Genomic DNA, 115343 nt, shown 5'->3' with positions numbered 1-115343 from the left:
ATGTTCCGGATCTCCCCGGACTCGTGCAGCGCCTGGTAGCGGGGGCTGTTACTGGCACCGACGGCCTCGCTGACGGCCCGGTACACCTCGTTGGTCGTCGTCTGCCGACCGGAGGCGATGTTGAGCAGGCCGGCACCTTCGGAGTGACAGGCCAGGGCCACCGCCTCGGCGACGTCGCTGACGTACACGAAGTCACGGGTCTGCCGGCCGTCGTCGTTGATCGTCACCGGGCGCCCGTCGAGCAGCGCGTCGACCATCAGGGACACCACGCCGCAGTCGGCATCACCCTGGCGCGGCCCGTAGACGTTGCTGAACACCATCGACGTGTACGGCAGGCCGTACTGACGGCCGTACCAGTCGACATAGCGAATCGCGGCGGCCTTGCCGATGCCGTACGGGCTGGCCGGCGCCATCCCGTAGTTCTCCTCGATCGGCAGCTCGCTCACGGGCACGTCGCCGAAGATCGCACTGCTGGTGGCGTTGACGAACAGTCGCACCTGGCTGCGGACACACGCGTCGAGCACGTTGACGGTGCCGAAGACGTTCACATCGGCGTCGTAGAGGGGGGTCCGCTCGGCGGTGGGGATGCTGGCCTGGGCGGCCAGGTGCACCACGACGTCGGGCTTCCAGTCATGAATTATCTTCACCCCTTCCGGGGTGCGGATGTCACCCGAGATCACATCGTCCCCCGACAAACCGCCGTACGCGGCGTCGGCCAGGTTCTCGATCCGCCCGGTGGAGAAGTTGTCCACCACCCGAACCCGGCTGCCCATCAGCATCAGCCGGGCGACCACGTGGCTGCCGATGAAACCAGCGCCCCCGGTCACGAGGATGCGCTTGGGATCGAGGCCGTTGGGCGGGCGCTTGACCGGGAGAAGTTCTGGCAGGTCCATCGCGAAGCTCCTTGGAAACGACGGGGTCGCCCCCCTCTGTCACCACCTTGACGAGGAGACGCTAACCGGGCAAAAGCAGCACATGGCACCTTTTGCCACAAATACGTCATAGCCAGACAGGAGATCTATGCGAGGATTGTTTTCTTTTAAAGGATTTTGCCGCTCGTGTCGGTGCAGAAGTTGCTCGCGAGAAATTCGCACCTGTTGTCGGCGTCACCGCTGCACCAGGACGCGTCACCGAGTGCCGACTCCACCTTCAGGCGATTGTCACCGACGCCGCCACCCGTTGAGCCGCGTCGTCAATTTTCAGGCGGAGCCGACACCAGCGCTACGCCGACGACGCGCCCGGTTGGGGCGGTCAGTCGGCCTGCTGCGGCCCGTGCTGCTGCTTCTCGTTCTGCCGGAGCGCTTCTTCGAGTTGGTCTTCCAGGATGATGATTCGGCAGGCTGCCTCCAGGGCGGTGCCCCGGTCCACCATCTCCCGGGCTCGGGCGGCCAGGCGCAGTTGATAGCGGGAGTAGCGGCGGTGCCCGCCGGCGGAGCGGTGCGGGTCGATCAGGTTCGCCTCGTCCAAGCGGCGCAGGAAGTCCTGCGAGGCGCCGAGCATCTCTGCGGCCTGGCCGATGGTGTAGGCGGGATAGTCCTCGTCACCGAACATGTCGTCGGGGTTTTGCCCCATGTCACCTCCACGTCGAGGGCCCCGGCGCTGACGCGCCGGGGCCCAGGGTTACGGGTCAGAACACCATCTGCCAACGGGAATGTCGGCTTGTCGTATCCGCACCAGCCAGTTGTGAAGGCTTCGGGTGCGAGGATCGCATATGCGTGACCGGAGACCACCTCTCGTTCGATGGAGACTGCGGTGTCCGCCTGGCCCGGTATGACGGCCGAAGGCGGGCGATCCAACGGTGTTGGGCCCTCCCTTTCCTCTTCTGGGACTCTTTTCCCTTACTGACGTGCGGTCCACCGGCGTCGAGGCCCACGTGCTTCCCTGGCCCCGGACAGCTGCGGCGGACATCAGCTGGAGCCCTGAAAATGCCCTGGCCCCACCTGCGCGCCCCGTCGCGCAACACTTCGGGGCTGACGTGCCTCTGGTTCCGTTTCTTGCGCCCGTCGTGACCTCACGGCCGGGCGGTCCGTCTGCGTCTTTGGTGTTCTCTGCTCTCGACTGAAAGTACTGTAACCCACTAGAGCGAGAATATCCAGTCGCTCGGACCTAGATTTCTTCACTGACAGCACGTAGTTCCGAGGTTGACAGTCCGTAGGGCCGACGGGTCCGGGGGCCGTCCACATCATTCGTCGCCGTAGATCTCCACCTCGTACAGGCGGGCCGCCGCGTCGGTGGTCTGCGTCGCAGTGAGGACGTTCAGACGCACGTACCTGCCGCTGACCGCCACCGGGTGGTCGCTGACGTCGGCGGTGTTACCCCGGACCTGTGCCGCGGTCGTCCAGCCCACTCCGTCCGACGACACCTGCAGGTCGAAGTCGCGGGTGTTCCACGCCGGGGTCTCGCCGCCGGCGCCGGCGTGGTGCAGGGTGAAGGACCTGATCGCGTGGCTGGCACCGAGGTCTATCCGGAGGAACTTGGTGCCGCCGAGCGAGCACCACTTGTCGGAGTTGCCGCCCCCGGTGCTGCCGTTGACGGCCTTCTCGGGCCCCTCGCCGGCCGAGCACTGCGCGTCGGCGGTGGCCGGCCGGTTCAACGCCAGATTGATCTGGCCGTTGCCGCCGTACACCTCGAACTCGTCGATTCGGGCCGCGTTGTTCCCGTCGTTGGCCGGGGTGGTGACGTTGAGTCGGACGTGCCGGGCCGGCACCGCCAGGATCGGATGGTACGTGCGACTGGAGCGGTTGCCGGACACGGTCGTCCGCGTCGTCCAGGTGGTCCCGTCGGTGCTGGTCTGGATGGTGAACGCGCCGGTGTTCCAACCGGTCCGCTCACCGCCCAGCGCGGCGTGCTTGACAACGAAGGACCGAATCGTCTGGGCGGACCCCAGGTCCACCTGGAGGAACTTCGTCCCGGCCGCGAGCGAACACCACTTGCTGGTGCTGCCCAGCCGGCCGTCGAACGCCTTCTCCGGGCCCTCGGCCGCCGTGCAGGAGGCCGAGCCGGTGGCCGGCCGACCGGCGGCCAGGTTGACCCCCAACTCGGGGGCGGCGGCCGGCGGGGCGAACCCGTCGGTGAACGACGGTGGCACCTCGGCCACACCGGTGCCCCACGACGACGGCGAGCCGCCCATCGTGTACGACAGCGTGGCCCCACCGGCGATGTCGCGGTACCGCGACCAGGTGCGCTGCGTCGACGCGCCGTTGACGAGGAGGCTCTGCACGTACTGGTTGCCCGGCCCGGCGTTGGCGGCGTTGATCTGGAGGTCACCGGTCGGCCGATCCACCAGGATCGACGGGAAGAGCGGGCCGTGCAGCGCCAACGTGTCCGCACCCGGCGTCGGCGGATACATGCCGAGCGCGGACCAGACGTACCAGGCGGAGGTGGCGCCGAGGTCGTCGTTGCCGGGCAGGCCGCCCGCGCCGGTGGCGAACGACTCGTCCATCACCCGCCGGACCACGGCACTGGTGCCGGCCGGTGCCGCCGCGAAATGGTACGCCCACGGCACACCGTGCTCGGGCTCGTTGCCGATGTAGAAGAACGGCTGCGACTGCCCACCGTTGGTCTGGGTGAAGTGGTGGTCCAGCCGTTGGATCGCGGTCTGCCGACCACCCATCAGGTTGATCAGGCCGGCGAAGTTGTAGGGGACCATCCAGGTGTACTGCGAGGCGTTGCCCTCGACGAAGTTCGACTGGCTGGCCGGGTCGAGGGGCCACGGCCAGGTGCCGTCGGCGTTGCGCGGGTGGACGTAGCTCGACTCGGTGTTGAAGGTGTTGCGCCACCACTGGGCGCGCGTCATGTGGGTGTCGTACGTGGCGGTGTCGCCCAGCGCCCGGGCGAACTGGGCGACCGCGAAGTCGCTCGCCGAGTACTCCAGTGAGTCGGACGGGTCGCCGTCGATGAACTGGCGCTGGACGTAGCCGCTCTGCCGGCCGCGGATCGGACTGCCCTGCATGGTGCCGCCGGCGGAGGCCTTCTTCATCAGGGACAGGGCAGCGGCGGTGTCGAAGTCGCGGACGCCGAACTGGTAGAGGCTGTCCACGATGATCGGGCCGGGATCCCCGGTCATCACGAAGGCCTCGTTGGTGTTGTGCGACCACTTGGGCAGCAGGCCGCCCTGCTGGCCGTCGAGCACCATCGACTTGGCGATGTCGGCGGCCTCCACCGGAGCGATGAAGGCGATCAGCGCCGCCCACGAACGGTAGATGTCCCAGCCGGAGTAGTTCTGGTAGACCGGGTGACTCGCCGTGTGCACGGCGTTGTCGAAGCCGCGGTACCGCCCGTCGACGTCGTTGGAGACGTTGGGGTTGATCAGGACGCGGTAGAGCGCGGTGTAGAACTTCCGCAGGTCGGCGTCGGCGCCGCCGGTGGCCTGCACCCGGTTGAGGAACGTGTTCCACTCCGCGTCGGCGTTGGCGCGTACGGTGTCGAATCCGAAGCCCGGCTGCTCGCCGGCAAGGTTGGCCTGGGCTCCCGCCTGGCTGACGAACGAGATGCCGACCTTGACCTGTACGACCGGGCTGGTGGACGTGTCGAAGGTCAGGTAGCCGCCGGAGTTGGTGCCGCTGGCGCTGGTGGAGCCGGCGCTGACGGTGCCGCCGAGCCAGGTGCCCACGCCGCTCGGGGCGCGGTCGAACTCCATCCGGTAGAAGATCTGGTAGGTCCTGCCGTTGCCGCAGAAGCCGCCGCCGGTGACGCTGCCGGTCACGGTGGAGCCGTTGATCGTGATCGAGCCGTTCCGGTTGCCGGTGGCGCTGCGGCTCGTGTTGATCAGCACCCGGGCCGTGTCGGTCGCCGGGTAGCTCAGCCGCAGGGCGGCGGTGCGCCGGGTGGTCGATGCCTCGACCCGAGTGTTGCCGTAGTTGCTGAGCACCGCCTGGTAGAAGCCGGCACGCGCCTGCTCCTGGCTCTTGTTCTGGGTGGCGCGGTAGGACGTCCAGGAGGTGCCGGGCGAGGCGCCGATGGCGCCGGTGATCGGCAGAATGCCGAGGTCCTCGTTGTTGGCGCAACCGGCGCCGTTGAAGTGGGTGAGGCTGAACTCCTCGATCTGGGTGTCGCTGAACCGGTAGCCCGAGGGCGAGGCGGTGGGCGTATCGGGGCTGAGCTGCACCATGCCGAAGGGCTGCACCGGGCCGGGGACGGTGCTTCCGCCGGCACCACCCGGCACGGGGTTGGGGGCGTTGCTGTCGTCGGTGCCGATGAACGGGTTCACGTACGGGGTGAGGCTCAGCGGCGCGGCCATCGCGGGTGTGGCGACGGCGACGAGCAGGGACGCGCCGGTGACGGCGGTGGCCAGCAGGCCAAGCAGACGGGACGGGCCTGATCGGAGCATGATCCGGATCCTCCCTCTGGGCGCAGGACCGGACGGCCCCCACACCACATATCCAAGGTTGTAGATATGAGGTCTAGTCGCACGAAGGGCGCGTGTCAACGGAAGGTGGCCGACCACTTCCGGCAGCCCGGCCCTGCCGCCGCGGTGCTCGGTCAGGGCCGGTAGCGGTAGCCCATGCCGGGTTCGGTGAGAAGGTGCCGGGGACGGGCCGGGTCGTCCTCCAGCTTGCGCCGCAACTGGGCCATGTACTGACGCAGGTAGTTGGTCTCGTGCTGGTATTCCGGCCCCCACACGTCGTGCAGGAGCTGGCGCTGGCTGATGAGCTTGCCGGGGTGGCGCAGCAGCTTGTCGAGCATGGCCCACTGGGTGGGGGTGAGCTTGACCTCGACCCCGTCGTCGCGGCGCACGGTGTGCTCGGCGAGGTTGACCGTGTGCCGGCCCACCTGGGCGACGGCGCTCGCGCCGTCGCCCGTCGTCGCGGAGAGGCGACGGGTGACGGCGCGGATGCGGGCGAGGAGCTCGTCCACGCCGAACGGCTTGGTGACGTAGTCGTCGGCACCGGCGTCGAGGGCGGCGACCTTGTCCTCGCTGCCCGCCCGGCCCGACAGCACGATGATCGGCACCGCCGTCCAGCCGCGCAGCCCCCGGATCACCTCCACGCCGTCGAGGTCGGGCAGGCCCAGGTCAAGGACCACCAGGTCCGGCGGGTGGGAGGCGGCGGCCTTCAGCGCCGCCGTGCCGGTCTCGGCGACCTGGACGTCGTAACCGCGGACGCGCAGGTTGATCCGCAGGGCACGCAGGATCTGCGGTTCGTCGTCGACCACGAGGATGCGGGTCATTACGGCGGCCCTTCCGACGTGCTCGGGGCGGCTGCGGGCAGCCGCAGCACCATGGTCAGCCCGCCACCCGGGGTGGTCTCGGGCGTGATACTGCCACCCATGGCCTCGGCGAGGCCCCGGGACAGGGCGAGGCCGAGACCGACCCCGGTCTGGTTGTCCCGGTCACCGAGGCGCTGGAAGGGCAGGAAGACGTGCTCCCACCGGTCCTCGGGGATGCCCGGGCCGGTGTCGATGATCCGCAGCTCCACCTGTCCGGCGTGGGCGCTTGCGGTGACGGTGGGCGGTTGCCCGGGCGGGCTGTGCCGCAGCGCGTTCGCCATGAGGTTGACCAGCACCCGCTCCAACAGCCCCGGGTCGGCGGTGGCGGCGGGCAGGTCGGCGGGAATGTCGGTGCTGACGTCGGCGGCGGGCGGGCCGAGCTCGTCCAACGCCCGGGGCACGACGTCCTCCAGCCCGATCGCGGCGGCGGTGACGCCGAGCACGCCGGCCTGCAGGCGGCTCATGTCCAGCAGGTTCGCCACCAGTCGGCCCAGCCGGTCCAGGGACTCGTCGGCGGTGGCCAGCAGCTCCTCCCGGTCGTCGGCGTCGAACTCCACGTCGGGGCTACGCAGGCTGCTCACCGCCGCCTTCGCCGAGGCCAGCGGCGTTCGCAGGTCGTGGCTGACGGCGGCGAGCAGCGCGGTGCGCATCCGGTCGGCCTCGGCCAGCGGACGGGCGGTGGCGGCCTCCTCGGTGAGGCGTTCCTGGCGCAGCGCCACCGCGGCCTGGGCGGCGAACGCCTCGACGACGCGCCGGTCGGCGGCCTCCAACCGCCGGCCGGCGAGCACGACGGTGAGCCGGTCGTCAACCGGCACCGCGGTCTCCCCCGCGCTGGGGCTGCCCGGTGGCGACTCCCCGACGCTGGCCACGACCCGCCACGCTCCTTCCTCGCTGGCCCGGGCGGGCCGCCCCTCGGCGTCGACAGCCAACTCCAGGACGCTGACCGCGCGCAGCGCGAAGGTCTCCCGGAGCCGGTCGAGCAGCGCCGGCAGCGGACGCTCGCCGCGCAGCACACCACCGGCCACCGTGGCCAGGGTCTGCGCGTCGGCGGACGCCCGCGCCGCCTCCCGGGTCCGGCGGGCGGCGACGTCCACCACCCAGCTGACCGCCAGTGCGACACCGACGAAGACCCCGAGGGCGAGGAGGTTGTCCGCCTCCGCGATGGTCAGCGTGTGGTAGGGCGGGGTGAAGAACCAGTTGAGCAGCAGCGAGCCCCCGAGGGCGGCGGCCAGCGCCGGCCAGAGGCCGCCGACCAGGGCCACTCCGACGACGCCGGCGAGGAACAGCAGGATGTCGTTGGTCAGGGTGAGATCCGGCAGCGTCAACAGCAGCACTGTGAGCAGCGGCATGCCCAGCCCGGCGAGCGCGAACCCCAACAGCCGGCGTCGGCGCGACAGTGCCGCCGGGACGCCGGCCACCCGCCGGCCTCGACCCGCCTCGGGATGGGTGACCAGGTGCACGTCGATCGACCCGGACAGGGCCGTGGTCGTCACCCCCACCCCACGGGAGAACACCTGGGCGAGCCGGCCACGGCGGCTGGCGCCGAGGACGAGTTGGGTGGCGTTGACGCCACGGGCGAAGTCGAGCAACGCGGCCGGGACGTTCGCACCGAGCACGTGGTGGTAGGTGCCGCCGAGGCTCTCCACCAGCACCCGCTGGCGGGCCAGCCGTGCGGGGTCGGCGCCGGCGAGGCCGTCGCTGCGGGCGATGTGCACGGCGAGCAGGTCGGCACCCCGGCCGCGGGCGGCGACCCGGGCCGCGCGGCGGATCAGCGGGTCGCCCTCCGGCCCGCCGGTCAGGGCGACGACGACCCGCTCGCGGGCCTCCCAGGTGTCGGAGATGCCCTGCTGGGCGCGGTACGCACCGAGCTGGTCGTCGACCTTGTCGGCGAGCCAGATCAGGGCCAGCTCGCGCAGGGCGGTGAGGTTGCCGACCCGGAAGTAGTTGCCGAGCGCCGCGTCGATCTTGTCGGGGCGGTAGATGTTGCCGTGCGCCATCCGCCGGCGCAGCGCCTCCGGGGTCATGTCGACCAGCTCGACCTGCCCAGCGGCGCGGACGACGGCGTCGGGGACGGTCTCCCGCTGGGTGGTGCCGGTGATCTGGGCGACGACGTCGTTGATCGACTCCAGATGCTGGACGTTGACCGTGGACAGGACGTTGATGCCGGCGTCGAGGATCTCCTGGACGTCCCGCCAGCGCTTGTCGTTACGGGAGCCCGGCACATTGGTGTGGGCCAGTTCGTCGACCACCACCACCTCGGGTCGGCGGGCGAGCACGGCGTCGAGGTCCAGCTCGGTGAACTCGACCCCACGGTAGGCGATCGTGCGGCGGGGCACCTGCTCCAGATTGCCGATCATGGCGGCGGTGTGCGGACGGCCGTGGGTCTCCACGAAGCCGATCACCACGTCGGTGCCGCGTTCCACCCGGCGCTGGGCCTCCTCCAACATGGCGTAGGTCTTGCCGACCCCGGGAGCGGCGCCCAGGTAGATACGAAGCTCCCCTCCTGACACGAAGAAGATCCTCTCTGCTCGGGGCCGCCGCCGGACCGGTGGCGGTCAGCACCGGATCCGGCGGGACTGACCGGCGGGGTCGCCGGCCACGACGCGGGCCCAGGGCGGGGCCGACGACCCCGCCCTGGACCCGACATCAGCGGGTGGGGAACTGCTCGTCGAGGGCGAGGTTGAGTTCCAGGACGTTGACGCCCGGTTCGCCCAGGAATCCCAGCGTACGGCCGGTGGTGTGCCGGTCGACCAGGCGGCGGACCGCAGCCGGGTCGGCACCGCGCTCACGCGCGACCCGGTCGACCTGGATCTCGGCGTACGCGGGGCTGATCTGGGGGTCGAGTCCGCTGCCGCTGGCGGTGACCGCGTCGGCCGGCACCGCCGGGTCGGCGGGGGCGTCGCCGCGGATCGGGGTGATGAGCCCGCCGGCGGCGACATAGTCCTCGCCGGGCTTCGCCAGTTCCACCGGCACGCCCTGGTAGGAGGCGAGGAACGGGGTGGCCGGGCTGATCTGGTTGACGCTGACCACCCGGGTCACCGGCCCGGTCAACCCGTCGACGCGGAACACCGCGAGCGCCGCACCGACCCCCTCCGGGGTGCAGAAGGGGCGGCGGCCGTCCACGCCGTCGAGTTCACCGACGGCCTTGCTGCGGGCACAGACCTGGGTGAGCAGGCTCGGCGTCGACTCGGCGGGGTCGGTGGCGATGGTGTCGACGACGCTCTCCGGGCCGAGGTTGGAGGCGGTGGTGGCGGTCGGGTCGTAGCCGGCGGCCGAGGGTCGGGACTGGAAGTAGCGCGGAACGGGGTTGCCGTCGGCGTCGGTGAACGACTGCCCGATCAGGGCGCTGCCGACGGTCTGGCCGTTCGCCCTGATCAGCGAGCCGTCGGCCCTGCCGTCGAGGCTGGGAATCCGACCGACGGCGACGAGGGCGAGCGGGTAGGCGAGCCCGAGCAGAACGGTGAACACGAGTAGGGCGCGCAGGGCGGCGAGATATGAGGAGAGCCAGGCGGGTAGGCGCATCACGAGATCCCTGGGATGAACTGGATGAGCAGGTCGATGAGCTTGATGCCGACGAAGGGCACGACGATGCCGCCGAGGCCGTAGACCAGCAGGTTGCGACTGAGCAGCTTCGACGCGGCTGCCGGCCGGTACCGCACGCCGCGCAGGGCCAGCGGGATCAACGCGATGATCACCAGCGCGTTGAAGATGACCGCGGCGAGGATCGCCGAGGTGGGGCTGGCCAGCCCCATGATGTTCAGCGTGTCCAGGCTCGGGTAGATGCCGGCGAACATGGCCGGGATGATGGCGAAGTACTTCGCGATGTCGTTGGCGATGGAGAAGGTCGTCAGGGCGCCCCGGGTGATGAGCAGTTGCTTGCCGATCTCGACGATCTCGATGAGCTTGGTCGGGTCGGAGTCGAGGTCGACCATGTTGCCGGCCTCCTTCGCCGCCGAGGTGCCGGTGTTCATGGCCACCCCGACGTCGGCCTGGGCGAGGGCCGGGGCGTCGTTGGTGCCGTCGCCGGTCATCGCGACCAGCCGGCCGCCGGACTGCTCGCGCCTGATCAGTGCGAGCTTGTCCTCCGGGGTGGCCTCGGCGAGGAAGTCGTCCACCCCGGCCTCGTCGGCGATCGCCTTCGCCGTGCGCGGGTTGTCGCCGGTGATCATCACGGTGCGGATGCCCATCCGGCGCATCTCGTCGAACCGCTCCCGCATACCGGCCTTCACCACGTCCTTGAGGTGGATCACGCCGAGGGCGCGGGCCGGCTCACCGTCGACGTGCTCGGCGACGACCAGGGGGGTGCCGCCCGTGCCGCTGATCGCGTCCACGATCTCGCCGACCTGCTCGGTGGGATGCCCGCCGTTGTCGCGGACCCACTTCATCACCGCCGCGGCGGCACCCTTGCGCACTCGGCGTGCGGCACCGTCGCCCCCGGCGTCGGGGGTCAGGTCGACGCCGCTCATCCGGGTCTGCGCGGTGAACGGCACGAAGGTGGCGTGCGGCATCAGGCCCGGCTCGCGTTCCCGCAGCCCGAAGTCGTTCTTGGCCAGCACCACCACCGAGCGGCCCTCGGGGGTCTCGTCGGCGAGGCTGGCCAACTGCGCGGCGTCGGCCAGTCGATCTGCGGTGACGTCGGTGACGGGGACGAACTCGGCGGCCTGCCGGTTGCCCAGGGTGATCGTGCCGGTCTTGTCGAGCAGGAGCGTGTTGACGTCGCCGGCGGCCTCGACCGCGCGTCCGCTCATGGCCAGGACGTTGCGCTGGACGAGGCGGTCCATCCCCGCGATGCCGATCGCAGAGAGCAGCGCGCCGATGGTGGTGGGGATGAGGCAGACCAGCAGCGACACCAGGACCACCCCGGAGACGCCGGCGTCGGTGATCGCGCCGGTGTCCCCGGCTGCGGCCTGGTACTGCTTGGAGAAGACGGCCAGGGGCTGCAGCGTCACGACCGCGAGCAGGAAGACGACGGTGAGCGCGGCGAGCAGGATGTTCAACGCGATCTCGTTCGGCGTCTTCTGCCGGTTCGCCCCCTCCACGAGGGCGATCATCCGATCGATGAAGCTCTCCCCCGGCTTCTGGGTGATCCGCACGACGATGCGGTCGGAGAGCACCCTCGTGCCGCCGGTGACGGCGCTGCGGTCGCCGCCGGACTCCCGGATGACGGGGGCCGACTCGCCGGTGATCGCCGACTCGTCGACGCTGGCGATGCCCTCGACGACGTCGCCGTCGCCGGGGATGATCCCGCCGGCGGTGACCAGGACGACGTCGCCCTGGTGCAGCTCCGGTGCGGGTACCGCCTCGTCGCGGTAGGAGTTGGCGCGCGCGCCCGGGGCCCAGCCGACCAGCCGGGTGGCGACGGTGTCCGTCTTCGCCTGCCGCAGGGTCGCGGCCTGGGCCTTGCCCCGTCCCTCTGCGACCGCCTCGGCCAGGTTGGCGAAGAGCACGGTCAGCCACAGCCAGACCGTGATCGCCCAGGCGAACACCGACGGGTCGGTCACCGCGAGGACGGTGGTGAAGGCGGCGCCGATCTCGACGATCAGCATCACCGGGTTACGCCACAGCGTGCGCGGATCGAGCTTGCGCAGCGCGTCGGGCAGGGAGCGGAGCAGCTGTTTCGGGTCGAGCAGGCCCCCGCCGACCCGGTTGCCCTGGGTGGCCGGGGTGCCGGCGGTCGGCGGTGCGCCGGCCCCGGGTGTCACGGGCGTGACGGACATGTCCTCGTTCCTCATGATGGTCACAGCCCCTCAGCCAGCGGGCCGAGGGCGAGCGCGGGCAGGAAGGTCAGCGCGACGAGGATCACCGTGACACCGACGACCATCCCGACGAACAACGGTCGGTGGGTCGGCAGGGTGCCCTCGGAGGCAGGGGTGGGCGCCTGACGGGCCAGGGAGCCGGCCAGGGCGAGGACGAAGATGATCGGCAGGAACCGGCCCAGCAGCATGCACAACCCCAGCGCGGTGTCCCACCACGTGGTGTTGACCGTGATACCGCCGAACGCGGAGCCGTTGTTGTTGCTGGCCGAGGTGAACGCGTACAGCACCTCGGAGAGGCCGTGCCGGCCGACGTTCAGCGCCGTGGAGTTGTTGCCCGTGGCGAACGCTGTCGCCGTGCCGACCAGCACCAGCGTGGGGGTGATCAGGAAGTACAGCGACGCGAACTTGATCTCCCGCGAGCCGATCTTCTTGCCCAGGTACTCCGGGGTCCGCCCCACCATCAACCCGGCCACGAAGACGGTGATCACCGCGAGGATGAGCAGGCCGTACAGGCCCGAACCGGTGCCACCGGGCGCGACCTCGCCGAGCATCATGTTGACCATCGTCATCATCCCGCCCAGCGAGGTGAACGAGTCGTGGAACGAGTTCACCGCCCCGGTCGAGGTCAACGTGGTCGCGGCGGCGAAGGTCGCCGAGTTCGACACGTCGAAGCGCACCTCCTTGCCCTCCAGCGCGACACCGACCGCCTGTGGCACCGTGCCGTCGCCGGTCAGCTCGAAGACGTTGGTCAGGGTGACGCTGGCCAACGCGAGGATCGCCATCACGGCGGCGATCGCGTAGCCCTGCCGGTTCTGCCCGACCATCCGGCCGAACACCCGGGGCAGGCTGAACGGGATGAGCAGGATCAGGAAGATCTGCCACCAGTTCGTCCAGGCCGTCGGGTTCTCGAACGGGTGGGCGCTGTTGACGTTGTAGAAGCCGCCGCCGTTCGTGCCCAGCACCTTGATCACCTCCTGGCTGGCCACTGGGCCGCCGGTTATGTGCTGTGAGCCGCCGGTCAGCGTGGTGACGTCGGTGCCGGCCGACAGGTTCTGCACCGCCCCACCGAGCATCAGGGCGAGGGCGCCCAGCACCGCGATCGGCAGCAGGATCCGCAGAACGATCCGGACCAGGTCCACCCAGAAGTTGCCCAACTCGCCCGTGCGGCTGCGGGCGAACCCGCGCACCAGGGCGACCGCGACGGCGATGCCGACGCCTGCGGAGACGAAGTTCTGCACCGCCAGCCCGGCCATCTGCACCAGGTGGCCCATCGTCGACTCACCCGAGTACGACTGCCAGTTCGTGTTGGTCACGAACGACACCGCCGTGTTCCACGCGCCGTGCGGCACCACCGGGTCGAAGCCCAGTGAGAGCCAGAGGTGATGCTGCAGCCGCTGGAACGCGTAGAGAAACAGCACCGAGACCCCGGAGAAGGCCAGCACGCTGCGGGCGTACACGCCCCAGGACTGCTCGGCCGCCGGGTTCACCCCCACCACGCGGTAGATCCCACGCTCGACCCGGGACTGCCCGGTGCCGGAGACCACCCGGAACATGTAGTCACCGAGGGGCTTGTGCACAGCGACCAGGGCCGCCACCAGGGACAGGACGAAGACGACGCCTGCCGTTGTCATGGTCATCAGAACCGCTCCGGGAACAGCAGGGCAACCACCAGGAAGACCCCCAGGCCGATCGCGAGCACCAGGCCCACGGCGTTGACGGCGCTCACAGCTTCTCCACCGCCCGCACCACCAGGGCAAGCGCCGCGAACAGCGCCAGCGTCAACACCACGAACAGCACGTCAGACACTGCTGGCTCCTCTTACCGGAATTGATTTCCCCACGACCGCCATCCGGTCGCGCCGGGCAATCACACGCCTCGCCGTCGCCGCCCAACAGGGTCCTTGACGCGACCATGACGGCGCCCGCCGGTTTCTTGACGCCCTTTTAACGCGCGGGCGTTGATCAGGTGAAACAGGTCACCGGCGGAGCTACGGCCGCAGCCCACGGGCAGCCGGGGCCGACCGGATACCCTCCCGTCGTGACGCATGAGAACGAGATCACCGAGCCGATCGACCTGTGCCTTCCGGGCGGGCGGCTCCACCCCGCCGCGGTGGGCTGGAGCCGCCGCCCGGTGCACCGGGCGAACCTGCGTGGCTGGGGCCGCAACAAGCGCTGGGAATACTGGGGAATCGTCACCCCGAGCCACATCGTCAGCCTGGTCGCCTCGTCGCTGGACTACGCGGGCGTACACAGCGTCTACGTGCTCGACCGGACGACGAAGGTCGAGATCGACCGGAATGCGGTGGTCCCCTTCGCCCGGGGCGCGTTCTTCCCGCCAGTCAGCGGGCTGGGCGCCGTGCGGGCCCGCGGCGGCGGACTCTCGATCGACATCGACCAGCAGGCGTCGGGAACCACGATCCGGGCCACCGCCCCCGGGCTGGAGGTCGATCTCGTGGTGCCGCTGCCAGCGGGGCACGAGTCGCTCGGGGTGGTGGTGCCCTGGAGCGCCCGCCGGTTCCAGTACACGGTCAAGGACCTCGGCCGTCCGGTGCGCGGCACCGTGCGGGTCAACGGGGTGGACCATCCGGTCGACGAGTCGGACTCCTTCGCCGTCCTCGACCACGGCCGCGGCAAGTGGCCGTACGCGATCCGTTGGAACTGGGCCGCCGGCAGCGGCCCGGGTCGGGCGATCCAGCTCGGCGGCCGGTGGACCGACGGCACCGGCTCGACCGAGAACGGCCTCTTCGTCGACGGCCGGTTGCACAAGATCGGTGACGAGTTGCGCTGGGAGTACGACCGCACCGACTGGCTGCGGCCGTGGCGGATCAGCGGCGAGCGGGTGGGGGCGGAGTTCCACCCCTTCCACGAGAAGATCGCCCGGACCAACCTCGGTGTGCTCGCCAACGAGACGCACCAGTGCTTCGGGCACTTCACCGGCTGGGCGGCAGCCGACGACGGCGAGCGGGTCGACCTCTCCGGCCTGGTCGGCTGGGCCGAGGAGGCCCGCAACCGCTGGTAGCGGCACGGAGCGGCGGTGGCGTCGACCACCGGCGGCGGCCCGGCCGAGGAGGGCTCAGCCGAGAGTGGCTCAGCCCGGCGGGTGACGCAGCCGGTCGTTGACCCGCCGGATGACCTCCTCGGGCAGCTTGAGCACCCGCCGGTCGTAGCTGAACAGGCCGTTCAGTTCGTCCTCCACATCGGATAGTTGGGTATAGACGGTGGCCGCGAGGCCGGCCGGGATCGCAGGCCCGATCTGCTCGTCGTGCAGTCGGGTGAACGCCTCGGCCAGCTCGGCGGCGGTACGGCAGCGCTTGTACCCGAACTCGGCCGGCCCGAAGGTGTGCCCGTCGACACTCAGGGTGTAGCCGCCGTACTCGGAGAGCACCAGGGCCCGCCGGTCCCGGCCCGGCGCGGCATCGGCGCGGACCGCTCCCCCGCCCGGCCCGGCGTCGCGTCGTGGCCGACGCCCGGTCGCGCGGAATCGGCGGAAGTAGACGTGCAGGCTACGCAGGTCGCCCCCGCCCTGATCGTGCCAGCCGCTGGCGTGGTCGACGGTACGGGTCGGGTCGAGGGCGGCCACCTCCCGGGCGACCTCGGCAGCGTCGAACTGCCCCCAGCCCTCGTTGAACGGCACCCAGACGGCGATGCTCACCACGTTGCGCAGGTGCTCGACGGTCTCGCGCACCTCGGCGCGGAACTCGTCCCGCCCGGCCGCCTCGGCGCGGCCGAACCAGCGCCGCCACCGGCCCCGGTCGGGCAGCCGCAGCGGCGTCAGCACCGGCGCGGTGACCACCAGCGGGCGGTACGCGTCGCCGCCGTTGACCATGTCCTGCCAGACCAGCATGCCGAGTCGGTCGCAGTGGTGGTACCAGCGCAGCGGCTCGATCTTGATGTGTTTGCGCAGCATGGTGAAGCCGAGCCGCTTCATCGCGGCGATGTCGGCGACCATCGCCGCGTCCGACGGCGCGGTGTAGAGGCCGTCCGGCCAGTAGCCCTGGTCGAGCACCCCGGCGTGGAAGTACGGCTCCCCGTTGAGCAACAGCCGCGGTACCCCGTTCGCGTCCGGCCCGACACCGAACGAGCGCATCCCGACGTAGCCACGGACCCGGTCGTCGCCGTAGTCGACGGTCACGTCGTACAGGAACGGGTCCTCGGGTGTCCAGGGGCGTGCCTCGGGCAGCGGCAGGCGCACGGCGGTCCCGGCGACGGCGCCCGCCTCGGCGACCACGACGCCGGCGGCCAGGATCCGGATCTCCGCGTCGCCCACGGTCGCGTCGCCCACGGTCGTGTCGGCGTGCACGGTCACCTCGACACAGCCCCGCGCCAGGTGGGGCGTGAGGGTAAGCCGCTCGACGTGGGCGGTGGGAACGCACTCGGCCCAGACGGTCTGCCAGATCCCGGACTGGGCGGTGTACCAGATGCCGCCCCGGTGCAGCTTCTGCTTGCCGCGCGCGTGCCAGCTCGTGTCGCTGTCGTCGCGCACCGCGACGACCAGCACGTTCTCGCCGTCGCGCAGCGCGTCGGTGAGGTCGGCACGTACCGGCAGGTAGCCGCCGGTGCGCCCGCCGACGGGCACCCCGTTGAGCAGGACGGAGCAGGTCTGGTCCACCGCGCCGAAGTGCAGCAGCACCCGGTGGCCGGGCCGGTGGAAGCCGTCGGGCAGCCGCACCGTGCGGCGGTACCAGAGGGTCTGGCCGGGCAGCAGTTGCCGCCCCACCCCGGACAGCGGCGCCTCCGGGGAGAACGGCACCAGGATCTCCCCGTCGTAGCGCGCCGGCTCACGGGCGTCGTCGGTGATGGCGTACGCCCACCGGCCGTTGAGGTTGAGGTAGCTGTCGCGGACCAGCTGCGGGCGCGGATATTCCGGCAGCACCCGGTCGGGGTCGAGCGCCTCGCCCCACTCGGTCGTCAGCGTCACGCCTCGGCCCTCCCCTCCCGGCGGCGCAGCGCCAGCACCGGCACGACGATGAGCGCAAGCACGGCCAGCGCCATCAGGAAGATGCCCGGCGTCGGCACCTGCTTGATCACCCCCAGGTCCTGGTACGTCTCGTCGGCGTTACTGATCACCGCCGCACCCAGGTACGGGCCGATCAGCATCGGGATCAGGATGGCGAAGACCATCCGGAGCCCCTGTACGTGACCGGCCCGCTCCGGCGGCGAGTGGTCCCGCACCAGCGCGCCCAGTGGCGCCAGCACCAGCATGAAGCCGGACATCATCACGATCCCGGCGCCGATGACCGGCAGCGTGCCCCGGGCCAGGAACATCAGCAGCAGACCGGTGCCGTAGACCGCCGCGGCCGGCAGCAGGAACCGGACCTTGCCGACCCGGTCGATCACCCGACCGGAGAGCACGCTGAGGACCGACGCGGTCACCAGCACGGTGGCGAGCACCACGGCGTACCCGTCGACCCGCAGGTAGCGCTGCAGGTAGATGACCAGGTACGGCAGGAAGACCTGCGTCGAGACGCCCCAGACCGACCAGGCGGCCAGGGCCAGGTAGAGGCCAGGGTTGGTGCGCATAGCGGACGGCCGCAGGCCGTGGACCACCGCGCGCAGGTAACCGTTGTCGTTGCGTACCAGGGTGGGGCTCTCCTCGACCAGGAACCAGGCGGCGACGCCGGCCACGGCCATCACCGCCCCGATGATCAGGAAGAAGGTCCGCCAGTCACCGGCGCGGGCCAGCCCGTCGAAGCCGCCGAAGATCACCAGCATGGAGAGCAGCGGCATGATCGCCAGCACCGCCTCGACCCGGCCACGGTTGGCCGGCCGGGTCACATCGGTCACCCAGGCCTGGAACGCCGCATCGTTGGCACCCGAGCCGAGGAACGACATCAGGCAGTCCAGCGCGATCACCGCGATCACGGTGAGCAGGACGACGTTCGCCACCGGCGCGATGTCACCCGTCGCGCCCACGGTGAGGAAGCCGAACGCGGCGGTGCAGACGCCCCAGAGCAGATAGCCGCCCGCGACGAACACCCGGCGCCGCCCGAGGCGGTCGGAGAGCGCGCCCAGCAGCAGGGTGGCGAGCGTCGCGGTGGCGGCGCTGGCGGCGACCATCGTGGCGATCACGGTCGGGTCGTCGGTGACCGTGTCGTAGACGAAGAGGTTCAGGTAGATGTTCTCGACCGTCCAGGCCAGCTGGCCGACCAGGCCGAGCAGCACCACCGCGACCCAGGCCCGCGGCCGTAGCCGGGCGGGGTCCTCGGCGGGTGGGCGGGCGGTGCTGCCGACGTCGGCGCGCGGCGGGGCCGGGGGCGGCACCGGGTACGGGACGGACATGGCGGCCTCCTCGGCGGTCAGCACATGATGAACCACTCCTACCGCCTGCGAGAACGGGGTCCGCCCGGTGCTGCCGGCCGAGCACCTTCCGTTGGCTCCGCGAGCCGGGCGGCCCACGCCGGGCGACCCATTGCCTCGATACTCAACTTTGTTGGGCCGGGTGGGCGCGCAGGGTGTGCCCACCCGGCGGCTCACACCAGGAGGCTCGACCTCAGGTCCGCGCCCAGATTCACCGCGCCGACCACCCGGTCCTCGGCCGGGTCGTGGACGTCGACGGTGTTGTTGCGCCGCATCAGTTCCCGCACCGCAGGCGGCAGCGGGGGTGGACCCTCCATGGCCGCGCGGAGCTGCCGGGCGGTCGAGATCAGCCGCTCGACCAGGGAGGCGGCGTCGGTGTCCACCCGGACCCGGCCGTACTCCCAGCCGGCGACGGTGAGGTCGAACAGCTCGAACACGTGGGCCAACAGCGCGCCCGGGTCGGTGGCCTGCACGGCGCGAGAGGCCCGGGCGCCGACGACCGTGACGGCCGCGGCCACCTGCACGTACGGGTGGAAGCCACCCGGCAGCGCGAAGAGGGGCCAGCGCAGCTCCCGCTCGGCCGCCTGCCACAACGGCCGGTAGTTGCGGCGGTCGACCACGAGTCGACGACCGGTACGCCGGTGCAGGTCGAACGCCTGCGCGAGAAGCGCCGCATGGGCCTCTTCGGCGACCTCACGCACGATCCTGGTCGCCGCGGCCAGACCGTCGTCGCCGTCCAGCGCCCGGATGACCGCAGCCACCTGGTCGGGAATCGCGGCCTGTCCGCCGGTGCCGAACCGGTGCCGGACCTCATCCAGCAGCGCCTCCTGCCGGCCCGGATCGAGCTGGACCCGTTTCCCACCCAGCATCAGCCGGAGCCACCGCATGTCGCCTCGTCTCAGCAGCCGCCTCGCAACGCCGTCATGTTAACCGAGACCCCCAGCCCTCCCGGTGGCCTGTCCCGGCTTCGACGCACCGGACCGACCGGCGGCAGGGGCTTGCCACGAGGAAGCGGATGCTGATTCGATCCTCGCGGGGCGTACCGGGGCACTGAGCCGTCGCGGCCCCGGCACCGTCCCGGGCGTCGTTGCCCTCGTCCACCGCGCTGGGAGTCCCGCTGTGACCACACACGAGGTGTTCAACCAGGTACCCCCGCTGATCGGCCACGACGCGGCGGAGGACGCCACGCTGCTCGCCGGGCTCGATCGGGAGGGCGCCGGCTGGTCCACCGCCGCGCTGCGCGAGTTGGGCCGGCTCGCCGGCACGGAGGAGGCGATCGAGCAGGGACGGCTGGCCAACGAGCATCCGCCGGTGCTGCGCACCCACGACCGCTACGGCCACCGGATCGACGAGGTGGAGTTCCACCCGGCCTGGCACGAGCTCATGCGCACCGCAGTGGAGCACGGTCTGCACGCCGCCCCGTGGGCGGACGACCGGCCGGGGGCGCACGTCGCCCGGGCCGCGAAGTTCTACACCTGGCGGACCGACGCCGGCCACGGCTGCCCGATCTCGATGACCTACGCGGCGGTGCCCGCCCTGCGGCACGCTCCGGAGCTGGCCGCGCGCTACGAGCCCCTGCTCACCACGACGAGCTACGACTTCGGGCTGCGCGCGCCGCAGACCAAGCGGGGGCTGTTGGCCGGCATGTCGATGACGGAGAAGCAGGGCGGATCGGATGTCCGCGCCAACACCACCGTCGCCCGACCCGAGCCGGACGGCAGCTACCGGCTGGTCGGGCACAAGTGGTTCACCTCCGCGCCGATGTGCGACCTCTTCCTCACCCTCGCCCAGGCGCCGGGCGGGCTCACCTGCTTCCTGGTCCCCCGGGTTCTGCCCGACGGCACCCGCAACGCCCTGCGGCTCATGCGCCTGAAGGACAAGCTCGGCAACCGGTCCAACGCCTCCGCCGAGGTGGAGTACGAACACGCGGTCGCCTGGCGCGTCGGAGACGAGGGGTGTGGCGTTCGCACCATCCTCGACATGGTCAACCTGACCCGTCTCGACTGCGTGATCGGCGCGGCGGCCGGGATGCGTCAGGGCGTGCTCACCGCCGTGCACCACGCCACCCACCGGCGGACCTTCGGCGCGTACCTGGTGGAGCAGCCGCTGATGCGCAACGTGCTCGCCGACCTGACGATCGAGTCCGAGGCCGCGACGACCCTCATGCTGCGGCTCGCCGGGGCCACCGACCGGGCCTCCCGGGGCGACGCCGCCGAGACCGCTTTCAAACGGATCGCCCTCGCGATCGGCAAGTACTGGGTCTGCAAGCGGTGGCCGGGCCACGCCGCCGAGGCCCTGGAGTGCCTGGGCGGCAACGGGTACGTCGAGGAGTCCGGGATGCCTCGTCTGTTCCGCGAGTCCCCACTGAACTCGATCTGGGAGGGCTCCGGCAACGTCGCCGCGCTGGACGTGCTCCGTGCTCTCACCCGGGTACCGGAGACGATGGACGCCTTCCGCGCCGAGGTGTCCGCGGCGGCCGGCGGGGACGCCCGGCTCGACGCCGCGGTTCGGCAGGTCCAGGACGAGCTGGCCTCCCCCGACGACCTGGAGTTGCGGGCCCGCCGGGTCGTCGAGCGGCTCGCCCTCGTCCTGCAGGGCGCGCTGCTCGTGCGCCACGGCCATCCCGCCGTCGCCGACGCCTTCTGCGCCACGCGCCTCGGCGGCGACCATGGCCAGGCGTACGGCACCCTGCCGGCGGGGGTCGACTTCGCGGCGATCATCGCCCGGGCGACCCCCAAGACGGCTGCCCCGCAGCGGTGAGTGGGAACGACCGCCGTCATCGTCACCTCCATCTGCCGCGAGCGCCTGCTCGCCGCGGTGGGCAACCCGTTATGAGGGCTGACTGCCCGGGCGGGTCAACGGATCCAGGATCGGCGAAGACTGCGGTCGCGTGGAAATTGGCACGGCGGGCGGGAAGCAGGCCGGCGAACATCCCGACCCAGGAAACGCGCGATCGCTCATGATCAGAAGATTCCGTGAAACCGGGAGAACCTCACTTCGGGACCACGAGATCGGGCACGCTCCAGGAGCGCCACAGCTGGCTGTACCGGCCCCCAGCCGCCAGCAACTGGCCGTGCGTGCCCTGCTCGACGACGCGCCCGTGCTCCAGGACGACGACGCGGTCCGCGGTGGCCGCCTGGCTGAGCCGGTGGGCGACGATCAGCGTGGTGCGGCCCTCGGTGGCCGCTGCGGCGGCGCGGTCGAGGTCGCGCGCGCCCGCGCTGCCCGCCTCGGCGGTGGCCTCGTCGAGCACCGCGACGACCGGGTCGGCGAGGACGAGACGAGCCAGGGCGAGCTGCTGGGCCCGGGCGGCGGTGAGGTGCCGCCCGCCCTCCCCCACGCTCGCGGCGAGGCCGTCGGGCAGGGTACGGAGCCAGCCGGCGGCACCGACGAGGTCGAGGGCGGCGGTCACCTCGGCGTCGGTGGCGTCCGGGTCGGCCAGGCGCAGGTCATCACCGAGCGACCCGGCGAAGACGTGCACCTCCTGGCTGATCAGGGCGATCTCGCGACGGAGCCGGTGCTCGCCCAGCTGGGTCAGCGGCACGCCGCGCAGGTGCACCGAGCCGTGAGTGGGCGCGATGATCCCGGCGGCGATGCCGGCGAGTGTGCTCTTTCCGGCCCCACTGGCTCCGACGAGAGCGACGCGTTCCCCGGGTGCGAGACGGAGGTCGATGTCCTGCAGCACCACGGGTCCGTCGTCGTAGCTGTGCCGGGCGACGACCACCTCCAGCGTCGCCGGCTCAGGCCTGCCCGGCCCTGTCGTCACGGCCCGCCCCTGACGATCGGGCCCGGCCGTGCTGGAGTCCTGCGTGGTAGGCACCCCTGTGCCGTCGGTCGAGTCGGAACCTGGCAGTAGGGAGACGCCGACGAGCCGGGCGAGGCTCGCCCCGGCCTGCAGCACGGCGTCCGACTGGAGCAGCAGCAGGCCGATCGGGTTGAAAAGGCGGTGGAAGTAGAGCGCTGCGGTGGTGGCCGCCCCGACGGTGGCCAGGTCGTCGCGGACCAGCAGAAAACCGGCGAGCAGCACGGCAGCGAGCCCCACGAACTCCGCCCGGTTGAGCCGCAGCCCGAATCGCGTGTGCAGGCCGAAGATCTCCAACGACAGGTCGCGGGCCACGGCGGAGCGATCGGCGATCCGGGCGACGTGGGCGTCTTCCATCCGGTAGGCGCGCACCGTCGCCGCACCGCGCAGTGATCCGGCCATCGCCTGTGCCCGCTCGCCGGTGGCCACCCGCTCACGCACGTAGTACGGAACCGACCGCTTCAGGTACCAGTACAGCGCCAACGCGTAGGCGGGGGCAGCGGCCAGCCCTGCGAGGCCGAGCCGCCAGTCGAGGACGAATAGCCCCGCCGCGGTCAACACGATGGAGAGCAGCGCGCCGAGGAAGGCGGGCCCGCTGGTGGTGATCACATTCGTCACCACGGCCACGTCGTCGCCGGCGCGGGCCACCAGGTCTCCGGTCCCGGCCCGCTCCAGCGTGGCCGACGGCAGGTGCAGGGCACGGTCGAGGACCCGCTCCCGAAGCCGCGCCAGCACGGTCTCGCCGAGGCGTCCGGCGACCGCGGCTCCGACTGCGGTGAGCAGGCCGGCGAGCACCGCGGCACCCGCAATCACACCCGCCCAGGCCACGATCCGTGACGTGTCGGAGGCGGCGATGACGTCGTCGACGAGGCGGCCGAGCACCCACGGGGCGACGAGCCCGGTCGCGGCCGCGGCGACCAGCAACGTGACGGCGACGGCGCTGAGCCCGGGCAGCCGGGCGAACTCGGCCTTCAACGCGGCCCAGGTCTGCCCGGCGGTGGCCGTCGGCAGCAGCCGCCGGGGCTCGACGTCGGCCATGGTCGACTCGTCGGTCACCGTAGAACCTCCTCCCGGTAGCGGGCGTCGCTGGCGAGCAGCTGCTCGTGAGAGCCCTCGGCGACGACCCGTCCACTGTCGATCACGGCCACCCGGTGCGCGATCCGCAGCAGGGCCGGGCTACTGGTGACCAGCACCGTGCCGCGCTCCGCCGTCGCGCGAACCGCGGCCAGCCCCTCGGCGACCAGCGCCTCGGTCACCGCGTCGACCGCCGTGGTGGGATCGTGCAGCACCAGCACCGGCGGGTCGGCGGCGAGCGCCCTGGCCAGCCCGATGCGCTGGCGCTGCCCGCCGGACAGGTTCGCCCCCCGCTCGGTGAGCACGCGGTCCATGCCGTGCGGGTGCGCGGCGAGCACGTCCTCGGCCGCCGCAGCCCGCACCGCGGTGCGCAGGACCGCATCGTCGATGCTGGCGCCGGCGGCGAGATTGGTGCGCAGCGTCCCTTCGAACAAGGCCACGTCATGCTGCTCGACCAGCACCGCGCCGCGCAGGGCGTCGATGTGCAGCTCCTCGGCGGGCACGCCGTCGACGTACAGCGTCCCCCGGTAGTCCTCGCGGGGCACCCGGCCGGACAGCAGCGCGACAAGCGCCTCGGCCTCGCTCGGATCGTAGGCGAGTACACCCAGGACCTCACCGGCGCCGACGTGCAGGCAGACCCCGTCGAGTCCGGCGTACCCGACCGTGTCGAGGGTGAGTCGCGACGGGCTCGGGGCGGGCCGCCCGGCGTCGCCCGGCCGGACGAGCGGAGCGCCACCGAGCACCCGGGCCACCCGCCCGGCGGAGGCGCGGGCCATGGCGAACAGTTGCACGCAGTACCCGAGCGTCTGCACGGGCTCGGCGATGAACTGGGCCAGCCCGACGACGGCGACGAGTTCGCCGACAGTGAGCCGGCCCTCCAGCGCTAGCCAGCCGGCGACGCCGGCGACCGCCGCGAGGAAGAGGCCGTTGACGGTGGTGGTGAGCCCGAGGTGCAGGCCCTTGGTGGTGGCGGCGCGCAGGGTGACCTCGAGGGCGTGGCGGCTGGCGGCCGCGTACCGGCGTGCGGCGTGGTCCTGGGCGCCGATGCCACGCAACACCCGCAGGCCGGTGACGAGGTCCACAGCCAGCGAGGTGGTGGCGGCGAGAGCCTCCTGCTGGGAGGCGCTGCGCCGGGTGAGCAGCGGCGTCATCCGCTGCAGGGCGAGGACCACCAGCGGCACCCCGATGAGCACCCCGAGGCCGAGCGGGACGTCGACGACGAGCAGCGCGACGGCGGCGACCACGACGGCGGTGAGCGCGGCCGCAGTGAGCCCCGCGACCCGCACGACGAGCGCGGACAGCTCGGCGTCGGAGGCGGTGACGGAGAGCAGATCGCCGTCGCGCAGGCCCGAACGGCGTCCGCGTGCGTCGAGGGCGCTCTCGGCGATCTCGACCCGCACCGCGTGTGCCTCATGCTCCACGGCGGCGTACGCCTGGCGAGCGCCGAACCGGTAGGCGAAGGCGAGCACGGTGAAGAGGGCGGCCAGACCGGCGAGCGAGAGCAGCAACGCGCGGAGGTCCCCGGTGGCGACCGCGCGGTCGATGATCACGCCGATCGCGACCGGAACGAGGGCCTCGGCGGCCTGGTGGGTGCAGAGCAGCGCGATTCCGGCCACCACCCGGCCACGCTGGCGGCGAAGGGCACGGCGCAGCACGACCCCACCGCTGATCTCGTCGCCCGCCACGAGCGTCAGCACCCTACGAGAACGAAGGAACATGTGCACACGAGCTACGTCCTCCCAGCGGTTGAGGGACAGGTTAGCCTGGCCTAAGGTCCGGTGGACTTCCCGGGTGGTGGTCCGCGTACCGGGTGACGACCCCCACGGGGTAGCGCGTGTCGAAGGCGAACTGGCCGGCGGCCGCGACGATGACCAGGATCCGGGTGCGTTCGAGGCGGACCCCGAGCGCCGCCGCGGTGTCGTCGCCCCGTTGCATCATGGACAGGTTGCGGGCCTGGCTCAGCAGCAGCGGAGCTCCGACGGCCACGGCGAGGGCCACCGGAACGGTCTCCTCCCAGGTACCCCGCATCGCCGAGGTGCAGTGTCGCGATCGCGAAGGCGGCCGCGGCGCTCGCGCCGGAGCTGATCTGGCCGGCTCCTCGGGTGATCTCCATTTCGGAGGGTAGCCCGCTATCGTTCTTGCGCGCGGGAGCCGCGCAGCGGACCCGCCGGCCTCAGCGTGCGGCGCCGCCCGGTCGACCCGGGCCGGTCCCCGAGCGCCGTTGACCGACGCGGGGAGCCCGTACCACCGGGGAGTTGCCGGACGCCGGGCGGAAATCCCGCCTCGCCGCGTCGGCCACCATGTCATCGGAATCGCGACCGAGGGCCTGCCGGATGTGCGGCGGGGTCAACTCGGATGTCGCCAACGCCAGTCGGACCTGCACCGAACGGTCGTCGACCAGGCGTTCCAGATCCGCCTCGTCGAGTTCGACCGCACGGACCAGCGCGACCCGGACGTCGACCACGGGGTCCTGGGCAAGCGCGCTGCGCTGCTCGGCGGTGGTCCGCGGATTGCGGGCGACCCCCTTGCGAACCCGCGCGGTGCGGTCGGCCATCAGGGCGGTGATCACATCGGGGTCGTGGGTGTGGGTGGCGAGTCGCTCCCGCACCTCGGGTGAGACGTCGGCGATCAGCCTGGCGGCCAACTCCGGCTCCAACTCCCGCGTCTCCGCGAGAAGACCGCGAAGCTCCTTGTCGGTTGCCTCCGCCATCACCAGGCGGACCGACTCGTCGCACGCCGGGTTGCTGGCGACGGCCCAGCGGACCCACCGGTCGGCGTCCTTCACCAGACGCAGGAGGTTGCCGACCGAGGTCGAGGGGTTCCTCGCGACGGCCTCCCGGACCTGACGATCGGGGTCGCGCGTCAGCGGTCGCAGCGCCTGCGCTGGTGCGTCGGCCCGGGCCGCGACCGCCTTACGGACCTCGGCCGACGCGTCGGACGCCAAGTCGATCAGGTTCATCTGTGGCGTTGCGGGGTCCAGCGCGAGGGCGAGCCCCGCCTCGACGCCGTCACCGCTCGCGCGGTGGGCGGTGGCACCTGACCCGGTGTGACGGTCGGGCCCGCCGACGTCCTGCTGCTTCCCCATGAGGCAATCATCTCACGGGCTCACTCGGGCGAAATCAGGCCGTACGCGGCGAGCCACACCCCGGGTTGGCCTTCATCGGCCCAGCGGCGCAGATCGGCCTCGTCGTGGCGCTCGCGGACCGCGAACATCGCCTCGTCGAGCGGAATCGACAGGATGCGGCTCCGGCAGGTGCGGGCCGCCACTGGCGGCCATCGAGAGCTCGACCAGCCGCCGCATCGCCACGCCGGCGGGTACGCCGAGCAGCCCGCCGGCCAGGCCGACCCTGATGCTCCAGGCGGGTTGCATCGATGCCCTGCCTGATCCGGCGCCAACATGACACCACTTTGAGCCAAAACAGCTTGCTCGTGTGCCATTTAGGTGCCACGATGGCACCATGGACTTGACCTCTTACGTGAGCAACCTCGGACGTGAGTTCGCCACGCTTGCCGAAGCCGGCGGTGAGGAAACGCGTGTGCTGGTCGAGCGCCTGGCCGGGTCGCTGGAGTCGGCGATCCGGATGACGCTGCTGGACGCGTTGTCGGCCGCCGCCGACGAGATCAGCCGGGACCTGGCACCGGGTTCGGTGGAGCTGCGGCTGCGCGGACGCGATCCGCACTTCGTCGTGACCTCACCACCCGCCGAGCCGCTCGAGCACACGGCCAAGGACCCTGCGGCGACGGTCGACGGCACTCCGGACAGCGAGCTGCTGATCGCCGAGGAGGGCCCCGCCGCGCGGATCAACGTACGCCTGCCCGAGCAGCTCAAAGCCGCGATCGAGGAGGCCGCTGCCAAGGAGGGACGCTCGGTCAACGCCTGGCTGGCCCGGGCGGCCGCCGGTGCCCTGCAGCGGTCCGATCGCGACCAGCGTGCCGCGCCACGCGGCAGCGCGAAACGGACTCAGCAGGGCTTCACCGGCTGGGTGCGCTAGCCGCACCGCACGCTTCCCTCACACCGCGTCCCCGACCTGCGGGGCGACTCACCTACCCATGATGCGGGGACAACCATGCCACATTACGAAACGCCGGAACCGATCTCCGTCACGCTCGAACTCGGTGTCGGCGACGTGCGGATCGCCGCGAGCGACCGGACCGACACCGTCGTCGAGGTCGGCCCGAGCGACGAAGCCGACGAGTCCGACGTGAAGGCCGCTCAGCAGGTACGTGTCGACTACACCAACGGCACACTCCGGGTCACCGGCCCGAAGTCGCGCGCTTTCGACTTCTCTCGCAAGACCAGATCGGTCACCGTGTCCATCGAACTGCCCAGCGGCTCCCAGGTGTCCGCTGAGATGCAGGTTGGCGACATCCGCTGTGCCGGTCGGCTCGGGGAGTGCAGGCTCAAGACCTCCGTCGGGAACTTCTGGCTCGAACGAACCGGCCCGCTGCGCCTGAACACGTCGGCCGGTCACGTCACCGCCGACGGCATCACGGGCAACGCCGAGATCTCCACCGGCTCCGGCAAGGTCGAGATCGGCGAGGTCGAGGGCTCCGCAGTGGTCAAGAACTCCAACGGCGACACCACGATCGACGCGGTCACCGGCGACGTGCGGGTGCGCGCGGCCAACGGCGACATCTGCGTCGAGCGGGCCGGCGCCGGTGTTGACGCGAAAACCTCCAACGGCAACATCCGCCTCGGCGAGGTGGTCCGCGGTTCGGTCGTGCTCGGGACCGCCATGGGCAACCTGGAGATCGGCATCGCCGACGGCACCGCCGCCTGGCTGACGGTGAACACCGGATTCGGGCACGTGCGCAACCAGATGGAGAACACCACCCGACCCGAGGAGGCCGACGAGACCGTCGAGGTGCGAGGCCGCACCTCCTACGGCGACATCACCATCCACCGCTCCTGATCCACCTCTGGCTGACCTGCGCCGAGCTCGAGGGCTTGGAGCAGATCCGCCCCACGTGACCGTTGCCCAAGGAGACGCAAAGCATGGAAGAAGAGAATCTGGCGATCCGGGTCCACGGATTGCACAAGTCCTATCAAGAGCATCAGGTACTCAAGGGCGTCGACTTCGCCGTGGCCCGCGGGAGCATCTTCGCGCTGCTCGGCTCCAACGGCGCCGGCAAGACCACGATCGTAAGGATTCTCGCGACCCTACTCAAGCCGGATGACGGCACGGCAAGTGTCAACGGATTCGACGTCCTGTCCCAGCCGGCGCGGGTGCGGGAGTCGATCAGCCTGACCGGTCAGTTCGCAGCGGTGGACGAGATCCTCACCGGCCGGGAGAACCTGGTCATGATCGCCAGACTGCGGCACGTGGACGACCCTCGCCGGATCGCAGACGACCTCCTCGAACGATTCGGCCTTGCCGATGCGGCCGGACGCCGGGTGTCGACCTACTCGGGCGGCATGCGCCGCCGCCTCGACATCGCCATGAGCCTCATCGGCGACCCGCCGATCGTCTTCCTCGACGAGCCGACCACCGGACTCGACCCGCAGGCCCGCGTCGAGGTGTGGCAGGTGATCCAGAACCTCGCCGACAGCGGCACGACGGTTCTTCTGACCACCCAATACCTGGAGGAGGCCGAAAAACTCGCCGACCGGATCGCGATCCTGCACAGGGGCACGATCATCGTGTCCGGCACCCTGGCAGAACTGAGGAGGCTGCTCCCGCCCGCGAAAGCGGAATACGTGGAACGGCAACCCACCCTGGAGGAGGTCTTCCTGGCGATCATCGGAAGCGACAGCGACAGGACTCGAGAAAAAGACAAGCAGGGACAGCGATGAGCGTGCACTCCTTCAGCGACACCAGCGTGATGCTCGGGCGCTCCGTGCGACACGTCACCCGCAGCGTGGACACCATCATCACGGTCACGATCATGCCGATCGCGTTCCTGCTGCTGTTCCGCTATGTGTTCGGCGGCGCCATCCAGACGGGCACCGACAACTACGTCAACTATCTGATGCCCGGCATCCTGCTCATCGCCATCGCAAGCGGCATCTCCTACACCGCCTACCGGCTCTTCAACGACCTACAGAGCGGCATCTTCGAGCGGTTCCACTCCATGCCGATCGCACGGTCGTCGGTGCTGTGGGGACACGTGCTGACCTCGTTGGTGTCCAACGCCATCTCCGTGGTGGTCATCGTTCTGGCGGGGCTTGTCATGGGCTTCCGCTCGTCGGCGGGAGTGTTGGCCTGGCTCGCCGTGGCCGGGATCCTCGCGCTGTTCACGCTCGCGTTGACGTGGGTCGCGGTGATCGCCGGGCTGTCGGCATCCTCCACGGACGGAGCGAGTGCTTTCTCGTACCCGATCATTTTCCTGCCCTTTGTGAGCTCGGCGTTCGTTCCCACCGACACGATGCCCGGGCCGGTGCGAGCCTTCGCGGAGAACCAACCGGTCACCTCCATCGTCAACACGATCAGGGCGCTGCTCGAGCAGCAGCCGGTCGGAGACGGAATCTGGATCGCACTGGCCTGGTGCGTCGGCATCCTCGTCGTCGCCTACGCGTTCGCCATGGTCGCTTACCGACGCAAGATCGCCTGAAACCACGGGTATCCGGCCGCCCGAGGCCTCTCGGGCGGCCGGCCGCTCCTTCGGCGGGCCAATCACACCATTGCCAACCTGGGCACAGATCGGCTCCACCCGGTCACCGCCGCTGCCCCTGATCCCGCTGCGGTCCCTGGAAGCGCGGCGGGTCGGCCGAGGAATGCGTCGGCCTACTCGGCAGCGGAGGCGAGGTGCCGGCGCAGCACAGTCACCACCACGGTGACCGCGGCGATGACCCCCACGCCGATCCAGAGCAGCGGGTTGGTGCGCAACTCCTCCGGCAGTTGCTGGCCGAGCACGAAGACGCCCATCACCAGGACGAACCAACCGAACGACTTGCGCAGGACGTCGGCCGGGATCCGTCCGGCGAGCCGCCCACCTGCGAAGCTGCCGGCGATGGCGGCGACGGTCACCGCCGCCGCGAGGCCCCAGTTGATGCTCACGCTGGACAGGTAGCCGGCCAGGCCTGCAAAGGACTTCATCGCGATGACCACCAGCGAGGTGCCGACCGCGACCGGCATCGGCAGGCCACCGAGCAGCGCCAGGGCCGGCACCACCAGGAAACCGCCACCGGCGCCGACCAGTCCGGTCACCAGTCCGACCACCACGCCGTCGAGAATCACCCGCGGTACCGGCAGGTCGTGCGGCACCGGCCTGCCCTCGGCGTTGCGCCGGCCGCGGATCATCGCGACCGCCGTGGCCAGCATCATCACGGCGAATCCGGTGAGCAGGAACCCGGCCGGGATGAACTCGGCCAGCCGGCCGCCGGCGTAGGCACCGGTCATGCCGGCGAACCCGAAGGTCAGGCCGGTTCGCCAGCGCACCCGGTGGCGCCGGGCGTGCGGAATGACGCCCACCACGCTGGTCGCGCCGACGACGAGCAGCGAAGTGGCGATGGCCTCTTTCGCGGGCAGGTCGGCGACGTAGACCAGCAGTGGTACGGCGAGGATCGATCCGCCGCCGCCGAGCAGCCCGAGGCTGACGCCGATCAGGACGGCCAGTCCGATGGTCAGGGCCAAGGTCGCAGTCATGCCCGCTTCCCGGGGCTCTCGCGAAGCTGGCCGACAATGGTGTCCACGTCGCAACTGGCGCCTCGGTTGTAGGGCAGCTTGCCGAGCATCATCCCCATCGCGCAGGTATTGGTGACGGCGGCGACGGTGAGGCCGGCGCCGATGAATCCGGCCACCCACTTCAGCTGCGGCACGAACACCGAGCCGAGGACGCTGACCAGCACGATCGAGCCGGCGACGAGGCGGACCTGACGTTCGAGGTCCCAGCGGGGGCTGCCCTGCTTCATCGGTGCGTTGGCCGCCTGCCAGGCCATGATGCCGCCGTCGAGAATCTTCAGGCTCGGCAGGCCGGCCCCGGCCAGAGTCTGCTCGGCCTGGGTGGCGCGGGCGCCGGAGCGACAGACCAGCACGACGTCCTCGTCCAGGTGGTTGCGCAGCTCCTCGCGGTGCTCCTTGAGCAGGTCGAGCGGCACGTTGTAGGAGCCGGGGATGTGCGAGGTCTCGAATTCCGCCGGGGTACGCACGTCCAGCAGGCGCGGCGCGTGACCGGCGTCGATCAGCTCCCGCAAGCTGGTGGCGTCGAGGGTGGCGGGGCGGGTGCTCTTGGAAGTACTCATTATTTCTCCTCTTTCGCAAACGAAACGCCACACGTGATGGCACGGGGATACCGGCCGGCGCCGGGCGACGCCGGCCGGGGTCGAGCTGATCGGTCAGGCGCCGGCGACCAGTTCCAGGCCGGCATCGCCGGCCTGGCCGAACGTCTCGTCGATGACGACCACCTCGCGTCCGGCGTTGGCCAGCAGGGAGGCTGCGGCGGTGGCCCGGTAACCGGAACCGCAGTGCACCCAGACGGCACCGGCCGGTACGTCGGCGAGCCGCTTGGGCAGGTCGGGCAGCGGGATGTGCACGGCGCCGTCGATGTGGCCGGCCCGCCACTCGTTGGTCATCCGCACGTCGAGGACCACGTCCGCGGCGGGCAGGCCGGCGGGGACCTTGCCCCCGCGGGCCGCCGCGAGGGCCGGGAAGTCGGACATCCGAAACTCCCGCAGCTGACCGGGCTCGGCCGCCCACTGCTCGGCCTGGCCGGTCGCTTGCGCGGCCGGCCGGTCGATGCCGATGCGGACCAGCTCGCGCTGGGCGTCCGCGACCTGCTCCGGGGTTTCGGCGAGCAGGGTGATCGGTACGCCCCAGTCGATCAACCAGCCGAGCCAGGTGGACATCGGGCCGTCCAGGCCGAGACTGACGGTCCCGGCCAGGTGCGACGCCGCATACGCCTTGCGGTGCCGCAGGTCCACCACCCACTGCCCGGCGGCCATCCGCTCGCGCAGTTCGGCGGCGTCGGCCCGGGTCACCGGGGTGAGGTCGACCGGGGCCGGACCGGCGAAGTTCGCCACGCCCATGTGGGCGTAGTAGGCCGGGTAGGCATCGAGACCGGCGAGGGTCTCGGTGACAAAGTCGTCCGCGGCCAGCCGCAGGACCTGGTTCTTCTCCTTCTCCCGGCCGATCGTCGACTCCGGGGCATCGGACTGGCTGGCCGAACAGAAGCTGCCGAACCCGTGGGTCGGCCACACCTCAGCGCCGTCGGGCAGCAGATCCGCCAGCCGCTTCGCCGAAGCGTGCTGGTGGTGGGCCAGTTCGTGGGCGTGCTGCTTGCCCAGCAGGTCGGTCCGGCCCGTGGTGCCGAAGAGCAGCGACCCACCGGTGAAGACACCGATCGACTGCCATTCGCCACCGGTGGCCTCATCCAGAACGTACGACAGGTGGTGGAAGGTGTGACCCGGCGTGGCGACCACCCGCAGCCGCAGCGAGTCGGAGACGGCCACCTGGTCGCCGTCGGCGACCGATGTCCGCTCGAAGCCGACCTCGTCGGCAGCGGCCACCAAGTAGCGGGCACCGGTGATCCGGGCGAGCTCCAGCCCGCCGGAGACGTAGTCGTTGTGAATGTGCGTCTCCACCACGTGGGTGATGCGGACGCCCTTTTTCCCCGCGAGGTACAGGACCCGGTCGATGTCGCGCTGGGGGTCGACCACGATCGCCACCCGCCCGTCCGAGGCGAGGTAGCTGCGATCGCCAAGGGAGGACGTCGCGATGACGGAAACCTCGATTGCCATGTGCTCTGCTCCTTTCGACGTCCTTCAAAGGCCACATACCCCCGGGGGTATGTGGAAGACAAACTGCCGCATCCCTCTTCACGTGCGCACGGCTACCCGCCCACGCCGTAGCCAAACGGCATGGGTGGCGTCTTTGAACCTCTGTGTCTCAGGCGAGGGCCAGGAAGAGCTTCTCCAACTCCTCCTCGGTCATCTCGGGCGTTTCGCCACGCTCACGAGCGGCCCCACAGTGCCGCATGCCCGAAGCAATGATCTTGTAGCCCGCCCGGTCGATCGCCTTCGACACGGCGGCGAGTTGGGTCAGCGCCTCGCGGCAGTCCTGACCACTCTCCATCATCTCGATGACCGCATTGAGCTGCCCACGGGCCCGCTTGAGCCGGGTCAGCGCATCCGACGTCATCTCCGGTCGAAGCTTCATCGGCCACCTCCTGCACCAACTATACCCCCGGGGGTACGGTCTGCGTGGGATACCCCCACGGGTATCTGCAACCCTGCCGGTCGAGGACGCATTCCCCGGTTCCCGGGAGGCGTGGCGCACGCGTGGCACACTCCCCCGGCGGCGCTAGTCGACCTTTCAACGACACGTTCCGGCTCGGCGAGACCGCGACGGCGGTCAGCCAGGGGCAGACCGGGCCGGGAGGGACCTCAGACGTCCTCACCCGCAGCCTCGGCGGGCCGGCGCGCCAACCACAAGCGGTGGGCGAAGAGCATCCCGTAGCCGGCGAGGACCACGCCGAGCACCGCCAGTGCACCGGCGTCGGCGGAGCGGCGCGCCGCATCCAGGATCACCCCCAGCATCGCCGCCGCGACGATCAGCGAGACGTGGTTCGATGCCCAGAACACCACCGGTGTCATGCGCCTGGGGTCGAGGTCACGCATCGCGCCGCCACGGAGCTGCCTGACGAGCCAGGCCGACAACGGTGCGGTAGCGGCCATCGCGGCCCAGACCAGCCACGGCAGCCAGCCGAGCAGCGCGAGGACCGTGAGCATCGCGTACGCGATCAGCTGCGCGCCGACGATCAGGCGTACGGCCCGCTGGTAACCGATGATGACCGGCAGCGTGCGCTTGCCGACCATCGCATCCGACCGGCGGTCCCCCAGGTTCATCACCATCATCCGTGCCACCTGCAGCACCGCGGTGGGCGCCAGCACGGCCAGCAGGAGCATCGGTACGGCGCCGGCCTGGAGCACTGCCGCGACGGCGGGCCAGAGGCCGTTGAGGATCGCGGCAACCGTCAGCTCTCCCGCGCCTCGATAGTTCAGCCGCACCGGAGGCGCGGTGTAGAACCAGGCCAGCACCACGGCCGCGGTGGCGAGCACGCGCGCCTGCCAGTGCGGCATGACAGCCACCATCAGCATCGACGCGCTGAGCAGTACGAACCCGGCGCCGAGCGACACCACGGGTGCGACCGACCCGTCCACAAGTGCCCGACTGCCGCCCGTCCACGGGGTGAAGTAGACGTTCGCCCGGTCGGCTTCCAGGTCGAAGTACTCGTTGCAGTAGTGGGTCATGACGTGGACCGTCCACGCGAACAGCTGCGCGACGGCGTACCACGTGAGGTCGAGCGGGTAGCCCTGGTGTACCGACACCGCCACGGCGAGGCCCACCGGCAGGAGGTTGTAGAGCAGGAAGCGCAGCCGGGCCAGCCGGAGGAAACCCCGCAGGCGAGTTCCGTCCCACCCGGCGGCGGTTACGGCGGCAGCTTGGCGAGGCCCTGGGATCGCCTGAGATTCCCGCATCGCGGCCATAGGCCAACGCCCTCCCCCGTAGTCAGACCGTGGCAACAACCTATATCTCGGCAACGGCGACGGACCCGATCTGTCGGGTAAGCAGCTCGATGCCCCCTTCGGTGGGCAGGTCGATCTGCGTGCCGGCCGCAGCCGGGATCGCCGTGGCTACCGCCCCATCCGCCCTTCGCCGCGCCGGTAGGTGTCGGTGTCCATCTCACCACCACGGCCGACGCCGTCGGCCGTACGGTCACGCGCGGACTACAGCAGCAGACACCGGTCGTGTTCGCCGCCAGCAGCCCGAACGCGGCGCCGCCGTCATCGGTGTCGGTAGTGGCCGCCCGCCCCGGCCGGCGGCCGGAAGATGCCGATCGGCGCCGGGGCGAGGGCATCCGCGCAGGTCAGCAGTCAACCGAACCGGGGGCGGTCCAGGAGGACCGGATCAGCTCCCGCTCGGTGGCGGCGAGGTGGGCGGTCGCGGCGAGCCAGGCCCAGGCGTACCGGTCCGGGTCGGGATCGGTCCGCCGACCGAACGCATCCCGACCGCGCCGGTCGGACTCGTCGGCGAGCGCGGCGGCCAGCGCGGCAGCGGTGGTGAAGCCGGCGCGGCGCAGCGGCCCAGCCAGCCCAGCGCCCTCGCCGCGGGCGGCCTCGGCGACGGCGCGGCGACCGCCGGAGACGGCCAGTTCCACCAGCCGGCGGACCCGCCACAGCGGGGACTCCGCGACCGCGTCGGCGGCGGCGGCGAGGGCCGGTTCGGTCATCGCGGCCGGTTCGCGCGGTGGCAGGTGGCGGCCCTGGATCTCGTCGTAGCCAAGGTCCGCCCGGCCGTGCCAGTCCGTCGGCAGCCGGAGCGTCGCAGCGGCACCGGGCACCGGGCCGACCGCGAGCGGGCGCAGCGTGCTGGCCCGGTCCGGGTCCAGCCGGCCGACCACCCGGATCCGCAGGCCCGGCCAGGCGGCGAGCCGCCGCAGGTTGGCCACGTGGGCCAGCATCGGGTGAGAGTTGACCGGCACCAGCCGGATCACCGGCCCATCCGGCACCGGCACACGGTCCGGACCGGCGTCGGTGGCGGGGACCAGCTCCCGGGCCAGCACCTGGTCACCGACGGCACCTACCACCGTCAGGTCACAGCCCACCAGCGCGGTCCCGGCCCGGGCCGGGTCCTCCGGGTCGTCGGCGGCGAGCTGGGCGGTCACCACCTCGGCGAGCGGGCGGGCGAAGAGTTCCGCCAGCGGTCCGGTGGACCAGTCGGTCTCGGTGAGCGGGCTGGCCCGGACCCCCTGGCCGGCGCCGAGCCGACCGTCCGGGGAAATGGTGGTGCCGGTGATCCGCAGGCCGCCGCGGGCCAGCACCGAGTGGTTGACCGCGACCGCGCCCATCTCGGTGACCGCCCGGGCGCAGTCCCGCGCCCGGGCCGGGCCGCCCGGTTTCACGTCGCCGAAGGAGAGCCGACGCCCGTCGGCGGCGACCAGGTGGGTGACCACCCCGGCGTATCCGGTCGCGCTGATCACCGGTTCCCGGCAGACGCCGTACACCTCCAGCGTGCCGTCCGGCTGGTAGGCCCGCCGGAGGATGCCGACCAGCGCCGGGTCGGGATCGCCTGCGGCCAGCCGGCCGGCCACGTACAGCAGGTCGTGCAGCACCTCGACCAGCTCGGCCAGCCGATCGCCGGCCTGTCGTTTCCGGTGGGCGCGCAGGCCACGTACCGTGCGCAGCGCGGCGCTCTCGGCCCGCGGCAGGCCGGCCAGCCGGGCGCTGTGCGCGGCCCGCAGCAGTTCGGCCTGGGGGACCGCGCCGGCGGCCGGCACGCCGGCCGCGAGCACTGCGGCGGCTGCCCGCCACAGCGCGCTGGCGGCGGCCCGTTGCGCCTTCGTCGGTGCCGTGTTCCGGCCGGTCCGACCAGCGGCCGGGCCGGCTGGTTTTTCGGTCCGCCGGGGCCGGCCGATGGCCACGCCAGGGCCGTCCAGAGCGGACGATACGGCGGTGGACGCCGGGTCGGCATGGATGCCCGGGTCGGCGACCGGGCAGGCGACGAGGACTGCGGTCCGGTGCAGACAGCGGGGCGCCAGCAGGCAGCTGCACCGCGCCTGGTGTGCGTCGGTGACCGCGCCGGTCGGTCCGGGCGTCAGGGTGACCAGTGCCTCGGCGCCGCAGTCGACCGATACGCCACCCTCGACCCGGCCGACTGGCACACCGGACAGCCGTCCGACGGTGGCGTCCAGCCGCTTGTGCAGCCGGGGCGGCAGGGCCGCCACCGCTGCGGCGGCGACCCCCGGCAGCACCGGCGGCAACCGGTCGGTGTCTGTGGCGGTGGGTGTGCGGTTCGTCAACGTGATCCTCCGCGGATGCGGTCGCCCACCCAGCGGGCGAGTTCGAGCGGACTGAGAGCGGCGACCGGCATCCCGGCCGCGACGAGTTGCTCGGCGACCGGTAGCGAGTAGCAGGGCACTCCCCTGTCGTTCAGCGCGGCGCAGCCGAGCAGGTGCACGCCGGAACTGGCCAGCGTGCGGACCTCGCCGAGCAGGCCGGCCAGCGGGTAGCCCTCCTCGAAGTCGCTGACGACCGCGACGATGGTGCGGCTCGGCACGGTCACCAACGAGCGGGCGTGGGCCAGCCCGGCGGCGATGTGCGTACCGCCGCCGACGCGCACCTCCAGCAGCAGCGACAACGGGTCGTCGACCCGGTCGGTCAGGTCGACCACCTCGGTGGAGAAGGCGAGGAAGTGGGTGGACAGGGTGGGCACCCCGGCCAGAACGGTGGCGGTCAGCGCCGACCACACCACCGACGCCTCCATCGAGCCGGACACGTCGACCACCAGCACCACCCGCCAGTCGGCCTCCTTGCGGCTCCGGGTGTTGAAGACCGGGCGTTCCGGCACCACCACCGTCCGGCCGTCGCCGAGCCGCTGGGTGTGCGCCAGGTTCTCCCGAAGCGTACGGGCGAGGTTGATCCGGCCGCCGCGACGGCGGGACGGACGCGGGTTGGTCAACCCGGTCAGCGCCGGACGCATCTGACTGGCCAACTGCTTGGTCAGCTCCTCGACCAGCCGCCGGACCAGTGGCCTCAGCTTGGCCAACTGCCCCTCGGGCAGGCCACCGGCCAGCGACAGCACCGAGGTCAGCAGCTCCATCGAGGGACGTACCGTGGCCGGGTCGAGCTCGGCGAGCACGTCGGTACGGCCGCTCTCGGCCGCCCGGGCGATGACCTCCTCACGTACCGCGGTGCCGAAGAGCGCCTCCAGTTCGTCGGCCCACTCCCGCGCGGTGGGGAAGGAGGCTTCCTGGCCTCCGCCGCCGGGCGCCTGGCCGAAGTCGGTGCCGCCCTCGCCCTGACCCGCCCCGTACAGCTCGTCCAGGGCGCGGGCGTAGCGGCGGGCGTCGGCCGGTAACCGGTCGGGTTGGCGGCCGAGCAGCAGCCGCCACCGGTCCGTGGGGGTGAGCCGGGCGGCCGGCATCTCCGGCCCGGCTGCACCGCCGGCGGGGGTGTCGGCGGGGGCCTCGGTGGCGCCGGTCGGCATGCCCGGGATCGGGATGTCGCGGGCGACCAGGACGGCTCGGCCGGCCGCGTCGGCGGCGGCCCAGCGGGCCAGCAGCTCGGGCGGGGCGAACAGGACCAGATCGAGCCGGTCGCCCAGCCGTTCGACGACGGTGCGCAGCAGCCGGGCCCGGGCCGCCGGGGTGAGCACGTCGAACCCGCCACGCAGGGCCGGCAGCCGGTCCAGGAACTCGGTGTCGGTCAGCCCCTCGATCCGCTCCAGCAGCGGGTCGAGCGCGGCCGGGGCGGACTGCAGCAGCGGATGCGCCGCGGTGAGCAGACCACCGAGCCGCCGGTGCAGATGCCGACGGGTGTCCGGTCCGGTCGCCGCATCGATCCAGCCGGCCACCCGGGTGCCCAGGGTCTCCAGATCGGTCAGCTCGAGCAGCACCCGGGCGGCCAGAGCGGCGCCCTGGATCAGCGACGAACCGGCCCGGGCCAGGTGGCCGAGGGCTTCGTCCAGGCGCAGGCCGATCCGGTCCTCGCCGGCCCGGACCGCGAGGTCGACCAGCGCGGCGGCGTCGGCCGCGGCGTCACTGCCGGCCAGGCCGGGCAGCCCGCGGACCGCCGCCTCCAGCAGCACGACGGCCAACTCGGCCGCCCGGGCCCGGCTGTCGGCGGTGGTGCCGGGCAGGTGTTCCCGGCGCAGCGCCTCCAGCAGGTCCAGTGCGGCCAGCAGCTCGGGCAGCGTGCCGGCGCCCGGCAGCACCGCGGCGGCCAACTCGAGCCGGTCGGTGACCAGCTCGGGCAGGTCGCAACGGGCGGCGTCGCGTAGCCCGGTGAGCAGGTGCCCCGGGGTGGGGCCGCCGTCGGCGGCCTCCCGGCGGAACCGCTCCCGCAGGGTGCCGGCCGCAGCCAGCGCCGCGGTCACCCCGCGTACGCCGACCAGGTCCAGCCGGGCCGCCACGGACGGCGTCCAGGCCAGTTGCCAGCGGGTGGTCAGGGCGGTACCGGCGCCGGTGCCGGAGACCACGATCGGCTCGCCGTAGCCGACGCCGCAGACCTGGAGGCGTTGCAGCAGGATCTCCCGCCGCCCGTCCAGCTCGGTGCGCAGCGGGTCCAGCCGGACCTCGCGGGACTTCGGGCTGTCCGGGTCGGGCAGCCGCAGCGCGGCGAGTTCCGCCTCGACCGCAGGGCCGAGCCCGGACCGTGGCGTACCGGGGGCGATCCGGCCTCGCTCGGCACCGACCAGCACGCTCTCCAGCGCCTTGGCCAGCGCTCGGCCGCGGCCGAGCAGTTCACCCTGGCCGAGCACGGTGGTGACCGCCTCCAGCACCTCGCCCCGCCCGGGGGCGGGCAGGTTCCGCAGCCGGGCCAGGTCGCCGGCCAGCCGCACCGTCTCGGTGGCCTCGCCGGTACCGGCGGTGTGACCGGCCGAGCGGAGTTGCCGGCACAGGTCGGTGACCGCCCGGGCGGCGGCGGCCCGGATCCGTTCCGGGTCGCCTGCGGCGGTGAAGACGGACTGCTGCCAGCGCGGGTCGCGGATCCCCGCCGGGTAGCCGGAGCGGGAGTCGAGCAGGTCGAACGCGTACGGCACCAGCGAGGTGACCGCCGTGCCGCCGCCGTCGGTGGTGGCCGGGCCGGGCCGGGTCTTGGCGGAGCGGGCCGGATCAGCCGGGACGGTGACGGGCCGGGTGGACGTGGCGGCGACATCGGCGGTCGACGCGGCGTCGAGCAGGGCCGGAGCATGGAAGGCGCCGATGACGGCGGCGACCCGCCGGCCGTCCGCGCCGGCCTCGTCCAACGTCCGGCGCATGTGCCACTCGCGGGCCAGGTCCCGGGCCGGTACGCCGTCGCCGTCGGCGCTGTCGGTGCGCATCGCCCAGCCGACGGCGAGGGCGGCCCGGCGGACCGCCTCGGGCGAGCAGCCCGGGGCACGCACCTCGACCACCCGATCCCACAGGTCGTCGCCGTCCCGACCGGTGCCGCTGGCACTGAGCGCGGCGGCGTAGTCAGACCGGCGCAGGCCGGGCACGGGATCACCGGCGTCCGGAGCGGGATCGCAACCGGCGGTCGACTCGGGCCCGGCAGGCGGGCCGAAGCCGGTGGCCGGGTCGGTGGTGTCGGCGCTCCAGCCGGGGTCGGCCAGCGGCAGGTCGCAGCAGAGCACCTCGACGCCGCGCTGCCGGGCCCAGCGAATCGCGGCCAGTTCTGGGGAGAAGTCGGCAAACGGGTAGAAGCCCATGGGTCCATCCGCGCCGTTGCTGCCGACCAGGGCCAGCGGGGCCCGGGCCGCCGGGTCGGACAGGTACGGCAGCCAGCGCTGGAAGTCGGCAGGCAGCTCGATACAGACCACCTCGGCCCCGGCGGCGTCCAGCAGCGCCGGGACCACCGCCGCCAGGGCCGGGCTGTGATGCCGCACCCCGATCAGGTACGGCCGGAGAGAACCGGCGAGCGCGTCGACCACGGCTCGCGGGTCGGCCGTCGTCGGATCTACCGTCAACGGGCCGGCGGTCAACGGATCGGCCGTCGGCAGGGCCGCACCGGTCGACGTGCTGGAGAGGGTCGTCACCGCAGGCTCTCCCGCAGGTCCCAGAGCCGGCGCCACATCGCCGAGCCGTCCTCGGCGCGGCGGCGGACCGGGCCGTCCCAGTAGCCGAGCAGCCGGGCGTGGTCGTTCTGGTCGTCCTTGCGGACCACGCCGAGCAGGTGCCCGGGCACCAGGTCGAGCGCGTCCCCGCCGGGCAGGTACGCGACGGCCAGGCCGAGCGACACCGCCACCTGCACCGCCTCGGCGGTGGACATCACCGTGCCGGGTCGTTCCACGTCCCAGCCCTCGCCCGACCGGCCGGAACGCAGGTCGCGGAACACGGTGACCAGTGCGTCGACCACCGCGTCATCCACCGTGTACGCCGCGCCGGCGCGCTGCACGGCGGCGGTGGCATGCCGGCGGACCAGGTCGGTCTCGGTGTCCGCGTCCGAGATCGGATGGATGGTCTCGAAGTTGAACCGACGCTTCAGGGCCGAGGACATCTCCGACACGCCCCGGTCCCGCAGGTTGGCGGTGGCGATCACGGTGAACCCGGGCATCGCACGGATCAGGCCGTCCTCGGTGCCGGAAAGCTCCGGCACGTTCATCCGCCGGTCGGACAGGATCGACACCAGCGCGTCCTGCACCTCGGGAAGGCATCGGGTGACCTCCTCGATCCGGACCACCCGGCCGGTGCGCATCGCGGTCAGCACCGGCGAGTCGACCAGCGCCTGAGGGGTCGGGCCCTGGGCGAGCAGCAGGGCGTAGTTCCAGCCATACCGGAAGGCGTCCTCGGTGGTGCCGGCGGTACCCTGCACGGTCAGCGCGCTGGTGCCACAGACCGCGGCGGCCAGCAGCTCGGACAGCAGCGACTTGGCGGTGCCGGGCTCGCCGACCAGCAGCAGGCCCCGCTCACCGGCCAGGGTGACCACGCACCGCTCGACCAGGCTCCGCTCACCGACGAACTTCGGCGCGATGGTCATCCTGGCCGGCAGTTCGGTGCCGTCCGGGCCGGTGCGCCGGTTCGCGGGCAGCTTCAACGCCTCGCCGTCGCTGCCCTGGATGAAGGTGACCACGGCGCGCGGGGTCAACGCCCAGCCCGGTGGCCGGGCCCCGTCGTCGTACGCGGCCAGAAAGTCCAGCTCGTCGGCGTACCGCTGTTCGGCGGAGAGGACCTGGGCGGCGGTCTCCGGCGCCACGGTGGGGCGGACGTGTTCCGTGACGGTCACGGGCGTTCCTCGATCTCTCTGGTTCGGATGGGGTGTTCGGGACAGGGACGGTCGGGGCGAGAGTCAGCGTTTGGTGCCGCGGGTGGGCAGGTTGTCGAACCGGGGCCGGTCACCGTCGCGGATGCGTTGCCAGGCCCTCCGGTAGAGGTCGGCGGCCGGTTCGAACGGCACGGTCACACCGAGCCCGGCCGTACCGTCGGGCGCGAGGTCGAACAGGGCGGTCTTCCAGCCTTCGATCGGCGCCTGCCGGCGGCGCTCCAGCCACGGGCCAGGCAGGAACAGCGACCGGCCGGCCCGGGACCGGCTGGCCTCGATGACCAGTTCAGTGCCGGTTAGTTCGGCGCGGGCCGCCTTCAGCCGGGTCGGCTTCCAGCCGGTCCACTTCGCCGTGTTGCGGTCGGTCGGGTCCGGCATGGCCAGCAGCATCAGGTACACCGCCGCCGCGTCGGCGCCCAGGCCGTGTTCCCCGGTCGCCTCGGCGACCAGGTCGGGCACCGACCGGGTCGGATCCTGCGGCCACCAGGTCCCGTTCGCCGCCCGCGCGCCGCCGCCCGGATTCCCCGGATCGCCGAGCAGCGCCGCGAACCGTGGGTCGCGGACCAGGCGCAGCGCCACCTCCATCGGGTCCGGCTTGCCCGCGTCCCCCCGCAACGCCGGCAGGTACGGGTCCGTCCCGTCGGCGTCGAGCAGGTCCGGCCGCAGCGCGGGCAAGGGTCGGCTGTCCCCGGTGGCCAGGACGATGGCGCCGTACCGTTCCCAGCCGGGGCCGGTTTCCGACGGGTTGCCCGCCAGTTGGCGGAACGCGGGCAGGGAAACGTACTCGCTGAGGTCGAGCAGCAGGTCGGGGTTGGCCAGCCGGTCCCGGATCACGGCCAGCGCGGCCGGCAGCGCGGCCCGGCACGGATCGCCGGCTGGGGTGTGGTGGGCGACCCAGGCTGCCAGGGTGACTGCGGAGCACAGCACCTCACCGGTGAAGCCCACTACCCGGTCGTCGACCTGGCAGGCCCGGTCGCCCCTGATCTCGCAGGCCAGGTCGGTGCTCAGCTCGACCGAACGGGCGGGGTCGAGCAGCGCCGGCAACGCCTTTGCGGGTTCCCAGCCGGTCCGGGTCGCGCGCACCGCGTCGGTGAGCAGTTGTTCGGGCACCACTACCCGGCGTCCCACGGCGGCGTTCCAGACCGCCGCGGCGGCGGCCGCGTCCGGACCGTCGGTCCACAACCGGGCCGGGTCGTCCGGCAGCAGCGCAGAGACCGCGGCCAGCCGGACCGCCGGGCTGGACTCGTACAGAATTTCGTAGGCCAGCTTGACCTCGCCGGCCTGCTTGATTCCGAGCACCTTGCGCAACTCGGTCGGTGCGGCATTCATCGAGTTCCCGTACAGAAGGCCGGCCAGCACCAGCTTCGCGGCGGTGGGGGTTACGCCGGTCAGCTCGGCGAACCGCTCGGCCGCTTCCGGCCGCCAGGGCAGCGGGCCGCGCGCGGCCCGCTCGGTGAGGAAACCGGCCAGCCAGCCGGCCGGCCGATCGGCACCGACCGGCGCCGAGGACCGCACCGTGTACGGCTCGGGCACGGCGAACACGCTGGCCGGGTCGTGGTACAGCGCGTCGAGGAGGTAACCGGTGCCGCCCGTGCCGCTGGAGTTGAGGACGGCGATGAACGCCCCGTCGGCCAACGGCAGGATGCCCGGCCCGGGGTACCGGCGCGTGCCGTCGGGGCTGTACAGGTAGTCGTTCAGCAGGTGCAGGGAGAGCCGGCGCCACCGGGCTGGTTCGGCCATCGCGCCCAGGCCGAGCCGGTCCAGCTCGATGAGCAGGGCGCACAGCGTCTCCCGGTGTTCGTCAGGGTTGACCACCGTGACGGACCGGTAGGCGACGGCTGCGACAGCACCGAGCAGAGCCCACCAGTCCAGAGCGGCCGGCAGCGACGGCCCGTCGAGGTGCAGCCGCACGGAGGGTTCGCTTCCGGTGGTGGTGGAGCGCTGGGCGGCGATCGCCTTCAACTGGGTGAAAGCGTGGGGCGAGCGGCCCGTCCGATGGACCGAGTACAGACCGTTCAGCGCCAGGCTGAGCTGCTCGTCGGTGGGGCCGGTCACGGTGGCCGCCGGCGCCACCGTCTTCAGGGCGGACAACGACCGGGTGAGCCGCTCGGTCACCGCGTCCAGGTCGGTGCGCGCCTGGGCGGCCAGCCGCAGCACCCCGGCCACCCCGGCCAGCACCGCGTCGTGGCCGATCGCCGGCAACGTCGAGCGGACCAGATCGACCAGCGCGTCCTTGTCGTCTTCGTCGACGGTGGCACCGGTCGCGGACGCTCCAGCGCCGGGGGTGCCGGTTGGTACGCCGCCCAGGGACGCCGGGACGGCGACGGGAAGACCGGTGATGGCCTGCGCGGCCGCGGTCAACCGGGGGCGGGCCGCTGCTTCGGCCAAGGCGGCCGCTTCGGCCAGGGCGGCGCGACGTTCGCCGAGGGCGACTGTGAACAGTGCGGCGGCGGTGTCCCGGTCCATTCCGCGCAGGGCGGTGGAGCCGGTCGGGTCCCGGGGCAGCATGTTGCCGAGGAACTTTACACCCGGCAGCGGGACCGTGGCGGGGGTGTGGTTCCGGCTGGACGACGCTCTGGCGGCGGCCGACACCGCCCCGTCCGGGTCGACCAGGACGAGCCCTTCGAGGACGGCCCGCGGCCGGTCGTCGCCGGGCAGCACCAGCGCCGCGAGCGGTTCCTGTCCCGGGGCCACGGTGACGCTACGACCGGCCAGGTCCTCGCCGCGTACCGAGCCGTCCGGCAGGGTGACCACCCGCCAGCCGAGCAGACCGTCCACCGGAGCGGCGGCCGGGGTGGCCCGGTCGGACAGGGCTGGCCGCAGCCAGCTGGCCGACTCGTGGAGGCGGCTTCCGCCCACCGGGAGGTCGGCCAGGAACCGGGGCAGGCTGCGCCGGCCGTGGGTGTTGCTGACCGGGTCGTACTCGCGCCAGCCGTGGTCGCCGCCCTCCTCACCGCAGCGGTGGACCCAGTGGGAGGTGCCGTCGGTGATGGTCGGCAGCTCCTGCGGGACAGCGGTGTCACCGGCGTGCAGCACGCCGTCGCCGGTGGTCCGCCCGCCGCCGGCCAGCGGCAGGGTGATCCCGTTCCCGCGCGTTCCGCTGCCGTGGATGGGCTGCGGCTCGCCCGGCGACGAGTGCCAGTAGCCGCGCAGGTCGTAGTCGAGCTCCCGGGAACGCCAGAAGACCAACAGCTGGCTGTCGACGTAGTGATAGCCGGGCGAGCCCCACGCGTCACGGGCCGGGATACGCAGGTCGTGGCGGAGCACGATGCCCTCGGCGCCGAGCACACGCACCGTGGTCGGCCCGCCCAGGATCAGGTACGGCCAGGCCTCCTGCCGGACCAGCTCGACCCGGTGGTCACCGCCGGTCACCTCCTGCCAGGCCTGCTCCCAGTCCGGCCAGCCCAGCTCTTCGATGATTCCGCAGCGCAGACTGCGCAGGACGTGCTCGGTCAGGTCGACGTCGAGGGCCGCCCTGAGCTCGCCACTCTGACCGGGGTCGCCGGCCCCGTCGAGGTCGCCGGAGACCAGGCGCAACGCCTCGACCGGGAGCTTGCCCAGCCAGTCCACCGACGCCGGCAGGTACGGCAGCCCGACGGCGAACCGGTCGCGGAGCCGGGCCCGAAGCCAGTCGGTCAGCAACGGCCGGATGCCCGGCGTCACGACCAGCCGACGCAGCGCGTGCTGGTGGTCGTCGAGCTGGTCGAGGCCTCGGCGCAAGGCCCCGGCGAACCGGTCGTCACCGGCCACGGCGAGCAGGTCACGCTCTCCCTCGACCTTGACCCAGCGCGCCAGGTCCAGGGTGTCGCGCTCCTTTGCCGGGCTCACCGGCAGGTTGAGGGCGAGCAGCAGGTCGAGCAGTTCCAAGTCGCCGTCGGCAGCGAGGGTCTCACCGCTGTCGGTCAGCTCGACGCGCAGCCGGTCGGCCATCCGCTCGACGAGCGGGTACAGCTCCGGCAGCCGCCTGCGGTGGTGGCCCGAGTTGGCCCGGCTCAGGAAGCGGCGCAGCCAGCCGACGGAGCCGTCCTGTGGGCGGGCCCGGTCCGGCACGTCCGGGTCGGACAGGCCGGCGACCGCACCGGTGTCGGTCAACCGGGCCAACCACGAGACCAGGTTGGCCCGGTCAGTGGGCATCAGATCGAGCAGGCTGCCTCGGATCGCCGGCTCACGGCCGGACAGCGCCGTCACCGCCGGCAGGTGCGCCTTCCACCAGCCGGCCGGCGCCTCGGCGGCCACCGGCAGCCGGAGCAGCTCGGTCAGGTAGGCCGCCTCGCGGTCGGCGACGGCCGCGGCGCCGACCGCACCGGCGCCCTTGGTGGCGGCCCGGACCAGCCGGTTCACCACGTTGGCCGACTGGGCGGACGGAACCACGCCGGCGGCCGCGGCCCGCAGCGCCAGCCGGCAGAACCGCTCCAGCGCCTCGTGGGCCGGCAACTGGGCGGACAGCTCTTTCGCGTGGCCGGCCAGCGCGGTCGCGGACACCACCTTGGCCGCCGCGAACTCGACGTAGACCTCGTCCAGCCGGTTCAGATCCACCAATAGGCCGTGCTGCGCCTCCGCCTTGCGCGCCTTGTTGAACAGTTGCGTCGCGTAGGTGTCCTGCCCGGCGGCCAGGAACACCCGCGCCGCCTGCTCGAAGAACGTCGGCAGGAAGTGCGGCAGCGTGCCGGCGAACCGGTCGGCCACGGCCTGGTGCCCGTCCAGGGCGGCCTTCGGCCGCGACCGCACCTGCTTGGCCAGCTTCTGCAACTCCGGCACCACCGCCAAGGCGTGCCGGCCGTCCACCGCGTGGTGCACCAGCACCCACTCCGGGAAGACCAACGGGCGGCGCGGGCCCAACCCGACGACGGCCGGCTCGGCACCCGGTGCCAGGCCGAGGAACCCGACGGCGATGTCCTCGCCCTCGCCCAGAGCGGCGTCGACCAGGCGGACCACCAGCCGGTCGTCGAGGGCCGGGTGCCGGTAGGTGCGGGCGGTGAGGGGCACCGCCCGGTCCCCGGCCCCGGCGGTGTCGGTCGGAAGCACCGCACCGGCGGCCAGCAGGCTCTCGGCCGAATCCTCGCCCGACATGGTCGTCATCCCGGTCATGCTTTCTTCCCCGTTCCGGTCGAGGCGCCGGAGAGGGCCGTCGCCATCCGCATTCCTTCCGACCAGGCCACCGGCCCGACCTCGGTCAACCGCAGCGTCGGACCCTCCACCAACGACCAGGAGAGGTTGCCGAGAGTCGCCTCGGAGTCCCAGTAGTCCTCGCCGAACCACATGGCGGCCTCGACCGTGCGGCCGGCCTCCCAGACCCGGCACTTGACCTGCGAGCCGGAGACCCGGAAGCCGAGCGTGGCTGCTCGGGCGGCCAACCGGTTGGGGACGGTGGTGCCGCGAAAGTCGGTGATCGTGGTGTCACGGTCCTTCAGGTTGGCGGGCTTGCCCCAGGTGCCCCGATGCAGTTGCTCGACCCGCTGGGTGACGTCGAGTTCGTCGGCGAACTCGGCCAGGTCGGCCAGGTCGGCCAGGCGCACCGGGTGGGGCAGCGTGGCGCTGGCCGGCGAGAACCGCACGGTGTCCCCATCGAGGTTGATCACACGCAGGCCGCCGGTCTCGGTGACGTCCCGCAGGAAGCCCGGCTCGGCCGGGTCGTCCCCGAGCACCACGAGGTCGCGCAACGCGTCCCGCCAGGCCGGGTCCGGCCAGACCCGGGCCAGCAGACCGGTCGGCACCGGCAGCGAGGACACCATCCAGGCGTCGACCCGGGCCAGGCATTCGGCGGCGTGCCGGTCGAGCCACTCGGTGAGCTGCCGCAACCGTTCGACCTCGGGGTCGTCGCGCAGCACCTTCGGCAACGTCTTCAATGGACGGCCGGTGGCTCGCAGGCCGGTGGACCGGGCCGCCACCTTTCCGTCCACGAGCGAGATCTCATAGGAGTCTCCCACCGGTAGCCAGCCCATCAGAAACACCCTCCGCAGTGGCGAATTAGCCAAATTTTGTGAGGAATCGGCCGCGACCGTCCAACGCAGGGCACGCTAACAGTAGTGACCGACACCATCGGAACCCGCTGACCGGACAGCGGGACGAGAAGGACCGGACGTCGAGAAGCCGCCATACCAGGTGCCGAATGCTCATTCACGGAAACCCGTGGTGTCCGGGCCACGGCTCGGGGTGGGCTTCAAGATCAATCTTCACGGGTCGGCACACACAGCCCGCGCCCGGACGCCTTGGGGTCAGCGCGGTAACGAGGCATCGGCGACACTGTGGAGGTCGGCAACCCGCTCGTCAGCGTCAGCCGGACACGGCCCGGGCTCGCCGACGCGGTCGCGGTCGCGGTCGCCCAATCCGTCCGAATCCATCGCGGCCAGGCATGCCGGCCGTCCGGCCACGGGGGCCGGACGGCGACCCCACCGTTCGCCACGATTCCTGCCTACGTTGCCACCGCGACCGGTTCGGCTGATCCCCACCACGAGAGGATCACCACATGACGCGCAGATCGTCTGCCTGTCTCGCCACAATGCTCATCCTCGCCGCACTGCTGGTCGCCGATCCGAGCCGCGCCACCCCGGCCACCCCGGCCGCTGCGGCGGCCAAGCCGGTGATCAACGGCGCCGTGTTCAACGACCCGCTCGGTACGCCGGCGCAGCAGAGCGCCATCTTCACGCAGATCATCGCGCTGGTGAATGCGACGCCCTCGGGCGAGGAAATCCGGGTTTCCATGTTCGACTTCAGCGACGCGGCGGTGGCCGACGCACTCAACGCGGCCGCACACCGCGGCGTGCGGGTGAAGGTGATCCTCGACGACTCGTCGTATCTCAACGCCAGCGGCCAGCCCAAGAACAGCCCCGCCTGGAACACACTGAGCAATTCGACGACCGGGCTCGGTACGGATGACAGCAAGCCGTCGTGGGTGGTGGTCTGCGACGACCGGTTCGAGGACAACGACGGCGTTGACGACGTCTCACGAGGCTGTATCGCCACCCCGCCGCCTGGTCCGGCGTACAACCACAACAAGTTCTTCCTGTTCTCCAAGGTCGGCCCGTTCGACGACGGCACCACGTATCAGAAGGTGGTGCTCCAGACCTCGTCCAACCTCACCGACTGGTACAAGGTGGAAACCTACAACGACGCGGTGACCTTCACCGACACGACGGTCTACAACGCGTACGCGACGTACCACGAGGACCAGCGGCGGCTGCGGTACTCCAGCACCGGCGACAACGGCTACTACCGCAGCACCCCGACCGGCACCACATACCGCGCCTACCTCTTCCCGCGTGCCGACTCCTCGTACAACAACCCCAGCAGCGACACCATCGTCAACGCGCTCGACGAAGTCGCGTGCGGCTACACCGGTGCCGACGGAATGAGGCACCAGACCGACATCCGCATCGTGGTGCTGGACTTCCTCAAGTCACGCAAGCAGGTCGCGACCAAGCTCGCAGCGTTGCGCGCCGCGGGGTGCTGGATCGACGTCATCTACGCCGAAAGCGACCCGACCATCGAGGGCATGCTGGACGACGCCGGCATCCAGCGGCTGTCCTGCCTGGTCAACGTTGCGCCGGGCATCGACGTCCGCCCGCACGACAAGATCATGCTGATCGACGGCGACTACAACGGCGACCTCACCCCGCGCGTCTACACCGGCAGCCCGAACCTGGACGGCTCGTCGCTGCGCTCGTCGGACCAGGCACTGCTGCGCATCGCGAGCGCCTCATACCACGCCAGTTACCTGAGCTTTTTCTACAAAGTGCGCAGCTTCTGCCGGACCGGTGTGGGTGGGGCTGTCTCGGCGAGGTCCTGAGTCGCCGGTGATGTTCGGTCGGTGCCACGCATAGAGCTCGGTCGGCGGCCGGTCCACCTCCGTCCGCCGACCGGAGTCCCGTCCGGTCACAGCAGGAGCAGTACGTGAAGAGACGTGTCACCCTTCTCCTGTCCACGCTCGTGGGCCTGGCGACAGTGCTCGTCGTGCCCGCGACGGTCCAGGCAGCCACACCAGTGGCGGCGATCACCGCGCCGCCCATTTGACGCCCAGACCTTTGCCGACTGGGGCATCGACTACCTGAAGTACGACAACTGTCACAACCAGGGCCGGCCCAACTACGAATGGTACGAGGCCATGGGCGACGCGCTCAGGGCAACCGGCCGTCCGATCGTCTACAGCCTCTGCAACTGGGGCGAGGACGAGCCGTGGACCTTCGGCCCGCTCGTGGGCGGCAGTGCGTGGCGGACCACCGGCGACATCGTCGACAGTTGGGGCAGCGTGCTTAACCTGCTCGACCTGCAGGTGGGGCTGGAGCCGTTCGCCCGCAACAACGGCTTCAACGACCCCGACATGCTGGAGGTCGGCAACGGCGGCATGACGCACAACGAATACGTCGCCCACTTCAGCCTGTGGTCGTTGCTCAACCGCAGCGGCGCGACCGCCACGATCTCCACGTCGGCGGCCGAGTTGGGGCTGGGCGGGTCGTCCTCGTACTCGCTGCGCAACCTGTGGACCGGCGCCACCTCCTCCACGAACGGCGCCATCTCGGCTTCCGTACCGTCGCACGGCGTGGTGATGTACCGGGTATTCCGGGCCGGTTCCCTCCTGGGGCCGGCACCGTCGGCGGGTACCCATCAGGTCGCGGACCTGGCCTGGCTGGCGTCGTCCAACGGTTGGGGCCCGGTGGAACGCAACAGGTCCAACGGCGAGACCTCGGCCGACGACGGGCGCACCCTGACCATCAACGGCAGCACCTACGCCAAGGGCCTGGGCGCGCACTCCGACAGCGCGGTGCATGTCTATCTAGGTCGTGCGTGTCCGCTCTTCAGCTCCGATGTGGGTATCGACGACGAGGTCACCAAGTCGGCCGCGTCCGTCACGTTCTCAGTCATAGGAGACGGATCGGCTCTCTACACGAGCCCGGTAGTGATTACGCCAACTGGGCCAGCCCTCGTCTCCTCTGCTGAGGGGACCGAACCGTGGCTCGTCCAGCCGACTGCGCTTGCGAAATTGCAGATGCCGCTGTCGGCCGGGCGAGCCGCGACGGGGCGCACGCACGCCCGACCGCCGTCGGCAGGATCGCGGGACCAAGCTATGGGCCGGGATACTCAGCGTGGATGTCGCCGTCGTACAGCCGCCAGCAGAAGTCGTTCATCCGCGCCGCCGCGGGGGCGTGCCGGGCGAGGATTCCCGCCACGGCCGCCGGCACGCCCTGCGGAATGTCGCCGCTCGCGCACCGGCGCACGTACATGTTGCGGGCAGCAGGACCACCGCTGACCGGCACCGGCACCCCGCACACTGTGGTGACCAGCCAGTTCACCAGCCCCATCGCCGCATAGTCGGCATCGTGGCCGACGTGGTGCGCGACAAAGTCGCGCTCGGCGTTCGACAGGTCGAACCGAGGCGATGTGGCCAGCCCGAAATCGACGAGGTAGATCCGATCACCGTCGGCGCGCATGTTACGGAAGTGTCCGTCCATATGCAGCAGCTCGCGGCTCCGCAGGAACGCCACGACCTCAAACATCTGCCGCTCGAACGTCTCGGCCCTGCCGATCGGGTCGTTCAGCCAGTCGAGCAACGGATAGGGGACGTACTCGAAAAACAGCACGAGGCTGGCGGCCGCGCCGGCCAGTTCCTCGAAGCGGACGCGCACGGCCGGGTCGCCGCCGAACTGGGCGACAACGGCGTCGATGTCACGGTGCTCGGACGCGACAGGTGGGCGGCCGGGTAGCACCCGCCAGTGGTGCAGCAACGGGAAAGACTCCGCCTCACCGGCGAGGACTCCCGCTGTGACGATCATGTTCGCGGCCAGCTCGCGCCAAGCGCCGAAGCCCGGGCCGGCGAGGCGGTACATGCCGTACTGGCAGTAGGTCGGCAGGTCGAACAGGTTCGCTGTGCTGTGCGGATGGGCCAGCTCCCGGTCGGTGATCGGGATCCGCTTGGCGAACACCGGCACGCCGCCAACGTCGAGCACCGAGGAGTCACCGCCCACGCCCACAGCGCTGGTGGGCGCGGCATGGAGGAACGCCGCCAGATCGTCGTCGTTGCGGGCGGCGAGCGAGGCCGATATGCGGTCGTGGTGGAAACGCCGGGTGGAGAGCATCGCACCCATCATGCCAGTGGATTGCGGTCGCCCAGCCGCAACCGGTTCTGCCAAGGAAGTGCCTCCGGCCCAAGGCGACGAGACCACTGCCGGCCGTCGGCCCCGCGCGCGCCGACTCACCGGTGCCGGTTCAGCCGGCCGTCGCCCCCGTGTCCACCACCAACGTCACCCCAGCCAACAACAACCGCCAACCACCCCACCGCGGCACCTCGATCATCGGTTTCATCAACTTCCTCCGTTGGTGGGAGCCGACGCCGGACGAGAGGGCGCGACACCAGCGTGACGACGCCGCCGCGCGGCGGCTGACGGGGCTCGTCCACCCGGAAGGAGCACGGGCGAGTCGAGGCGACGACGGTGGCGTTACACCGTAAAGACAATGGCAGTGTTTGCGTTAACATTGATGCTTGTCAAGGGTTGGTGGTCCGCAGCCCGACTGCCCTGCGCCGATCACGGCCTTCTTACGTAGGCATCAGCAGGGTCGGCCGGCTGATCGAGGACAGCAGGACGCCAGGCATGGGCGGGTCGGCCCGTCGATGGGTATGGTCGATCACCGACCGTGTCGGGTACCCCGCGACGCCGCACGGTGTAACCGTCCGCGGCGGGAGGCGCATCGTCACCACCGGCGCCGATACGCCGCCGGCAAGACGTCTGGCCGGGTCAGCGCCGCGGTGGAGCGCCGACGCTCCGACGGACGACCAGGGTCGGCGCGACCGTCCGCCGAAGCGGGCCGACGACGTCGGACTCGATCTGGGCCAGTAGCAGGTCCAGGCTCGCCCGGGCGACCGCCGCGAAGTCGGGCCGCACGGTGGTCAGCGGCGGGATGAAGTATGCCGCCTCGGGCACATCGTCGAAGCCGACCACGCTGATGTCGTCGGGCACCCGTCGGCCGTGCTCGTGCAGCGCGCGCAGCACTCCGAGCGCGAGATGGTCGTTGGCCGTGAAGACCGCGGTCACCTCCGGCATCCGGGCCAGCATCTGCCCGCACCGGTAGCCGGCCGCCGCGGACCAGTCCGCCGGGACCACCGGCGGCACCTCGGCGCCCGCCAGTTGCAGGGCCTCCCGCCACCCTTCGATCCGGCCCGCGCTGTCGAACCAGTCCGGCGGGCCGGACACGTGCCAGACCGTGCGGTGCCCGGCGTCGAGGAGGTGCTGCGTGGCGGCCCGGGCACCGGAGACCTGGTCGACCGTTACCAGGGGGATCGGCCCGGCCGGGTCGCCGTCGACGGTCACCAGGGGTACGTCCTGGGGGAGCTGCTCGAGGGCCTCCCCCGCCGACTCGACCGGCGCGATCACCACGATCCCGGCGACCCGGTGCGCCAGGTGCCGCTCCACCGCCGCGGAGATGGACTGGTGGTCGAGATCGCTCACGCTGCCGACGCTGACCGCGAAGCCGGCCTCGGCAGCGGTCTGTTCCAGGGCGGCCAGCAGCGACGCCGGGCCGTAGAGGGTGGTGTTCTGCGCGACCACGCCGATCACCTGGGACCGGCCGGTGACCAACGCCCGTGCGGCGCGGTTGGGCCGGTAGCCCAGCTCGGCGATCGCCGCCTGGACCCGAAGCCGGGTCTGCTCGCGCACGTTGGGGTGCCCGTTGAGGACCCGGGACACCGTCTGGTGGGAGACACCGGCGAGGCGAGCCACATCCGTCATCGCAGGAGAACGCACGCCCCACCTCACCTTCCCCGCCTGCCCGTCGGCAATCGCGCACGTCGACGTCGACGGGAGCGGCCCACGTGGTGCGAAATCGCCCTCGCAGCCGCCACATCGGTGGGTATGCCGGGTGGCCGAGGTTGGGACGCCGACAGTCTACGCCAATTGTCCCACCGACCAGGGAGACGGCCGAGCCGGCAATCGCGTACGCCAGCACACGATCCTCAGGCTCCCGCACCTCCGGGGATGGTGACCGCTGTCATGGGCGCCGGTGGTGTCAGCAGGCGGAGTTGGTCTGTGTCAGCAGGTAGTCCTGCCCGGCTGGGTGGCCTCCCCGGCACGGGGAGGGTCACCAAGGGCTGTCGATGTGGGTGCCCTCAGAGCCCCCGGGCGAGCCGGTAGTACGCCTGATTCCAGCGGATCTCGTCGGCGAAGCGGCGCGGGTCGGTGTCGGCGTCGATGACGACCAGTTCGGTGCGGGTCATCTCGGCCAGGTCGTGCAGTTCCTCCACGCCGACCGCCTGCGACAGCACGGTGTGGTGGGGGGCGCCGGCGGTGATCCATGCCTCCGCCGAACCGGCCAGGTGCGGGCGGGGCCGCCACACGGCCCGGGCCACCGGCAGCTTCCGCAGCGGATGCGGGGGCGACACGACGTCGACCTCGTTGGCCACCAGGCGGAAGCGGTCGCCCATGTCGGCCATGCCGAGGACCACCGCCGGGCCGGGCGCGGCGTCGAACACCAGCCGCACCGGGTCCTCGCGACCCCCGATACTCAACGGGTGGATCTCGGCGTTCGGCCGGTCGCCGGCAATCGTCGGGCAGACCTCGAGCATGTGGGCGCCGAGGATCAGCTCCTCGCCGGGGGTGAGGTCGTAGGTGTAGTCCTCCATGAAGGAGGTACCGCCCTCGACGCCCACCGCCATCGCCTTGAGCGTGCGGACCAGGACCGAGGTCTTCCAGTCGCCCTCGCCGCCGAAGCCGTAGCCGTCGGCCATCAGCCGTTGTACGGCGATGCCGGGCAGCTGACGCAGGCCGCCGAGATCCTCGAAGTTCGTGGTGAACGCCCGGAACCCACCGTCGTCCAGGAAGGCGCGCATGCCGAGTTCCAGGCGGGCGGCGTACCGCAGCGAGTCGTGCCGCTCGCCCCCGGCCCGCAGCTCAGGGACGACCCGGTAGGTGTCGTCGTACTCCTTGACCAGGTCGTCGATCTGCGCGTCGGCGACCTCACCGACCACCGCGACCAGGTCGTTGACGCCGTAGGTGTTGACCGACACCCCGAACCGCAGCTCCGCCTCGACCTTGTCGCCCTCGGTCACCGCGACGTCACGCATGTTGTCGCCGAAGCGGGCCAGTCGCAGCGACCGCATCGCCGACCGGCCGCGCGCGGCCCGGGCCCAGGCACCGACCCGGGCGACGACCCGCGGGTTCGTCACGTGCCCGGCGACGGTCTTGCGGGCGATACCGAGGCGGGTCTGGATGTACCCGAACTCGCGGTCGCCGTGGGCGGCCTGGTTCAGGTTCATGAAGTCCATGTCGATCTCGTCCCACGGCAGCAGGACGTTGGCCTGGGTGTGCAGGTGCAGCAGCGGCGTCTGCAACGCGTCCAGGCCGGCGATCCACATCTTCGCCGGGGAGAAGGTGTGCATCCACGCGACAACCCCGATCGCACCCTGCGTGGCAGCATCGCGGCAGACCTGCAGAATCTCACCGCTGTTGGTCAGGATCGGCTTCCAGAGCACCCGGGCGGGAATCTGCGGTGAATCGTCGAGCACGGCCGCGATCAGCCGGGACTGCTCGGTCACCTGCCGGAGCGTCTCTTCGCCGTACATGCCCTGACTGCCGGTGAGGAACCAGATCTCGGGTTCGGTGCGTGGTGCCATGGGGTTGCCTTCCGCGAGAGGGGGCGGTCACTTGTAACGGATCCCGATGAGACGCTGGAGGAGGATGAACACGAGGAGCAGGCCCCCGATCACGATCTTGGTCCACCAGGAGTTGAGGCTTCCGTCGAAGGTGATGAGGGTCTGGATCACCCCCAGGACCAGTACGCCGAGCACCGCGCCGAAGACGTATCCCGAGCCACCGGTGAGCACGGTGCCCCCGATCACGACAGCGGCGATGACGTCCAACTCCATGCCGACGGCGATCAGCGGCGCGCCGGAGAGCGTGTAGAACGACAACAGGATCCCGCCGATCGCGGAGCACAGGCCACTGATCGTGTAGACGGCGATCCGGGTGCGGCCCACCGGCAGACCCATCAGCAGGGCCGACTGCGGGTTGCCGCCGATGGCGTACACGTTGCGCCCCAGCCGGGTGTAGGCCAGCGTCCACGCGGCGAAGGCGACCACGGCGAAGGCGACGAGCACGCTGATCGAGACGAAGTTGCCCCGGGGGTCGCCGATCCGCGCCTGCGACATCCTGGTCCAGAACCCGTCGGTGATCGGGATGGACGAGCCGGAGATGAACGTGCACATCCCCCGGGCGAAGAACATCCCGGCGAGGGTGACGATGAACGGCTGGATGTCGAAGAAGTGGATGGCGCAGCCCATCAGCAGGCCGAGCGCCGGGCCGATCAGCAGGGCGACGACGAGCACGAGCGCCGCCGGCAGGCCCTGCTGTAGCAGCGCAGCCGACACCATCGCCGTCATGGCGACGACCGACCCTACCGACAGGTCGATGCCACCGGTGAGGATCACGAAGGTCATCCCCACCGCGACGACGAGCAGGAAGCCGTTGTCAATGAAGACGTTGAAGATGACCTGCACGTTGGAGAACGCCTGGTACTGGGACACTCCGATGCCGTACATGACCAGGAGCAGGGCGAGCGTGGCCAGCACCGGTACCTGCCGTCGGGGCACCCGGATCCGGCCCCGGCGGGCGGTGAGCGATCCAGTGGTCATGCCGGCACCTGCTCCTTCGGCTTGTCGGCGACGGCGCGGGGCGGCGGGGCACTGCTCCGGCGGCGGATGAAGCGGGCCCGGAAGGCCGGCGCCTGGATGAGGCAGACGGCGATGACGACGACCGCCTTGAACAGCAGTGCGGTCTGCGGCGAGATGTTCATCGCGTACACCGTGGTGGTCAGGGTCTGGATGATCAGCGCGCCGAGGATGGTGCCGCTGAGGTAGAAGCGGCCGCCCACGAGCGAGGTGCCGCCGATGACGACCGCGAGGATGGCGTCGAGCTCCACCCAGAGGCCGGCGGAGTTGCCGTCGGCGCTCGAGACGTTTGCCGTCATCATGAAGCCGGCGACCGCGGCGCAGCCAGCGCTGAGCACGTACGCGAGGAAGATGACCCGGCCGGAGCGGATGCCGGCCAGCCGGCTGGCCTTGGCGTTGCCGCCCACCGACTCGATGATCATGCCGAGCGCGGTGCGGCGGGTGAACGCGCCGACGAGGAGGGCCGCCGCCAGCGCGACGAGGACGGCCAGCGGCAGGGTCAGCAGATGGCCCAGCCCGATCGCCCGGTACGGGCCGGAGTTGATGGTGATGATCTGGCCCCCGGTGATGAGCTGTGCGAGCCCGCGGCCCGCCACCATCAGGATCAGGGTGGCGATGATCGGTTGGATGCCGATCACGGCGACCAGCACCCCGTTCCAGGCACCGAGCACGAGCGCGACCCCGAGCGCTGCCGCGAGGGCGGTCAGCACCACGGGAAGGCTGTTCTGGTCGGGCTGCTGGCTGATGTACACGCAGGCGACCGCGCCGCTGATCGCGCAGACCGAGCCGACCGACAGGTCGATGCCGCCGGTCGAGATGACCACGGTCATGCCCAACGCGACGAGGATCAGCGGCGCGCTCAGCCGCAGGATGTCGATCGGGGTGCCGTACAGGTGCCCGTCGGTGACCTCGATGGACAGGAACCCGGGTCGGTAGATCGTGTTCGCCGTGAGCATGACGACGAGCACGGCGACGGGCCAGAACAGGCGGTGACCGACCAGCGTCCGGTAGCGGGTCACGGTGTCGCTCATCGGTCTGCCTTCTCCCGGTGCGATCCGCCGGCGATGGTCTGCATGATGCGCTCGGCGTCGAGCCGGTCGTCGTTGGCGAGCTGCGCGACCATCTGCCGGTCGCGCATCACGGCCACCTTGTGGCTCAGGCGCAGCACCTCCTCCAACTCGGCGGAGATGAACAGCACGGCCGTGCCGCCGTCGGACAACTGCGTCACGAGCCGCTGGATCTCGGTCTTCGCGCCGATGTCGATGCCCCGGGTGGGCTCGTCGAGGATCAACAGCCGCGGCTCGTTGATCAGCCACCGGGCCAGGAGCACCTTCTGCTGGTTGCCACCGGAGAGATTGCGCACCGGCACCTCCGGGTCGGACGGCCGGATCTGGAGCGCCCGGACGTACTTCTCGACCAGCTCGTCCTGACGACGGCGCGGGAGGGGCCGCAGCCAGCCGCGGGCGGCCTGCAGGGAGAGGATCATGTTCTCGCGGACCGACAGGTCGGCGACGATGCCCTCCTCGCGGCGGTTCTCCGAGCAGAAGCCGAAGCCCTGGTCGATGGCCTGCGCGGGGGTGCGCAGGCTGCCCGGCTCGCCGTCCACCGTGACCTGTCCGCCGTCGGCCCGGTCGGCGCCGAACAACAGCCGGGCCACCTCGGTACGCCCGGAGCCAAGCAGACCAGCCAGGCCGACCACCTCCCCGGCGTGGATGGTGAGGCTGAACGGCTCGACCGCCCCCGAGCGGCCGAAATTCGACACCGCGAGGAGCGGGGTGCCCTTCTCCAGGGCGGTCACGTCCCGCCGGGAGTGCTCCTCGATCCCCTCCAGCACGTCGAGCTCCTTGCCGATCATCTTCTCGACCAGGGCGAGCTGGGGCAGCTCGGCGGTCAGGTACTCGCCGACGAGTCCCCCGTTGCGCAGCACGGTGATGCGGTCGGCGATGCCGTAGACCTGATCGAGGAAGTGGGTCACGAAGAGGATCGCGATGCCCTCGTCGCGCAGTTGCCGCATGATGCGGAAGAGCTGCGCCACCTCGCTGGCGTCGAGGCTGGAGGTCGGCTCGTCCAGGATCAACACCCGGGCTCGGACGTCGATCGCGCGGGCGATCGCGACCATCTGCTGGATCGCGAGCGAGTACGTCCCGAGGGGCGCGCCGACGTCGAGATCGAGGTCGAGGCGGTTCAGGAGCGCACGGCTGCGGCGACGGACCTCCCCCCAGCGGATGGTGCCGAGGAGGCGGGGCTCGCGTCCGATGAAGATGTTCTCCGCCACCGAGAGGTTGGTGCAGAGGTTGACCTCCTGGTAGACGGTGCTCACCCCGGCGGCGGTCGCCTGCATCGGGCCGGAGAAGGACACCGGCCCGCTGTCCAGGGTGATCGTGCCCTCGTCGGTGCCGTAGACACCGGTGAGCACCTTGATGAGGGTCGACTTGCCGGCGCCGTTCTCGCCCATCAGGGCGTGCACCTCGCCGGGGAAGAGCCGGAAGTTGACGTCGTGGAGCGCGTGTACCCCGGGAAAGGACTTGCTGATCCCGGTCATCGTCAGGACCGGACGGCTATCCGTCATCCCATCAGACCTCTTCTGGGTTGTCGACGCGGAGGGGCCGCCGCACGAACGCGGCGACCCCGGCGTCGGATCAGTACTTGCGGTTGGGCAGCGCCTCCTTGGCCTGCTCAGACGTGAAGGTGGTTTCCTCCGTCTCGATCCGGGCCGGCACCTCCTCGCCGGCGCGGACCTTCTTCGCCAGGTCCATGAGCTGTGGGCCGAGCAGCGGGCTGCACTCCGCGATGAAGTTGAACCTGCCGTCCGCGAGGGCCTGCATGCCGTCCTTGACGGCGTCGACCGTGATGATGGTGATGTCCTTGCCGGGCACCTTGCCTGCGGCGGTGATGGCCTCGAGCGCGCCCAGCCCCATGTCGTCGTTGTGCGCGAACAACACGTCGATCTTCGGGTTGGCCTTGAGGAACTGCTCCATCACGGCCTTGCCGCCGGCCCGGGTGAACTCGCCGGTCTGCGAGGCGACGATCTTCAGGTTCGGGTTGGCGGCGATCGCCTCGGCGAAGCCCTTCTTGCGGTCGTTGGCCGGCGCCGCGCCGGCGCTGCCCTGCAACTCGACGATGTGCACCGGACCGGACGCGGTCTTCTTCTGCTCGATCAGCCACTCCCCGGCGAGCCGGCCCTCCTTGACGAAGTCCGAGCCGAGGAACGTCTTGTACAGCGACTTGTCGGCCGAGTCGACCGAGCGGTCGGTCAGGATGACCGGGATGCCGGCGTCCTTGGCCTCCTTGAGCACGGTGTCCCAGCCGGACTCCACCACCGGCGAGAAGGCGATGACGTCGACCTTCTGCTGGATGTAGTTACGGATCGCCTTGATCTGGTTTTCCTGCTTCTGCTGCGCGTCGTCGAACTTCAGCTCGACCCCCGCGGCGGCCGCGGCCTCCTTGATCGAGATGGTGTTCGCGGTACGCCACCCGCTCTCCGCGCCGACCTGGGAGAAGCCCAGCGTGATCTTGCCGTCGTCCGTGGACCCGCCGGTGTCGCTGTTGCCGCAGGCCGCCATGCCGCCGGCGAGCAGCACGCCGGCGAGGACCACGGCGGCGCGCCGCGAGGCGGAGTACGTTCGCAACCTTCTCATCGGATCTCCTTGGCTCGGTGTGGTGGTGGTCGCGCTGACCGCCGACGTACGCGAGAGCGACATGCGCGGGTGCGGTGTGCGCGGGTGCGGTGTGCGCGGGTGCGGTGTGCGCGGGTGCGGTGTGCTGGCAACCCCGGTGGGACGGGACCGGCGGGCCACGGCACGTGCCGTGGCCGTTCAGCAGTCCGTCGGCAAGACCTGCTGCTGTCCGTAGACGTTCTGGTAACGGTGGTAGAGGGCATCGACGTCGGCCTGCGCTATCGACAGCGGCGCCCCGAGCGTGCGCGCCAGGTGCGCGGTACGGGCCACGTCCTCGCACATGACAGCGGCCTTGACCGCCGCGCGGGCGTCGTGGCCGATGGTGAAGACGCCGTGGTTGCGCATCAGCACCGCGGGCGAACGGTGCCCGGCGAGGGTGGTGACGATGCCCTTGCCGATGTCGTCGCCGCCGATCAGGGCGAACGGGCCCACCGGGATCTCCCCACCGAACTCGTCGGCCTGCGCGGTGAGATGGCACGCAATGGCCTCCCCCCGGGCGGCCCAGGCGGTGGCGTACGTGCTGTGCGTGTGCACGACCCCGCCCACCTCGGGCATGGCTCGGTAGACGTAGGCGTGAGCAGCGGTGTCGCTGGACGGGGCGAGGTTCCCCTCGACGACGACGCCATTGAGGTCACACACCACTATGGTGTCCGCCGAGAGCTCGTCGTAGCCGACGCCGCTCGGCTTGATCACCATGAGATCGCGACCGGGGACCCGCGCGGAGACGTTGCCGGCAGTCCAGGCGACCAGGCGGTACCGGACCAGTTCGGCGTGCAGGCGGGCAACGGTCTCGCGCAGCTCGTCGATCTGCCGGGTCACCTCGGCGGTCACGCGACCACCTCCAGCGCGGCCCCGTGTGTGGTCGCGGTGGCGCCGACCGCCGAGTTGCGGATCGCCCGCAGGCGGAGCATGACGTCGTCGCCGCCGCGACCGAAGTGGTCATGCAGCGTCCGGTACTCGGCGTAGAGGGCATCGTAGACGCGCGCCCGGCCGGGGTCCGGTCGGTAGACGGCCTCGTGCACCCGACCCATCGCCCGCGACGCCTCGTGGACCGACGGGTACTCACCGGCGGCCACGGCGGCGTGGATCGCCGACCCGAGCGCCGGGCCCTGCGCGGAGGCGATCATGTTCAGCGGCCGGCCGGTCACATCGGCGTAGATCTGCATCAGCAGTTCGTTGGAGGTGAGGCCCCCGGCCATCACCAGGTCCTCCACCGTCACTCCGGCGTTGCCGAACGCTTCGATGATCATCCGCGTGCCGTACGCCGTGGACTCCAGCAGCGCGCGGTAGATGTCCGGTGGCCGGGTGGCCAGAGTCATGCCGACGACCATCCCGCTGAGGTCGTGGTTCACCAGCAACGAGCGGTTGCCGTTCCACCAGTCCAGGGCGACCAGGCCATGCGCGCCGACCGGCTGGCGGGCGGCCAGTTCCGTGAGACGTTCATGCGAGGCGACCCCGGCCGGGGCGGCGTGCTCGACGAACCAGCCGAAGATGTCGCCGACTCCGCTCTGCCCGGCCTCGTAACCCCACGAGCCGGGACTGATGCCGCCGTCGACGACGCCGCACATCCCGGCCACCTCCGCGAGGTGCCTGCCGTTGACCACGTGGCAGGTGGAGGTACCCATGATCGCGACGAGCCGACCGGGCTCCACGGCCCGCGCTGCGGCCGCGGTGACGTGTGCGTCGACGTTGCCGACGGCCACCGCGATCCCCTCCGGTAGGCCGGTCCACGCCGCGGCGCGGGCGGTGAGCGCGCCGGCCCGGGCGCCGAGGGGCATCAGCGGACCGTCCAGCTTGGCCACGAAGTCGCCGAAGTCCGGGTGGAGCGCGGTCAGGAAGCCCTCGGACGGGTACCGGCCGTCCTGCCAGATGCCCTTGTAACCGGCGGTGCAGACATTGCGGGTCTCGGTGCCGCTGAGCTGCCAGACGATCCAGTCAGCGGCTTCGATGAATCGCTCGGTCCGGTGGTAGACCTCGGGGTCCTCCTCCAGGAGTTGCAGGCCCTTCGCGAACTGCCACTCGGCAGAGATCTTGCCGCCGTACCGGCCGATCCACGGCTCCGCGCGCTCGTGGGCCAGCGCATTGATCCGGTCGGCGTGCGGCTGCGCGGCGTGGTGCTTCCACAACTTGACCCAGGAGTGCGGCCGGTCGCGCAGCTCGGGGTCCGCGCAGAGCGGGGTGCCGTCGGCGAACGTCGGCAGCACGGTGCACGCGGTGAAGCCGATGCCGATGCCGACGATCGCGGCGGGATCCACCCCTGCGGCGGACACCGCGGCCGGGACGGCGTGGCGCAGCACGTCGCGGTAGTCCTCCGGGTTCTGCAGGGCCCAGTCCGGCGGCAGCGGTCGGCCTCCGGGCAGTGTCGCGCTGATGACTCCGTCGCCGTACTCGTGCATCGCGGTCCCCAGCTCCGCACCGTCGTTCACCCGGACCACCAGGGCCCGCCCGGAGAGGGTGCCGAAGTCGACGCCGACGACGTAACGCTCGCCGGCTCCGCCCACAGGATTCATGTTCGCCTCCACCGTAGATGCGGATAGTGTTAACGCTCACATACATGCACGTCAAGATACTTGTGCGCAACAGCTCCGTAACGGAGGCCAAGCACCGCTCACCTCCCCGCCCCGAGTGCCGCCCGACCCGGCGACGCCGGCACACCTCGGCGCCGGCGGGTCGGGCTGATCGGCCCTGGGCAGAATCGCTCGCCTTTCCGGGCGCGGTGGAGGCAGGCTGTCGGCCTGGAAGCAGGTTTCATCGTTGTCCTGTTGCGGATGGAGGGGCTGATGCTGGCGCCGCTGCGAAATGGGGCCTTCCGATACCTGGCCGCTGGCCGACTGGTCAACATGCTGGGCAACGGTGTCGCTCCCATCGCGCTGGCCTTCGCCGTGCTCGATCTCACCGGCTCGGTGCGCGACCTGGGTCTGGTGGTCGGCGTGAGATCGCTGATGACCGTGCTGTTCGTGCTCTTCGGTGGGGTGGTCGCCGACCGGATTCCGCGTCCGCTGGTGCTGGTCGGCTCCAATGTGCTGGGTGCGCTGACCCAGGCTGCGGTCGCCGCCCTGGTGCTCACCGGCACGGCGACGATCCCGCTGCTGCTGGCACTCGGTGCGGCCAACGGGATCGTGAGCGCCCTGTCCCAGCCGGCCTCCGCCGCCGTGACGCCGCAGACCGTTGCACCGGAGCTGCTCCAGCAGGCCAATGCGCTCATCCGGCTCGGCGTCAACACGGGCATGATCGGCGGTGCCGCGCTCGGCGGCCTCCTGGTGGCCGCCGTCGGGCCGGGGTGGGGCCTCGCCGTCGACGCGGTCACCTTCGCCGTCGCGGCTGCCGCGTTCACCGGAGTCCGGGTGGCCGCCCTGCCGGCGAAGAGCACCCGCAAGAGCGCCATCGCCGACCTCCGGGAGGGCTGGACCGAGTTCACCTCGCGGAGCTGGGTCTGGGTGGTGGTGCTCGGATTCATGATCCTCAATGCAGCACTCGCCGGTGGCGTGCACGTGCTGGGCCCCGCCATCGCGGACGAGACGATCGGCCGTAGCGGCTGGGGCGTGGTGTTGGCGGCGGAAACCGCCGGCATGGTCGTCGGCGGGTTGATCGCCCTACGGATCCGGGTACGCCGGCTGCTGCTGCTCGGGGTGGCCTGCATGTTCGCCGAGTCGTTCCTGCTGTTGGGACTGGCCCTGGCGCCCACCGTCGTCGTCCTGGTGTCGGCCGGGTTGGCCGTCGGGATCGCCGTCGAACAGTTCGCGGTCGCCTGGGACACGTCGATCGCCCAGCACATCCCGGCCGACCGACTGGCCCGCGTCTACTCGTACGACATGTTGGGGTCCTGGATCGCCATGCCACTCGGCCAGATGGCGGTCGGACCGGTCGCCGCGGCGATCGGCACCCGCGAGACGCTGCTACTCCTCGCGACATTGGTGGTGCTCTCGGTCCTCGGCATGCTGGCCAGCCGGGACGTCCGCCGGCTACAGGTGCTGGCGCCCGCCCGCACGGCCGACGCAGCGCAGGTTTCGTCCCCCGGCGACGGGCCGGGTGAAGGCTCTGCCGCCACCCCCGCCACCCCCGCCACCCCCGCCACCCCCGCCACCCCCGCCGAACCGGCCGCCCGCGCCTGACTCGCCTCCGCCAACAACCCGAACAAGCTTGCTGGCGACCGGAGTTCGCCTCAACCCTCGTCTCTGCCCTCCGGTGCGCCGTCGACCCGCCCGTCGAGGCTCCGGGGCGGTGGACCACGAGCTATCCACCGCACCGGGAGCTCAGGTGATTTCAGCCGGCGGTGCAGGTGGGGGTCGCGACGGGTCCGGTGCCCTTGCCCTGGAAACCCCACTCCGTGAGCCGGCCGGGGGGAGTTGGCCGGCGTGGTCGGCATTGGCGAACCGGACCGCGTCCGCCGGGCCGCGAGCCGCGCGGACGTCACCGGCCCGGGCGGGCTCCGGAACGCGGGATGCGTCGGACGCCGCCGGGTGCGTACAGTTTTGGGTCGGACTTGGGGTGGGGCCGGCTGGATCTGGCTCCGGAAATGGGACGAGACGGAAAGCATGACGGCGGACAGAAACCCGGAAAACAGTCAGTACGCGATTGACCGCGACCGGCTGGAGACCTGTTTGAGCGTCTTTGCGGCGTTGGAGGCCCTTCCTCCGGATCATCCCGACGTGGTACAGGTGCAGCGGGCCACCGCCAAGCTCTACAAGGTGATCAAGCAGCGGCGGCGGGAGGAGCGGCGCGACGCCATCCTGACGGCCGACCGGGCGGTGACGGCTGCCACAGCCACCGGCGCCACCGGGCGGATCGACGACGAGACCCAGGGCATTCCGCTCGCCTCGCCCACCGCCGGCGCCACGGCGGGCGTCCTGCACAACGCGCGCGGCTGCTACGTCTGCAAGCAACGCTACCGCGAGGTGGACGCCTTCTACCACCAGCTCTGCCCGTCCTGCGCCGCGCTCAACCGCGAGCGCCGGGACGCGCGTACCGACCTGACCGGCCGCCGTGCGCTGCTCACCGGCGGCCGGGCGAAGATCGGCATGTACATCGCGCTACGGCTGCTGCGCGACGGCGCGCACACCACGGTGACCACCCGGTTCCCGCACGACGCGGTCCGCAGGTTCGCCGCGATGCCGGACAGCGCGGACTGGCTGCACCGCCTGCGGATCGTCGGGATCGACCTGCGCGACCCCGCTCAGGTGATCGCCCTCGCCGACTCGGTCAGCAGCCAGGGGCCACTCGACATTCTGATCAACAACGCGGCGCAGACCGTCCGCCGCTCGCCCGGGGCGTACGCGCAGCTCGTCGCCGCGGAGGCCGCGGCCCTGCCGGACGGCCCCCTGCCGGAGCTGATCACGTTCGCCAAGCCGGCCGGCGGCCCGGCCGGGAGCCTGACCGCCGGGCCGGAGTCGACCGCGCTCACCCCGCACGCGCTGACCGCGCTGGCGTTGACCAGTGGCTCCGCCTCCCCGGAGCGGATCGCGGCGTCCACCGCCATCGACGCCGGCGGCCTGGTACCGGACCTCGACTCGGTCAACAGCTGGGTGCAGCGGGTGCAGGAGGTCGACCCCCTCGAGCTGCTCGAGGTGCAGTTGTGCAACGTGACCGCACCGTTCGTGCTGGTCAGCCGGCTGCGTCCGGCGATGGCCGCGGCGAAGGCCCGCCGCAAGTACGTGGTGAACGTGTCGGCGATGGAGGGCCAGTTCGGCCGCGGCTACAAGGGCCCCGGGCACCCGCACACCAACATGGCCAAGGCCGCGCTGAACATGCTGACCCGCACCAGCGCCCAGGAGATGCTGACCGACGGCATCCTGATGACCAGCGTCGACACCGGCTGGATCACCGACGAGCGGCCCCACCCGACGAAGATGCGGCTGGCGGACGAAGGCTTCCACGCCCCGCTGGACCTGGTCGACGGCGCGGCCCGGGTGTACGACCCGATCGTTCGCGGCGAGCAGGGCGAGGACCTGTACGGCTGTTTCCTGAAGGACTATGCGCCCTGCGCCTGGTGACCCGCACGCCCACCCCGCCGTCGGCCGCCCGGGGCAAAGGAGGATGTGACGGGACGCCATGAGGTCCCCAACGCCTCACCGCCACAATCCGCTGACCCGGCGATCGCCCCTGCTACCGGTCCCCTGCGCGGTGCATCCGGGGCGAATCCGCGAGTACCAGTACGGCGGGCTGTGGTGCGGCGGGCCACCTCCGCCGCTCGGGACCGTACCGGCGAGGTATTCGAGTTGATGGTCAGCATCGCGGCCGGCATGCGGCCTACACACGTGCCCTGCTCGGCCGATGCCCCGCTGTCGACCCAGGCAGGCCCTGAACGGCGCTTTACGTTGCCCGGGTGGCCTCGGCGCTGAGGACCTCCTCGTCGAAGTCCAGCTCCGGTAGCGGGTCCTTCTTCCTTCCGGCGGCGGGCAGGGTGATCAGCAGCACCACGGCTCCGAGGAGGGCGATGGCCGCGATCCAGCCCGCGCCGACATGCATGGCGTGGATGAACGCGTCGTCGGCGGCCCGGGCGAGGTCGGGCCGGTTGCTGACGGCGGCGATGTGGCGGGCTTGTTCGGCGGAGACCCGCGCCTGATCCCGCACCGGACCGGGCACACCCGCCAGTGACGGTTCGATCGTCCGCCGGTACACGATCGACAGGATCGTGCCGCCCACCGCGATGCCGATCACGCTCCCGGTCTGCCGCACGGTGTTGGTGACCGCCGATCCCGCGCCAGCCTGCTCCAACGGCAGGTTGCTGACCAGCGCGGCCGTCACGGGGCCGATCACCATGCCGACCGCGAGGCCCTGCACGAACAACAGGATCTCGATCCCGACGAGCGGGGTGCTCAGTCCGAGGAACCCGTAACCACCCATGGTCAGGGCGGCCACGGTCAAGGCCGGCACGGCAACCGGGCGGAGCGACAGGCGGCGGGTCAGGCGCGAGCCGAGGGGCGCCCCCGCGACCGCGCCCAACGCGGTCGCGATATTGACCAGACCCGCCTTCATCGGGGAGAACCCGAGCGCGCCCTGCAGGTAGAACGCGTTGTAGAAGGTGATGGCGGCGACCGCGAAGAGCAGCAGTCCGAGCGCCACGTTGCCGCCGCCGAACATGCGTTGCGCGAGCAGCCGCGGATCGAAGCTGGGAGCTTTGACCCGCAGCTCGGCGACGACGAAGACGGCCAGCAGCGCCAGCCCGACAACGATCGGAGCCCAAACATCCGCACGGCTCCACGCCGCCACCTGCCCCGCCCGGATCAGACCATACGCCAACGCCACGAGCCCGCTAATCGACAACAGCATTCCAGCGGGGTCCAGCGGCCGCCGCGTGGGGCTGCGGAAATTCGGGACCAGCACGGCGAGCACGGCCAACGCCAATACGGCGACCGGGACGTTGATCAGGAAGACCGAGCCCCACCAGAAACGATCGAGCAGCAATCCCGCCAGCACCGGGCCGGCGGCCATTCCGACGCCGGCCGACGTCGAGAAAATGGCGATCGCGGAGGCCCGCGCGGCGCCGGTGAAGGTCCACATGAGAACAGCCATGGTGGCCGGTGTGATCAGCGCGCTGCCCACGCCCATCGCGGCTCGGGCCGCGATCAGCTGACCCGCGTCGCTTGCATATGCAGCCCACAACGACGACCCCGCGAAGATCACCAACCCGCCGGAAAAGACCGTACGGTGACCGAATCGATCGCCCACCGCGCCGGCCGTGAACATCAATGTGGCAAAGGCCAGGGTGTACGAACCGGTCGCCCATTGCAGCTGGCCGGGATCGGCTCCCAGCCCGCGGACCGGGTCGGCCAGGGTCTCCAGCGTGGCGCTCAGGACGGTATTGTCCAGCCAGATCAGCAGCGAGCACATCATGAGGACGGCAAGAATTAACTGTTGCCGCGACTTCGGCAACGTCGGAGGCGCGGTCATGAACACCTTCAGTTATCGGTCAACCAGAACCAGAACCCGTGGACCATAAACAAACTCCAGGATCACTGTCAAGCTTAGCTTTCTGGTCAATACTGTTGCGGCCGAACGGATTCTGTGCCCACCCCGGGGTGTGCGGACTGAAAAATTTTTGTGATTGATCAGGCGCTGCATTCGACGTTGGGTAGCCAGAGGTGACCGGCGGCGAGGTCAGTGAGGGCTTGGAGTGCGTTGTCAGGGCTTGATCAAGTTCCGTAGGCGTCCGGATCGTTGGTGATGCCCAGGATGGGGAGTGCTCGTTGGGGTTCGTCGCGGATCGCCCGGGTGGTCTTGACGATGTTGTCGACTCCGAGGGTCTTCAGCGCGCCGATGGCGAGGTTGCGGAGGGTCGCCATGGCGCGGGGTGCGGTTCCGGTGTGGATGGTGGAGGCGTCTTCGGCGGAGGTGACATCCCTGATGTGGTGTGCGGAGTTCTCCACTGCCACTGCCCAGTGCCCGCGGATCGCGGTGGCCAGGTCGGCCGGGCTGGCCTGGTGGGCGTCGAGGCTGGTCACGGCGTAGACGCTTTCACGGGTTTCGTGCTTGCCGGACTGCTTGCGCCGGCGGTGGACCCGGATGGCCAGGCGGACGTGGGGAAAGGCGATCCCGCCGAGTTCGTCCGCGACGGCGCAGGTCTTGATCGAGCGTGACTCGCGCCTGCCGTGCCCGGAGGCGGAGGCGGTGTGCTGCCCGGCGATGTCCCGCCACGGCAGGTCCGCGAGCTGGCTGTGGGCGGTCGGTTGATTGGTCTTGATCACGGCGATGTAGTGGGCCTTCTTGGCCTCGACCAGCCAGGAGATGTTCGCCTTGACCGAATGCAGCACCTGATCAGTCACAAATTTTTATGCCACACCGAGGGCTTGCGATTCGCAGAATTTCATGGCCTTCGGACGGTTGCGATGGAACGGATTCCATGTTCCCCCGAGCCGCCGCGCCGCGACCTGCGACACCACGGCCGCACCCGGGATGATTGGGCCGTGGACGGCACGGGACGAGGTCCGCCGCGCTTACGCTGTGACCAGCGTCACCGCAAGATTTGAACTTCTCCACAACAGACGCGGGTCGCGCCGCGATCGCCCTGCTCCCGCCAGCTTCAACCATGATGATCAATGTCATTTCCCCCGTCGGGCCGGGGTGGACGGTCCCGGCAAACCCGTGCCATGCTCACCTTTGGTGAGCAAACCTTTGAGATGTCAGCATCAGAAACCGGGGACCACTGATGGGCAGTGTAAACGATAGGCTGGCGGGGCAATCTGGTTGGACCGGCGGAAATCTATTTCCTGATATACACGACCGGCCGCCTTCGGCGGGAGCCGGGCGATCTCCGTTGCGCACCGAGATCGCGGCGCCGACCGGCACGCTCGATCCCGACCTCCAAATCGTGCTGATAATCCCCGACGACATTCGTCGATACAGTGTCGAGGGAATGTTTCATTCGCTCGACCTCCCAGTGACGGCACAACTCATCACGGATATCGGCGATCTCTCGACATTCTGCAACGCCCAGCTGATCATTTCCTGCGGCATTGCGCTTGAGCCCGTCTGTGAGAAGATCGCAGAGAAGCTGCGCGCTCACCACGTGCATGTACTGATCCTGGTGGATTCCGGGGACATTGTCGAGCCATCCTGGATCGATCACGCGAACGGTTTCCTCGACTGGACGGATCTGCGCCCCGAGACCCTGCGCGAAGCGATCCTCGACGTGGCGGCCGGACGATTCCATGTGTCGGCAAGCCTGGCGCGCCGATCGGTGACGGCGCCCGACCAGACCGGCGACGCCACCTCGCAGCGCGCGTCGATGGTCGCCCTGACGGCACGCGAACAGCAAGTGCTCCGCCTGATCGCCGAGGGGCAAAGCAACCGGCAGGTCGCCCGATCGCTGAGCATCTCCGAACACGGCGTCAAACGCGCGGTCGGCATCATTCTGGCCAAGCTCAACTGCCCCAATCGGACCCTCGCGGTCGTCCGTGCCATCGAGCTGAAGCTCCTCACCGTCTGAGGCACTGACCAACGGACTGGTCCGAAAATAATCGGCGTACGGAGGGGTCGCCGCACGCCCGGCGCGGGCGCCCGTGTTGCTCCGATCGACGGCTCGGACATCAACGGGTGCCGAGTGAGTCGAGCCAGCGGCGGAGGTGCGCGGCGGTCGCCGGCGCCCGGTCCTCGATGATCGAGAAGTGGTCCGCCTCAACGTGGGCCGCCGGACCACGGTGTTGCCAGCCGGGGACAGGGGCGGCGTCGCCGAAGCCGCTCAGCGCCGCGGTGGCCCGCAGGTTCAGCGTCGGCGCGGCGATCGGCTCGGCCGCGCGCTCGGGATAGATCCGCACGTAGCCGCCCATGGCGACCAGGCCGTGGTCGTCGACGGGGGTCAGGGCGTTGTCCCGGGTCAGGATCTGCCCCAGCGCGTCGGTGAGCACCCGGAGGTTGAGCTCGTGGTCCTCCGGGGAGTAGGTGTCGATCATCGCGACGCCCGCGAGCTCGGCGCCGTCGTCCTCGATCCGCCGGGCGACCGCGTGGGCGATCGCACCGCCGGCCGAATAGCCGACGAGCGCCACCGGGCCGCGCTCGAGCTCCGCCGCGACCGCCGCGGCGAGGCTCTCGATCGCCGCCGCCCAGGTCGCCGGCAGGTCGTCGCCCGCGTGCAGGCCAGGCAGCCGCAACGCGCTGACCTGCCACTCGCCGCCGAGCTCGCGCGCCAGGCGGGCGAACTGGTGCGGGCCCGATCCCGCCAGGAACGAGGGGATGCCGATCAGCGCCGGTGCTGCGGCGCCGCGCGCCAACAGCTGCACGGCCGGGCGCCGGGCGGCGGCCTCGCCGGCAGGGTAAGTGGTCATCAGGGCCGAGCCCGCGATCAGCAGGGGCATCGCCCCGGCCAGCTCGCCGCGGCGATGCGCCGCGGCGACCAGGTCGGTGATCGTGCCGCGCACGCCGGCCGGTGCCGGTCCGGCCCCGCCGAGGTCGGCTTCCCCGATCCGCGATCCCACCAGTTTCGCCACGTCGGCGGCGGTCGCGTGGTCGAAGATCAGCGTCGATGGCAACGTCAGCCCGGTCAGCCGGGCGAGCCGGTTGCGGAACTCGACGGCGCCGAGGGAGTCGAAGCCGAGCTCGGTGAACGGCGCGTCCGGGTCGATCGCGTCGCCGGACCGGTGGCCGAGAACCGCCGCGGCGACCTCGCGCACCTCGCGCAGGATCACCCCGTCACGCTCGACATCGGGCAGTGCGGCCAGCCGCCGTGCCAGGCTGACCTCGGTGCCGGCGGCGGCCAGGGGAACCCGGACCAGGCCGCGCAGCACCGCGGGCAGGGTGCCGCTGCGCGCCCGGGTGGTGAGCACCGCCGTGTCCAGCAGCGCCGTCACCGGTGTCGCCCGATCGGTCGCGAGCGCGTTGTCGAACAGCGCCATCCCGGCCTCCGGGTCGATCGGGATCAGGCCCAGCCTGGCCCGGATCTGGCGGGCGTACTGCCCCGCGCCGTCGCCGGCGAGGATCCCTGCCATGCCGACGGTCCACAGTCCCCAGGCCAGGGAGTGCGCGGGCAGCCCCGCACCGCGCCGCACACGGGCCAGCGCGTCCAGCACGCTGTTCGCGGCGGCGTAGTTGCCCTGTCCCTGCCCGCCGAGCAGCGGCGCCGCCGACGAGAACAGCACGAACGCCGACAGGTCTCGATCGCGGGTCAGCTCGTGCAGGTGCAGCGCGGCGTCGACCTTCGGCGCCAGCACCCGTGTCGTCCGCGCGGCCGTGAGGGTGTCGAGCGTGCCGTCGTCCAGGACGCCCGCCGCGTGGATGACAGCGGTCAGCGGGGCGTCGGCCTCGATGCCGGCCAGCAGGGCCCGGACCTCGGTGCGTTCGGCGACGTCGCAGGCCACGACCCGGACCTGAGCGCCGAGGCCGGTCAGCTCGGCGACCAGGTCGGCGGCGCCGTCCGCGGCGGCACCGCGCCGCGATACCAGCAGCAGCCGTCGTACGCCGCGCGCCGCGACCAGGTGCCGGGCGACGATGCCGCCGATGCCACCGGTGCCACCGGTGATGAGCACCGTGCCGTAGCCGAACGACGGTGGCTTGCCCGGTTCGGCGGCGGGCAGCGGCTGCAGGCGGGGTGCCAGGAACCTGCCCTCGCGAACGGCCACGTGCGGTTCGTCCCGGGCCAAGGCACCGGCGAGCGCCTTGATCGGCAGGGCGTCGCCGTCGTGGTCGATGAGCAGGAATCGGCCCGGATGCTCGGACTGGGCGCTGCGCACCAGGCCCGCCACGGCGGCTCCGACCAGATCGGGGTTCTCGCCCGGCAGCCCGGCGGCCGTGCGCGTCATGATCGCGAGCCGGCCGGGATGTCCGGCGCCGATCCAGCCCTGCAGCAGTGCGAGCGCTGTCAGCACTCCGGCGTGGATATCCGCCGCGCCGCCACCGGTTTCGCAGGGCGCCGGCCAGACCACCGTCCCGGGAAATTCCGGCAGCGCGGCGAGCTCCGCGAGATCGGCACAGCAGGCCGGGGGCTCCGGGGCCGCGAGGGTCGCCGGGTCGCCGAGCACGACGACGCGCCCGGCGTCCGCCGTGGACACGGCGGGCACTGCCACCCATTCGAGGTCGAACAGCGGCGCCGCGCCACGCAGCCGGGCCAGCGCCTGCGGCTCGATCGGGCGGACGCGCACCGACTCCATGCTCAGCACGAGGGCACCGGCCGGGTCGACCGCGTCCACGCGCAGGGTGTCCGGCGCGATGCGGGCGATACGGACACGCAGCGCATCCGCGCCGGACCGGACCAGTTGGACGCCGTCGAAGGCGACAGGCAGGTGCACGCCATCGGCGAGGAGGTCGGCGGCGGCGTGTAAGACCGCGTCCAGCAGGGCCGGATGCAGTCCGAAGGCGGTGGCGCGCGCCGCGGTATCGGTGTCGAGCACCAGGTCGGCAAAGGTTTCCTCGCCACGCGACCATACGGCGCGGACGCTCTGGAACGCCGGGCCGTACCCGAAGCCAAGCTCGCCGAGCGCGCGGTACATCTGCCGGCCGTCGACCGGTTCGCCGGCAAACGGAGGCCACACCTGGGACCAGTCGGCCGCTGTGGTCGGCTCGGCGGGCGTGAGCAGGCCGCGGGCATGCGGCACCCAGGCATCGGCGGCGCGGGCGTGCACAACCACGGTGCGGTTCCCGTCGGCATCGGGTTCGCCCACGGCGACCTGAAGGTCGGCGCCGCCGTCGGCCGGGAGCACCAGCGGCGCCGCGAGCACCAGCTCCGCCAGGCGCGGGACGCCGAGCCGGGCACCGGCGGCCAGCGCCAGCTCCACGAATCCGGTACCCGGCAGCACCACCGTGCAGAAGACCGCGTGGTCGGCGAGCCAAGGGTGCGTGCGCAGCGAGAGCCGGCCGATGAACAGCCACTCGTCCTTGCCGGCGACCTGCACCTGGGCGTGCAGCAGCGGATGGTCGACGGCGTCGGCACCGGCGAGCGGCGCGGGGGCCTCCGCGGGCAGCAGCCAGAATCGTTCGTGCTGGAAGGGATAGGTCGGCAAGGTGATCCGTGCCTGCGGCCGAGCTCCGAAGTAGTCCGCCCACCGCACCGGCCGGCCCGCGCAGTGCGCGGTAGCCAGCGCGGCGACCAGCTGCTCGGGCTCGGCGACCGTACGCCGGGACGCTGCGACCACCGACGCGCCGGCAGTGGGGTCCGTCGCCAGGGCGGCGCGGGTCATCGGCGTCAACACCGCGTCCGGGCCCAGCTCGACGAAGAGGCGCACACCCGAGTCGAGCAGCGACCGCACCGCCGGGGTGAAGCGCACCGCCTCGCGCACCTGCCGCACCCAATACCCCGGCGTATCCACCGCCTCGCCGGTGAGCGTGCCGGAAACCGTGGAGCACAAGGGGATTCGCGGCTCGTGATAGGTCAGGCCCGCGGCGATCTCCGCGAACTCGGTCAGCATCGGATCCATCAAGGCGGAGTGGAACGCGTGGCTCACCCGCAGCCGGCTCATCTTGACGCCCGCGGTCATCAGCGTCGACTCGAGCGCCGACACCGCCTCGTCGTCTCCGGAGAAGACCACCGCGTCGGGAGCGTTCACGGCCGCCAGCGAGATCGTTCCCGCCGGATATGTCGCCAGGAGCAGTTCCAGCGCCCGCTCCTCCGACACCGCGGCGGCAAGCATCGCTCCCCCGGCCGGCAGCGCACCCATCAACCGGCCACGGGCCGCGACGAGGCGGCAGGCGTCCGGCAACGACCACACGCCGGCCACGTAGGCCGCGGCCAGCTCGCCGATCGAGTGGCCGGCCACCGCGTCCGGCGTCAGACCCAGCGACTCGACCAGGCGATACAACGCCACCTCGAACGCGAACAGCGCGGGCTGGATGTACTCGGTGCGGTCCAGCAGAGTCCCGGCGGTCGCGCCGAACATCACGTCCCGCAGCGAATGCCCTACGTACCCGTCGAATTGCGCGCACACCTCGTCGAGCGCGGCCGCGAAAGCCGGGAACTCCCGGTACAGGCCGGCGCCCATCCCGATTCGCTGCGCGCCCTGACCGGTGAACAGGAACGCTGTCGTACCGGCTGGGTCTGCGCCGTCGACGACGCCCGGTCCCGGCTCGTCGGCGGCCACCCGGGCCAGGCCCGCCAGCAGCGCCTCCCGGTCCGCGCCCACGACGGCGGCGCGCCGCTCGAGCCGCGCACGGTGCAGCGCCAGTGTCGCCGCGACGTCGGTCAGGTCGAGCTCCGGACGTTCGTGCAGCGCGTCGTGGAGGCGGCGCGCCTGGGCCCGCAGCGCGGCGGTCGTCCGCGCGGACAGCAGCAGCGGCAGGGCGGCGGGCCGCGGTGGCTCGGCCGGCCGCGGCACGACCGCGGGCGCCTCCTCGAGGATTACGTGCGCGTTGGTTCCGCTGATCCCGAAAGACGACACTGCCGCCCGGCGCGGACGCTCGCCCACCGGCCACGGCTCGGCCCTGGTCAGGATCCGGACGGCGCCCGCCGACCACGGCACGTGCGGCGACGGCGCGTCGACGTGCAAGGTGGGCGGCAGCGTCTCGTGCCGCAGCGCCTGCACCATCTTGATCACGCCGCCGACGCCGGCGGCCGCCTGGGTGTGCCCGATGTTCGACTTCAGCGATCCGATCCGCAGCGGCTCGGCGCGGTCCTGCCCGTACGCGTTGATCAGCGCCTGCGCCTCGATCGGGTCACCCAGCGTCGTGCCGGTGCCGTGCGCCTCCACCGCGTCGACGTCGGCCGCGGCCACCCCGGCATTGGCCAGCGCCTGCGCGATCACCCGCTCCTGGGACGGACCGTTCGGCGCGGTCAGTCCGTTGCTGGCGCCGTCCTGATTGATCGCGCTTCCGCGGATCACGGCCAGCACCGGCCGCCCGTGGCGCCTTGCATCGGACAACCGCTCGAGGGCGAGCAGGCCGACGCCCTCGGCCCACGCGACGCCGTCCGCGGCACTCGAGAACGCCTTGCACCGCCCGTCCGGTGACAGCGCCCGCTGCCGGGAGAACTCCAGGAACAGCATCGGGGTCGACATGACCGTCACCCCACCGGCCAGGACCAGCGACGTCTCCCCGGCGCGCAGTGCCTGCATCGCCAGGTGCAGGGCCACCAGCGACGACGAACAGGCCGTGTCCACCGTCACCGCGGGGCCTTCCAGCCCGAGGGCGTACGACACCCGGCCGGAGACGACGCTGCCGCCCGATCCGGTCGCCAGATAGCCGTCGGCGGCACCGTCGGCGGCGTCACGCGCCAAGTAGCCGTAGTCCTGGTACATGACGCCCGCGTACACCCCGGTGTCGCTGCCCCGCAGCGAGGCCGGGTCGATGCCGGCGTCTTCGAGCGCTTCCCAGGACGCCTCAAGCAGCAGCCGCTGCTGCGGGTCCATCGCCGCCGCCTCGCGGGGTCCGATGCCGAAGAAGGCGGCATCGAAGTCACCGGCGGCGTCCAGGAACCCGCCTTCCCGGGTGTAGATCTTGCCGGGCCGGCCAGGGTCGGCGTCGTACAGCTGGTCGGGGTCCCAGCCGCGGTCGCCCGGGATCGGGGTGATCGCGTCGACGCGACCGGCGATCAGTTCCCAGAGCTGCTCGGCATTCTCGACACCGCCGGGATACCGGCAGCTCATGCCGACGATCGCGATCGGCTCGTCGGCCGTGGCCCGGGACCTGGCCGAGGCGGGACGCGGTGGCGCCGGCGCCGAACCATCGACCCGGGTACGCAGGAAGCCCGCGACAGCGGCCGGGGTCGGATAGTCGAACACCAGCGTTGACGGCAGCTGAACACCGGTGGCGGCGGTCACCCGGTTGCGGAACTCGACGCCGCCGAGCGAGTCGAGGCCCAGGTCGGCGAACGGCGTCCCGGGGTCGATCGCCTCGGCCGACGCGTGGCCGAGCACCGCGGCGGCTATGGCGCGGACCTCACCGCGGATCAGCGCCTCCCACTGCTCGGCGGGGGCGTCGAGCAACCGTTGACGCAACGGGCCGTCGGCGACCCGGGCGCGCGACGGCACCTGGATCAGGCCGCGCAGCACCGCCGGCAGCGTGCCGAGCCGGCCCAGCGCGGTGAGGGCGGGCATGTCGAGCAGCGCGGTCATCGGCGCCGGTTCGTCGCTGGTCAGGGCGCTGTCAAACAGCTGCATGCCCGTGTCCGGCTCGATCGGGGACAAGCCGAGACGCGTACGGATCTGGCGCGCCAGATGGTCGCCGCCCGCGTCGTTCAACGCCTCGGCCATGCCGCGCTTCCACAGGCCCCAGGCCAGCGACTGCGCGGGCAGACCGGCGCTGCGGCGTGCCCGGGCGAGCGCGTCCAGCGCCGCGTTCGCGGCCGCGTAGTTGCCCTGACCCTGCCCGCCAAGCAGCGGCCCGGCCGAGGAGAACAGCACGAACGCCGACAGGTCCAGGTCGCGGGTGAGCTCGTGCAGGTGCCAGGCGGCGTCGACCTTCGGGGCGAGCACCCGGTCCACCTGCTCGGCGGTCAACGTGGCGACGGTGCCGTCGTCGGACACACCCGCGGTGTGCACGACCGCGGTCAGCCGCTCGTGCGCCGGCACGGATCTCAGCAGCTCGGCGACGGCGGCGCGATCGCTGACATCGCAGGCGGCGACGCGTACGCCGGCGCCCAGCGCGGTCAGCTCGGCGACCAGTTCCGCGACGCCGGGCGCGGCGGAGCCGCGACGCGAGGCGAGCAGCAGCCGGCGCACCCCGTGCCGGATGACCAGGTGGCGTGCGGTGACGGCGCCCAACCCGCCGGCCCCGCCGGTGATCAGGACCGTGCCGCCGCCGAAGGGCTCGCCGGCCGGTTCGGCCGTGGCCGTCGCCGTACGCGTCAGCCGCGGTGCCAGCATGGCGCCGTCGCGGATCGCGAGCTGCGGTTCGTCCGTGGCGGCCGCGGCGGCGATCCGCTGCCGCAGGTCCGCGTGGTCGTCGTCGATGACGTCGACCTGCACGATCCGCCCCGGATGTTCCGACTGTGCGCTGCGGACCAGGCCGCGGACAGCCGCCGCAGCGAGGTCGGGCGTCTCACCGGGCAGGCCGGCTCCGTTGCGGGTCAGCACGATCAGCGTCGAGTCGGCGCGGCCCGGTTCGGCGAGCCAGTTGCGCAGGACCGCGAGGGCGTCGCGCACGGCGGTGCGGACAGCGGAAGGGACGTCGGCGCCGTCCGCTGCCTTCTCGGGCAACCAGACGACTGCCACGCCCGAAGGGTCCGCGACATCCCGGAACGTCTCGACGCAACCGGCGACGGGGCGGCCCAGTGCGACCAGTTGCCGGTCCGGCACCGCCGCGGGTGCCGGCACCGGCGTCCAGTCGAGCGCGTAGAGCGGGCTGTGGGCACCGGCGAGGGCGCGCGCGTCCGCGGGGCGGGCGAGCACGGCGTCGATCGACAGCACCGCGGCGCCGGTGGCGTCGCAGGCGTCGATGCGTACCTTCAAGGGACCCGAGCGGACGATGCGGGCGCGGACCGCGGTGGCGCCGGGCCTGAACACGCGGACGCCGCCGAAGGAGAACGGAAGCGGCAGCCGGCCGTCGGGCAGGCCGTCGGCGAGCCCCTCGATGGCGGCGTGGAACGTCGCGTCCAGCAGCGCCGGATGCACCTTGAAGCCGGCCGTCGTCTCGTCCAGGGCCACCTCGGCGAACACGTCGTCACCGCTGGTCCAGGCGGCGCGCACGTCCTGAAAGGCCGGGCCGTAGCCGAATCCGAGGTCGGCGAGCCGGTCGTACAGATGCTTTCCGTCGATCGGCGTGGCGTCAGCCGGCGGCCATGCGGGGTCGGTCCAGTCCGGCGTCACGCCGTCGGCGGGGGCGAGGGTGCCGGTGGCGTGCGGCGTCCAGTGCGGCTCGCCCTGGTCGCGGGAGTGGATCGAGAGGCGCCGGCGGCCGGTGTGGTCGGGCTCGGTCACCGAGATCTGCACGTCCACGGCGGCGGTGCCGTCGAACAGCAGCGGCGTCTCCAGAACGAGTTCGTCCACGACGGGCAGTTCCAGGCGGCTGCCCACGGCCAGGGCAAGATCGACGAACCCGGTGCCGGGCAGCAGCACCGTTCCGAAGGCGGTGTGGTCGGCGATCCACGGCTGGTCGGTGGTGGAGAGCCTGCCGCTGAAAAGCCATTCGTCGCGACCGGCGAGCGACGCGGCGACGCGCAGCAGCGGATGGTCGAGTGCGGCGAGTCCTGCGCGGCCCAGGTCACCGAGCGCACCGTCCTCGGGCCGCACCCAGTGACGCCGACGCTGGAAGGCGTAGAAGGGCAGGTCGAGGTGGGCGACCGGTCGTCCCGGCGACAGCGGGGCCCAGTTGACGGCGAGGCCCGAGCAGTGGGCGGCGGCGAGCAGCCGCAGGAGCTGGTCGACCTCGTCGAGGTTGCGCCGGGCCGCCGCCGCGACCAGTGAACGGGAAGCCTCCTCGTCGGTCAGGGTCTGGCGGGTCAGCGCCGCCAGCACCGCGTCCGGACCCACCTCGATGAACCGGCGCACGTCGGCGTCGGCGAGCGACCGCACCGCCGGGGCGAACCGTACGGCCTCGCGCACCTGCCTCACCCAGTACCGCGGCGTCAGCAGTTCGAGACCGACCAGTGCACCGGACACCGTGGAGCACACGCCGATCCTCGGCGCGTGGTACGCCACCGACGCGGCGACCCGCTCGTATTCGGCCAGCATCGGCTCCATCAGCGCCGAATGGAAGGCGTGGGAAACCGTCAGGCGGGTCGTCTTCACGCCCTCGCCCGCCAGCCGGTGCTCCAGGGCGGCGATCGCCGCGTTCCCGCCCGAGAACACCGTCGCCGCGGGGGCGTTCACGGCCGCCAACGAGACCGTCCCCGCCTCGAGCAGTGCGAGGGCCCGCTCCTCCGGCACCGCGGCGGCGAGCATCGCTCCCCCGGCCGGCAGCGACCCCATCAATCGACCCCGGGCGGCGACCAGCCGGCACGCATCCGGCAACGACCACACACCGGCCACATAGGCCGCCGCCAGCTCACCGATCGAATGTCCCGCCACCACATCCGGCGTCACGCCGAACGACTCCAGGAGGCGGTACATCGCCACCTCGAACGCGAACAACGCGGGCTGCGTGAACTCCGTCCGATCAAGCGAGGCCATCGCGAACATGACTTCGCGCAGCGGCACGCCCAGCAGGGCGTCGAACTCCGCGCACACCTCGTCGAGGGCTGCGGCGAACACCGGGAACGCCGCGGTCAACTCCGCGCCCATGCCAACGCGTTGCGCGCCCTGACCGGTGAACAGGAAGGCCGTCTCGCCGGTAGTGGCGGGACCCGACACGACGTGCGGGGACGCCGAGCCCGCGGCCAGGGCCGTGAGGCCGGCGAGCAGACCGGCCCGGTCTACGCCGAGCACCGCGCCGCGCCGGTCCAGCTGGGCGCGCGCGCCGATCAGGGCGGCGGCGACATCGGTGTCGTCCGCCTCGGGGTGGTCGGTGAGCCAGGCCAGCAGCCGGCTCGCCTGGGCCCGGAGCGCGATCTCCGACCTGGCCGAGAGCAACCAGGGCACCGGCGGGCCCGGCTCCGGCTGTGGCGCGACAGCCTGATCCCGCGGCGCCTCTTCGAGGATCACGTGCGCGTTGGTCCCGCTGATCCCGAAGGAGGACACACCGGTACGCCGCGGACGATCGAGCTCCGGCCACCGCTGGGCCCGCGTCAGCAGTCGCACCATGCCCGCCGACCAGTCGACCTCGGGCGTCGGCTCGTCCACGTGCAGGGTCGACGGCATGACGCCCGCGCGCATCGCCAGGACCATCTTGATCACGCCGGCGACGCCCGCCGCGGCCTGCGTGTGACCGATGTTCGATTTGACTGAGCCCAACCACAGCGGGTTGTCGTCCCCACGAGCCTGGCCGTACGTGGCCAGCAGCGCCTGCGCTTCGATCGGATCGCCGAGCCGGGTTCCCGTACCGTGCGCCTCTACCACGTCCACCTCGGACGCCGACAAGCGGGCATTGGCCAGCGCGGCGTGAATGACCCGCTCCTGCGACGGGCCGTTCGGCGCGGTCAGCTGGCTGCTCGCACCGTCCTGGTTCACCGCGGAACCCCGAACCACCGCCAGCACCCGATGCCCGTTGCGCTGCGCGTCGGACAGCCGTTCGAGCACCAGCACCCCGACGCCCTCGGCCCAGCCGGTGCCGTCCGCCGACGACGAGAACGCCCTGCACCGACCGTCCGGCGACAATCCACGCTGCCGGGAGAACTCCACGAACGTGCCGGGTGTCGCCATGACCGTCACGCCGCCGGCGAGCGCCATCGTGCACTCACCCTGACGCAGCGACTGAGCGGCGAGGTGCAAAGCGACCAATGAGGACGAACACGCGGTGTCGATCGTCACCGCCGGCCCCTCCAACCCGAACGTGTAGGCCAGCCGGCCCGACGCGACGCTGCCCGCGCTTCCGGTCAGCAGGTAGCCCTCGAAGACCTCGGGCGCATCCGGGGTCCGGGAGCCGTAGTCGTCGTACATGACGCCCATGTACACGCCGGTGCGGGTGCCGCGCAGCGCGGTCGGGTCGATCCCGGCCTGCTCGAAGGACTCCCACGCGGTCTCCAGCAGCAACCGCTGCTGAGGATCCATCGCCGCCGCCTCGCGCGGGCTGATGCCGAAGAACTCGGCGTCGAACCGGTCCGCGTCGTACAGGAAACCGCCTTCGCGGGTGTACGAGGTCCCGAGACGGTCGGGGTCCGGGTCGTACAGGCTGTCCAGGTCCCAGTCGCGGCCGTCGGGGAAGGTGCCGACCACGTCGCGTCCGGCGCTCAGCAGCTCCCAGAAGTCGTCCGGGGTCGCGACGCCACCCGGCAGCCGGCAGGCCATGCCGACGATCGCGATCGGCTCGTAGGCGCGCTCCTCCAGGTCCTGGACGTGCTGACGGCTTTCCCGCAGCTCGAACATCGTTCGCTTGAGGTAGTCGCGCAGCTTCTGCTCGTTGTCCATGTCTACCTGCCGAGTTCGTTGTCGAGGGCCGCGAAGAGGTCGTCGTCGGTGTCCAGATCGAGGGCCGCGACGGTGGACCCGTTGTCCACCATCCGCAGCAGCCGGCGCAGTCGCGCGGCGACCGTTTCCGCGGAGGCGGTGGCGATGACGGCCTCCAGATCGTCCAGTGCCTTCTGGACGGCGTCGGGCCGCTCGCCGATCAGCCGGCGCCGGAGGTACGCGGCGAGGGCTTCCGTGGTCGGGTGGTCGAAGACGAGCGTGCTGGGCAGCCTCAGCTCGGTGGCGGCGTTGAGCCGGTTGCGCAGCTCGACGGCGGTGAGCGAGTCGATGCCCAGGTCGAGCAGGCCACGCCGTACGTCGATGGTCCGCGGTGCCGGGTGGGCCAGCACGATGCCGACCTGCTCCCGGACGTAGGAGAGCAACAGCGCCTCCTGCTCCGCCCCGCCGAGTCCCGCGAGCCGTTGCGCCAGCGGGATCTCCGCCGGCGTGGTTCGCCGTCCGGCTCGGCGCCCGGTACGCACCAGGCCGCGGAACAGCTCGGGCAGCGCGTCCCCGAGCGAGCGCAGCGCGGCGAGGTCGAGCGCCACGGGCGAGAGCACCGGCCGGGAGTCCAGGCCCACAACCGTGTCGAGCACCGCGAGTGCCTGCTCGTCCGGCATCGGCAGCACCCCGTTGCGCATCAGCCGGGCCCGGTCGGCCTGCCCGAGGTCGTTCGCCATGCCGCGCTCCCACATGCCCCAGGCCAGGGACACCGCGGGCAGCCCGGCGCCGCGCCGGTGCTCGGCCAGCGCGTCGAGGAACGTGTTGCCCGCGGCGTAGTTGGCCTGTCCGGCGTTGCCGATCAGGCCGGCGACGGAGGAGAAGAGGACGAAGTCCGTCAGCGGGAGGCCGGCGGTCAGCTCGTGCAGGTTCCAGGCGGCTGCCACCTTGGGCCGCAGGACCCGGGCGAGGCTCTGCGGGCTCATCGCCTGCACGGTGGAGTCCTCGACGACGCCGGCCGCGTGCACCACCGCGGTGAGCGGGTGCTCGTCCGGGATCGAGGCGAGCAGCCCGGCCAGCGCGTCCCGGTCGGCAACGTCGCAGGCCGCGACCCGTACGTCGGCGCCGAGCGCGGTCAGCTCGGCCGCGAGGTCCTCCGCGCCGCCGTGCCGGCTGGTGAGCAGCAGCCGGCGAGCGCCGCGGCCGATCACCAGGTGCCGGGCGACCACGGCACCGAGCGCACCCGTGCCGCCGGTGATCAGCACCGTGCGCTCCGGGTCGAACCGGTGGTCGGACTCCGGGAGCCGTACCGGCTGCGGCACCTTCGCCAGCCTGGTGACGAATGCCTGGCCAGCGCGCAACTCCAGTGCTGACCGGGGATCGGCCAGAGCCGCCATGCGCAGTTCGTCGCTGGCCGGCAGGCCGTCGGTGATCACGTGTTGCAGGCGTCCCGGGTGTTCCGCCTCGGCCGCCCGGATGAGTCCGGACAGCGCGCTGTGTCCCAGTTCCCCGGTGCTGAGCACGGCGAGTCGCGCTCCGGGCGGTGTGCCGGCGCTGAGCCACTGTTGCAGCAGCGCCAGCACCTCGTCGGTGATTTGGGCCGTCTCCTGCGGGGTGGCCGGTCGTACCGGGAGGACGACCACGTCGGGAACGGCCGCACCGTTCGCCAGCAGCGCGGCGAGGTCGGGATGACACTCGGCGTCGAGCCCGAGGTCGTCCGGGCCGAGAACCGCGACGGTCGCGGCACGTGGGTCGGGAAGGTCCACCGCGGTTCGCTCGACCGCATACACGTACGGGTCGGCGTGGCCGGTCGGCAGTGCTCGTAGCGTGAGCGTCCCGACGGTGGCGGCGAGCCTTCCCGTGTCGTCGGCGATGCGAACCGCGACGGCACCGTCCGCGCCGGCCGAGAGCTTCACCCGCAACGTGCCGGGCCGGGCCCCCGGCAGCTGCACACCGCCGAAGGAGAAGGGCACCCGGATCTCCGCCCGATCCTCCAGGAGCAGCGCGTGCAGCGCGGCGTCGAACAGCGCCGGATGCAGGGTGAACCCGTCGGCGTCGACGGACGACCGCACCTCGGCGTAGAAGTCGTCACCCGATCGCCAGGCCGCCTGGAGTCCCTGGAAGGCCGGGCCGTACCCGTAGCCTCGGTCGGCGAGGCGGTCGTACAGATCCTCGATCGGCTGAGGTTCGGCGCCGGCCGGCGGCCAGGACGCCAGTTCGGGATCGGGGCCCGGGCTTTCAGCAACGGCGGCCACCACGCTTCCGGTGGCATGCCGGTTCCAGGCGTCGCCGTCCTGGTCCCCGCGGGAGTGGACGGCTACCGGCCTGCGCCCGGACGCGTCGAGGCTGCCGACGGTGAGCTGCAGCTTGAGCGCGCCTCTTTCGGGAAGGACCAGGGGTTCCTGCAGGATCAGCTCCTCCAGCCGCTCGCAGCCGACCTCGGCGCCCGCGTGCAGGGCGAGCTCCACCAGGGCCGTCGCCGGCACCAGCGTGATGCCGGCGACGGTGTGGTCCGCGAACCACGGGTGACTGCGGGCCGAGAGCCGGCCGGTGAACAGGACACCGTCGGAATCCGCGAGCGGCACTCCGGCTCCGAGCAGCGGGTGGCGCGCGGAGTCCAGTCCGGCCGAGGTGACGTCGCCGCCACCGGGCCCCTCCGAGAGCCAGTAGTGCCGGCGCTGGAACGGGTACGTCGGCAGGTCCGCGGTCCGGCCGGCGTCCTCGCCGAACAGGGCCCGCCACCGGACCGGAACGCCTCGTACGTAGGCATGGGCCACGGCGGTGACGACGGTGTGCGGCTCGGGGCGCCCGGCGCGCAGTACCGGGACCAGCAGTGCCGCCGCGTCGAGAAAATCCTGTCCCATGGCGCTGAGCACGCCGTCCGGGCCGAGTTCCAGGAACGTCCGTACGCCCTCGGCCTCCAGCGCGCGGGCCGCGTCCAGGAACCGGACCGGCTGGCGGACGTGGCGGACCCAGTACTCCGCCGTGGTCAGCTCCTCGGCGGCGACCGGCCTCCCGGTCAGGGCGGACACGATCGGGATCGTGGGCGGGGCGAACGCGAATTCCTTCACGACCGCGTGGAAGTCGTCCAGCATCGGGTCCATGTGCGGGGAATGGAAGGCGTGGCTGACCCGCAGCCGCTTGGTCTTCCGCCCTTGAGCGGTCAGTTCCGCTCCGACCGCCTCGACGGCGGCCGTGTCGCCCGAGACGACCACGGAGGTGGGTCCGTTGACGGCGGCGATACCCAGCTGGTCCTCCCGTCCGTCGAGCAGCCTCAGCACCTCCGTCTCGTCGGCCTCGACGGCGAGCATCGCGCCACCCCCGGGCAGGGCTCGCATCAGCCGGCCTCGGGCCGCGACCAGCTTCGCGGCGTCCGCCAGCGGGAGGACGCCGGCGACGTGCGCGGCCGCCAGCTCACCGACCGAGTGACCGCCGAGGAAGTCCGGCCGCATCCCCCAGCCTTCGAGGAGCCGATAGAGCGCCACTTCGGTGGCGAACAGGGCGGGCTGGGCGAAATCGGTCCGGTCCAGCAGCGCGGCGTCGTCACCCCAGAGAACGTCGAGCAGCGGCTTCTCCAGCCACCGGTCGAGCTCGGCGCAGGCGGCGTCCAGGGCTTCGGCGTAGCCGGGGTAGGCGGCATACAGCTCCTGGCCCATGCCGAGCCGCTGGCTGCCCTGACCGGTGAAGAGGAAGGCGGTACGGCCGGCCACCGGCGTACCACGCACGCTCAGCGCCGGGAGCCCGCCTACCGCTTCCGCGACGGTGGAGGCCACCACCACAGCGCGGTGCGGCAGCCCGGCGCGCCCGGTGACCAGCGTGCCGCCTGTCGAGGCCAGGTCCTCGTGCGCGGCGTCGGCGAGGACCGCGCCGATCCGATCGGCTTGCGCCAGCAGAGCAGCGTCGCTGTACGCGGACAACACCAGCGGCACGACCGGCATCGGCCTGGCCGGCGCGACCGGCTCCGCGGGCGGCGGCTGCTCGACGATGACGTGGGCGTTGGTGCCGCTGATGCCGAAGGAGGAAACGCCCGCCCGGCGCGGACGTCCGGACCCGGGCCATGGTGTCGCCGCGGTGAGCAGCTCCACCTGGCCGGCGGACCAGTCCACGTGCGGACTGGGCTCGTCGATGTGCAGGCTCTTCGGGACCATCCCGTACCGCATCGCCATGATCATCTTGATGACGCCGGCGACGCCGGACGCGGCCTGCGAGTGCCCGATGTTCGACTTCAGCGAGCCCATCAGGATCGGGGACGGGCGTTCCCGCCCGTACGTGGCGAGCACCGCCTGGGCCTCGATCGGGTCACCCAGGGTGGTGCCGGTGCCGTGGGCCTCCAGCACGTCGACGTCCGCCGCGACCAGACCCGCGTTGCTGAGCGCCCGACGAATCACCCTCTCCTGGGAGGGACCGTTGGGCGCGGTGAGACCGTTGCTCGCGCCGTCGTTGTTGACGGCGGTTCCCCGGACGAGGCCGAGGATCCGGCGGCCGTTCCGCTGGGCGTCGGAGAGCCGCTCCAGCAGCAGAACTCCCGCGCCCTCCGCCCACGCCGTCCCGTCCGCCCGCGCGGAGAAGGACTTGCACCGGCCGTCCGGGGCCAGTCCGCGCTGCCGGCTGAACTCGACGAAGAGCGTCGGCGCGGCCAGCACCGTCACGCCGCCGGCCAGCGCCAACCCGCACTCGCCGTTGCGCAGCGCCTGCGCGGCGAGGTGGATCGAGACCAGCGACGAGGAGCAGGCCGTGTCGACGGTGATCGCGGGTCCCTGCAGGCCGAACGTGTAGGCGACCCGGCCGGAGGCGACGCTGACCGTGCTGCCGACCGCCAGATAGCCCTCCAACGCGTCGGGAGCGTTCTTCAGGCGCGCGGCGTAGTCGTTGGCCATGACACCGGCGAACACCCCGGTCTGGCTGCCCTTGAGCGAGGTCGGGTCGATGCCGGCGCGCTCGAACGCTTCCCAGCAGATCTCCAGCAGCAGGCGCTGCTGCGGGTCGATGGCCGTGGCCTCGCGCGCGCTCACACCGAAGAGCTCGGGATCGAACCGCGCCGCGTCGTGCAGGAATCCGCCGTGCCGGGTGTACGAGGTGCCCACGTGATCCGGGTCCGCGTCGTACAGGCCGTCCAGGTCCCAGCCGCGGTCGTCCGGGAACGGCCCCACCGCGTCCCGCTCGTCGGACAGCAGCGTCCACAGTTCCTCCGGCGAGCTGACCTCCCCCGGGTAGCGGCATGCCATGGCCACGATCGCGATCGGCTCGTCCGCGGCGGCGGCGACCGGTGCGGCCACGATCACTCCGGCGGCCGGACCGAGGAGCTCCGCCCGGAGAAAGCGCGCCAGCTCGGCCGCGTCGGGGTAGTCGAACACCGACGTCGCGGGCAACTTCAGCCCTGACGCCGCATTCAACCGGTTGCGCAGCTCCACCGCCTTGAGCGAGTCGAAGCCCAGATCGCTGAAGGCCCGGTCCGCGGCGACCTGGTCGGCGCCGGTGTACGCCAGCACCGAGGCCACCGCCTCGCGAACCAGCTCCAGCAGGACGCGCTCCTGTTCCTGGGAGGGCAGGCCGGCCAGCCGCTCCTGGAGTGAGCTCGCGCCGGCCCGCGCGCCGGCCGCCGCGCGTCGCACCGGGCGCACCAGTCCGTGGAAGAGGGCGGCGAGCGTGCCGTCCTCGTTCCGTCCGCGCAGTCCGCTGTAGTCCAGCAGTGCCGGAACGAGTACGGGGCGACGGGTCGCCAGGGCGGTATCGAACAACGCCAGCCCTTGGTCGACGGTCATCGCGGCGATGCCGCTGCGGGACATGCGGGCCAGGTCGGCGTCGGTCAGGTGGGCGGTCATCCCGCTGTCGTCCGCCCACAGGCCCCAGGCGAGCGAGGTACCCGGCAGTCCCAGCGCCCGGCGGTGGAGCGCGAGGCCGTCCAGATAGGTGTTGGCCGCCGCGTAGTTGGCCTGTCCCGCGGTGCCGACCGTACCCGCCAGCGAGGAGAACAGGACGAACGCGTCCAGGTGCCGGTCGGCCGTGAGCTCGTGCAGGTGCCGGGCGGCATCGATCTTCGGACGCAGCACGGTGTCGAGCTGCCCGGGCGTCAGGGCCTGCAGCGTGCCGTCGTCGAGCACGCCGGCGGTGTGGAGCACCGCGGTGAGCGGATGCTCGGCGGGAATGCCCTGCAGCACCGCGGCGATTGCCGCGCGGTCGGCGACGTCGCAGGCGACCACGGATGCCTCGGCCCCGTGGGCGATGAGTTCGGCCTCCAGCTCCAGCATGCCCGCGGCCTCCCGGCCGCGTCGGCTCACCAGCAGCAGGTGCCGCACGCCGTGTTCGGCGACGAGGTGGCGGGCGAACAGCCGGCCCAGCGTGCCGGTCGCACCCGTGACGAGCACGGTGCCCTCGGGGTTCAGGGCCGGGGCGGTGTCGCGCGTCGCGGGCGACCGGACCAGACGCGGTACGAGCAGCGCTCCGTCCCGGAGGCTCACCTGCGCTTCCGGGACCGCCAGCGCCCGGCCCAGCTCGTCCGCCGAGAGGTTCCATGTGGTCACGTCGACCAGGCCGAACCGATCGGGGTGCTCGGACATCGCGGTGCGGACGAGGCCCCAGACGGGAGCCGAGCCGAGGCCGGCCTCCGTGCGGGCGGTGGTCGCATCGCGGGTCACCAAAACCAGGCGCGCGCCGGCGAAGCGCTCGTCCGCGAGCCATTCCTGCGCGAGCCGCAGGGCGCGGTGCACCACGGCCCGGGGACCGTCCTCCTCGGCGAAGGGGACGATGACGAGCTGCGGGGCTCCGACAATGCTGGAGAGGTCCGGGTAGGTCCCCGCCGGGGCCGGCAGGCCGTGGCCGAGCTCGTCGAGCACGGCCCATCGTGTGATCGGGGGGCCGTCGGGGGCGGCCGTCCACTCCACCTCGAGGAGCGGTGGGGCCGGAATGGTCGCGCCGGCCAGCTGCGCGGGGTCGGCCGAACGCAGGCCGAGCGACTTCACCGTCACGATCGGTACACCGGTCGCGTCGAAGAGGACCAAGGCAGTGCCCGAGCCGTCCGGCGTGAGCCGCACCCGCAGCACGCCGGCGTTCGCCGCGTGCAGCCGCACGCCCGTCCAGGCGAACGGCAGCACCAGCCCGCCGTCCCCGGCGAGCGCGAGGGGATGCAACGCGGCGTCGAGCAGGGCCGGGTGGATCCCGAACTCGCCCGGAGCGACGTCCGTCGGCAAGGCGACCTCGGCGAACATCTCCTTCCCGGCGCGCCACAACGCCCGCAGCCCCTGGAAGGTCGAGCCGTACTCGAATCCGCGCTCGGCCAGCGTGTCGTATGCGGCCGCCAGGTCCACCGGTTCGGCGCCGGCGGGAGGCCAGGCAGAGGCCTCCACCACGTCCGTACGGGTTTCCGCGCGGCCCAGCGTTCCGGTGGCGTGCGGGACCCACGGGCCGGACGGCGTGTCGACGGCCGTGGGCTCCGGCCGGGAGTGGATCGACAGGGCGCGCCGGCCCTGCTCGTCCGGAGCGTCGACCACGACCTGCAGTTGCACCGCGCCGCGGCCCGCGAGCACCAACGGTGCCTGCAGCGTCAGCTCATCGAGCTGGTCGAGACCCGCGTGGTCACCCGCCCGGATTGCGAGGTCCACGAAGGCAGTGCCGGGAAGGAGCACGGTACCCGCCACGGCGTGGTCCGCCAGCCACGGTTGCCCGGTCAAGGAGATCCGTCCGCTCAGGACCAGCTTGTCCTCGTCGGCCAGCCGGAGCACCGCACCGATGAGTGGGTGGCGTTCGGCGGCCAGGCCGAGGCCGCCCGCGTCCCCGGCGAGCGGCGGGCGGTCGAGCCAGCGGCGCTCCCGCTGGAACGGGTACGTGGGCAGGTCGACCGGGCCGCCCGGGCGGCCGGTCGCGGCCGGCCAGTCGACCGCCACGCCGTTGACGTGCGCCTCCGCGACCGAGGCCAGGAAGCGGTCCCGTCCGCCGTCGTCGCGCCGCAGCGATCCGACGACGACAGCGCCGCCGACGCCGGCCTCGTCGGCTGTGTCGGCGAGGGCCGAGGTGAGCACCGGGTGGGCACTGACCTCGATGAAGACGCGATGCCCGTCGGCGAGCAGGGCACGGGTGGCCTCCTGCAGCTGGACGGTCCGGCGCAGGTTGCGGAACCAGTACGCGCCGTCGAGCTCCGCACCGTCGAGCTGTTGCCCGGTGACCGTGGAGAAGAACCTGATGTCGCCCGTACGCGGCGTGACGCCGGCCAACAGCTCCCGCAGCTCGTCCGCGAGCGCGTCGACGTGGGCGGAGTGCGAGGCGTAGTCGACCGGAACGGTGCGGGCGCGGTAGCCCTCGATCTCACTTCGCGCGACGAGCTCGGCCAGCGCCTGTGGGTCGCCGGAGACGACCGTACTCCTGGGGCCGTTGTGTGCGGCGACGTCGATCGCGCCGTCCCAGCGGGCGATGAGCGCGCGAACCTCGTCGGCCGGAAGAGCCACCGACACCATCGCGCCAGTACCGGCCAGCTTCACGATCGCGCGGCTGCGCAGCGCGACGGTCTTCGCCGCGTCCTCGAGCGACAACACACCCGCGACCACGGCCGCCGCAATCTCACCCTGCGAGTGACCGACCACAGCGTCCGGTTCGATGCCCACCGAACGCCACAGCGCCGCCAGCGAAACCATCACCGCCCACAGCGCGGGCTGCACCACATCCACCCGGTCGAAGCCGGGCGCACCCGCCACGCCGCGCAGCACCTCCGGCAGCGACCAGTCCGTGAACGGCGCCAGCGCCTGCGCACACTCCGCCAGCCGCGCGGCGAACACCGGGGAGGATTCGGAGAGCTCGAGCGCCATGCCCGGCCACTGCGAACCCTGACCGGGGAAGACGAACACCGTCTTGCCGGCTCCGGAGGCCATGCCCCGCACCAGATTCGTCGCGAAACCACCGGCGGCCAGCGCCTCCAGACCCGCCAGCAACTCGTCGCGGTCCGCACCGGAAACCGCCGCCCGGTACGGAAGGTGCGGAACCCGCGTCGCGAGGGCCGAAGCTACCGCCTCCGCCTGCGCGTCCGGCGATGCCAGCAGTCCACGGATCTGCTCCGCCCGGGCCGCCAGCGCCGCCTCGCTCTTGGCGGACACCAGCATCGGGAGCCCTGCCACGACCGGCTCCCCGGCGACGGCCGGCTCCGGCCCCTGCTCCAGGACCACGTGCGCGTTCGTGCCGCTGATCCCGAACGACGACACCGAGGCGCGACGCGGACGGCCGAGCTCCGGCCACTGCCGCGTCCGCGTCAGCAGTTCCACCGTGCCCGCCGACCAGTCGACCTCGGGTGTCGGCTCGGCCGCGTGCAGCGTCGCCGGGAGCTCGCCGGCGCGCATCGCCATCAGCATCTTGATGATGCCCGCGACACCCGCGGCGGCCTGCGTGTGGCCGATGTTCGACTTGATGGAGCCGAGCCACAACGGCTGATCGCCGGACCGTTCCCGGCCGTACGTCGCCAGGAGTGCCTGCGCCTCAATCGGGTCACCCAGCCGGGTGCCGGTGCCGTGCGCCTCCACGGCGTCGACGTCGGAGGCCGCCAGCCCCGCGTTGGCGAGCGCCTGACGAATTACCCGCTGCTGGGACGGTCCGTTCGGGGCGGTGAGACCGTTGCTCGCACCGTCCTGGTTGACCGCCGAACCCCTGATCACGCCGAGGATGTCGTGTCCCAGCCGCCGGGCGTCCGACAGGCGCTCCAGCACCAGCACGCCCGCACCCTCGGCCCAGCCCGTGCCGTCCGCCGCCCCCGAGAACGCCTTGCACCGGCCGTCCGGCGACAACCCCCGCTGCCGGGAGAACTCGATGAACGTGTTCGGCGTCGACATCACGGTCACGCCGCCGGCGAGCGCCATCGAGCACTCGCCCCGACGCAGCGCCTGAGCCGCCAGGTGCACCGCCACCAGCGACGAGGAGCAGGCCGTGTCCAGCGTCACCGCCGGCCCTTCCAAGCCGAACGTGTAGGCCACCCGGCCCGACAGCACGCTCCCGATCGTGCCCGTCAGTAGATGCCCCTCGAACCCCTCCGGAGCACTCCCCAACCGCGATCCGTAGTCGTTGTACATCACGCCCGCGTACACGCCGGTCGAGGAGCCGCGCAGCGAGGCCGGATCAATGCCTCCCCGTTCCAGCGCCTCCCAGACGACCTCGAGCAGCACGCGCTGCTGCGGATCTGTCGCCACCGCCTCACGCGGGCTCATGCCGAAGAACTCCGCGTCGAAATCCGCGGCGTCGTACAGGAATCCGCCCCTGCGCGTGTACGACTTGCCGACCTTTTCCGGGTCCGGGTCGAAGAGCTCCTCCACGTCCCAGCCGCGGTCCGCCGGGAACTCGTCGATCGCGTCCCGGCCCTCGACCACCAGCCGCCACAGATCCTCCGGCGAACCGACGCCGCCCGGATAGCGACATCCCATGCCGACCACGGCGATCGGCTCGTCCGACCCGAGGTCATGGGCGACCACCGACGCGACGACGGCCGCTCCGGACGCCTCGAGCTGATCCAGCAGGAAGTCCGCCACCGCCTGGGGCGACGGGCAGTCGAAGACCAGCGTGGTTGGCAGCCGCAGTCCCGTCAGCTCGTTGAGCCGGTTGCGAAACTCGACACCGGTCAGCGAATCGAAGCCGGCATCCTTGAACGCCCTGCCCGCGGCGACCTCGACGCCGGGCCGGTAACCGAGGACAAGAGCAACGGCCTCCCGTACGGTCTCGAGCACTGCCTGTGCCCGGTCATCCGTAGGAAGCTGGACCAGCCGCCGGGCCCAGGATGAACCGGTCCCGGGGTCGGCACCCGCCGCTTGCCGGCGGCGCCCTCGGACCAGGCCGCTGAACAGGGCGGGGATCCCGGTCCACCCGGCCAGGTCCAGTTCGGCCGGCACCAGCAGCGGCTCCGGCGATGCCAGCGCGGCGTCGAACAGCGCCATGCCCCGTTCCGGTCCCAGCGGGACGATGCCGCTCCGCTTCCACCGCGCGACGTCCGCCTCCCCGAGGCCGCCGGCCATGCCTTCATCGGTGTCCCACAGACCCCAGGCGAGGGAGGTGGCGGGCAGGTTCCGCGCCCGGCGGTACTGGGCGAGAGCGTCCAGGAACGTATTCGCGGACGCGTAATTCGCCTGACCGGGGTTGCCCACGAGACCGGCGATGGACGAAAAGACCACAAAGGACGACAACCTACGGTCGCAGGTGAGACGGTGCAGGTTCCAGGCCGCGTCCGCCTTCGGGCGCAGCACCCGTTCCAGGTGACCGGCTGTCAGCGACCCTATCGTCGCGTCGTCCAGCACACCCGCCGTGTGCACCACGGCGGTCAGCGGACGCTCGGCCGTCGCCTCGTCCAGCAGGCCGGCCAGCGCATCGAGATCCGACACGTCACACGCGGCCACCGAAGCCCGCGCGCCCAGCTCCGCCAATTCCGCCACGAACTGCCCGGCACCCGGAGTCTCACCGCCGCGGCGGCCCACCAGCAGCAGGTGCCGCGCGCCGTGATGCGAGACCAACCGCCGTGCCACCAGGCGACCCAGCGTGCCCAGGCCACCGGTCACCAGGACCGTACCCTCCGGATCCAGGCCCGCCGGGCCGGCCGTCGCACCCGTCGCCCGGGCCAGCCTCGGCACGAACAGCTCACCGCTACGCACCGCGGCCTCGGGCTCACCCGACGCCAGCACCGCCGGCAGCAGCCGCATCCCGTCCTCGTCCAGGTGAGCCAGGACCAGCCGGCCCGGGTGCTCGGACTGGGCGGTACGGATCAGACCCACGAACGCGGCCGTGTGCAGCGCGCCGTCCGGCAGCGCGACGACCAGGCGGCTCTCGGCGAACTGCGGCGCGGTCAACCACTCCTGCACCATCTCCAGACCGCGCACCGCCACCGCGTGGGTCCGCGGAAGGACATCGGCCTCGTCTTCCCGATCGCCGATCACGATGAACTCCGGCGCCGGAAGGCCGGCGTCGACGGCGGCACGAAGCGCGCCGAGGTCGGCGTAGGGCGCCGCACCCACTCGGATCCACCGCTGCTCGGCGACCGGCTCGACCGTAGGTACGGGCGTCCAGGCCAGGCGGTACAGGGATTCGACGGCCGGGCCGGCCGGTACGAGTTGATCCCGGCCGATCGGCAGCAGGGACACCGCCCCGATCGCCGCCACCGGCGCGCCGGCCCCGTCCGCGACGACGAGGCACGCGGTGTCCGGGCCGGTGTGGTTCCAGCGGACCCGGAGCACGGTGGCGCCGACCGCGTGCACAGCGAAGCCCGAGAACGAGAACGGCAGGCGGATGGTGCTGTCGTCCTGTTCCGCCTCGAGCACCAGGACGAGTGGGTGCAGGGCCGCGTCAAGCAGCGCGGGATGGACACCGAAGCGACCGGCCTCGGCGCGCAGCGGGCCGGGCAGCACGACCTCGGCGAAGAGGTCGTCCCCGGCGCGCCAGGCCGCGCGGAGGCCGGAGAAGGCCGGCCCGTACCTGTAGCCCAGGTCGTCGAGGCGGTCGTAGACGCCTTCCAGCGGGATGGCGACGCCGCCGGCCGGGGGCCACTGGTCCAGGGAGACCCCGGGCGCGGGGGCGAAGGACGTGAGCAGGCCGGCCGCGTGGGCGATCCACGGCTGATCGCCGGTCCTCGAGTACACCGTGAACCGGCGGTCGCCGCGCGCATCGGCCCGATCGACGGTCAGCCGGATCGAGACGGCGGCGGTTCCGGTCAGGGCGAGGGGTGTCTGAAGAGTGAGCTCCTCGACGGTGGCGTATCCGAGTTGCTCGGCGGCGTGGCCCGCCAGTTCCAGGAATGCCGTTCCCGGGACCAGGACCGTCCCGCCGATCGCGTGGTCGGCCAGCCACGGATGCGTCGGCAACGACAGCGACCCGGAGAACTGGACGCCGTCACCGTCCGGGTCTGCGATCACAGCGGCCAGGAAGGGATGGTCCACCGCCGTCAGGCCCAGGCCCGCCGCGTCACCGGGCCGCGGCGCGTCCAGCCAGAAGCGTTCACGCTGGAACGCGTACGTCGGCAGCTCCACCACGCCGGAACCGGGCAGTAAACCCGCCCAGTCCACGTTGGCACCGTGGGCGTGCACGGCACCCAGGGCGGCGAGGAGGGAACGCTTCTCGGCCCGATCCCTGCGCAGCACCGGAACTACGACGACGCCCTCGGTGTCGGCCAGGCATTCGCCCGCCAGACCCGACAACGTGGCATCCGGACCCAACTCCACGAACGCCGTGACACCCCGCCCAGCCAGCGTGGCGATCCCGTCGGCGAAACGGACCGCCGACCGGGCCTGCACGGCCCAGTACTCAGCGGTGAACTCCTCCACCACCTCGCCAGTGACATTCGAAACGACCGGGATCCGAGGAGCCGAATGGGTCAGAGTCCGGGCAACCGCGATCAACTCCCCCAACATCACGTCCAAATGCGCGGAATGGAAAGCATGACGCACCCTCAGTCGCGTCGCCCGCACACCCTCCGCCCGGGCCAGCTCCAAGACCTCAAGCACCGCCGCCTCATCACCCGAAACCACGGTGCTCTGAGGACTGTTGAACCCCGCAACACCCACACCCACACGACCCTCGAGCCACCCCGATACCCGTTCTTCGCCAGCGTGCAAGGCAACCATCGCCCCACCGGCGGCCACCCCCTCCATCAAACGAGCCCGCGCACACACCAAACGCGCCGCATCCTCAAGCGACAACACACCCGAAACATGAGCCGCGACCAACTCACCCACCGAATGACCCACCAAATAGTCCGGGACCACCCCGTAATGAACCAGCAAACGGAACAGAGCCACCTCCACCGCGAACAACGCCGGCTGCGTAAACAGCGTCCGCTCCAACAGATCCGGCTCGCCCTCGATCACCTCGGCAAGAGAACGGTCCAGATAAACGTCCAACGCCCCAACAACCTCATCGAACGCAGCCGCGAACACCGGCTCCACCGCATACAACTCCCGGCCCATACCCACACGCTGACTACCCTGCCCAGAAAACAGGAACGCCACCGAACCCGCCGAGACCAACGCCCCCGGGCCCACCCCCCGCAGAGCATCCACCAACTCCTCACGCGTCTCCCCCACCACCACCGCACGATGACCGAAACGAGCACGCGACACCGCCAGCGAACGACCCACAGCCACAACATCCAGCTCCGGCCACGCCTCCACCAACGCCACCAACCGACCCGCCTGCTCCACGAGAGCAGCCCCCGACTTACCCGACACCACCCACGGCACCGGACCCGTCAACTCCTCCACCGCCGCCGGCTCGGTCTCCGCGCTCTGCTCGACGATGAGGTGAGCGTTGGTGCCGCTGATGCCGAAGGACGAGATAGCCGCCCGGCGCGGCCGGCCGAGCTCCGGCCACGGCCGGGCCCGCGTCAGCAGCTCGACCGTGCCGGCCGACCAGTCGACCTCGGGGGTCGGCTCGTCCACGTGCAGGGTCGCCGGGAGAATGCCGTTACGCAGCGCCAGGACCATCTTGATCACGCCCGCGACGCCCGCCGCGGCCTGCGTGTGACCGATGTTCGACTTCAGCGAGCCGAGCCGGAGCGGCTCCTCGCGAGCCTGGCCGTACGTGGCCAGCAGCGCCTGCGCTTCGATCGGATCGCCGAGCCGAGTTCCCGTACCGTGCGCCTCCACCACGTCCACCTCGGACGCCGACAAGCGGGCATTGGCCAGCGCGGCGTGAATGACCCGCTCCTGCGACGGGCCGTTCGGCGCGGTCAGGCCATTGCTCGCACCGTCCTGGTTCACCGCGGAACCCCGAACCACCGCCAGCACCCGATGCCCGTTGCGCTGCGCGTCCGACAGCCGTTCGAGCACCAGCACCCCGACACCCTCGGCCCAGCCGGTGCCGTCCGCCGACGACGAGAACGCCCTGCACCGACCATCCGGCGACAACCCACGCTGCCGGGAGAACTCCACGAACATGCCGGGCGTCGCCATGACCGTCACGCCGCCGGCGAGCGCCATCGTGCACTCACCCTGACGCAGCGACTGAGCGGCGAGGTGCAAAGCGACCAGCGAGGACGAACACGCGGTGTCGACCGTCACCGCCGGCCCCTCCAACCCGAACGTGTAGGCCAGCCGGCCCGACGCGACGCTGGCGGTGTTACCCGTCAGCAGGTAGCCGTCGTGTCCGCCGGACGATTCGTGCAGGCGGGGCCCGTACTCCTGGGCAGTCGCGCCGACGTACACGCCGGTGCGGGTGCCGCGCAGCGCGGTCGGGTCGATCCCGGCCTGCTCGAAGGACTCCCACGCGGTCTCCAACAGCAACCGCTGCTGAGGATCCATCGCCGCCGCCTCGCGCGGGCTGATGCCGAAGAACTCGGCGTCGAACCGGTCCGCGTCGTACAGGAAACCGCCCTTGACGGCGTACGTCTTGCCGGGGTCATCCGGATCCGCGGCGGAGAGCCCATCGAGGTCCCAGCCGCGGTTGGCCGGGAATTCGTCGATCGCGTCGACCTCGCCGGTGACCAGACGCCACAGGTCCTCCGGGGAGGCGACTCCTCCCGGCAGCCGGCACGCCATTCCTACGATCGCGATCGGCTCGTCGAGGGCGACCGCCTCGTACACGTCCTGGTCCTGGTCCTCGTCGGCGAGGACGCTGCCGAGATGGTTGGCGAGGACGGCCGGGGTCGGATAGTTGAAGAGCAGGCCGGAGGGCAGCGCGAGCCCGGTGGCCGTGTTCAGCGCGTTCCGGAGCTCGACGGCCGCGAGGGAGTCGAAGCCCAGGTCCTTGAAGGTGGTGTCGACGTCCACGGCGCGCACGGACCCGTGACCGAGCACGGCTGCCACGTGCGTACGCACCAGCTCCAGCTCATCGCCTCGCCCTGCCGCGACGGCGCGGACCCGGACCGCCGGCTCGATCGCCGGACCTCCCAGCCAGAAGCGTCGGCGTTGGAAGGCGTACGTGGGCAGGTCCACCAAGCCCGAACCCGGCAGCAACCGCTCCCACCGCACCCCCACGCCGTGCACATGCACCGCGGACAAGGCCGCCAACAGCGAACGCTTCTCCGGGCGCCCGCGACGCAGCACCGGAACCACGACGACGCCCTCGGTGTCGGCCAGGCATTCGCCCGCCAGACCCGACAACGTGGCATCCGGACCCAACTCCACGAACGCCGTGACACCTCGCCCAGCCAGCGTGGCGATCCCGTCGGCGAAACGGACCGCCGACCGGGCCTGCACGGCCCAGTACTCAGCGGTGAACTCCTCCACCACCTCGCCAGTGACATTCGAAACGACCGGGATCCGAGGAGCCGAATGGGTCAGAGTCCGGGCAACCGCGATCAGCTCCGCCAACATCACGTCCAAATGCGCGGAATGGAAAGCATGACGCACCCTCAGTCGCGTCGCCCGCACGCCCTCCGCCCGGGCCAGCTCCAAGACCTCAAGCACCGCCGCCTCATCACCCGAAACCACGGTGCTCTGAGGACTGTTGAACCCCGCAACACCCACACCCACACGACCCTCGAGCCACCCCGATACCCGTTCTTCGCCAGCGTGCAAGGCAGCCATCGCCCCACCGGCGGCCACCCCCTCCATCAAACGAGCCCGCGCACACACCAAACGCGCCGCGTCCTCAAGCGACAACACACCCGAAACATGAGCCGCGACCAACTCACCCACCGAATGACCCACCAAATAGTCCGGGACCACCCCGTAATGAACCAGCAAACGGAACAGAGCCACCTCCACCGCGAACAACGCCGGCTGCGTAAACAGCGTCCGCTCCAACAGATCCGGCTCGCCCTCGATCACCTCGGCAAGAGAGCGGTCCAGATAAACGTCCAACGCCCCAACAACCTCATCGAACGCAGCCGCGAACACCGGCTCCACCGCATACAACTCACGGCCCATACCCACACGCTGACTACCCTGCCCAGAAAACAGGAACGCCACCGAACCCGCCGAGACCAACGCCCCCGGGCCCACCCCCCGCAGAGCATCCACCAACTCCTCACGGGTCTCCCCCACCACCACCGCACGATGACCGAAACGAGCACGCGACACCGCCAACGAACGACCCACAGCCACAACATCCAGCTCCGGCCACGCCTCCACCAACGCCACCAACCGACCCGCCTGCTCCACGAGAGCAGCCCCCGACTTACCCGACACCACCCACGGCACCGGACCCGTCAACACCTCCACCGCCGCCGGCTCGGTGCGCCGATCCGAGAGCACGACGTGACAGTTCGTGCCGCCCATGCCGAACGAGCTGACGCCGGCGTACAGCGGCTCGTCGGGTCGCGGCCACGGCTCGCGGCTCCGCTGCACGGCGAGCTTCAGCTCGCCGAACGGGATGTCGGGGTGGGGAGTCTCGAAGTTCAGGCTCGGGACGAGCTCGCGGTGGCGGATGCAGAGCGCCGCCTTCAGCAGGCCGACGATGCCGGCGGCACCCTCGAGGTGGCCGACGTTGGTCTTCACCGATCCGACCCGCAGCTCGGCCCCGTCCGCGCGGCCGTCGCCGAGCACCGCGCCCAGGGCCGACGCCTCGATCGGGTCGCCCAGCTTGGTGCCCGTTCCATGCAACTCGACGTACTGCACCTGCGCCGCGGAAATGCCGGCCCGCCCGTACGCCTGCCGCAGGACATCCTGCTGACCGGCCGGACTCGGTACGGTGAGGCCCTCGGTCGTCCCGTCGTTGTTCATCGCACTGCCGTGCAGCACGCAGTAGATCGGGTCGCCGTCCGCCACGGCGGCGTGCAGCGGCTTGAGCACCACGAACGCGCCGCCCTCGCCGCGTACGTAGCCGTTCGCCCGCGCGTCGAACGTGAAGCTGAGACCGTCCGGGGAGAGCGCGCCGAACCGCTCCGCGCCGATGGTGCTGTCCGGCACCAGGTTGAGGCTTACGCCGCCGGCGATGGCCATGGCGGACTCGCCGCGACGCAGGCTCTCGGCCGCCAGATGCACGGCGACCAGCGAGGAGGACTGGCCGGTGTCCACGGCCGCGCTCGGTCCGTGCAGACCCAGGGTGTACGAGATCCGGTTGGCGACTATGCCGCGGTTGAGACCGGTGAGGGTGTGGCGGGTGATGCCCTCGGTGCCGTGCCGTTGCGTGAGGGCGGCGTAGTCGTCGGCGATGACGCCGACGAAGACACCGGTCCGGCTGTCGGCGAGATCGGACGGGACGATCCTGGCGTCCTCCAGCGCCTCCCAGGCGAGCTCGAGCATCAGCCGCTGCTGCGGATCCATCGCCGACGCCTCGCGCGGACCGATGCCGAAGAAGCCCGCGTCGAAGCCGCTGACGTCCTCGAGATAACCACCCGGCCGGGCGGGTAGTTCCGGGCGGCCCGCCGGGGGCGTGCCGATCGCGCTGCGGCCCTCGCGCAGCAGCCGCCACAGCTGAGCGGGATTCTCCGCGTGCGGCAGCCGGCACGATATGCCGACAATGGCGATCGCCTCGGTCGATGTCGACGTGTCCGCCTGGAATTCAGCCATGGTCGAGCCGCCCTACCTGTTGGTTCGTACGATGCTTGAGCAGAGGCGTAGCGCCCGCGGCCGTACCGGCTGCTACGCCGGTCGTTCGCCGCTACTCGTATTTCGAGACGAGCTCCCGCTTGAGGACTTTTCCGCTGGGCCCCGTCGGAAGTGCATCGGTGAACTCGACTCGGCGGGGGTATTTATATGCGGCGAGACGCTCTTTGCTCCATGCGATGAGCTCCTCAGGTGATCCCGGGGTTACGTCCTCCGGCCGGGCGGGTACGACAATCGCCCAGACCTCCTCGCCGAGCACGGAATGCGGAACTCCGATGACCGCCACCTGCGCCACGGCCGGATGCCCGGCGAGGACCTCCTCAATCTCCCGCGGATAGACGTTGTAGCCGCCCCGCAGAATCAGGTCCTTCTTCCGGCCGACGACCGACAGATAGCCGTCGCCGTCGAGCCGGCCGAGGTCGCCGGTGCGGAACCAGCCGTCGAGCAGAACCTCGGCGGTGAGATCGGGACGGCCGAGATACCCGGCCATGAGGGTCGGGGCGCTCACCACGATCTCGCCCATCTCTCCGGCGGGCAGGAGGTCGATCCGGTCGGCGTTCGGCCGGGCGATGCCGACCGCGATGCCGTTGATCGGCACTCCGACCGTTCCGGCGCGGAAAGGCACGCCGGGATGGTGATAGGCGACGCTGCACGAGGTCTCGGTCGCCCCGTAGCCCTCGTACACCGGACACCCGAACGTGGTCCGGACGTCGTCGAGGGTCTTTGCCGGCAACGCCGATCCCCCGCTGTACATGCGGTCGAGCCGGGGAACCGGCTCGCCCCGGGCCACCGCGTCGAGCAATTTGGAATACATCGTCGGCACGCCCATGAACACCGTGCATCGGTGTGTTCTCATCCGCGCGAGGGCTTCCCGCCCAGAGAACCTCGACATCAGAACAATGGATATGCCGGCGCGGAAGCCGGTCAGCATGCCGCAGATCTGGCCGAAGCTGTGCGCCAGCGGCAGACAGCCGAGCAGTACGTCGTCGCTCCGGAACGCGTACGGCGTGTCGACCATCCGGTCGACGTTGTACAGGATGTTGCGGTGGGTCAGCATCACGCCTTTCGGCTCACCCGTCGTGCCGGAGGTGTAGAACACGACCGCGACGTCGTCGGCTTCCGGCATCGCGGAATCGTCGATCGGCGCCGCGTCCTGCGCCGCGTTCTCCGGGCCGACGTTGAGCAGCACCGTGCCGAGCCGCTCCGCCGCCTCTTTGGCCTGAACCAGCAATGAGTCCGCGCACACCAGAAAGCGGGCGCCGGCATCGGTCAGCACGTGACCGACCTCCGACGCGGTCGCCATGGCACTCAGCGGGACCGCGACCGCGCCGGCCGCCAGCACGCCGAAGTACACGACGGGAAACTGCGGGGTGTCGGCCAGGAGCATGGCGACCCGGTCCCCCGGCCGTACCCCGTTGGCTCGCAGCACGGAGGCGTAGCGACGGGCCTGGTCCCACAGCCACCCGTACGTGAATTCCCCGGACTCGAAGATCACGGCGGGGTGGTCGGGTCGCCGCGCCGCCGCGTCGGCCAGCACCGCGGCAACTGACCTGGTCATGCGTCTTGCGCGGCGGTGCGGACGGGCCGGTTCCGGGCGCTCGCGGCCGGGATGTTCAGTTCCTTCCAGATGCCGTGCAGGGCGTGGGCGAAGTTCTCGACGTCCTTCTGCTCGTGCACGGCGGACGGAGCGATCCGCAGGATTTCCTCGCCGGCGGGCACGCTGGGGGAATTGATGGACTGGACGTAGATCCCGTGCCGCTCGAACAGCAGCCGGGACGCCCGCTTGCACAGGTCGTCGTCGCCGACGAAGGCCGAGACGATGTGCGAGTCCGTCGAGAGGAACGGGATGTCGGCGGCGAGCAGCAGGCTGTGCAGAAGCCGCGCGTTCTCGGCGAGAAGCTTCCGCTCGACGTCGGAGGAGCGCAGGTGCCGGACCGACGCCAGCGAGCCGGCCGCGATCGCCGGCGGCAGCGAGGTGGTGAAGACGAACGAGCGCGAGTAGGTCCGCACCGCGTCCACGAGGACCGCCGGCCCCGCGATGTAGCCGCCGACCGTCCCGAAGCCCTTCGCGAGGGTGCCCATCACAACCGTGAACCGGTCGGCGATGCCTTCCCGCGCGGCGATGCCGGCGCCCTGCGGGCCGTATATGCCGACCGCGTGAACCTCGTCGATGAAGGTCGTGGCGCCGTACTTGTCCGCGATGTCGGCGATCGCGGCGAGCGGCGCGATGTTGCCCGACATGGAATAGACCGTCTCCGCGACGATGAGCTTCGGGCGGTCGGCGGGAGCGGCCGCGATCAGCTCCTCCAGGTGGGCGACGTCGTTGTGCCGGAAGACGTGCTTCTTCGCGCCGCTGTGCCGGAGACCGTCGATGATCGAGGCGTGGTTCTTCGCGTCGGAGAAGACCAGGGTGTCCTTCGGCGTACCTGCCAGCACGGTGAGGGATCCCTCGTTGGCCGTGTATCCCGAGGTGAACAGGAGAGCGGCTTCCTTGCCGTGCACGTCTGCGAGCTCATTTTCGAGAAGGACGTGGTAGTGGTTCGTCCCGCCGATGTTCCGGGAACCGCCCGAGCCCACGCCATGGGTATGGATCGCGGCTTGCATGGCCGCGATGACCTGAAGGTTCTGGCCCATACCCAGATAGTCGTTGCTGCACCAGACGCTGACTTCCGAATCCACCCCGTCGCGCCGCGCGGTGGCCAGGGGGTAATCGCCGGAACGACGGCCGATCTCGAGGAACTCGCGCTTGCTCCCCGCAAGATCGTCGGCGGTTTTCCCATTCAAATACGATGCCAGGTGAACGTTCATCGAATCGCCTTCTCGACGTAGCGGCCGGGTCGGTGGCTAGGCATACTGCGATCGCAGCAGCACCTTGTCGGGCTTGCCGTTGTTGTTCATCGGCAGGGCACTCAGGACGTGCATCTTCTCGGGCACATGAATCGGGGACAGCGCCTCGGCGATTCCCGCGCGGATCTTCTCCACGTCGACCACCTCGGCCGGATCGCATTCGATGGCGGCGTGGATGTGGTCGCTGCCGTCCTCGTCCCGCACGCCGTACACGGCGGCGTGCCGGACGCCGGGGTGGGCGAGGATCTCCGCCTCGAGAACGATCGGATGAACCTTGACGCCGCCGACCTTGATGACGTCGGCCACCCGGCCCAGCAGCGTCAGATATCCGCGCTCGTCGAGACGGCCGATGTCTCCGGTGTAGTACCAGCCGTCCCGGAGAACGCGCGCGGTCAGTCCCGGTTCGCGGTTGTAACCGTCCATCGTCTGCGGCGTGCGGACGCGAACCTCACCGATCTCCCCCACCGCCAGCCGCGCACCCGAATCCGAGTGGCAGACGACGACGTCCACCTCGGGGAAGGGCCGCCCGACGGTGGCCGCGAGCTCCGGGTCGCCATGCTCCGGCGGCGTCAGGGTCGTGATGCGACCGCACTCGGTCGCGGCATACCCCTGCGCCATGACCGGGCCGAAGAGCCGGAAGGCCTGCGCGATGCGGGCGGGTGCCGCAGGGCTGCCGCCGTAGACGATCCGCTTCAGCGCGGACAAGCCCGCGGCTCGCACGGCGTCGCTGTCGCCGATTCCGCGCTCGAGCAGGTGGTCGAGAATCTGGAACACGTGGTTCGTCGCCAGGAACGTCCACGAGATCTCCTGCCCGGCGGAGACGGTGTCCACGAACTTCCCGGCGTCGAACGTCTCGTGGAGATACATCGCCCCGCCTAGGGCGAACACCGCGTCCGCCATCGGGGCGACGCCGTGACTCAGCGGGGTCGAGATCAGGATCGACGCACAGCCGGCCTCGGAGCCGAGGTCCATCCAGGCCCGTACGGTGGCTTCCCACGCGTGGCCCGCCAACCGGATGCCCTTGGGCCGTCCCGTGCTGCCGCTCGTGTAGCCGATGAACGCCAGCGCGTCCGGATCCCAGGACACGACGTCCGCGGTGTCGACCCGGCCGGCCTCCGGACCAGGTCGCGTCACCGGGATGCCGCTGGCCTCGGCGAGCTCCGTCGCCCGCTCCGAACCTTCGGCATCGGCGTAGATGGTCACGGCTTCGGTGTCATGCAGGATCTGGATCTGGTGGTCCAGTGGAAGGAGCGTCGCCCTGGTCCCGGGGTTGGTCGTTCGCAGATAGCACACGGCGCCGCCGAGCAGTTGCGTCGCGTACCGCGCGGTGAGCATCTCGGGGCTGTTGGAGGCGACGAGAATCGCCACCACATCGCCCTTGCCCACCCCGCGATCGCGCAGCGCGACGAACGCGTCGGTCACCGACCGGATCAGGTCGCCGCCGGAGAAGGCCCGGCCCCGCCAATGAACGGCGTCTCGATCCGGCGCGGCCGCGAGCAGGGAGAGGATCTCCGAGACGTAACTCTTACTCGCACTCCACCAGTGTTCGGGCACGCTCATCGGACCTTCCTTTGCTGTCGCCGGCAATAGGTATTCAACTACTCAATCTTCGGCAGATCATTGACCTGATCGATAGATCGTTCGAGTGGCTACAACGGCCGCTCGATCGGGGTAGCCGTTCGGTGCACCCGCCGTACGGCTGGGAAGTGAATCACCATTGCGCGAGGCCACAATCGAGCCCGGACCGCAAGGCGATGAGACTCTTGTCTCCGCAGAAAGCGCCACCGGGCGACCAGGAAAAACCGCCCCTATGCTGGCCACCGGAACACCTATGACCCGATACCGATACAAGGATTCGCGAATGCGTCGGAAACCTGCTCTGGACAACGGCACGGCCGCCGCCGCGATTGCCGAGGAACAGGAGTTTCTCGACCAGGCCACGGCCCGGCGCGACACGCTCGCCGACCATCTGCAGGCCGAGCTCTCGGCGGAAGCCCTGGACGCGTTGGAGCGGGCGCGGCTGCGCATGCTCCGCCAGCAGTACGAGGAGCTGCGCCGGGCAACCGAAGGGCTGGTCTTCGGCCGTCTCGACGGCCTCGACGGCACCGTACGGCACATCGGCCGGGTCGGTCTCCGCGACGACGACGAGGACGGCGAGCCGCTGCTGGTGGACTGGCGCGCTCCCGCGGCCCGGCCGTTCTACACCGCGACCGCCGTCGACCCCCAAGGTCTGGCCCGGCGCCGGCACATCCGCACAACGGGATCGGCCGTCGTCGGCGTGGACGACGAGCCGCTCGACGGGACCATCACGACGGATCTCGTCGGCGAAGGTGCCCTCCTGGCCGCCCTGGACCAGCGGCGCACCGGCCGCATGTCCACGGCGATCTCCACGCTGCAACGCGAACAGGACGACATCATCCGGGCCGAGGCGACCGGCCCGCTGATCGTTCAGGGCGGTCCCGGCACCGGCAAGACCGTGGTGGCCCTGCACCGCGTCGCCTACCTGCTCTTCGCCCACCAGACGATGGCCGAGCAGGCGGTCCTGGTCCTCGGCCCCTCCCCGCGGTTCCTCGATTACATCGGCCAGGTGCTGCCCGCGCTCGGCGAGACCGCGGTCGTCGCGGCGACCTGCGACACCCTGCTGCCCGGGATCAGCGTGGGCCGCGACGAGAGCCGGACGCTCGCCGAGATCAAGGGCCGCGCCCTCTGGCAACCGGCACTCGACAACTACGTCACGTCGCTGCTCCCCCGGCTCCGAGACCTCAAGCTGCGCTGGGAGGGCGAGTTCTACGTCATCCCCGCCGCGACGGTGTCACAGGCGCTCGCCGCGGTGCGAGGACGGCCGTACCACCAGGCCCGCAGGGCGTTCGCCGAGCAGCTGCACCACATCCTGGCCGAAGCCGTCATAGATCAGCGCGAGGCGCTGATGAACGAGATGGAGGAGGGCTTCGAGGACATCCTCGCCCGCGTCGACCGGAGCATGCATTACGACCCCGGGGCCCCCGCCGGCAGCGACGTCGACGGACTGCTCTCCGAGCAAGAAGTCGAGGACCTTCGCCAGCGCATCTCGGAGAACGTGGCCATCGCCCGGTTCGTCGAGACCTGGTGGCCGACCCTCGACGCCGAGACCCTGCTGAGCGACCTCCTGACCGACGGTGACCTGCTGGCCCGTTTCGCCCCGCAGCTGTCCGTGGAAGAGATCGCCGCCATCGCGGCCGAGCCCGCACCGTGGGCGTCGAGCGACATCCCCCTGCTCGACGCCGTCGCCGACCTACTCGGCGACATCGACGCCCCGCAACAACAGGGCGAGTTCGTGGCCGACCACGCCCGCCGGCAGCGTGGCTGGGTGTACGGCCACATCACCGTCGACGAGGCGCAAGAGCTGTCCGAGATGCAGTGGCACATGGTCGTACGGCGTTGTCCCAGCCGCTCCATCACCGCGGTCGGCGACATCGACCAGGCGGAGGCGGCGCACCGGCACACCAGCTGGGCCCAGGCGGTGCAAGCCGTTCTCGGGGACCGCTGGACCTCCGCGGAACTGACCATCTGCTATCGGACGCCGCGCGAGGTCATGGAGCTCACCGAACCCGTCCTGCGGCAAGCCTGCAGCCACAACGCGCCGCCACGGGCCGTACGTGCCTCCGGCATCTCTCCCTGGGTGCGCACGGTCACGCCCGCCGAACTCGGCGACGTCGCCGCCGAAGCCGTACGCCACCTGCGCGAACGGTGGCACGGCGGCACGGTCGGCGTCATCGCCCCGGCCGACCGCATCGCCGAACTCCAGGCCGTGCTGGACGACGACGTGCCGGTGCTGTCCGCAGCCCAGTCCAAGGGCCTCGAATGGGACGCGACCCTCCTCGTCGACCCCAACGGCATCACCACCGAACCACGCGGCTGGAACGGCCTCTACGTCGCACTCACCCGCTGCACCCAAGAACTCGGACAGCTGGTGATCGCGCAGTCGGTGCGCCGATCAGCTCGGTGAAGCGGAGCCGGTAGATCGCGGGCATCGGCATGCGCCGGGCAGCCCGAGCCTGTGGAATGCCGCGCTTCGGACCGCGTTCGACTCAGATGACGTGGCGGCAAGCCCGGCACCGGCCTGGGCGTCCGATCAGTGCGCCTGACCCTCGGCCGGCTTCGCACCGCGCTCAACGTCGCGGTACGCCGCCAGCTCGTGGTGCGCAACGTCGCGGCGTTCGTGACCATCCCCCGGACCGCAGCCAAGGCCGCCCTCGAAGCACAGGCCGCCCGCAAGCCGTGGACTCAGGAAGAGGTGAAGACCTTCCTGACCGGCATCACGGACGAACGCCTGTACGCCGTCTGCCTGCTGTCGCTGATGGGCCTGCGACCCGCCGAGGTGTGCGGGCTGCGCTGGTCCGACATCGACTTCGAGGCCGGCACGATCGCGGCCGGCGACAACACTCGGACACTCGTCGACGGTGAGATTGAGGAGAAGGAGGCCAAGTCGGCGGCGGGCAGACATGGCCTGCCGATGCCGGCCACGGTGATGAAGGCGTTGAAGGCCTTCCACACCAGGCAGAAGAAGGAGCGCCTCCAGGCCTGCGACGCCTACATTGCCAGCGGCTACGTCCTGGTCGACGAACTCGGCCGACCGCAGCGCACCGACTGGCTGCGCCGCCGGGTGTACGAGCTGATGGCGAAACTGGGGATGCGCAAGGTTCGGCCGTACGACGCCCGGCATGCCTGCCTGACGTACCTCGCCGGGGTCGGCGTCCCCGACGTCGTGCTCGCAGCCTGGGCCGGCCACGCGGATGGCGGCACGCTAGCCAAGCGGGTCTACGTCCACCCCGACAGCAGCCACCTCAAAGTGGCCGCCGACCACCTCGAGACAGGGCTGTTCGGGTGACGCCAGGACCACAGATTGAAACAGCACGAGCGTACGTGATTAATTGTGAGACGGAACAGCGAAAGAGCCCTGATCCACGTAGGTAAATCAAGGCTCTGACCTGCTGAAACTCTGTCGGGACGGCCGGATTCGAACCGACGACCCCTTGCCCCCCCCGGACGATCCGCCACACGTCCACGCACGTCACGCACGCAATGCCCATGATCAGGCCGTGTAGTCGGCGGCACGCACTCTGCACGAAGCACTGCGGGTGCCCGAGGACAGCCGCAGGCCGACAGAGCAGCTTGCCGGTCCACGTGACCTCGACGACTTGGAGACGAACACCTTCAGGCGGCAGCCCGTGAGCGATCCTCTTGTGCATTGGATGCGGACTGGGGCCGAGCACGCCGTTCGACCCCTGCCTGCCGTTCCTCTACTGTCCGGGCGTGGCCGGATTGGGTAGGGACGACGCAGCGATAGACCTGCCCTCCGAACGCCTGGTGTGGTTGCTGGATGTGGACGGAGTCATCAACGCGAACCGGCCAGGCTGGAGCGGGCCACCCAGGAGAAGCCAGGTCTGGTCGGAAACCGACCAGGTGTCATACGCCGTCCGTTGGGCGCCAGGCCTGCTCGACCGGATCCGGCCCCTCCATGAATCCGGTGCCGTGGCCGTCCGTTGGTGCACCACATGGTGCCCGGATGCGCACCGGCTTGAGTACCTGTGGCGCCTACCCCCGCTGGTTCGGGCGATCACGGCTGAGCCGATGCCAAGGGGTCCTGCTTGTTGGCCGCTTAAGCTTGCTGCGGCGCGCGCGGTGCTCGCCGAAGGCCGCAGACTTGTCTGGACCGATGACGAGGCACTGCCCCCGCCAGGCCCCCTACGTGATGGGTTGACTGCCAGTGGGCGAGCACTTCTGATCACGCCCAAGTCAAACCGTGGCTTGCAACCCGAGGACCTGGACCGGATCGAGGCATTCATTGCTACCTCTCAAACATGACCCCGTCACCTGGCCACACCCATGCCGCGCACCGTCAGGTCAGAAGATCGTTTTTAGTTGTCGCGATCTGTCCGGAACGCCTGGCCAGCGGTGGTGTCGTGGTGCCCGATCCTGACCTTTGCTGCCCGTCCGAGACACCGGCTACCAGCACATCGCTGGCACGGCGCCGACGGGTCCGCGGTTGTCCGGCGGCGTGCGGCTTACCGCCCACGGCCTTTGGGCCGGGGCGGCTTGGCGTGTCGCCGGCTCTCCGCGCGCCTTGGACTCGTTACCCGATGGCAAGCCGCGAAGCGGCGTGGCAGCCGATCGCCCTGCCCTCGGCGACACTGACCACCCTCGCGATCGTCTCGGCACCCTCCCGCCGGCCTCAAGGGCGCCCTCAGGGTCACAGGGCTGACTACCCTGACCGCCGTGACGACCATCGAGCAGCTTGATCGGGACGTATGGCCGGACCCCGGCCCGGACGACACCACCCTCGTCCGACGCTGCACCGAGCTACGACGCAAGCCGGTAGCAGAATTCACGGTCGAAGACCTGCGCATCATGCTCGGTCAGCAAATCGGGGTGTCGGCCTTGCTGCCTCTTGCGGTACGAGTCTTACTCCGAGATCCCTTGGCCGAGGGCGACTACTATCCGGGCGACCTGCTCCGCAACGTGCTGCGGCTACCGGACTCGGCGTGGTCGACTCTTGGAGCCGAACGGAAGCGCCTGGCGTCGACTCTGGCTGAACTCGTTGCCAGCCCCCCATTCTCCGACCCTGACCTCAGACCGCGTGACCCGAACCGCCAGCTGCGCGACGCCATGGCGCGCTTCCTTGGTCAATGAGAACCGCAGGCGATCCCTCAGGCCGGCGGTGCCTGGTGCAGAGACCGAACTTCTAGCTCTTACACCTGGGCATGCCGGCCGGCCCAGCCGATGCTGGCCGGAGGCCGCCAGCAGGCCGAGTGCGGCGGGCGGGCCGCGCTGGCGCGGCCCCTTGATGCAGACAGCGAACGACTCGGCAAGCATTCCGGCTGGACGCTTGAGACTTGACCAGCGGTCAAGAAGCGCCAGTCGCCGACAACTTGACTGATCTTGGTCCCCAGAACGGCGAAACGGCCGGAGGCCGCCCGCAGGGCGAGGCCGCAAGCGCGGAAGGGCAAGCCGCGGAGCCGGCCCCTGCCTTACAAAGATCAAGACGGCTGTCTGCCTAGGTCGGTGACTGGCGCTGAGCTGCTCGCCGTGTCGCCTGCCATCGGCCCGTGGTCAACGCCGATGGGTCGTCGAACGCACCCTCGGCTGGCTCATGCACCACCGCCGACTCGTCCGCGACTACGAAGCCCGACCCGACAACTCCGCCAGCATGATCACCATCGCCATGATCGACAACCTTGCCAAACGCCTCACCACCGAAACCACGCCAACCTGGCGATACCGCTAAACCCACGGTTCTGGAGACCGCGTTGAACGAGGAGATGACCGAGCACCTCGGCTACGAGAAGCACGACCCAGCCGGTGCCGGCGCGAGCAACATTCGTAACGGCACTCGCTCGAAGACGGTACTGACCGAGGCCAACGGGGCGGTGCAGATCGACGTGCCGCGAGACCGGGCTGGCACGTTCACCCCGCGGATCGTCCGCAAGCGGCAGCGGCGCCTGTCCGGGGTCGACGAGGTGGTGTTGTCGTTGTACGCCAAGGGTTTGACGACCGGGGAAATCTCGGCGCACTTCGCCGAGATCTACGGCGCCTCGGTCAGCAAGGAGACGATCTCCCGGATCACCGACAAGGTCATCGAGGAGATGACCGACTGGTCCCATCGGCCCCTCGATGAGATCTACGCGGCGGTGTTCATCGACGCCATCGTGGTCAAGGTCCGTGACAGGCAGGTCGCGAACCGGCCGTTCTACGCCGCGATCGGGGTCACCCTCGACGGCGGCTGAGCCAAACAAGCTGCATCGCGGATCCGCGTAGCGGGCCCACCTCGTTGGCCGAACCGGCGTCATTCGTGGGCGCTGCGCCCCGCATCGCTGTCTGCGATGGCGTCAACGATCGCTGCGAAGGCGACGGCGTGACCGCGCGCATTGGCGTGGATGCGATCCTGGGCGAAGATCCCTGGATCGGCCGCGAGCGGGTGATGATGGGAGTCGACGTGGATGCCCCCCAGGTCGCGAGTGAGTGTCGCCGTGATGCGGTCCAGCTCGTCGAAGCGACGCGCCATGCCCCCAGCATGCTCGGGCGGGATGAGGCCGGACCGGGCCAGGTCGAAGAGCCCCACGGTCAGGACGGTGGCGCCGGCCTCAGCAACGGGTCGAAGCAGGTCAGCAAGCTCAGCGTGCAGACGGCCGGAGTCGTACTCCCGGAACGCGTCGTTGCCCCCTGCGGTCGCCAGTACGGCGTCAGGACGAAAGGCAAGCACGTCATCCAGTTGCTGCTCACGTATCTCGGCGATCGTCAGGTACGGCACCGCGACGTTGACAGCGGCGAGCCGGGGACGCGTCGCGCTCAGCGCCTCGGTCAGCCGGTCGGCGAAGCTGCGGTCCCGATAGCCCTCCAGCGGGTCCCGGATCCCGGCAGCGACGCTGTCGCCGAGGACCGCGAACCTTTGCCACGGAAGGTGGCCCAGCCGAGTGGCGGCAGTGTCGGGGGCGATGCAGTACGGGTCGACGGCTTCGGCGGCATACTGCTCCAAGGCGCTCATCGGTTACCGGTCCGAGCAGCGGAGACCGAGGCTGTCCCGACCGTGGCAATGGAATACGGGGCGCGGAGCAGGACGCCGCCGACCGCGGCCAGCAGAGTCACGCCGGTGATGAGCCAGTAGACGATTACGAACGGACGCTCGAGCGTCGTTGGGATGACCACCGCCAACAGCACGGCCGCCACGGCGATGCCGAGCGCACCGCCGCACTGACGCGCGGCCATCAGCAGGCCGGTAGCGGCGGCGAAGTGCTGCATGGGAGCCGAGACGGCGCCCGCCGAGGAGATGCCCACGGTCAAGAGACCGACACCGACGCCCATCAGGCAGCCGAGGGGTAGCCAGATCAACAGAAATTGCGGCGTCGCGGAGATCGTTGCCGCCAGCAGGGCGGTCGACGCAGCCAGCGGAAGTGCACCTGCGACGATCATGGATCGCGGCGAGAAGGCGACCGGCAGTCTCCCGACCCCGATGCCAACGACGGCGGTGACCAGCGCTGCCGGCGTCATCGCCAGGCCCGCCTCGAGTGCGCTGTAGCCCCACCCCTGTACGAGGAACAGCACTCCTGTGAACATGCTGGAGAACAACCCCGCCCCGTAGGCAGCTGAGATGCCGCTCACCATCGCAAACGGGCTGCCCCAGAGGAGGTCGAGGCGCAGCGCGGGCCGGTCGTGCCGAGCAGATCTTAGGGTCGCCGCCGCAATCGCGATCACAGCGACACCGAGAGCAGTCGCCGGCCGGGTGGCTGTCCAGCCGCGGTCCGGGCCCTCGGTCAGCGCGTAGATGACCGAACCGATCCCGACCGCGAGTAACAGGGCCCCGAGCAGGTCGGGCAGCTTTCCGGACCGGGTTTCGTTAGCCAGCATTGGACGTGCGGCGATCAACACCCACAGGCCGATCGGAACGTTGAGGCAGAACAGCACCCGCCAGTCCAGGGTTTGAACGACGACCCCGCCAAGGGCCGGCCCGGCCGCCGCGGCCAAAGCGCCGGCGGCGCTCCAAAGGCCGATCGCGGCGCGACGGCGTTCCGCAGGGATCTCGGCGAGCACCAGTGCCAGGGACGCCGGGACCATCACGGCAGCCCCCACCCCCTGCAGGCCACGTGCCGCCAACAGCAGGCCAAAGGATGGTGCGAGGGCGATGACCAGCGAGCTGGCGGTGAAGACAGCCACACCCCACATGAAGAGCCGACAGCGCCCCGCGGCGTCCGCGAGCACGCCAGCCGGAGCGAGAAATGCCGCGAACGGGATCACGTACGCCGTCGCAATCCACGCCACTGTGGTCAGGCTGACGTTGAACTCGGCCGCGACGGGCGGCACGGCCAAGTTCGTAACGGTGGAATCAAGGAAGCTCAAGAAGGTTGCAGACGAGGCGACGAGAAGCGCGCGTCGGGCATTGCCAGCGGTCATGCGTCATATTTAAGCGAACGATCGTTCGTGTGTCAATTACGCGTGGTCGTTCGCTACCCCCTTTCCCGCGCGCGGCCTTTGCGCTTCACCCGATGGTGGGCGAAGAGCGACGCATGCGTGCTCGTCACGAGTCGTCCCAGTCCCACCCAGGTCAGTGCCGTCTATGACGTGCGACCCGGCCCCGGGGTCGCGACACCGCAAGCGCCGCTCATCGCGACGCCACGGTCCGAACCGACCCGATCTGGGGCCACCAGGATCCGCAGCCGACCTACGGGGCCCGATGGGCCGGGCGGCCACGCATCCGAGCGACGCCCTCAGTCAGGAGTCCGCTGGTGACACGCCGAGGATCCGACGCATGCCTGCTAGCGCGCGATCGGCAGCCCGACCGTCACCGTGCAACAGTCGGGCCGGCGTGACGAATGCTGCGAGCGAATCGAGCGCGAAGATCGTCGCTTCGACATCGGTGTCTATCGGCAGATCCCCCAACTGCACAGCCCTGTCGAGGTCTGCTCGCAGTGTGTCTCGCCAGAGCTGTCGGCCTTCGGCGAGTCGCTCGTGCACAGACCCCGTTCGGCCGTCGTAGTCATAGGTGACCTGAGTTAACAGGCACCCACCGGGGTAGCCGGGCTTGCCTGCGTACTCGACCCATGCCTCACAGGCGGCCAGGAGGCGGGGCAGGCCTGCGGGGAAGTGCTCCACACGAGCCCAGACCCTGGTCCGGAAGTCGGCGAAGACGAGCTCGACGGTCTCCAGTTGCAGGGTCTCCTTGTTGCGGAACTGCCCGATGACCCCGGACTTGCTCATCCCGACCGTGTCCGCAAGCCGGCCGATGGTCACACTGTCCAGACCTTCGACCGATGCGAGATCGGCGGCTGCCCTGAGCACGTTCTGCCGGGTCTCGATCGCCGCCTGCGCAGATGCACGTCCAGCCATGACGTCCATCATAGCGGACGATCGATCGGTAACAGCGATGACGTGTTCGATCGTGGGAGTGGCACCGAGACAGTGCGGAGCGCCCGCGTCGTCCGGCTGTCAGCGTGATTCCCCGTCCTCGCGGCAGAACAGGTAACCGCCGTCGTGGTACAGGACGCCGGCATCGGCCTTCTCCACGGCCTGGCGCTCCTCGTGGGCGCGCAGCTCCGCTACCAGGGCCGGCCCGAGCGCTACCGCCCGCTTGCTCTTGCCCTTTGGCGCCTTCTCCACCACCCCGTTGCTGGTTGTGGTGCGCTGCCAGTGCAGCAGCAGCACGCCGCGGTCGAGCTCGACGCGCGGCCACTTGAGACCGGCCAGCTCCCCTCGCCTGGTCCCGACGACGATCGCCAGCACCCACGCGGCACGCAGCCGGTGATCGGCGTGGTACTTGAGGAACTTCGCCGACTGCGCCGGCGTCCAGACACCCTTGCGTCCCATCGTCTCCCGCTCGGCCTGCCGGGGCTGACGCACGCCCTCGACGTTGACCCCGAGGTCGCCCATCGCCTTCATCAGGATGCGGTGGACGATGCGGACGGTGGTCGGCGACAGCGGCCCGCCGTTCTTGCCGCCACTCTTCAGGAGCTTCTTGTAGAGGTCGTGGATGACCCGCTTGTCGAGGGCGTAGAGCTGCCGCCCGCCGATGTCCGGGACCAGGTAACAGCGGATGACGTCCCGGTAGTTGCTGAGGGTCGTCTCCTGGACGTCCAACTCGCGCTCGTTGAGCCAGCTCTCCAACTCCGCGGCGACGCTGCCGTCGGCGCCGAGGTCCGCACGGCCGTAGGCGGCGCGCGCCTGATCCTCCGCCTTCAGGGCAGCGGTCTGGTTGGGGAACCCCTGCCGCTTGTGCTGGCGGCGGCGCCCGTTGGCGTCGGGCGGGAGGTCGATGATGAAGTACCAGCGGGTCTGGCCGTTGGCGAGGCGGTAGTTGTAGACAGCCATGAGGCTGCACCTCCGCAGTAACGGGATCGGGGGGCACAGCCCACGCTAAGCGATCTCCGTTACTGCCAGCGTTACCGCAAGCTCACAGACGATCTCCTATATCCGCTGGTGAATACCAGTCGGGACGGCCGGATTCGAACCGACGACCCCTTGACCCCCAGGACGATCCGCCACACGTCCACGCACGTCACACACGCTATGCCCATGATCAAGCCGTGCACCTGACCGCGCATCGTCCACCATCGCGCACCACGTGTGGTCCCCACGTGGTCCCCGAGTTCGCTGCCCGAGGCGGCCTGAGGTAGAACAGCCCTATGACGTCGAACCGGATGCTGACGGCGCAGCGCCTGACGGAGCTATGGGAGCAGCGCTGGCCAGAGTCTCCGCCGTTCGCGCACCTGCTTCGGAGTCACTATCCAAACCAATGGATCAGGTTCCACAGCCTTCCAGGATCAAAGCGCTACGCAGGCGATGAGGCTGAATACGAGATTCTGCTCCACCGGCATTACACGGTGCTAACGCAACTCGATCCGAGCGCCGACATTGTCGTCATTACAAGCGAGTGGACAGAGAGCGCGGCAACCACGCCCCAAAGGTGGCCGAGGCGTTCAGAGATCGCGCCAGAGGCATGGCACTGGCGGACGTTACTTGAGAATCCCGACGAGGACGCCGAGTACCACAGCTATACCCAGCTCTACGCCGAGGCGATCCCCTGGCGAGCTGGCGCGATGGACATCCTGTTGAGAGCTGTCGCCGACGACGAGCTGGCAAACGTGATTCTCGCGCCGATCGATCTCCGCTGGCTGTACCACCCCTA

General features: G+C 71.1%; 60 protein-coding genes and 4 pseudogenes (1 of these 64 running past the window's edge). 17 read left to right on the top strand and 47 right to left on the bottom strand.

Features of this window, described 5'->3' with window-relative positions:
- The 9 genes from SNR22_RS09205 to kdpF form a co-directional block, all read right to left on the bottom strand.
- Positions 1 to 893 carry the 5' portion of an NAD-dependent epimerase/dehydratase family protein gene (locus SNR22_RS09205; protein ID WP_320066082.1) on the bottom strand. The gene continues 160 nt to the left of window position 1, outside the view, so only the first 893 of its 1053 coding nucleotides appear in the window; it begins with the start codon at positions 891 to 893; its stop codon lies off the left edge, out of view.
- A 358-nt stretch (positions 894 to 1251) separates the two neighbouring features.
- Positions 1252 to 1572 (bottom strand): helix-turn-helix domain-containing protein, encoded by a 321-nt coding sequence (locus SNR22_RS09200; protein ID WP_320066081.1) that lies wholly within the window; start codon positions 1570 to 1572, stop codon positions 1252 to 1254.
- Positions 1573 to 2182: 610 nt separating this feature from the next.
- Positions 2183 to 5329 carry a GH92 family glycosyl hydrolase gene (locus tag SNR22_RS09195; RefSeq protein WP_320066080.1) on the bottom strand — a complete coding sequence of 1049 codons (3147 nt, stop codon included), beginning with the start codon at positions 5327 to 5329 and terminating at the stop codon, positions 2183 to 2185.
- A gap of 152 nt (positions 5330 to 5481) precedes the next feature.
- The gene (locus tag SNR22_RS09190; RefSeq protein ID WP_320066079.1) at positions 5482 to 6168 is read right to left on the bottom strand and encodes a response regulator; all 687 of its coding nucleotides are present in this window, start codon (positions 6166 to 6168) and stop codon (positions 5482 to 5484) included.
- Complete coding sequence (locus tag SNR22_RS09185) at positions 6168 to 8717, bottom strand: DUF4118 domain-containing protein (protein WP_320066078.1); 2550 nt, start codon at positions 8715 to 8717, stop codon at positions 6168 to 6170. The genes SNR22_RS09190 and SNR22_RS09185 overlap by 1 nt, the downstream gene beginning before the upstream one ends.
- A gap of 136 nt (positions 8718 to 8853) precedes the next feature.
- Positions 8854 to 9729 (bottom strand): potassium-transporting ATPase subunit C, encoded by an 876-nt coding sequence (locus SNR22_RS09180; RefSeq protein ID WP_320066077.1) that lies wholly within the window; start codon positions 9727 to 9729, stop codon positions 8854 to 8856.
- Positions 9729 to 11924, bottom strand: coding sequence for a potassium-transporting ATPase subunit KdpB (gene kdpB / locus SNR22_RS09175; RefSeq protein WP_320066076.1), 2196 nt, complete (start codon positions 11922 to 11924; stop codon positions 9729 to 9731). The genes SNR22_RS09180 and kdpB overlap by 1 nt, the downstream gene beginning before the upstream one ends.
- 20 nt (positions 11925 to 11944) lie before the next feature.
- Positions 11945 to 13600 (bottom strand): potassium-transporting ATPase subunit KdpA, encoded by a 1656-nt coding sequence (gene kdpA, locus SNR22_RS09170; RefSeq protein ID WP_320066075.1) that lies wholly within the window; start codon positions 13598 to 13600, stop codon positions 11945 to 11947.
- The gene (gene kdpF / locus SNR22_RS09165; RefSeq protein ID WP_036343797.1) at positions 13600 to 13689 is read right to left on the bottom strand and encodes a K(+)-transporting ATPase subunit F; all 90 of its coding nucleotides are present in this window, start codon (positions 13687 to 13689) and stop codon (positions 13600 to 13602) included. The genes kdpA and kdpF overlap by 1 nt, the downstream gene beginning before the upstream one ends.
- 311 nt (positions 13690 to 14000) lie before the next feature.
- Here kdpF and SNR22_RS09160 point away from each other — a divergent pair, with 311 nt between their 5' ends.
- Positions 14001 to 14981 (top strand): DUF2804 domain-containing protein, encoded by a 981-nt coding sequence (locus tag SNR22_RS09160; protein ID WP_320066074.1) that lies wholly within the window; start codon positions 14001 to 14003, stop codon positions 14979 to 14981.
- 69 nt (positions 14982 to 15050) lie between these two features.
- Here the strand turns inward: SNR22_RS09160 and SNR22_RS09155 are convergent, their stop codons facing one another.
- The 3 genes from SNR22_RS09155 to SNR22_RS09145 all read right to left on the bottom strand — a co-directional run bounded on the left by SNR22_RS09155 (position 15051) and on the right by SNR22_RS09145 (position 19146).
- Positions 15051 to 16880, bottom strand: a complete 1830-nt coding sequence (locus SNR22_RS09155) for a glycoside hydrolase family 2 protein (protein WP_320066073.1) — start codon at positions 16878 to 16880, stop codon at positions 15051 to 15053.
- Positions 16877 to 18241: an MFS transporter gene (locus SNR22_RS09150; protein ID WP_320066072.1), complete on the bottom strand. Its 1365-nt coding sequence runs from the start codon at positions 18239 to 18241 to the stop codon at positions 16877 to 16879. The genes SNR22_RS09155 and SNR22_RS09150 overlap by 4 nt, the downstream gene beginning before the upstream one ends.
- Before the next feature lie 191 nt (positions 18242 to 18432).
- A complete protein-coding gene (locus tag SNR22_RS09145) occupies positions 18433 to 19146 on the bottom strand; it encodes a hypothetical protein (protein WP_320066071.1) in 714 nt (237 codons plus the stop codon).
- A 232-nt stretch (positions 19147 to 19378) separates the two neighbouring features.
- Here SNR22_RS09145 and SNR22_RS09140 point away from each other — a divergent pair, with 232 nt between their 5' ends.
- Positions 19379 to 21019, top strand: a complete 1641-nt coding sequence (locus SNR22_RS09140; RefSeq protein ID WP_320066070.1) for an isovaleryl-CoA dehydrogenase — start codon at positions 19379 to 19381, stop codon at positions 21017 to 21019.
- Between the two features lie 232 nt (positions 21020 to 21251).
- Here SNR22_RS09140 and SNR22_RS09135 read toward each other — a convergent pair whose 3' ends face one another.
- From SNR22_RS09135 to SNR22_RS09115, 5 genes are all read right to left on the bottom strand, one after another.
- Positions 21252 to 23099, bottom strand: a complete 1848-nt coding sequence (locus SNR22_RS09135; protein ID WP_320066301.1) for an ABC transporter ATP-binding protein — start codon at positions 23097 to 23099, stop codon at positions 21252 to 21254.
- 14 nt (positions 23100 to 23113) lie between these two features.
- Positions 23114 to 24832: an ABC transporter ATP-binding protein gene (locus SNR22_RS09130; protein WP_320066069.1), complete on the bottom strand. Its 1719-nt coding sequence runs from the start codon at positions 24830 to 24832 to the stop codon at positions 23114 to 23116.
- Between the two features lie 61 nt (positions 24833 to 24893).
- A complete protein-coding gene (locus SNR22_RS09125; RefSeq protein WP_320066068.1) occupies positions 24894 to 25163 on the bottom strand; it encodes an iron chelate uptake ABC transporter family permease subunit in 270 nt (89 codons plus the stop codon).
- Positions 25164 to 25308: 145 nt separating this feature from the next.
- A complete protein-coding gene (locus SNR22_RS09120) occupies positions 25309 to 26220 on the bottom strand; it encodes a hypothetical protein (protein ID WP_320066067.1) in 912 nt (303 codons plus the stop codon).
- A gap of 20 nt (positions 26221 to 26240) precedes the next feature.
- Positions 26241 to 26402: a hypothetical protein gene (locus tag SNR22_RS09115; protein WP_320066066.1), complete on the bottom strand. Its 162-nt coding sequence runs from the start codon at positions 26400 to 26402 to the stop codon at positions 26241 to 26243.
- A gap of 191 nt (positions 26403 to 26593) precedes the next feature.
- Between SNR22_RS09115 and SNR22_RS09110 the strand changes: the two genes are divergently transcribed.
- The 4 genes from SNR22_RS09110 to SNR22_RS09095 all read left to right on the top strand — a co-directional run bounded on the left by SNR22_RS09110 (position 26594) and on the right by SNR22_RS09095 (position 29687).
- On the top strand, positions 26594 to 27127 hold the full coding sequence (locus SNR22_RS09110; RefSeq protein ID WP_320066065.1) for a YlcI/YnfO family protein: 534 nt from the start codon (positions 26594 to 26596) through the stop codon (positions 27125 to 27127).
- 75 nt (positions 27128 to 27202) lie between these two features.
- Positions 27203 to 28048, top strand: a complete 846-nt coding sequence (locus SNR22_RS09105; protein ID WP_320066064.1) for a DUF4097 family beta strand repeat-containing protein — start codon at positions 27203 to 27205, stop codon at positions 28046 to 28048.
- An 83-nt stretch (positions 28049 to 28131) separates the two neighbouring features.
- Positions 28132 to 28929: an ABC transporter ATP-binding protein gene (locus SNR22_RS09100; RefSeq protein ID WP_320066063.1), complete on the top strand. Its 798-nt coding sequence runs from the start codon at positions 28132 to 28134 to the stop codon at positions 28927 to 28929.
- Complete coding sequence (locus SNR22_RS09095) at positions 28926 to 29687, top strand: ABC transporter permease (RefSeq protein WP_320066062.1); 762 nt, start codon at positions 28926 to 28928, stop codon at positions 29685 to 29687. The genes SNR22_RS09100 and SNR22_RS09095 overlap by 4 nt, the downstream gene beginning before the upstream one ends.
- 173 nt (positions 29688 to 29860) lie before the next feature.
- On the opposite strand, the gene SNR22_RS09090 is transcribed toward SNR22_RS09095, so the two are convergent.
- The 10 genes from SNR22_RS09090 to SNR22_RS09045 form a co-directional block, all read right to left on the bottom strand.
- Positions 29861 to 30721, bottom strand: a complete 861-nt coding sequence (locus SNR22_RS09090) for a sulfite exporter TauE/SafE family protein (RefSeq protein ID WP_320066061.1) — start codon at positions 30719 to 30721, stop codon at positions 29861 to 29863.
- Positions 30718 to 31317 carry a rhodanese-like domain-containing protein gene (locus SNR22_RS09085; RefSeq protein WP_320066060.1) on the bottom strand — a complete coding sequence of 200 codons (600 nt, stop codon included), beginning with the start codon at positions 31315 to 31317 and terminating at the stop codon, positions 30718 to 30720. Before SNR22_RS09085 ends, SNR22_RS09090 begins: the two co-directional genes overlap by 4 nt.
- A 93-nt stretch (positions 31318 to 31410) precedes the next feature.
- A complete protein-coding gene (locus SNR22_RS09080; RefSeq protein ID WP_320066059.1) occupies positions 31411 to 32811 on the bottom strand; it encodes an MBL fold metallo-hydrolase in 1401 nt (466 codons plus the stop codon).
- 148 nt (positions 32812 to 32959) lie between these two features.
- Positions 32960 to 33229, bottom strand: a complete 270-nt coding sequence (locus tag SNR22_RS09075; RefSeq protein WP_320066058.1) for a metal-sensitive transcriptional regulator — start codon at positions 33227 to 33229, stop codon at positions 32960 to 32962.
- Positions 33230 to 33456: 227 nt separating this feature from the next.
- Positions 33457 to 34551, bottom strand: coding sequence for a prenyltransferase (locus SNR22_RS09070; RefSeq protein WP_320066057.1), 1095 nt, complete (start codon positions 34549 to 34551; stop codon positions 33457 to 33459).
- 389 nt (positions 34552 to 34940) lie between these two features.
- On the bottom strand, positions 34941 to 36872 hold the full coding sequence (locus SNR22_RS09065) for a hypothetical protein (RefSeq protein ID WP_320066056.1): 1932 nt from the start codon (positions 36870 to 36872) through the stop codon (positions 34941 to 34943).
- A complete protein-coding gene (locus SNR22_RS09060; RefSeq protein ID WP_320066055.1) occupies positions 36869 to 40588 on the bottom strand; it encodes a DUF5682 family protein in 3720 nt (1239 codons plus the stop codon). Before SNR22_RS09060 ends, SNR22_RS09065 begins: the two co-directional genes overlap by 4 nt.
- Positions 40585 to 41775: an AAA family ATPase gene (locus SNR22_RS09055; RefSeq protein ID WP_320066054.1), complete on the bottom strand. Its 1191-nt coding sequence runs from the start codon at positions 41773 to 41775 to the stop codon at positions 40585 to 40587. Before SNR22_RS09055 ends, SNR22_RS09060 begins: the two co-directional genes overlap by 4 nt.
- A 63-nt stretch (positions 41776 to 41838) precedes the next feature.
- Positions 41839 to 46899 (bottom strand): hypothetical protein, encoded by a 5061-nt coding sequence (locus SNR22_RS09050; protein ID WP_320066053.1) that lies wholly within the window; start codon positions 46897 to 46899, stop codon positions 41839 to 41841.
- The gene (locus SNR22_RS09045) at positions 46896 to 47753 is read right to left on the bottom strand and encodes a DUF4132 domain-containing protein (RefSeq protein ID WP_320066052.1); all 858 of its coding nucleotides are present in this window, start codon (positions 47751 to 47753) and stop codon (positions 46896 to 46898) included. The genes SNR22_RS09050 and SNR22_RS09045 overlap by 4 nt, the downstream gene beginning before the upstream one ends.
- A gap of 524 nt (positions 47754 to 48277) precedes the next feature.
- Between SNR22_RS09045 and SNR22_RS09040 the strand changes: the two genes are divergently transcribed.
- Both SNR22_RS09040 and SNR22_RS09035 read left to right on the top strand, forming a co-directional pair.
- Positions 48278 to 49597 (top strand): phospholipase D-like domain-containing protein, encoded by a 1320-nt coding sequence (locus tag SNR22_RS09040; protein WP_320066051.1) that lies wholly within the window; start codon positions 48278 to 48280, stop codon positions 49595 to 49597.
- A gap of 114 nt (positions 49598 to 49711) precedes the next feature.
- Positions 49712 to 50707, top strand: a pseudogene (locus SNR22_RS09035) (NPCBM/NEW2 domain-containing protein); the annotation flags it as partial.
- Between the two features lie 163 nt (positions 50708 to 50870).
- Here the strand turns inward: SNR22_RS09035 and SNR22_RS09030 are convergent.
- The 9 genes from SNR22_RS09030 to araB form a co-directional block, all read right to left on the bottom strand.
- Positions 50871 to 51881: a serine/threonine protein phosphatase gene (locus SNR22_RS09030; RefSeq protein WP_320066050.1), complete on the bottom strand. Its 1011-nt coding sequence runs from the start codon at positions 51879 to 51881 to the stop codon at positions 50871 to 50873.
- A 657-nt stretch (positions 51882 to 52538) separates the two neighbouring features.
- A complete protein-coding gene (locus SNR22_RS09025) occupies positions 52539 to 53528 on the bottom strand; it encodes a LacI family DNA-binding transcriptional regulator (protein ID WP_320066300.1) in 990 nt (329 codons plus the stop codon).
- Positions 53529 to 53905: 377 nt separating this feature from the next.
- A complete protein-coding gene (gene araA / locus SNR22_RS09020) occupies positions 53906 to 55408 on the bottom strand; it encodes an L-arabinose isomerase (protein WP_320066049.1) in 1503 nt (500 codons plus the stop codon).
- A gap of 27 nt (positions 55409 to 55435) precedes the next feature.
- A complete protein-coding gene (gene yjfF / locus SNR22_RS09015) occupies positions 55436 to 56425 on the bottom strand; it encodes a galactofuranose ABC transporter, permease protein YjfF (RefSeq protein WP_320066048.1) in 990 nt (329 codons plus the stop codon).
- Positions 56422 to 57492, bottom strand: coding sequence for an ABC transporter permease (locus SNR22_RS09010; protein WP_320066047.1), 1071 nt, complete (start codon positions 57490 to 57492; stop codon positions 56422 to 56424). Before SNR22_RS09010 ends, yjfF begins: the two co-directional genes overlap by 4 nt.
- Entirely contained in the window at positions 57489 to 59030 is a 1542-nt protein-coding gene (locus SNR22_RS09005; RefSeq protein WP_320066046.1) for a sugar ABC transporter ATP-binding protein, read from the bottom strand. The genes SNR22_RS09010 and SNR22_RS09005 overlap by 4 nt, the downstream gene beginning before the upstream one ends.
- A 70-nt stretch (positions 59031 to 59100) precedes the next feature.
- Positions 59101 to 60099, bottom strand: a complete 999-nt coding sequence (locus tag SNR22_RS09000) for an ABC transporter substrate-binding protein (protein WP_320066045.1) — start codon at positions 60097 to 60099, stop codon at positions 59101 to 59103.
- A gap of 177 nt (positions 60100 to 60276) precedes the next feature.
- Positions 60277 to 60969 (bottom strand): L-ribulose-5-phosphate 4-epimerase, encoded by a 693-nt coding sequence (locus SNR22_RS08995; RefSeq protein ID WP_320066044.1) that lies wholly within the window; start codon positions 60967 to 60969, stop codon positions 60277 to 60279.
- Positions 60966 to 62648: a ribulokinase gene (araB, locus tag SNR22_RS08990; RefSeq protein WP_320066043.1), complete on the bottom strand. Its 1683-nt coding sequence runs from the start codon at positions 62646 to 62648 to the stop codon at positions 60966 to 60968. The genes SNR22_RS08995 and araB overlap by 4 nt, the downstream gene beginning before the upstream one ends.
- A 270-nt stretch (positions 62649 to 62918) precedes the next feature.
- Between araB and SNR22_RS08985 the strand changes: the two genes are divergently transcribed.
- Together SNR22_RS08985 and SNR22_RS08980 are read left to right on the top strand one after the other, a co-directional pair.
- Complete coding sequence (locus tag SNR22_RS08985) at positions 62919 to 64250, top strand: MFS transporter (protein ID WP_320066042.1); 1332 nt, start codon at positions 62919 to 62921, stop codon at positions 64248 to 64250.
- Positions 64251 to 64673: 423 nt separating this feature from the next.
- Positions 64674 to 66128, top strand: coding sequence for an SDR family NAD(P)-dependent oxidoreductase (locus SNR22_RS08980; RefSeq protein WP_320066041.1), 1455 nt, complete (start codon positions 64674 to 64676; stop codon positions 66126 to 66128).
- 319 nt (positions 66129 to 66447) lie between these two features.
- On the opposite strand, the gene SNR22_RS08975 is transcribed toward SNR22_RS08980, so the two are convergent.
- Positions 66448 to 68028, bottom strand: coding sequence for an MFS transporter (locus SNR22_RS08975; RefSeq protein ID WP_320066040.1), 1581 nt, complete (start codon positions 68026 to 68028; stop codon positions 66448 to 66450).
- Between the two features lie 242 nt (positions 68029 to 68270).
- Positions 68271 to 68900, bottom strand: coding sequence for an ISAs1 family transposase (locus tag SNR22_RS08970; RefSeq protein ID WP_320066039.1), 630 nt, complete (start codon positions 68898 to 68900; stop codon positions 68271 to 68273).
- A gap of 491 nt (positions 68901 to 69391) precedes the next feature.
- Between SNR22_RS08970 and SNR22_RS08965 the strand changes: the two genes are divergently transcribed.
- Entirely contained in the window at positions 69392 to 70063 is a 672-nt protein-coding gene (locus tag SNR22_RS08965) for a response regulator transcription factor (RefSeq protein WP_320066038.1), read from the top strand.
- A 136-nt stretch (positions 70064 to 70199) separates the two neighbouring features.
- Here SNR22_RS08965 and SNR22_RS08960 read toward each other — a convergent pair.
- From SNR22_RS08960 to SNR22_RS08940, 5 genes and pseudogenes are all read right to left on the bottom strand, one after another.
- Positions 70200 to 81434, bottom strand: a pseudogene (locus SNR22_RS08960) (SDR family NAD(P)-dependent oxidoreductase); the annotation flags it as partial.
- Positions 81435 to 81436: 2 nt separating this feature from the next.
- Entirely contained in the window at positions 81437 to 99808 is an 18372-nt protein-coding gene (locus SNR22_RS08955) for a type I polyketide synthase (protein ID WP_320066036.1), read from the bottom strand.
- Positions 99809 to 99899: 91 nt separating this feature from the next.
- Complete coding sequence (locus tag SNR22_RS08950) at positions 99900 to 101381, bottom strand: long-chain fatty acid--CoA ligase (RefSeq protein WP_320066035.1); 1482 nt, start codon at positions 101379 to 101381, stop codon at positions 99900 to 99902.
- 17 nt (positions 101382 to 101398) lie between these two features.
- Positions 101399 to 102652: a 5-aminolevulinate synthase gene (gene hemA, locus SNR22_RS08945; RefSeq protein ID WP_320066034.1), complete on the bottom strand. Its 1254-nt coding sequence runs from the start codon at positions 102650 to 102652 to the stop codon at positions 101399 to 101401.
- 36 nt (positions 102653 to 102688) lie between these two features.
- A complete protein-coding gene (locus SNR22_RS08940; protein WP_320066033.1) occupies positions 102689 to 104251 on the bottom strand; it encodes a long-chain fatty acid--CoA ligase in 1563 nt (520 codons plus the stop codon).
- 301 nt (positions 104252 to 104552) lie between these two features.
- Between SNR22_RS08940 and SNR22_RS08935 the strand changes: the two genes are divergently transcribed.
- The 5 genes and pseudogenes from SNR22_RS08935 to SNR22_RS08915 all read left to right on the top strand — a co-directional run.
- Positions 104553 to 106676 carry a HelD family protein gene (locus SNR22_RS08935; RefSeq protein ID WP_320066032.1) on the top strand — a complete coding sequence of 708 codons (2124 nt, stop codon included), beginning with the start codon at positions 104553 to 104555 and terminating at the stop codon, positions 106674 to 106676.
- 129 nt (positions 106677 to 106805) lie between these two features.
- A complete protein-coding gene (locus tag SNR22_RS08930; protein ID WP_320066031.1) occupies positions 106806 to 107558 on the top strand; it encodes a site-specific integrase in 753 nt (250 codons plus the stop codon).
- 1388 nt (positions 107559 to 108946) lie between these two features.
- On the top strand, positions 108947 to 109360 hold the full coding sequence (locus tag SNR22_RS08925) for a contact-dependent growth inhibition system immunity protein (RefSeq protein WP_320066030.1): 414 nt from the start codon (positions 108947 to 108949) through the stop codon (positions 109358 to 109360).
- A gap of 421 nt (positions 109361 to 109781) precedes the next feature.
- A pseudogene (locus SNR22_RS08920) lies at positions 109782 to 109955 on the top strand (IS5/IS1182 family transposase); the annotation flags it as partial.
- Between the two features lie 4 nt (positions 109956 to 109959).
- A pseudogene (locus tag SNR22_RS08915) lies at positions 109960 to 110448 on the top strand (transposase); the annotation flags it as partial.
- A gap of 65 nt (positions 110449 to 110513) precedes the next feature.
- Here the strand turns inward: SNR22_RS08915 and SNR22_RS08910 are convergent.
- From SNR22_RS08910 to SNR22_RS08895, 4 genes are all read right to left on the bottom strand, one after another.
- On the bottom strand, positions 110514 to 111212 hold the full coding sequence (locus SNR22_RS08910) for an SGNH/GDSL hydrolase family protein (RefSeq protein WP_320066029.1): 699 nt from the start codon (positions 111210 to 111212) through the stop codon (positions 110514 to 110516).
- Entirely contained in the window at positions 111209 to 112615 is a 1407-nt protein-coding gene (locus tag SNR22_RS08905) for an MFS transporter (RefSeq protein ID WP_320066028.1), read from the bottom strand. The genes SNR22_RS08910 and SNR22_RS08905 overlap by 4 nt, the downstream gene beginning before the upstream one ends.
- A gap of 318 nt (positions 112616 to 112933) precedes the next feature.
- Complete coding sequence (locus tag SNR22_RS08900) at positions 112934 to 113548, bottom strand: TetR/AcrR family transcriptional regulator (protein ID WP_320066027.1); 615 nt, start codon at positions 113546 to 113548, stop codon at positions 112934 to 112936.
- A gap of 99 nt (positions 113549 to 113647) precedes the next feature.
- On the bottom strand, positions 113648 to 114526 hold the full coding sequence (locus SNR22_RS08895; RefSeq protein WP_320066026.1) for an Arm DNA-binding domain-containing protein: 879 nt from the start codon (positions 114524 to 114526) through the stop codon (positions 113648 to 113650).
- 314 nt (positions 114527 to 114840) lie between these two features.
- Here SNR22_RS08895 and SNR22_RS08890 point away from each other — a divergent pair.
- The coding region (locus tag SNR22_RS08890; RefSeq protein WP_320066025.1) for a hypothetical protein at positions 114841 to 115343 on the top strand (503 nt) is incomplete at its 3' end.

The organism is Micromonospora sp. RTGN7, from assembly GCF_033804645.1.
GTDB lineage: Bacteria > Actinomycetota > Actinomycetes > Mycobacteriales > Micromonosporaceae > Micromonospora.
The sequence above is the reverse complement of the archived record's forward strand: the minus strand, read 5'-3'. Positions and strand labels throughout refer to the sequence as shown.

Bases quoted from the DNA above. Each gene is read 5' to 3' on its own strand.
- SNR22_RS09200 (WP_320066081.1), bottom strand. From the start codon at position 1,572: ATGGGGCAAAACCCCGACGACATGTTCGGTGACGAGGACTATCCCGCC.
- SNR22_RS09195 (WP_320066080.1), bottom strand. From the start codon at position 5,329: ATGCTCCGATCAGGCCCGTCCCGTCTGCTTGGCCTGCTGGCCACCGCC.
- SNR22_RS09190 (WP_320066079.1), bottom strand. From the start codon at position 6,168: ATGACCCGCATCCTCGTGGTCGACGACGAACCGCAGATCCTGCGTGCC.
- SNR22_RS09180 (WP_320066077.1), bottom strand. From the start codon at position 9,729: ATGCGCCTACCCGCCTGGCTCTCCTCATATCTCGCCGCCCTGCGCGCC.
- kdpB (WP_320066076.1), bottom strand. From the start codon at position 11,924: ATGTCCGTCACGCCCGTGACACCCGGGGCCGGCGCACCGCCGACCGCC.
- kdpA (WP_320066075.1), bottom strand. From the start codon at position 13,600: ATGACCATGACAACGGCAGGCGTCGTCTTCGTCCTGTCCCTGGTGGCG.
- SNR22_RS09150 (WP_320066072.1), bottom strand. From the start codon at position 18,241: ATGTCCGTCCCGTACCCGGTGCCGCCCCCGGCCCCGCCGCGCGCCGAC.
- SNR22_RS09145 (WP_320066071.1), bottom strand. From the start codon at position 19,146: ATGCGGTGGCTCCGGCTGATGCTGGGTGGGAAACGGGTCCAGCTCGAT.
- SNR22_RS09135 (WP_320066301.1), bottom strand. From the start codon at position 23,099: ATGGCCGACGTCGAGCCCCGGCGGCTGCTGCCGACGGCCACCGCCGGG.
- SNR22_RS09125 (WP_320066068.1), bottom strand. From the start codon at position 25,163: ATGCGGGGTACCTGGGAGGAGACCGTTCCGGTGGCCCTCGCCGTGGCC.
- SNR22_RS09120 (WP_320066067.1), bottom strand. From the start codon at position 26,220: ATGGGGAAGCAGCAGGACGTCGGCGGGCCCGACCGTCACACCGGGTCA.
- SNR22_RS09110 (WP_320066065.1), top strand. From the start codon at position 26,594: ATGGACTTGACCTCTTACGTGAGCAACCTCGGACGTGAGTTCGCCACG.
- SNR22_RS09105 (WP_320066064.1), top strand. From the start codon at position 27,203: ATGCCACATTACGAAACGCCGGAACCGATCTCCGTCACGCTCGAACTC.
- SNR22_RS09100 (WP_320066063.1), top strand. From the start codon at position 28,132: ATGGAAGAAGAGAATCTGGCGATCCGGGTCCACGGATTGCACAAGTCC.
- SNR22_RS09095 (WP_320066062.1), top strand. From the start codon at position 28,926: ATGAGCGTGCACTCCTTCAGCGACACCAGCGTGATGCTCGGGCGCTCC.
- SNR22_RS09090 (WP_320066061.1), bottom strand. From the start codon at position 30,721: ATGACTGCGACCTTGGCCCTGACCATCGGACTGGCCGTCCTGATCGGC.
- SNR22_RS09085 (WP_320066060.1), bottom strand. From the start codon at position 31,317: ATGAGTACTTCCAAGAGCACCCGCCCCGCCACCCTCGACGCCACCAGC.
- SNR22_RS09080 (WP_320066059.1), bottom strand. From the start codon at position 32,811: ATGGCAATCGAGGTTTCCGTCATCGCGACGTCCTCCCTTGGCGATCGC.
- SNR22_RS09075 (WP_320066058.1), bottom strand. From the start codon at position 33,229: ATGAAGCTTCGACCGGAGATGACGTCGGATGCGCTGACCCGGCTCAAG.
- SNR22_RS09070 (WP_320066057.1), bottom strand. From the start codon at position 34,551: ATGCGGGAATCTCAGGCGATCCCAGGGCCTCGCCAAGCTGCCGCCGTA.
- SNR22_RS09050 (WP_320066053.1), bottom strand. From the start codon at position 46,899: ATGACCGGGATGACGACCATGTCGGGCGAGGATTCGGCCGAGAGCCTG.
- SNR22_RS09045 (WP_320066052.1), bottom strand. From the start codon at position 47,753: ATGGGCTGGCTACCGGTGGGAGACTCCTATGAGATCTCGCTCGTGGAC.
- SNR22_RS09040 (WP_320066051.1), top strand. From the start codon at position 48,278: ATGACGCGCAGATCGTCTGCCTGTCTCGCCACAATGCTCATCCTCGCC.
- SNR22_RS09030 (WP_320066050.1), bottom strand. From the start codon at position 51,881: ATGCTCTCCACCCGGCGTTTCCACCACGACCGCATATCGGCCTCGCTC.
- SNR22_RS09025 (WP_320066300.1), bottom strand. From the start codon at position 53,528: ATGACGGATGTGGCTCGCCTCGCCGGTGTCTCCCACCAGACGGTGTCC.
- araA (WP_320066049.1), bottom strand. From the start codon at position 55,408: ATGGCACCACGCACCGAACCCGAGATCTGGTTCCTCACCGGCAGTCAG.
- yjfF (WP_320066048.1), bottom strand. From the start codon at position 56,425: ATGACCACTGGATCGCTCACCGCCCGCCGGGGCCGGATCCGGGTGCCC.
- SNR22_RS09010 (WP_320066047.1), bottom strand. From the start codon at position 57,492: ATGAGCGACACCGTGACCCGCTACCGGACGCTGGTCGGTCACCGCCTG.
- SNR22_RS09005 (WP_320066046.1), bottom strand. From the start codon at position 59,030: ATGACGGATAGCCGTCCGGTCCTGACGATGACCGGGATCAGCAAGTCC.
- SNR22_RS09000 (WP_320066045.1), bottom strand. From the start codon at position 60,099: ATGAGAAGGTTGCGAACGTACTCCGCCTCGCGGCGCGCCGCCGTGGTC.
- araB (WP_320066043.1), bottom strand. From the start codon at position 62,648: ATGAATCCTGTGGGCGGAGCCGGCGAGCGTTACGTCGTCGGCGTCGAC.
- SNR22_RS08985 (WP_320066042.1), top strand. From the start codon at position 62,919: ATGCTGGCGCCGCTGCGAAATGGGGCCTTCCGATACCTGGCCGCTGGC.
- SNR22_RS08980 (WP_320066041.1), top strand. From the start codon at position 64,674: ATGACGGCGGACAGAAACCCGGAAAACAGTCAGTACGCGATTGACCGC.
- SNR22_RS08975 (WP_320066040.1), bottom strand. From the start codon at position 68,028: ATGACCGCGCCTCCGACGTTGCCGAAGTCGCGGCAACAGTTAATTCTT.
- SNR22_RS08955 (WP_320066036.1), bottom strand. From the start codon at position 99,808: ATGGCTGAATTCCAGGCGGACACGTCGACATCGACCGAGGCGATCGCC.
- hemA (WP_320066034.1), bottom strand. From the start codon at position 102,652: ATGAACGTTCACCTGGCATCGTATTTGAATGGGAAAACCGCCGACGAT.
- SNR22_RS08940 (WP_320066033.1), bottom strand. From the start codon at position 104,251: ATGAGCGTGCCCGAACACTGGTGGAGTGCGAGTAAGAGTTACGTCTCG.
- SNR22_RS08935 (WP_320066032.1), top strand. From the start codon at position 104,553: ATGCGTCGGAAACCTGCTCTGGACAACGGCACGGCCGCCGCCGCGATT.
- SNR22_RS08910 (WP_320066029.1), bottom strand. From the start codon at position 111,212: ATGAGCGCCTTGGAGCAGTATGCCGCCGAAGCCGTCGACCCGTACTGC.
- SNR22_RS08905 (WP_320066028.1), bottom strand. From the start codon at position 112,615: ATGACCGCTGGCAATGCCCGACGCGCGCTTCTCGTCGCCTCGTCTGCA.
- SNR22_RS08900 (WP_320066027.1), bottom strand. From the start codon at position 113,548: ATGGCTGGACGTGCATCTGCGCAGGCGGCGATCGAGACCCGGCAGAAC.
- SNR22_RS08895 (WP_320066026.1), bottom strand. From the start codon at position 114,526: ATGGCTGTCTACAACTACCGCCTCGCCAACGGCCAGACCCGCTGGTAC.